Here is a 110,252-nt window from a genome sequence, read left to right as displayed (position 1 = left end):
TCCCCGACGAGGTCCTCGAGCAGCGGCAATCGGAGCGAGACGACAAGGGCGTGCCGACCGGCCTCCGCCGAACGAACCGCTGGCGCGGAATCGCCGCTCTGACGCTCGTCGCGATCGGCGTCGGCGTCCTGATCGAGCAGCCCGCAGCGTTGCTCGCCGGCGTGTTCGGCGTTGCCTTCGCCGCCTACGGCGAGGTCGGTGCGGCGCCCGATCCGACCCTCGCCGTCGAGCGATCGATCGCCGACGAGGAGCCGGCAGACGGCGACGAGGTCTCGGTGACGGTGACGATTACGAACGAGGGCGATCGGACGCTAACCGACCTGCGCGTCGTCGACGGCGTCCCCGACGGGCTGTCGGTCGTCAGCGGTTCGCCACGGGCGGCCACAGTGCTTCGGCCGGAGGAGTCCCTCGAACTGTCCTACGAGGTCGACGCGACTCGCGGCGACCACGCGTTCGATCCGATGGTGGCGATCGTCCGGGACGTCACGGGTGCCACGGAACGTGCCGTCGAGATCGAAACGGCCGGCGGCATCGACTGCGTCCCGTCGTTTCCGGCCGATCCGCCGGCGTTTCCGCTGCGCGCCCAGACGACGAGATACACCGGCCGTGCGTCCGCGACGGAGGGCGGCGACGGCGTCGAGTTTCACGCGACTCGCGAGTACCGTGCCGGGGATCCACTCTCCCGGATCGACTGGAAGCGAACCGCCAGAACGCGGGATCTCACGACCGTCGAGTACCGCCTGGAGCGCGCCGCCTCCGTCCTGATCGTCGTCGACGCACGCAAAGCGGCCTACGCGTCGCACGATTCCCACGGCGAGACGACCGTCGACCGCTGCGTCGACGCCGCCCGGACCGTCGCAGCCTCGCTGTTCGATGCGGGCCACTCCGTCGGCCTCGCTGCGATCTCGCCGCGACCGTGCTGGATCACGCCGGGGCAGGGCGTCGAGCACCGGCTCGAACTCACGACCACGCTCGCCCGGCACGAGGCCTTCTCGCGCGAGCCGCCTGCGGAGTCGACCAACGTCTACGCCGCTGGCCGCGAGATTCGCAGCCGGCTCGCGAGCGACACGCAGGTCGTCTTCGTCTCGCCGATGATCGACGACGCCGGCGCCCAGATCGCCTACCGGTTCGACGCGCACGGCCACCTGACGACGGTCGTGAGCCCCGACTCCTGCGTCGATGATACCGCCGGCCACCAGACCGCGTCCGTCTCGCGATCGCTGCGGATCACGACGACGCGCCACGCCGGACTGCCGACGATCGACTGGGATCGCGACGAGCCCTTCGACCACGCGATCATTCGATCCAACCGACGGTGGTCCGCGTGAGCGACGACGCCTTCGACGTCGGTGCACCCGAGCCCGGCGTCCCGATCACCGCCATTCCGGCGACGATCGCCATTCTGGCGACCGCGGTAGCGATCCCCGCCGCGGTGCTGGCGCTTCTCGGGGCGGGCCTGATGATCGTCGGCGTCCGACGTGGGAACCGACGGCTCCACACGATGGGCGCCGCCGCGTCGTTCGCGGGGGTGTTGTTCGCGACGGCACTGGGCGCAGCGCCCGCGCTCGCACTTCTGGGTGGGGCCTGTGCCGTGTTGGCCTGGGATGCTGGCGAGCACGCGATCGGGCTGGGCCAGCAGGTCGGACGGGACGCCGACGCCCGCCGGGCCGTGCTGGTCCACACCGGTGCGAGCAGCCTCGCAGCGATCGGGATCGTCCTCCTGACGACGGTCGTCTACCTGCTCGCACGGACCGGTCAGCCGAGCACCGCCGCTGGCGTGCTCGTCGCCGCAGTCGGGCTGTTCGCGCTGTTGCTGCATCGGTAGTCGGCAGTTCGTCGTTTCCTCGTTGTGCGTGGCCTCCCGCCGTCTCTGGCATCTCGAAAATCGGATTCTCGCCGTCCAAAGCCTCTCTACGACATGATATCTATCGAGTTGACCCCTCCGGTCGGTCGCACGCCTTATGCCACTCGCTCCCGTTTCGCCGGCCATGAACGCGGAGCTTGCCACGCCCGACCGGGCGATCGTCAACGCTTTCCAGGGCGGGTTTCCCGTCGTCGCCGGCCCCTTCGAGCCGGCGGCCGCCGCTCTCCGGGAGCGTGGCATCGAGATCGACGCCGACGAGCTGCTCGATCGGATCACCGCGATGGACGAGGCCGGTACCCTCTCGCGGTTCGGCCCCCTCGTGAACGCCGACGAGATCGGCGGGACCGCGACGCTCGTCGCGATCCACGCCCCCGAGGAGCGCTACGACGAGGTCGTCGACGCGATCAACGACCGTCCCGAGGTCGCCCACAACTACGCCCGGGAGCATCCCCACCTCAACGTCTGGTTCGTCGTCTCGGTCGCCGACGCCGACCGGGTCGAGGCGGTGCTCGCGGAGATCGAGGCCGAAACCGGGCAGGAGACCTACGACCTGCCGAAGCTCCAGGAGTTCCGGGTGTCGGCGCATTTCCCGATCGACGGACCGCTGGAAGGCGACGGCATCGACCTGACGGACGTCGGAGCCGGTGCGGATGCGACAACCGACGCCAGCGACGACGCGACGGCCGACGGCCTCTCCACAGACGAGCTCGACCTGATCGCAGCGGTGCAGGACGGCCTTCCGCTCACTCGAACGCCCTACGCCGACGTCGCCGAGGAGCTCGGCCAGACGCCGGCCTGGGTGCGTGAGACGCTCGCTCGCTTCGAAGCCGAGGGGAAGATTCGCCGGATCGGGGTCGTCCCGAACCACTACGCGCTGGGCTACTCGGAGAACGGGATGACGGTCTGGGACGTGCCGAGCGAGGACGTGGCCGAGGTCGGCGAGACCGTCGCTGCACTGCCCTTCGTCACTCACTGCTACGAACGCCCGCGTCACGAGGGCGTCTGGCCGTACAACCTCTTCGCGATGACGCACGGCCGGTCCGAAGCCGAGAGCGAGGCCCGCATCGAGGAGGTCAGGAACACGATCGAGGAACTGACCGAGGTCCGGCAGTGGGACACGCTGTTCTCCTCGGAGATTCTCAAGAAGACCGGTATCAACGTCGCCGAGCGCGCGGCGACGGCCGCCGACGAGGCCGGCGACGGCGACTTTGCTGACGCCGATTCTGCGGATGCCGACTCCGCTGCCCCCGACTCCACGGACGCAGACTCCGCGGACCCCGACGCTCCCACCGACGCATGATCCCGCTCGCGCACGATTTCACGAACGAGACGGTGCTGATCTTCGGTGGCGGCAGCGTCGGCGCGCGGAAAGCCCGTCACTTCGCGGTCGAAGCAGACGTCGTGGTCGTGAGCCCGGCGTTCGTCGAGGACTCGTTCGACGACGCCGATCTGATCAAGGCCGTGCCGGACCCAGATGCCGTGCCGGGGTGGGTCGAACGGTTCGATCCCGCGCTCGTCGTCGCCGCGACCGACGACGAGGCGATCAACGAGGCCGCGGCGACGGCTGCAAGGGAGCAGGGCGCGCTCGTCAACCGCGCCGATCGGAGCGCTGCGGCGTCGTCGAAGGGCGCGTCCGCCCCGGACGAGGGTGGTGACGATCGTGGCGACGATTCCGCTGGTGCCGATCGGCCGTTCGACGACGTGGCCGTTCCTGCGACGATCCGAGACGATCCGGTGACCGTCTCGATCTCGACCGGCGGTACGAGTCCGGCGCTCGCACGGGTGCTTCGCCAGCGCGTCGAGCCAGAGATCGAGGGCGCCGGTGCGATGGCCGAGCTGACCGGTCAGCTCCGGGAACGGCTCCGGGCCGAAGACGTCGATACCGAGCGACGGCAGGACGCCGTGCGGGCTGCCGTCCGATCCTCGCGCGTTTGGACAGGTTTACGTGCGGGCGACGCTAATCCGGATTCGATTACGGAGGATCTCCTCGCGGAGGTCCTCGAGGACCCACAATGATGGGGTCGAACCACACATAATGCTCGGGGGATCCGGCGTCATAACGGGTGTCAGCGTGGCTCACGATAGTGCCACGGTCGACGAGATCGCCGAGGCCGGTGCGGAGAGCCAGCGCGCCGAGGTCGCCTGTCTCACCGCTCGCGAGGAGGTCGAGGAGGCGTTCGCGATCCAGACCTGCAACCGTGCGGAGGCCTACGTCGTCACAGCCGACGCCGCGGAGGGCCGGGCCGCCTTCGACGACTTCGCGCCGTCGGTCCGGGAAGAGGCCGTCACGCGACTTGACCACGAGGAGAGCCTGCGGCACGTCATGCGCGTCGCCGCGGGGCTCGAATCGCTCGTGCTCGGCGAGGACCACGTGCTCGGGCAGGTTCGTGAGGCCTATCAGGACGCCCGCGGCGTCGGCGGGATCGGCCCGACGCTCGAGGAGGCGATCACGAAAGCCATCCACGTCGGCGAGCGCGTCCGCACCGAGACCGAGATCAACGAGGGGATCGTCTCGCTCGGCTCGGCGGCCGCCGCCTTCGCCGCCGACGAGGTCGACCTCGACGGCGCCACCGTGGCCGTCGTCGGGGCCGGCGAGATGGGCACTGCCACCGCGAAAGCGCTGGCGAACCGTGGCATCGACCGGCTACTCGTCGTGAACCGGACGGTTCCACACGCAGAACACGTCGCCGCCGCGGTCGACGCCGACGCGAGCGCGCACGGTCTCTCGGCGATTCCGTCCGTTCTCGAGGAGGCCGCCGTCGTCGTCACCTCCAGTGCCAGCGAGGAGCCGCTCATCGACGGCGACGACGCCGCCGGAGCTGCGGAAACGACGTTCGTCGACCTCGCACAGCCCCGGGACGTCGACCCCGCGGTCGACGACCGCGCGTCCGTGACCGTCTACGACCTCGACGATCTCGAAGACGTGACCGATCGCACTCGTCGAAAACGCCGCGACGCTGCGGTCGAGGTCGAGGGCATCATCGACGCGGAGTTCGACCATCTCCTCGAGCGCTACAAGCGCAAACGCGCCGACGAGGTCATCGCCGGGATGTACGAGGGCGCCGAGGCGATCAAGGCCGCCGAGGTTCAGCGTGCCATCGAGCAGGCCGAGGCCGACGGCGACCTCTCCGCCGGCCAGCGCGAGGCGATCGAGTCGATGGCCGACGCGCTCGTCAACAAGCTGCTGGCCGCGCCGACGAGCAGCCTCCGGGACGCCGCCGCCGAGGACGACTGGACGACCATTCAGACCGCTCTCCGGCTGTTCGACCCCACCGTCGAGGGCGGCCCGTCGATCGCAGACGGTGAGACGCCGCCGAACTTCGCTGTCGACGCGACGAACGGCTCGGCGTCCTCCGGGCAGGAGGACGGCGACTCCGCGACGGCACCGATCGACGACGACTGATCTGGACGAGCCAGTCGCGCCTGGAGCCTGACCGCACCGCTTGCGAACCCTGCCGTTTCAGTAGGCTGCTCCCGAACGACGATTCTGTAGCGCTCATGCCAACTGTGACCAACCGCGGCGTCGAGATCGCCTACGAGACCGCCGGCAGTGGCGAGGCCGTCGCGTTCGTGCCGACGCTGGGCTATGGCCCCTGGCAGTTGAGCTGGCAAGTTCCCGCCGTTGCCGGCCCGTTCCGGGCGATCGCGATGGAGCTGCCGGGTACTGGCGAGTTGGGCGGCCCGCTGCCGACCGACGACGCTCCGCCGGCTCCTACCGTGTCGACGCTCGCTGCGCACCTCGAAGCGGTGCTTGCAGACGCTGAGGCCCGACGGGTTCACCTCGTCGGGTGCGGACTCGGCGGGCACGTCGCGCTGGAACACGCCACACAGTACGGACGGGCCCGGTCGCTGACGCTCGTCTCGACGACCCCGGGGCTGCCCGAGGGGACGATGCCTGCTCCCAACGGTGCCCAGTCCGGCGGTGCTCCGGGCGGGGACGACGCTGTCGGTCGCACGGACCGGCTAGTGGACGCACTCTACGCGCCCGCGGACGACAACGCAGCGCTCAGGAGCTCGCTCTCGCACGTGCTCTCTCCCGAGTTCGTCGCCGAGCATCCCGACGTGATCGAGGGGATTACCGAGTGGCGCGCCGAGGAGGACGCCGACCGTGCGGGCTGGGCCGTGCAGGCGCCAGCGTTCACGTCCTGGGAACGGGAGTGGCCACTCTACGAGCTTACCGAGCCGACGCTGGTCGTCCACGGCGGTGCCGACGCCGTCGTCCCGCCAGTCAACGCCGACCGGCTCGCGGAGCTACTCCCCACGACCGAGCGACTCGCGTTCCCCGACGCTGGCCACCTCGTTACCGTCGAGCGATCGCGGCCGCTGAACGATCGGCTGGTCGGATTTCTGGAGCAGTACGCGGCAGATCGCGAGTGAGCCCGGGCGCGTGGTCGTCGATCAGACGGACTCGCGCCGGTCGAAGTCGCCGTCGTAGGGGCCAGCCTCGGTGAGCAGCCGGACCTCCTCGCGCTGGAGCAGTTCGTCGGTCTTCCGGTCGAGCAGTGCGTCGAACGTTCCATCGTCGTCTTCGTGATTCGCACAGAGCTTGCACCAGAAGTGGTGGTTCGTCGGCTCCCAGGAGCGATGGCCCATCGGGCAGACGTACCGCCAGCGGTCGTGGCGGTTCTCGATCTCGATGTCGACGCGTGCGGGCATGATGAGGACCGTTTGGTACGCACCCTAAAGGATGAGTGCCTGAAGTGGAGTGAAAGTGAAGGTGCGGGTGGAGTGCGAGGGGCGGGTGGAGCGCGAGGTGCGGGTGGGAGCGCGGATGGCGGCGCGGCTGCCCGACGCGGCCACGCCGTAGCTTTATCCTCGTCGTCGCCGTCGTTTTGTCCATGGATTTCGGCGTCATCTCCACGGCGGCCATCGGCACGGAGGACGTGATTCCCGGCATCCAGAAGAGCGAGCACTCCGTCGCCGCGATCGCCTCCCGCGACGAGCAGACCGCCCGCACGGTCGCCGACGATCTCGGCATCGAGCGAGCCTACGGCAGCTACGAGGCGCTGCTCGCCGACGAGGGGATCGACGCGGTGTACAACCCGCTTCCGAACGCGCTCCACGCGGAGTGGACCCGCCGGGCCGCCGACCACGGCCTCCACGTCCTCTGTGAGAAACCCCTCGCCGTCGACGAAATGGAGGCCACCGACCTCTTCGACTACTGCGAGGACGCCGGCGTCACGCTGATGGAGGCGTTCATGTACCGGTTCCACCCGCGCACGATCCGCGCCCGCGAGATCGTCGAAATGGAGCTGGGCGAGATCCGCTCCGCGACGGCGTCGTTCACGTTCAACATGCGCTGGCCGGGCCACGAGGACGACATCCGGCTCGAACCGGAGCTCGCCGGCGGCAGCCTGATGGACGTCGGCTGCTACGCCGTCAGCGCGATACGGGGGTTCCTCGGCGAGCCAGAGCGCGTCTACGCCAGTGCAGCCGATACTCGCGATTCGGGCGTCGACACGCAGCTCTCGGGGATCCTGGAGTACGGCGACGGCGTCACCGGTCGGGTCCATTGCGGGTTCGACTCGCCGAACGTCGAGCGCTACCGCGTCGAGGCCGTCGACGGCTGGCTCGAGGCCCGCACCGCGTTCGGGCCCGAAGCTGACGAGTCGGTGGGGCTGACGTGGTCGGTCGAGGGCCGAACGGTCACGGAGACGTTCGACCCGGTCGATCACTACCGGCTGGAAGCCGATGGGTTCGCGGCGTCGATCGAGCGGAAGGAGGGGCCGCTGGTCGACCGCGAGGAAACGCTGGGGAACGCGCGGGTGCTCGACGCACTCGCGAGGAGCGCCGAGCGCGGAGGACGTGTAGACATATAGATGCGTACGTACTCTCGATCGCGTCATACTCGCGTCAGACAATGAAGAAGTCCGTTTCTATGCCTTCTACCTCCTGTTCGTAGGCTTCTGGACGTTTATCCAGTTACGGTACTATAACTGATAGATTTGGATTCGGGTCCGATTCGAGGACGCGGCGTCCACGTTCGACGACCCAGCGCGAAAACATTGTTACAACAAAAACAGCGCAAATTTATGTAGGTCGATAACGTCCGAATGGATGCCGATCCGGAGACCCTCCAACCGATGCACACGCACTGCCACTCGATAGCGACAGGTATCGCTTCGCTGCCGACTCGACCAGGGCTGACCCGGTCGCCACTGACCCGGGCACAGTTGGCCCAGTCCCAGGCGCCCCAGTTCCGGGCGCCCCGGCCACAGTCGCTTCGTTCCCAGGCGTCACAGCCACGGTCTATCCAAGCCCGGGCGCCCTGGCCACGGCACGACGACCGCTTCCCCACAGCGGGTCCCCGCTGACAATGCTGGTCGCGAGTCTCATCGTCTTGCTCGGTCTGGCGTACAGCGTCGTCGCCGTCCAGTTCGCCGACGTGCGGCTGTCCGGCGTCGTCGTGGTCCCGATGACCGCCGTGTACGTCCTCTACGAGTTCTCGATGTTTCCCCTGGCAGTCTTCGGTGTGGCAGTGGCGTACGCGACGATCCTCGCGCTCCGCCGGTGGACGCTCCTCTTCGGTCGGAGTCTCCTCATCGCTGGGATCGTCGCCGGAGCGCTCGTTCCGGTCGCGGCGATCAGCCTTCTCTCGGCGGTGAACCCGACGGGCCCGGTCCACGTGGCCTTCGTCGGAAGCATCCTGCCGGGCGTCGCCGCTTACAACTACTCGCGTGAGGATCGAACCCAGCGACGGCGGGACGTCCTCGCGAGCCTCGCGGGGATCGCGAGCCTCCTCGCAGTCGGCTACATGCTGGTCAATCCGACGACCGGATCGCTGATCGGCACGAACACGCCCGCGATCCTCGTCGGCGAGCACTCCGCAGTCGCAGGGGCTCGCGACGTCGCCGTGCCGACGTACCGGTACGACCCCGCGCTTCCCCACTGGATCGGGACGCTGGGACTGTTGCTCGGGATCGGCGTGACAGAGGGTATCTACGCGCGCTGGGGCGTCCGCCTGACCGGCATGGCGGCGCTCCCGCTCGTCGCGTTGTTCACGCTCCAGTATCCCGCGGCGCTGGCGACCTACGTCGCCGGGATCGCGATCGTGTTCGCACTCCTCAGCGTCGTCGCGCACGCGACGCTCGTCTACGGGCGGGTGCTCCTCTCGCTGGGTATCGCCATCGGGATCGTTCTCGCTCTCGGGATCGGCGCAGTCGGCCCGGCGCTCCCCGGGTTCGTCCTTCTCTTCCTCGGCCTGCTGACCGGCGTCGGTGGCTACAACGTCCACCGCGTGCCGCCGGCCGAGCGACGAGCGGCGCTGACGATCTCCGGCGCCGTCTTCGTCTGGTTCCTCGCCGGCTTCTGGGCGGTGGCGTCGAACCCGGCCGTCGGCCCCACGATCCCCGTGCTCGTCGTCGGTGGGCTGGTGACTGTGCTGGGACTCCGAGAGCTGGTCGTGCTCGAGGAGAGCCGGCCCGCCGATCTCGGCGGTCTCCGCGGAGGTGTCGACTCGTGAGCCGGCTCGTCGAGACGGCCACCCGGCGCTTGCGCTCGCTGCTGGGCCGAGGCAGCCGTCACCGCGATCGGCTCGAGGACGTCGAGATCACGATCGTCGTCTCCGGTGTCCGCGGCAAGTCCAGCGCGACGCGGTATCTCTACGAGGCGTTCGAGCGCCGGGGGTACGACGTGCTCGCGAAGATCACCGGCAACCACCCGAAATGTCTGCGCGACGGCGAGCAACACCCCATCGACCGCGAGGGGTCGGTGACGCTCTATGAAAACGAGCGCGAGCTCCGCGAACACGGCACCCCGGAGGTGCTGATCCTCGAGAATCAGGCGATCAGCGACTACACCAACTGGGTGTTCAACCGCTACTTCGCGGATCCCGACGTCGTGTTGTTCACGAACGTCCGCCAGGATCACCGCGACACGCTCGGGCGCGACCGGACGGCGATCGCCCAGGCGCTGGCGCGATCGGTGCCCGAGGGGACGCGCGTCATCAGCGGCGAGCAGGACGAGCGGATCCGATCGGTGCTCTCCGGCGAGCTGAACCGGCGAAACTGCCCGCTCACGCACGTCAGCCTCCCCGACTCTCGCGAGTCGATCCCCGGCGCCGAGGTCGTCTACGCGGTCGACGCGCTGATCCACAGGGTCGAAGGCGAGCCGATCGGCGGCCGGGTTCTCGAGGGCTACCTCGAGGAGATGGACGTCGAGTGGACCCAGCTTCCCCAGGGCCGCGTGTTCAACGCCGCCTCCGTCAACGACGTGGAGAGCACGGAGGCCATCCGCCGGTCGCTGGCCCGCCAGAACGCGCCGGTGATCGAGCCCGTCGTCTACCTGCGGCGGGATCGACGTGCGCGATCCGACGCCTTCGTCTCCTATCTCGACGCGCTCGCCGAGGACGGGGCGATCGAACGGGCCCACGTCGTCGGTGAGAACACCGATCCGTTCGCCCGCAAGGCCGACTTCCCCGTCGTCGAGAACGAGCCCGACGCCGACGCGGATCGGGTTCTCGACGAGGCGCTCGAGGGCGGCCGGCCGGTCGTCCTGATGGGCAACACCGTCGCTGGCTTCATGCGCGACGTGGAGACCGCGATCGAGGAGCGCGTCGCGGCACGCCAGCAGATCGAACACGGCCCCGCTGCCGGCGACGTCGGCAGCGACGACGCCGGTCCCGACCCCATCGACCTCGACGACATCGACGCGAGCACGGCCGGCGGTGGCAGTGCCCGCGACGAGAAGGACAGTAGCCAAACGACCAGCGACGACGTCGACCGACGGCAGGACGGCGACCGCCCCGGCGGCGAGCGAGGCATCGCCAAGCGACCCAGACCGGCCGGCCCGACCTTCGACGACACCGACGACTGACGACCCGCAGAGCAGTTAGCAATCACATCACGAGACATGGACGACACTACCGACACAGCGGACGACAGTAGCATCGTATCCTCACGACGATCGGTCCTCGCGGCGACGTTCGGCATCCCGGTCCTCGGGAGCGTCGGCGTCGGCGCGGCGGACACGGTCCGACGACTGACCGACTCGAATCTCGCGTCGGCGGAGTCCATCGGCCCCTCCGCGAACGCGGCCGACGTCACGGTCGAGTTCGCGAGCGGCCGCCATCCCATCGACGACGACCGGTACACGCAGATCACGCTCGATCCCGAGCTGCTCGCGGATCTCGACGTCTCCGTCGGCGATCAGGTGCGGCTCCATCGCGAGGACGACCGCGCCATCTACACGATCGCCGCCGCGATGACCGAAGCCGACGCGAAAACCGTGCGGATGAACCGCCGAGCGCGGGCTCGCCTCGACATCGCCAACACGGCCTGGGCGCAGGTCGGCGACTACGGCCAGGGCTGTCCCGAACTGCTCGGCATCTCCGATCTCGTCGACGAGACGTTCGACGCGACCGTCGATCCCGCCGTCGTCAGCGACAGCTCGATCGCCGACGCTCAGGAGAACGGCGAGCTCATCGAGGACAGCGCCGGCGACGGCACCGACCTCGCGATCCTCGCACCCCACGGCGGCGACGTCGAGCCCCACACGGCCGAGCAGGCCAGCGACCTCCACGCCACGGTCGACGCCGACACCAGCGTCTGGCGCGCTCTCGGCTATCGACCAGATGGCGGCGCCTTCCTGCGCTGGCACGTCCCGAGCGACGCCATCAGCCCCACCTCCTTCCCGGAGCTGGAGTCCCTGCTCACCGATGAGTACGACTACGCGGTCAGCCTCCACGGCATCTGCACCAACCAGATTCGCGTGGGCGGCGGCGCGTCCGAGTCGGTCAAGCAGAGCGTCGTCGACGCGATCAACTACCACCTGCCCGCAGATGCCGCCCGGGCCGAGGTGGCCAACGGAAAGTTCTCGGCACGCGATCCCGACGTGCTCGCGAACCGCGCCAGCGAGAACGGCGTCTGGATCGGCCAGCCCGCCGAAGAGCGGACGGAGCACGCCGACGCAATCGTCGAGGCCGTCGCGAGTGCGGTCGCGGACTGGGAGTAGCGCAGCGAGAGTCCCCGCTGCAGCCGATCATTTTTCTTTGCGCTTTCACGGTCGCACTGGACCAGTCCGTAGGAGTGCAGTTTCCCGTGGATCGGTCACGGAGAAGCTGTTTCGGCAGGGAACGCTGGACGAACAGATCGCTGATTCCTGGTGGAACTCGATCAGTCGTTCTCGTCGATCGCGAACTCGGCGTAGGGGTCGTAGCGCGGTTCGCCGTCGACGACCACGATTGCCGCCTCAGGGTAGCGTTCGATCGTCTCGGCGTCGAAGAGCTCCTCGATGGTCACGACTGGAAGGTCGTCGGGATCGCCATGACCATTGTCTGCCATGGTCACTAGCCATTCTGCTTATCGATGTTAATTGCTGTGGGCGATTCAGGGTGCTATGGTGGCGATCTGTGTGGTGGGTTTCGCTTACGCTGTGCCACCGTAACACTTCGACCACCCGCATTCGGGGCAGTACGGGCAGCTGGAGGATTCGCGGACGCGAGGAGCGCCGCAGTCGGGGCACGTCATTGCTCGTCCTCGGGCTCATAGCCTACGGCGAGCGCTGCGTTGGGATTCAGCACGCTCATTAAGACCACCGCGGGGTGAACCGTCTTCTGTACTTCAGGGATGCGTCGTTGGGTCTCGAATACATCCATTCATTGAGTGAGCGTGGGCTGTTGAGTAGGGACCCCTGAAGCTCGGTGAAACTGGAGGTGTTGTTACGTGCCACGGTGGGAACGTAGTCGATGCCAGCCGTCGGGAGGGAGAACTTTTGCACCGCGCCAGGTTCCGCTTAGGGGTCGACAGAATGTGACGGCCTCTGGTGGACTGGATGACGAGAGCAGATGATGCGATTCTGGAGTTTCTACTGAACGAAGTAAACCGGTCGCTCGTAGCGAGTCCATCGACAATAGAGGCAAACATCGAATACGGACTCACCCACGTCCGGCGTCGACTTCGAGAATTGGACGACGGCGACCTTCTGGAGTATTACGACAGGGATCGGGGACTCTACCAGATCACCGAACGCGGTTGTGCTTACCTTGATGGGGAGATCAGTGCCGATGAGCTGAAACGCAACGATTGATCTCCGCCAAAATATTGACATTCACTCTCTTGTAATCTCGGCTCAAATCGAATGGAGTGGTTCTTTTCGACACTGGCTCAAGCATCTGCAGCGATTACAGGCATAATTGTTGCTATCGCCAGCGTCCTTTATCAACTTGAAAAACAGAAATCTAGAGAAAATCAGGAGGTTCTCAAGGAGGAAATGGCTGATTTTCGAGACAAGTACGAAAGAGTCCTCGCTTACATTTGTGGCCAGCTTCAGGGACCTCCTGATACTCATTATGCTCCAGGAAGTCCAAAGGTGGCTGAACTTGAGTCGACACCGGAGGAACTTAAAAAACGGATTATCGAAGAGTCGGAAAACGCCGATCCGGAAGAATACATCCCTTGGACATCGAAAGGATACTGGGCTCTGCCTGTTCTAGCTACCCAGGTTGCGAGAATTCACTGGTTCACTAGCAAAATCGGCCCTACAAGTAATATCTCAGATGGCGGCTTTACGCTAGATTCAAAAGATTACAATAAAATAAAAGAGTCAATTGACTTCCTCTCTAAGGAGACGAAGTATAATTCCAACATGATGAGTCAGTTGACTCATGAACTAACCGAACTCTCAGGTTTTGACCCTGATGAGTCAGAGACGGGGGTTGCCCAGGCCAATATATTTGCAATTAATGCACCTGGGATTTCAGACAACCCGATTCTTGAATGGCTCCACTCTGATCGGGAAGATCACCGATTGATCCCAGAAAGACATACTGGCCGGAACCTATACTCCATTACTGATATATTGATAGAATTGGAGAAGGATTTTAGTAGAGTTGATGCAGCTTGGGAAAATGCCCATACCACCGGCGATTTCCCCCTCATCAAAGTAATTTGGACATCTACTGCTTTGCTATTTTTCGGAGTATTTCTCCCAATAATCTCATTGATTGAAATACCCATCACAGTTAACGTCAGCCAGATTGTCATTTTTTTATATCAGTTGATATTATTGTCTGTTTCCACTATCCTGACTGGGTACCTGGTATACTCAATTTTTGATTATACGGAAGATATGTGATCTTGGTTTGGGATGAACCCCCTTCTTGAGCAATCTAACATTGGGGCTAGCCGCTGATGATTGATGCCTATCTGACCCTCGGATAGTTAGTGATCGACAGTTACGACGTATTCAGGAGCCGCATGACCTCCGACGGATTCTTGTCCCAGTGTTCCTGCCGATTCTGCTTGTCCCCAAGGTAGTGCCGGATTGAGCTCTCGATCGCCTCGGCTCGCGTGTTTGCGGCAGCGCCTACCTCGCCGACGAGATTGACGCCGACAAACTGAAGCGCGACAGGTAGCCGATCGCCAGGGCGGTTCGCAACAATCAAGGTAAATTAGTTTGTGGAGTCGGTCGTGCGATCCCGACGCAACTTCATTGGTGGAATGGTTGGAATGACTGCCCTATTTTCTGGCTGTGCGGGGATTTTAGAAGAAGCAGACAAGGCCGTCAGTGGCGAACTCAAAGTGGTTTCAAGGGACTCGAGAAACACCGCAATGGGGAACGTCGAGATTGGTGCTCAAATTCAGAATACCGGATCTGATTCTAAATCGGGTACGCTGGTAGCTCAGGTTGACGTAGAAGGGGGAGACACCCATACCCAGCGGAAGTCTGTCACCGTCCCTGGCGACCAATTGAGATCCTACACGGTTAGCATCGACATCCCGATGTCCGATTCATTGACCGGCTTCGAGTATCGATACGACGCCTGGATTCAGTAGCCGATCGCCAGGGCGGTTCGCAACAATCAAGGTTCGTTCGTTGGTGCGTGCGGTTATGCGATCACGCCGCGAAATCCTCGGGGGATTGGTCGGATCAACTGCGCTGTTTTCGGGTTGTATTGGAGCATTGCAGAGCGACGGGGACGGCGATTCAGCGGATAATAACGTCCAACGATATACCTCTCCGGTGGGCTCAATCCTCATTTCACCGTCCATAACCACCGTTTCTGCAGAAGTCCAGGTTTCTCTCCTCGATGCTGAAAGTGTAATTGTTGAAAGGAACGGGAGAGAGATCACGACGTTCACGTCGGATACCAATAACCTCAAAGTGGTAGATGAGGACGTGGAACCAGGCGATCTCTTCGAACTCGTTGCAGTATTTCCCGATGGGAGCCGAGAAACAGTGTACGATCGATGCTATGACTGCGAGAACACTGAGGACGACAGCTCGGGTGGAGAAAACACGAACGAGCAGCCAGACCCCTCGGCGAGTTTCTGGTTCGGATCGATGGCTCCTCTGGAGGGGTATCTTGTCGACCTCGACCTCACAGTGGGGCACGCCGAATCGGTGGCGATTTTCCACGAAGGTATCGAGATTGTCGTCTACCAGGAAGGGGGCGAATACGACCTCGCTGGAAACGAGGAGGACGACCGCCCACTCCTCTTCGAGGAAATCGAAACGGGCGACCGGTTCCGCGCAGTCGCCCGGTTCGAGGACGGTAGCGAGGAGCAGGTTGCAGAAGAATTCGCGGTGACCGGATAACGCCGTCCGGAAAGTAGTACAAGTCGGACGGAATCCGAGACGATCATGTCGCCCACCGCCCCAAACGCCTATCTATGGGACCGAAGCTGAGCGGTTAACGGGCTACCCGGACATGAATCACCGCGGGCACGACAACCGAGACGACAAGAAGGTCTGGCTCAGCCAGGCCGACGTTGCACAGCTCCCCGATCGCCCCGACGCACCCAAGAGCACCTCGCTTTCGCATCGGTGCGCGATAGGTCTTGGACTAGGTAGCGGTGCGGGCAAGAGCATCCGCGCGAACGCAATGAGCGCGGTTCTCTCGCTGTGAGCGTAGCGAGCAGCGAGGGCGTCGTTTTTCCCCAAGTTTTTGCGACCGAGTGGTTCCCGCAGCGTCCGCGCGAGCGAAGCGAGCGCGGGCACGATAGTCGCAGCCTGCGCAGGAGCGAAGCGACGAGCAGGAACGTCTATCGGCGAGCCTTCGGCTCGCGAGGAAACCCGAGGGAGTAAAAAGTGGAATGGACTCGCTGGGACTGAGCAAACGCGAAGCGTTTGCGAAGGTCAGCGAGTTCACTGACGAACGAAGCGTAGCGAGTGAGGAAGTGGACTCGCTGGGATTTGAACCCAGGGCCTCTTCCTTGCGAAGGAAGCGATCTACCGCTGATCTACGAGCCCGCAGCCCATTCTACAACCGGAATAGCACTTGAGGCTTCCGTTCTCTCATTGTAGTGCCACACTGCCCCACCGACGCGACGCCCACAATCTCACCAGACGACAAGCCTTATCGCCGCTTCGTCGCCTATCCCGACGCATGAACGAGGAAGCGGTGCGGGAGCGGCTCGCGACCGTCGAGGACCCCGATCTCGGGGACGACATCGTCTCGCTCGGGCTGGTCAACGACGTCGAGATCGAGGGCGACACCGTCCACGTCTCGCTGGCACTGGGTGCGCCCTACTCGCCGACGGAGACGGCGATGGCGGCGAAAGTCCGCGAAGCGCTCGCGGACACGGAGCTGACCGTCGAGCTCGACGCCGAGATCCACGACGGGAGCGGGGGAACGGAAGAAGATATTCTGCCGGGCGTCGAGAACGTGATCGCGGTCGCCTCCGGCAAAGGTGGCGTCGGGAAGTCCACCGTGGCGGTGAACCTCGCTGCCGGGCTCGCGGACATGGGCGCGGAGGTGGGGCTCTTCGACGCGGACGTCTACGGGCCGAACGTCCCGCGGATGGTCGAGGCCGACGAGCCGCCGCGAGCGACGCGCGACGAGACGCTGGTTCCGCCCGAGCAGTACGGCATGAAGCTGATGAGCATGGCCTATCTCGTCGGCGAGGACGACCCCGTCATCTGGCGGGGACCGATGGTCCACAAGGTCCTGACCCAGCTCTGGGAGGACGTCGAGTGGGGCTACCTCGACTACATGGTCGTGGACCTGCCGCCGGGTACGGGCGACACGCAGCTCACCCTCCTGCAGTCCGTGCCAGTGACGGGCTCGGTGATCGTGACGACGCCACAGGACGTGGCACTCGACGACGCGCGGAAGGGCCTCGAGATGTTCGGGAAGCACGAGACGCCAGTGCTGGGCATCGCGGAGAACATGTCGACCTTCGTCTGCCCGGACTGCGGCGGTGAGCACGACATCTTCGACGCCGGCGGCGGTGAGCAGTTCGCTGACGTTCACGAGATGCCGTTCCTGGGATCGATCCCGCTCGATCCTGCGGTTCGGGAGGGCGGCGACGACGGCCGGCCGATCGTCCTCGACGAAGACTCCGACGCCGCGGCGGCGTTCGGCGAGATCACCCAGCGCGTTGCGAACAACGTCGGAATCGTCCGCCGCCGCGGCGTCGCCGACGCGGCGGAGGCTGCGAAAGCTGCGGAGTCCGCAAAGGCAGAGGCCGAGGCGAGCGAACCGTCGGCCCCTGCGACGCCCGAGGGTCCCGACGACGCTGCGGAGTAACTGCGCAGTTACGGTTCAAGCATCCGTTTTCCCGACCGATCGACTCGCTGGAGGGGACGTTACTGCAGCGTCGCCCAGGCCAGGAACGCGAGCGCGACGAACTGCATTGCCCGGAGCACCGCGACGGCGGACTGCACCGTCGAATCGGCGGCGTAGAGCATCTTCATGCTGAAGAAGAAGTAGATTGCCACGCCGTTCTCCGCGAGGAGGACGAGCCCGAACACGAGCAGCCCGAGCACCAGCGGGGTGCGGAACTCCCGGTAGTTCTTCGCCCAGATTGCCGTGAGCACGGCGAGCACTGCGATGTTCAGCGTGGAGACCACCGTGGCGACGAGGAGTGGGTCGACCATGCTCACTCCTCACCTCTCGCGGCGTCGAGGATTTCCTGGAACGTCTCCCGGTGGGCCTCGAACTGATCGGTCAGGAAGTAGAGTGCGCCGTACCCCTCCTGGCCGCACTCGACGACGTCGTGCTCTTCGAGTTTGTCGAGGTGGTGAGTCACGGTGTTGTAATCCATCTCGATGGTCTCAGCGAGCTGATTGGCGTTCCGTGGCCGTTCGTCGATCGCGCGGACGATCGCCACGCGGGTCGATCCGCCGCGGGTGCCGACGAACAGGTACCACAGCGCCTGCTCCATACACGTCTCGCCTCGGGCGTTCACGGTCGGGGATGATAGATGCAGGGGGTCTCGGTTGCACGGAAGTGGCCTGGCGTTCGTGGCTGGCGGACGGCGGGCCTCCGCGGCCACCCGTGATTCATCCGCTCCAGCGACGATTCGTCCGACCAATACTGCCCCAGTCACGGGTTCACCGTCTTGCTGACCCAGCCGCTCGGCCCGGAGGGGAACGCGTCGCTTCGCTCCTGTGGCTGGCGATTTCCCTCGCCGTCGATCGTGCGGGCGACGACCTCGTGCTCGGCGTCGGCCTCGTAGCGGTAGCGCCACTGCCGCGTGACGTCGTCGCCGGGCGGCGGATCCGCCAGCTCGGCGTCGTTCCAGGTCTCGCCGCCGTCGACGGAAACCTCGACGCGATCGACGCCGCGGTCGCCGGCGTAGGCGTGTCCGCCGACCTCGAGGCGGCCGTCGTCGAGCTCGTTCGCGGGATCGGTCCAGATCTTTGCGACGCCGGGGACGCGGGCGTGGCCGTTCCAGCCGGCCTCCTCGTAGAACCCCTCGACCGGATCGTCGGTGGCGTAGATCGTTTCGATCCACTTGACGTTTAGCTCGCCCCACGTTCCCGGCAGGTGGATTCGGGCGGGGAAACCGTGCGTTCGGGGGAGCACCTCGCCGTTCATGCCGTAGGCGAGGAACCCGTTCTCGAGGGTCTCCACGGGGACGCTCGCGACGTAGCCGTCGGCGGCGTGCATCTCGACGTGGCTCGCTTCGACCCCGGCCTCATCGAGGAGTCTCGAGAGCGGGATTCCCGTCCACAGCGCGGTGTCGAGGAGGTCGCCGTTGAGCGAGTCGCCGATACACCGGAGCGCGACGAACCGGTCCTCGGCGGGTCGATCGCGCAGCTCCTGGTAGTCGATTTCGACCGTCTCCTCGACGCTGCCGGTGATCGAGAGCGTCCAGCTCTCCTGATCGACGATCTCGGGCGCGGTGTTCTTCGAGACCGTGTAGAACCCCCCGATCTCGCTGATCGGCGGCTGGACGCCCTCGATCCCGAGGCTCGCGGCCTGGGCAGCTTCCACGCGCTCGCGGAGGGATTCGGCGTTGGCGGGACCTTCAGCGTCGATCGCTCGCGCCTGATTCGTCACGTAATCGCCGAGCACCGACGAGATGATTCCGACGCCGAGGAGGGCGCCGATCACCCCGACGGCTTCCCGGCGACCGGGATCGACCTGCAACGGCTCGCCCTTGCCGTCGAGGCCGACGCGGGCACCGCTCTCGCCGACGGCGACCGGGATGCCGACGCCAACTGCGACCGTGACCGTCTGGAGCGCGTTCCCGGTCAGGTACGCGGCAATTGCACCCGCGAGAAGGGCCGAAAACAGGGCACCGATGAGTAGTCCTTTCGGACGCCGATAGCCGAGCAGCAGTCCGAACGCTGCGATGGCGGCCAGCAGTGCGAACGCGAGTACCAGTGCGCCGAGCACCTGTAGCGTCTCGGCGGTCGAGCCAAGCTCCTGGATCGCCCAGTTCATCGCCGCTGCGGGCGTCCACTCGGTGACGAACTCGGAGACGACGACGGCGTAGTACTGACTGGTCCAGCCGCCGCTCGCGTAACCGAGCGCGAGCCCGGCGAGGCCCGCGACGGTCGCGAAAAAGGCCGTCCGCTTCGGCTGGAGTGGTGTGGTCATCTATTCTTTCGTGACGTAGATGCCGATGCCGCCGAGCACGACGAGGCCGCCGATCGCGATGGCGCCGATGTTCCTGAGCGACAGCGAACCGTCGCTGGAGTCCGCCGAGTCGTTCATCGCGTCGTCGTTCATGTCCTCTCCGTCCATCTGACCGTCGTCCATTCCGTCCTCGCCGCTCATGTCACTGTCGCCGCTCGTGGAATCGTTCCCCATACTGTCGTCGTCCATCGAGTCGTTCTGCATGGAACCGTCGCCGTCCATCGAGCCGTCGTCGCTCATCGTGTCGTTCCCCATCCCGTCATCCATCGACCCGTTCTCCATGCCGCCATCGCTCGTGGAGCCATTCTCCATTCCACCATCTGTCATCGATCCGTTCTCCATCCCGTCGTCCTGTGCCGCCGTGGCGTCCGGTCCCGCGGCGAGCACGCCGCCAGTGAGCGGAACCGCGATCGTACACAGTACAACCAGACAGACCAGCAGTGCGCGTCGTGTCATTACGATCGGTGCTGCAACTGGATCGGGGAAAAGTAATTTTCAAGATAGGTTCGGAGTCCGTCCCGACTCCATTCGGAATCGTTCTAGAATTCGGTCGGAATCAGCCACTCTCCGTTCCCTCCGTTCGCTCAGTCACTCAGCCCCTTCCAGTCTCCGCAGTCCGTTACGGGCGGCCCTCCGGGCGTGGAAGCGACCGCTCGAGTGCCCACGCAACAACGGTTAGGTACCCGGCGCAGCAACGGGCGGTATGGACGGTTACGAGGCGCTCGCGAGCCTGCCCGTTTCGATCACCGACTGCGAGCTCCGACGGCTCGAGGGCGAGACGACCTCCGACTTCACGCGCGTTTCCACAGAGATTCGCCTCTCGGGGAAGGGCCACGTCGGCGTCGGCGAAGACGTCACGTACGAGACGAGCCACCACGATGCGCTCCAGCGAACCGGCCCGCCGCCGCTCGAAGGCGAGTGCGACGTGGGCACCTTCTCGGAGATCGTCGGCGATCTGGATCTCTTCCCCGACGACGAGCCCGATAGCGAGGAGTTCCGACACTACCGACGCTGGGGGTTCGAGAGCGCCGCGCTCGACCTCGCGCTCAAGCAGGCCGACGAAACGCTCGCGTCGGCGCTCGACGCCAGCTACGACCCGGTTCGGTTCGTGATCAGCACCCGGCTCGGCGAGCCGCCGACGGCCGATCGCGTCGAGACGCTGCTCGCCGAGGACCCTGCTCGGGAGTTCAAACTCGACGCCACGGCGGAGTGGGAAGACGATCTGGTCCGGACGCTCGCCGACACCGGTGCCGTCCGCACCGTGGATCTGAAAGGCCACTACGAGGGCACCGACGTCGACAACCCCGGCGATCCAGAGCTCTACCGACGCGTGCTCGATGGGTTCCCGGACGCGGTCATCGAGGACCCGGCGGTGACCGACGAGACGGAGCCGGTGCTCGCCGATGAGTGGGACCGCATCGCCTGGGACGCGCCGGTTCACGACGTGAGCGACATGGCCGAGCTGCCCGAGACCGGCTGGCTGAACGTCAAACCCTCCCGCTTTGGATCGGTCGAGTCGCTCTTCGAGGCCTTCGAGCATTGCGCCTCGGCCGGCATCGACGTCTACCTCGGCGGCCAGTTCGAACTGGGCGCCGGACGGGAGCATCTCCACGCGCTCGCGTCGCTGTTCTGTCCCGACGCTGCGAACGACGTCGCGCCGCGTGGCTACAACGATCCGGAGGACGACGGGTCCGTGCCCGCGAGCCCGCTGGAGCCGCCGCGATCGCCGGACGGGCTCGAGTGGTCCGGCTGAGTTCTCAGATTCCCACTGCCCACGGCTGTCGCGGTTCTCTACTCTCTCCGCAGTCGCCGTTCACTTTCACAGCTTCCACCTTCACAGCTTCCACCTTCGCAGCTTCCACCTTCGCAGCACTGATACCCGGGCGCGCGCCAGAATCGATATGGTCGAACTCGCCCTCGTCATGCCGCCGGAGCCGGACGATCGCTGGGACCTCGCCAAACAGGTCGGCGTCGACACCGCCGTCGTCCACGCCCTCGAGATCGGCGACGATCGGACCGAGTGGAACCACGACCGTCTCCAGGGGATGCAGAACTGGTTCCAGAACGCCGGCATCGAGATCGGCGTCATCGAGGGATCGGTGCCCGTCACCGACACGACGCGGCTCGGTCTCGAGGGCCGCGACGCCGAGATCGAGCAGTTCAAGCAGTTCCTCCGGGACTGCGGCGACCTCGGCATCGATACCATCTGTTACGACTGGATGGCCGGCATCCGCTGGGCGCGCACGAACGTCACGGTCGAGGCCCGCGGCGGCTCGCTCACCAGCGAGTACGACGTCGCCGACATGCCCGGCACCTCCCCGCACGAGGCCGCGAACGTGACTCACGAGGAACTCTGGGCGAACCTCGAGCACTTCCTCGAGGAAGTCGTCCCCGTCGCGGAGGAGGCCGGCGTCACACTCGGACTCCATCCCGACGACCCGCCGCGCGAGGACGTGAAGGGAATCCCGCGGATCGTCAACAGCGTGGAAGCCTACGACCGCGTGCTCGACGTCGTCGAGTCGGAGTACAATGGGATAACGTTCTGTCAGGGCAACTTCGCCGCGATGGGCGTCGACGTCCCCGAGACGATCCGGCATTTCGGCGACCGGATCAACTTCGCCCACTTCCGGGACGTTCGCGGCGACGCGGACGCGTTCGTGGAGACCTGGCACGACGACGGGCCGACGGACATGCTCGCGGTGATGGAGGCCTACGACGACGTCGGGTTCGACGGCCCGATCCGCCCCGATCACGTCCCGACGATGGCCGGCGAGGACAACTCGAACCCCGGCTACCACACCAAGGGCCGGCTCTGGGCGATCGGCTACATGCGTGGACTGCTGGAGTCCGTCGGCGAGAACTGAGCGGCCTGCGGGGTCGAACTCTCGGTCTCTCGATCTACGTTTTTCTTGGTCCCTTCCTCGCCTTCTGGTTCTCTCTACCTCTCTCGTTGGTCCTCCGCCTCTCACTCTGGCCTCGCAGAGTCTCCATAGCCCCACGACCACCCCGGCAGCCCCCGGTATACGGGGCCGGCAGTCGCACCGGCAGGTGGCGATTGGGAGGTCGAAAGGCAACGGTTTTACCCGGGGGTAAGCAATTCGGCAGACATGCAAGGTCGTGCAGCGGCGGTCTATGGGCTGGTCTTTCTGCTCGTCGCCGCGGGCGCGTTCACGTACGCTACGGTCGCCGAGCCACCAGAGCCCACCATGGACAATCCCGATCAGAGTGCGGCCCAGGGTGAGATGGTCACGCTCGGTGATCGCGAGTACGAGGTGACTGGCTTTGGCTCCCAGCGCGGGCAGCCGACTGCCAAGCTCGTCTGGACCGACGAGGAAGCGCGCTCGTCTGAAGAATGGACCCACGCAGCGGAACCGGGCGGAACGACGGTCACCTACGAGAACAGCTCGTACTGGGTGCGGATCCCCCAGACCGCCTCCACGAACTCCTTCACTCTGCTCGAAACCCCTGGTGAGGACAGCAACGTCTCCGTCTTCACAGACGGCGACGGAAACTGGATCGTCAACGACGGTGGCAACTACGTCGATCTCGAGAACTACGACGCCTTCGAGCGCGTCGACGTCGAGAACGGCTCGATGCTCACCACCGGCAGCGGCAACGAGTCCCGCGACGTTCGCGTCGACTCCGTGACCAACGATAGCGTCTCCGTCAGCTGGTCGGATCCGGCCGAGGTCGAGCGCATTGCGCGACAGACCTCTCGCTCGAACATCAACGGACAGAACCTCACTGTCCACATTCCCGGTGATGGAACGGTCGACATAGCGACCTCCGTGTCCGGCATCGACGCCTACCTCGAGCAACACGAGGACAAGAACGACTTCGAGACCAGGATGGACGGGCTGACGCTCGCGAGCGTCATCAGCCTCGTCTCCTTCATCGTGCTGATCGGGATGGCCTTCCTCCCGCGCAAGGAATAACGCCGTTCGGGAGGTCTCGGTTCTACTGCGATCGGCCGCTGCGTTCGTTTGTGCTCGATCCGATTACTGAGTATTGCAACCGCTGACCGTGGAGTGACATGGACAGCGAACCGCTTGGAAGCCCCCTCCCGCTCGACCTGCCGCGGCTCGCTGCGCGCTTCGCTCGGCCTTCGGCCTCGCTGCAGTGCTTGCGTCGTCGGGGCAGGGTCGAGCGGTCGGCCCCTTCCAGTCCCACCAGGAGAATTTGGGCAGGTCTTCACCCGGCAGATCGCGCCAGGGAGCGGTAGCCGGCGATCGACCCCAGTGCAACGTACGCCCGAACAACCGCCGCGCTTTGCTCCCCGGGACGGGCTCTGTGTGGGACATCGGAAGGGGCCGACTGCTCCGGGAAGCACGACGACGTAAGCACCGCAGGCCGAAGGCCGAGGAGCGCAGCGAGTCGCGCGAGCGGAGCAGGAGGGGGCTGTCGCGGGCCACGCCCGCGACGTCGGGAGACCGAAGGTCTCCCGGCATCCGGGGGCGGTCTGCTGTGCTGTTCCACCTACCCAGAGCTGCAATAGCCTGAGCCAACTAAATCACAGACCCATCACCCGCCGACTGCAGCGTGCAGCATCCCGGTTACCAACACGTAGCCACGAACCACAATCACCAAACGGGACGCGGCCGATGGGACTGCTATGACGATCCTCGTCACCGGCGGTGCGGGCTTCATCGGCTCGAACGTCGCCCAGGGCCTCCTCGATCGGGGCCACGACGTCGTCGTTCTGGACCCGTTCGTTCCGTACTACGACCTCGGGATCAAGCAGCACAACGTCGATCTATGCCGCGAGATGGCACCCGAACGGTTCGAGTACGTGGACGGTTCGATCACGGAGCAATCTACCGTCGACGACCTCTTCGCCGAATACGAGTTCGACTACGTCTTCCACGAGGCCGCGCAGGCTGGCGTTCGGACGAGCGTCGAGGATCCCCTCACGCCCCACGAGATCAACACGACAGGGTTCCTCCACGTCCTGCAGGCTGCCGATGAGTACGGCACCGAGCGCGTCATCAACGCCTCGTCGTCGTCGGTCTACGGCCGGCCGGACTACCTGCCCTACGACGAGGAGCATCCGAACTACCCGAAGAGCCCCTACGGCGTCACGAAGCTCGCCGCGGAGCACTACGGCAAGGTCTGGACTGACGTCTACGACCTCCCGGTGGTGAATCTCCGGTACTTCACCGTCTACGGCCCGCGGATGCGCCCGAACATGGCCATCTCGAACTTCGTCTCGCGGTGTCTCAACGGGAAGCCGCCGGTCGTCTACGGCGACGGCGAGCAGACCCGCGATTTCACCTACGTCGACGATATCGTCCGCGCCAACCTCTCTTTGCTCGATACCGATGCTGCCGACGGCGAGGACGTCAACGTCGGCTCGACGGACAACATCACGATCAACGAACTCGCCGAGCACGTCATCGACGTTACGGGCGCGGACGTGGAGGTCCTCCACGACGACGCCAAGGAGGCCGACGCCCGCCACACGCACTCCGAGGTCTCGAAGGCTCGCGAGCTGATCGATTACGAGCCGACGACGGACATCCGCGAGGGCGTCGAGCAGTTCGTCGACTGGTATCAGGCCAACCGCGAGTGGTACGAGCCACTCGTCATGGACTCGTAGGCGGCGCAAGGGACGGGCAACCTGCACGGGCAGCCTAGTTTTCTTTTACCGTCGGCCTCACCAGAACGCCGTCGCCGCGTCGAGAATGAAGACGACGCCGAAGCCCGCGAGAACGATCGCCGAGAGCGCTGCGATCCCTGCCGACGCGCGATCGCTCCGCCGCCCGATCGCTGCCACGGTCGCCGGATAGCTCGTGATCCAGATCCCGATACCACCGAAAAAGCCGGCCAGTAGCGCGACGCTTCCGGTCTCGACGACCAGCGACCCGCCGATCCCGACTGCGTCGGTGGCGTCGGCGAGCCAGGGCGCTTCCGCACCGAGATCGAGCGTCCCGGGACGGAGTAGCCCGACGCCGACGGTCAGCCAGAAGACGATCTGGTAGGGGTTCGTCAGCGAGAGCGCGAGCGCCTTCTGGAACCCGGTACTGCGACCGAGGCGGTTCTCGGGTGCGTCTGCAGTGGCGCCCTCGTCGGTGTCCGCGCTGGCGGCCCGAACGGGTGTGTCTCGGTTGGCGAACGTCTGATCGGGGGCGTCTCGATCCGAGGCGTCCCGCTCCCAGACGTCCGCGTCCACTGCCGATCGATCATCGTCCCCGTCTGCTTCTCCCCCTCTTTTCTGTCGCCCTGCGTCTCCCTCTGTCCCAGCAGTCGATGCCGACGGGGCGCTGACGTTCCGTGCTGCGTCGACCGCGAAGAGACACATGAGGACGCCACCGAGGCCGACCATACCCGCCCGGAGCGTCGGCGCGTGGTCGACGATCTCGACGACGCCGACGAGGGCGAGGACGCAGAAGATGGCATCGCCGGTCATCGCGCCGAGTCCGGCCCGAACGCCCGCGGGGAACCCACGGAGAACGCTCTCCTCGGCGATGACTGCGTTCATCGGACCGGGTGGCGCCGCCATCGCGAGACCGAAGGCGACGCCGGCCAGCAACGAGACGCCGATCGTCACGTCAGGGTCGATGGAGCGGCCGGAGAAAAGCACGTCGGGGTATCAGGAGAAGGTTCGACGTGCGCCGATCCATGGTGTATGCTGGCTGGATACGACTCGGGTTCTCTCATCGTGTGATCACCGTCACAAGAAGGTGTTACCTATTCCCGTGGTCTACTCTAACATCGTAGTATGAGTAGTATCGTCGATCGACAGCCGATAGCGACGACTACAGTCGATGACTCGGCAACGACGAGCGTCACCGTCTGTGAGGCCGTCAGTGATGCCTCCGGGACGCCGGTTCGTGAACTGCCGCCACTCAGACAGTCGATCGACGCCGACTCGCTCGACGACCTGTTCGCTTCGACCACCGCTCCTGCGCGACTCTCCTTTCAGTTTGCTGGCTATGACGTCGTTACGCGGTCGAGTGGAGAAGTCGAACTGTACAGAGTGGATACAGTGACTCGCTAACTGCGGGCCGACTGCATGCGATGGTGCCTTTCCTCGGCAGGTTCTGCCTCAAATGTTAAGGATCGCGAGTGAAAACCATCGAGGAATGGCCCTCCCACAATCGACCTCCGACGACGGCGTCGTGGAAATCGAGTTCGCCGTAACTGAGCCCATCTACCCGTTCGTCTCCGTGGCCCAGTCCAACGAGTGTGAGATCGTCCTCGAGAAGCAACTGCCCCGCGAGGACGGGCGACAGGCCGAGTACTTCAGCGTCCTCGACAGCGATCCCGAGGTGTTCGTCGAGCGCGTCTCCGAGAACGACGGTTTCGGCGCTCGCGTCATCCTCGACGCCGAGCAGCGGAGCCTCGTCGAGGTCGTCGTGACCGACGGCTGCCCGGCGCAGTATCTGGCCGAGCGACGTGCGATCCCCACCACCGTCGAGGGGACTCCGGGCGGTGGCAAGATCGTCGCGGAGGTCCTTCCGGAGGACGATCCCGGCGAACTCGTCGAATCCTTCGAGAACGAGCACGCAGTGGAGCTCGTGGCCAAACGCACGCAATCGGCCCCGACGCCGCTTCTCTCCGACGCGGAACTCAAGAGTGTGATTCTCGAGGAGCTCACCGATCGTCAACAAGAGGTGCTCTGCACGGCGTTTAAAGCGGGATACTACCGGCGCCCCCGCGAGCAGACCGGCGAACAGATCGCGGACGAGCTCGACATTAGCTCCACGACGTTTCAGGAGCACGTTCGCGCCGCCGAGCGCAAGATCATGGCCTTCCTCGTCGAGGAGCAACACTGATCGGGCCGTCGACGCAGGCGCACTGATCGGTCGGCGCAGGTTCAGTTTCGCCCCGGAACCCACATCGTTTTGCCGCCGAGCCGTCTGCCCACGGACATGGACGCAGCGGAGGGGATCGTCGGCGAGTTCGCGACCCTCAAAGAAGAGTCCGGCGCGGACGTGCTCGCGATGCAGGTCGGCGATTTCTACGAGTTCTTCGGCGAGGACGCCGAGCTGGTCTGCCGCGAACTGGATCTCAAGCAGACCTCGAAATCCTCCGGCGGCGAGTCGTACGCGATGGCTGGCGTGCCGCTCTCGGAGCTGACGCCCTACCTCCAGGCGCTCGTCGAGCGCGGCTACCGCGTCGCTGTCGCCGATCAGCGCGACGAAGACGGCGATCACTCTCGCGAACTCACTCGCGTGGTCTCGCCGGGGACCCTCCTCTCGACGACGGACGCCGACGCCCGCTATCTCGCGACGGTCGTGGAGGAGACCGACCGCTACGGCGTCGCGCTCGCGGACGTGACGACCGGCCGATTCTACGTCACTGGCGTCGGCGGCGACCTCGGCGATCTCCTGGCGGAACTCGCCCGGTTCGATCCCGTCGAGGTGCTGCCCGGGCCCGACCTCCGCGAGGACGACGACGCGATCGCGACGCTCAGGAACGACCTCGACGCCACGCTCACGCTTCACGAAGCCGAGGCGTTCGCGCCCGGTGCGGCCGCCCACCGGCTCCGCGAGCAGTTCGGCGACGGCGCCGTCGAGAGCGTCGGACTGGAGCAGGCCGCGCCCGCGGTCCAGGCAGCCGGCGCGACGCTGGACTACGTCGAGACGACCGGCGCCGGCGTGCTGGCCTCTTTCACCCGGCTCCAGCGCTACCGCGACCGCGAACACGTTGCTCTCGACGCCACGACCCAGCGCAATCTCGAACTGACCGAGACGATGCAGGGCGATCGACAGGGCTCCCTGCTCGCGAGGATCGACCAGACGGTCACGAGCCCCGGCCGGCGCCGACTCGGCGAGTGGCTCGCGCGCCCCCGACGTGATCGAGAGTCTATCGAGACTCGCCTCGACTCCGTCGACGCGCTGGGCGGCGCCGCGCTCGCACGCGAGCGACTGCGCGAAGAACTCTCGGAGGCCGCAGATCTCGCCCGGCTCGCGAGCCGCGCCACGCACGGCAGCGCCGACGCCGCCGACCTCATCGGCGTTCGCGACGCGCTGGCCGTCCTCCCCGCCGCCGAGGCGGTGATCTCTGACGACGAGACGCTCGCCGACTCGCCGCTGCCCGCCATCCTCCAGCGCCCCGATCGGGAAGCGGCTGCGGACCTCCGGGCGGAGCTCGATGCCGCGCTCGCCGAGGAGCCGCCCGCGAGCATCTCCGAGGGCGGCCTGATCGCGCGGGGCTACGACGACGAACTCGACGAGGTCGTCGAGCGCCACGAGGCCGCCCTCGAGTGGATCGATGGGCTCGACGATCGCGTCTCCGACGAACTGGGGCTCACGCACGTCACCGTCGACCGCAACGCCACCGACGGCTACTACGTTCAGGTCGGCAGCTCCGAGGCCGACCAGGTCCCTGAGCGGTTCCGCCAGATCAAGTCGCTGAAAAACCACGACCGGTTCGTCACCGAGGAGCTCGAGGAGCGCGAGCGCGAGATTCTGCGGCTCGAAGACGAGCGTGCGGAGCTGGAACGCGAGATCTTCGAGGAAGTTCGAGCGACCGTCGCAAGCGAGGCCGCACTCCTGCAGGACGCCGGCCGCGCGATCGCGACCGCCGACGCCCTCGCATCGCTGGCGACACACGCGGCCGAGCAGGGCTGGGTTCGTCCGGAGCTCGGACCCGCCGGTGGCCCGGTCGAGATCGAGCGCGGGCGCCACCCCGTCGTCGAGACCACGACGGCGTTCGTGCCCAACGATGCGTCGCTGGGGGACGATCGCCGGTTCGTCATCGTCACGGGCCCGAACATGAGCGGGAAGTCGACGTACATGCGCCAGACGGCGCTGATCGTCCTGCTCGCCCAGGTCGGGAGCTTCGTGCCCGCCGATGCTGCCGAGATCGGGCTCGTCGACGGCATCTACACCCGCGTCGGCGCACTCGACGAGCTCGCCCAGGGTCGCTCGACGTTCATGGTCGAGATGCAGGAGCTGGCGAACATCCTTCACTCCGCTACCGAGGAGTCCCTGGTCATCCTGGACGAGGTCGGCCGCGGCACCGCGACCTACGACGGCATCTCGATCGCGTGGGCTGCGACGGAGTACCTCCACAACGAGATCGGCGCGAAGACGCTGTTCGCCACCCACTATCACGAACTCACGACGCTCGCCGACCACCTCGACCGCGTCGCGAACGTCCACGTCGCTGCCGAGGAGACCGACGGCGAGGTCACGTTCCTGCGCACGGTACGCGAGGGACCGACCGATCGCTCCTACGGTATCCACGTCGCCGACCTCGCGGGTGTTCCCGAGCCCGTGGTGGATCGCTCCGACGACGTGCTCGACCGGCTCAGGAAGGAGCAGGCGATCGAAGCCCGGGGCTCCGGTGGGAGCGGCGGGCAGGACGGCGAACCCCAGCAGGTCGTCTTCGACGTGGGGAGCGGGGAGCTGAAAACCGCGAGCGCGGATGGTGGGATGGGGACACAGCGAACGCGTGAATCCACGACCGAGTCGAGCGACGACGCTGGCGATCAGCTCGATCCCGAGACCGAGGCCGTTCTGGAGGAGCTGACCGACCTGGACGTGAACGAGACGCCGCCCGTGGAACTGCTGGGCAAAGTGCAGGAGTGGCAGGAGTCCCTCGACGAGGAGTGACCGACAGTGCAGCGAGTTTCCACGATCCTCGGGTTTCGAGCGATCGCCTTCTCCACGCATCGACGTGAGGCTCGACGGGCCACTATCGGGTGGGAATGGAAGGGGCCGACCGCTCGTCGCGCGTACCGACGCAAGCACTGCAGGCGAACGAGCGTAGCGAAGTGAGCCGAAGCGCGCAGCGAGTTAGGCGCGACGAGCGGGAGGGGGCTTCCAGATGCAGATCATTTGGACTAGCAAACGCCACGCTACACGAGCAAATCACCCGGCAGCGACCCCGTGCCTAGCGGATGTACATAGGCCTGCACCACCAGTTTCCGGACTCAACCGCTACGAACTGGCGGAACAGTTGAACCCGTAGTAGATGGCCAGCCGAGGAGTCTCGACGTTACGTCCGTACGTTCCAATCATCAGCTGCACGGCGAGACATTCTGTGTCGAACGATGCGAAGTCGAGGGTCCTCGCGTCTGTTTCCGGGCGGTCGTCCCGCCACGCGGACAGGACGTAGGGTTCGGCCGTCGTCGGATACTCCGAGAACACGGCTCCGCGCGAATGATCCAATTCGCTAGCAGCCATCTGCTTGGACTCTCGATAGACGGTTTCGCCGTCGAGTTCGAGTCGGACGTGTGCGGTGTGCGGCGCGTCGTGGAGGTTGATTGCGGTCAAATCGATAAACTTCGGCGTCTGCGACGTTGACTGATCTCCGAACGTCGTGCAGCCTGCAAGGCCGGCGATTCCGACTGCCGTCGACTGGAGGAGGGCACGCCGCCCGACGCGTTGGGCCATAGATACACCGATCCAGACGTGGAGATAAATATCTGGTCACGCAGACCATCCCCTCCCGCGGGAGTTTTGGTGCCCGGGGGCCAGGACGGATACGTGACCGAGGACGCCGACGAACCGGAGTCGCCAGCCGACACCGAGATTCGCCAGCTCGACGACGATACCATCGCCAAGATCGCGGCCGGCGAGGTCGTCGAGCGCCCGGCGTCCGTCGCGAAGGAACTCGTCGAGAACGCGCTCGACGCGGGCGCCGAGCGAATCCAGATCACCGTCAAGGAGGGTGGCCTCGACCTCGTGGAAGTCCGGGACGACGGCGTCGGAATGTCGGAGTCGGACCTTCGTGCCTCCGTTCGTGAGCACACGACGAGCAAGCTTACCGACGCGGGCGAACTCGAATCCGTGAGCACGCTGGGGTTCCGCGGGGAGGCGCTGCACACGATCGGCGCCGTCGCCGATCTGGCACTCACCGCGAAACCGAATCCGGACCGCCGGGGCGGCGACGCCGGCGACGCAGACGGCAGCACTCCAGCATCGGCATCCGGCACCCGCCTCGTCTACCGCAGCGGCGACGTCGAAACCGTCGAGCCCGCTGCGCATCCCGGCGGCACCACGGTCGCCGTTACGGATCTCTTCCACAACACGCCAGCGCGCCGGAAGTACCTCTCCGAGCCCGCGACGGAGTTCCGCCACGTCTCGCGCGTGGTGGGACGATACGCGCTCGCGAACCCCAACGTCGCAATCTCCCTGACGCACGACGGTCGGGAGGTGTTCGCGACCACCGGCGACGGCGACCGCGTCGCGGCGATCATGGCCGTTTACGGACGCGACGTCGCGGAGTCGATGCTCGAGGTCGACGTCGAGCCCGAGACCGACGCAGTCTCCCGTATCCACGGCCACGTCAGCGAGCCCGAAACGACGCGCGCGAGCAGAGAGTATCTCGCGACGTACGTCAACGATCGCGCGGTGGCCAGCGACGCAGTTCGTGGAGCCATCGTAGACGCCTACGACCGGCAACTCTCCGCCGAACGCTACCCATTCGCCGTACTCTTCGTCGAGGTGCCACCCGAGCGCGTGGACGTGAACGTCCACCCGCGAAAGCAGGCGGTCCGGTTCGACGAGGAGGGTGCAGTCGAGGACGCCGTGACGGATGCGGTTCGCGATGCCCTGCTGGACGCGGGAATCGTCCGCGCCTCCGCGCCGCGCGGGGCCTCCGAGCCCGTCGAGACGGCGGTGCGATCCGACGACGACGGGGACGCTTCGACGGAGAACGCAGAGATCGCGGATTCGCCCGCGACGACCACCGACGAGTCGTCGGCAACTCTGGCCGCCGAGTCGTCTGGCACGCAGACCGCCGGGTCATCTGGAACGCAGACTGGCACAGCACCGAGCACACAGACTGACGCACCACCGAGCACACAAACTGACGAGCCATCGAATACGAACAGTGACGCGCCGCCAAGTACGCGCGACGATGAGCCCCAGAGTACGAACGCGGCCGACGGCTCGTTCTCGGCGGCCACGACGGCCACCGATACCGGCGTCGATAGCGCCGATGGGGCAAGCGACTCAACGCAGGCCGATCAGTCAGAGTCGACGACGCTCGGCGATCCGGACCACTCGAACACGCCACAGGCCGCCGACTGGACCGACCAGCTCGCCGCTCGCAGCGAGCCGACCGTCACTGCGACCGACCAGCGCACGCTCGACGGCGATTCGGTGTCGGCGACCAGCACTGCCTTCGATCGGCTGCCGCCGCTGCGCGTCCTCGGCCAGCACGCCGACACCTACGTCGTCGCGGAGGGCCCCGACGGCCTGCTCCTGATCGATCAGCACGCCGCTGACGAGCGAATCCACTACGAGCGGCTGCGCGACGCCGTCGACTCCGGGACGGCACAGGCTCTCGCCGATCCCGTCGAACTGTCGCTGACGCCGACGGAGGCCGAAACCTACGACGAGTACGCACCCGCGCTCCGCCGATTGGGCTTTCACGCCGATCGCTCGGACCACACCCTGACAGTCCGGAGCGTGCCGACCGTGCTCGGTGAGACGCTGGATCCAAACGCGATCCGGGACGTGTTCGGCGCGCTGCTCGCCGGCGGTGACGGCGAAGGGACCGTCGAGGCGATGGCCGACGAGTTGCTGGGCGATCTCGCCTGTGCGCCGGCGGTCAAAGGGAACACGTCGCTGACGGAGGGCTCCGTGGCGGGGCTCCTCGAGGCGCTCGACGACTGTGAAAACCCCTTCGCGTGCCCCCACGGCCGGCCGACGATCGTCCGTATCGACGGCGACGAGCTCGCCGAACGCTTCGAGCGGGACTATCCTGGGCACGGGAGCCGACGCGACTGACTATTGGGGCCCTCTGTCTCGGCGCCCCCGAGCTGGAGAGGAAGACCTATGGGGCCCGACCCCCGAGCGAGAAGCATGAGTGGCAGTGGCCAGAACAGCGGCGGGCTGATGTCCAGTGCGGGGCTCGTTCGGTATTTCGACTCGGAGGACAACGACGCGATCAGGATGGATCCCAAGAGCGTCATGGCGTTTGGAATCCTCCTCGGCGCGTTCGTCCAGACTCTGACGATCGTCTACTGAGCCGCGTTTTTGGACTCGCGATCTCGACCTCGCCGAGCAGTGCGTACGCCAGCTCGTAGCTACTGACGCTTCCCCGGTCCGTCGTGCTTTTGTCCGCGGCGCCACTCCGATTCGACGATGACGATCACCGCCGGCGTCCTCGCCGTTCAGGGCGACGTCGCCGAACACGTCGCTGCCGTCGAGCGGGCCGGCGCGTCCTACGATCTGGACGTTCGCGTCGAGACGATCCGTTCCGCTGGCGTCGTTCCCGACTGCGACGTCCTCCTCATGCCCGGCGGCGAGTCGACGACGATCTCGCGGACGATCCACCAGGAGGGGATCGCCCCGGAGATCCGCGATCACGCCGCTGCGGGGAAGCCAATTCTCGCGACCTGCGCCGGCCTCATCGTCTGCTCGCGGGACGCGCGGGACGACCGCGTCGCGGACCTCGACCTCGTCGACGTCGCCGTCGAGCGCAACGCCTTCGGGCGCCAGAAAGACAGCTTCGAGGCCGCTCTCGACGTGACCGGACTCGACGAACCGTTCCCGGCAGTGTTCATCCGCGCGCCGGCGATCGACGACGTCGGCGACGCCGAGGTGCTCGCGACGGTGCAAGGGCGCCCGGTCGCAGTGCGTGACGGCCCGATCGTCGGCACGTCCTTCCATCCCGAGCTAACCGACGATTCGCGGATCCACGATCTCGCGTTGTTCCAGCCACTCGCTGCCGACGCGTAGCGTGCCGAGTCGATCGCGGCCACCGTCTCGACTCCAGCCGTTTGCAGGGACTTTTGGCCGTGGCCACCGTCGGTGCCGACATGGATGCCGATATCGACGCCGTTCGCGTGGCGGGCACGCCGGACGGCCCCGTCCCCGTCGTGGTACTTGCCGTCGAGGGCGAGGAGGACGTCGTCCCCATCTTCGTCGGATTCGAGGAAGCCCGCTCGATCGCCCGGGGGCTCGACGCCACCGACATCGGGCGCCCGCTGACCCACGATCTCCTGCTCGACGTGATGGAGGAACTTGGCGGGAAGGTGAACCGCGTCGTCGTCAGCGAGGTCACCGACGAGGGCACCTACATCGCCGACCTCCACCTGGACACGCCACGCGACGGCGTCGTCGTCGACGCACGCCCGAGCGACTCGATCGCTCTCGCTGCCCGGACGAACGTGCCCATCGAGATCGCTGAATCCGTCTTCGAGGAGGGCCGCCAGGAGGCAGCGGAGTTCGACCGGCTCGACGACATTCGGGAGCTGCACGAAGAGGCCTGAGGGCTATCTGTTTCTCGCGTCGATCGGTTGGGCCGTTTGGTGCTTGGGCCGAGATAATGCAGGTCCGAGCGGGAGGGCCCGTCGTTCCACCTCGCCCGTGCCGGCGAGTGTCGTTCGTCACAGCCGGGCACCCGGCCGCTACTGTGACCTGACTGTCATGGAGGCGCACACGTCGATCCCGAAAGCGTCGGCGTTATCCGCTCGCGGTGGGTACGACGGTACAATGAGTCAGCAGTCGAGCGACAGATCGGAGGGGGACCTCCGAAACACGGGGATGTCGCTCAAGCACGATCGGGAGTGGGATTACGAGCTGGAGCGGATCGAGGAGGCCGTCGAGGAGCGCGACGCCGAGACCGTCGGACTACAGTTTCCCGAGGGGCTCAAACGCCGGGGCCCCGCCGTCGCAGACGACATCCGGGAGCTGATCGACGCTGACGTGACCGTCATGCTATCCGGGCAGCCCTGCTACGGCGCCTGCGATCTCGACACGTTCCTGATGAAGCGCTCGGACGTGTTCGTCCACTTCGGCCACTCGCCGATGAAGGAGTCGGAGAAGATCATCTACGTGCCGCTGTTCTCTAACGTCGATCCGTTCCCGATCATGGAGGAGTCCCTCGAGGAGCTCTCCGCTCCGACCGAGGATGCTGCCGATCCCGACGAGCCCGTCGATCCCGACGTCGGTCTCGTCACGACGGCCCAGCACATGAACCGGTTCGACGAGATGCGCGAGTGGCTGGAGGAGCGTGGCTACTCCGTGCACGTTCGTCGCGGCGACGAGCGGCTGACCCACGAGGGGCAGGTTCTCGGCTGTAACTACGCCTCCGCGGACGTCGACGCCGATCAGGTGCTCTACGTCGGCGGTGGGAAGTTCCACCCGCTCGGCCTCGCGATGGAGCATCCCGAGAAGACGGTCGTCATCGCCGACCCCGTCAACAACGTCGTCACGCTCGCGGACACCGAGCAGTTCCTGAAGCAGCGCTACGCCTCGGTCCACAAGGCGATGGACGCCGAGAAGTGGGGCGTCATCTACTGCACAAAGATCGGCCAGGGACGCTGGGAGCAGGCCGAGGCCATCCTCGAGGACAACGACGACGCCTACCTCATCACGATGGACGAGGTCACGCCCGATCGCCTCCGGAACTTCGCGATGGACGCCTTCGTCAACACCGGCTGTCCGCGGATCACGACCGACGACGGCCCGCAGTTCCACAAGCCGATGTTGACCCCCGGCGAGTACGAGATCGCTGTCGGCAACGAGCCCCTCGATTCGCTGTCCTTCGACACCTTCCACGGCACCTGGTGAGCAAGGTTACCTGCTCCTCAGATCGTCCTCCTCGCCGCTTCCTAAACCGTTACTGCCGGGAATCCGTCTATTTCGGTAGGTTTCGTGCGTCGACGGCGGGTCGACCACGCTCCGATCACGTGCAACGGTTCGATCTCTGGTCGCGAACAGCTGGTGCATCGCGACGATGACGAACGGGCACACGAGCAGCCCGAACAGCCCCGCTGCCACCACTCCCCAGTTGTACATACACCAGCCTGCTGCCAGACGACCGTTGTTACGAGCCGCTTGGCCACAGTAGGCGATACCTGCGAGAACCCGTCCCTACGCGGTAGGAACCGCCGAATCATCACGTCGTCGCGTACTGCTCGTCACATCACCGTGCCGATGGCCAGCCTCGGGGAGTAGAGCCGTATCGTCAGTTCCGCGGGATCAGCTGTCGCGCCGGCCGCCGCCAGGGATGTTCCGGCTGGGCTGTGCACCGGTCGTGGACGGCGTGGTGTCCTCGCGGGACTCACTCCGCTTGAAATCCTGCCGGGCGAACCAGGAAAGGACGCCGTAGGCGAGGAACGGTACGACGAGCAGTCCGAACAGCACCACGCCGAGTGCGAGTTGATCTTGCATTGTTTCGCGTCACTCCGGATACTTATTCCAACCGTCTCAATCCTATTAAATTACTCGGCTATATTGTTGTTATATTTGGCAGAACGCCCCGAACTGGAGAGCTGCCGACGTAGACCGCGGTCGCGTACTGCTCCACATTTCGACACCTGCGGTCACCCGCTGGAAGCGTCTCGCTGGGTCATTCCCTCCCTCATTCCCTCCCTCACTCCCTCACTCACCAACGGTGCGCCCAGCGACGCGACGGCGGCATCCGCCGACGCCGGGCGCTCAGCGCCGATCGACCGCCGTCGACAGGTCACGCTGTTCGCTCTCGAAGGGCGCCGATGCCGTCCGAACTGTCCCGCGACTCATCAGGTAGCCGTCGACGAGTCCTCTCGCGTGTGGCGGTGCGTCCTGAATCCAGACGGCGTGCTCGCCATCGGCGGATAGTGTTCGCGCCCACTCGTCGGCTGCGTTGCGATCGTCGAACTCGTGGCGGGCACCGGTGCGATTGATCGTCTCACCGACGGCTGCGTTGTGGCGGCGCGCGGTGGCTTTGATCTCGACGAGGTACATCGTGGTGTCGGTCTGTCAGTTTCTCGGATCCGCGTTGTCTCGCACCCACTGCAGGAGGTCGTCGCCGTCGGCGTCGACGCCCTGGCGTCCGAAGAACGCGGCCACGTTCTTGCAGTCGCGTTCGAGGAACTCCTCCGCGTTCGGGTGGTGGATCGTCACCGCCTGACCGACGTCGATGACGACCAGTTCGCCGTCGTGCACGAGGAGATTATACTCGGAGAGATCGCCGTGGACGAGGCCCGCGTCGTAGAGCCGGCGGACGTACTCTCTGACGACCTCGTAGGCAGTCTCCGGGTTCTCGACGTGGACCTCGTCGAGGCGGCGGCCTCGCTCGCCATCGGCTCCGACGAACTCCATGATCAGGACGTTGCGCTCCGCGGCGATCGGGGTCGGGACCCGGACGCCGGCTCGCCGGGCTCGTTCGAGGTTCGAGAGCTCCTTGCGCGTCCACGCGAGGACGATCTTCTTCTTGTCGCCGAGCTCCTCGAAGCGCGGGTCGCCGACGAGATACTCGCTCATGTCCTGAAAGTTCGAGGCGTTGATGCGGTAGACTTTCACGGCGACGGCGAGCTCCTCGCTGGGATCCTGCCCCTGCCGGCCGCGCTGACGGGCCGATCCCTCGATCTCGCCAGCGGACTGGATCGGAGCGGAGACGTCTTCGGCCGCGAGAATGTCACGGGCGCGGTCGCCCGCGAGCGCCTCGTAGACGTTGGCCTCCTTCCCCGTCGAGATGGGGCCGCCGAAGGCGGCGACGTAGCCATCTTGCACCAGCTTGTATAGCGCCGCGAACGTCGCGTCGTCGAACACCGAGTCTTCGACTTTGAACTGATCGGCGTCGCGGATGCGATCGCGAAACTCGTCGAACTCTCTGTCCCGCTCGCGCGCGATCCGGTCGGCCTCGGTGTCGCTCACGTCCAGCTCCGGCCACTCGTCGCCGGGGGTTTCGGACTCCTCGGAAACGAGGCCGAATTCGCCTGTCATCTACGCCGGCGTACGCTGTGGGCACGGAAAGTGCTGGCGACGCGGAGCTGTGCGGATCGTCGAGGGTCCCGCAGCGTCCACCGAACTGACGTAGCTGGCCCTCCAAGCGGACATATGCGCTCCGAAGACGAGATTCGTGAGCAGTACGAGTATCTGGCCGAACAGCTCGACTCCGAGGACATGCGACACGAGGGCGTCAGGGAGCTGTTCGCGCACTACAAACGCGCGATCGGATGGGTACTCGAAGAGGAGCACATCTGAACGGCTGCCACTATCCCACCGCCGCCCGGTTTCAACTGTGGGAATCTGGGTAGGTCGTGGCTACTTGGCCCGATCTCTTCGATACGTTTAAGGGGAAACGGCAATTTGCCTCAGGTGACGCTTCGCTTTGGAGGGCCGAAGCGTCAGCGGGGACCAATTCAGGGCGGCAAACGGCCGGATTTTTCGTCCGGCCGTTTCCTGCTTTCTGTTTCCTACGATTCGAGCAGCAGCGCCGTTGGCGCTCGCGGCTCCGTGCGTCTCGACTCTCCGAGCGACTGCTATCCAGACTACAGTATCGAGCCGCTTCTCTGTGATTGCCCACTCGACCTCACGCCGCGGCGCTTCGACGCATCCTGACCGGCCGTTGACGCGGCCTACCATCGGACAGTCTGGCGGGGAGGAACTCGGACATGCTGGAATGCTGATGAGCGTCTGACGACGGCCGTACTCGTGATAGAACGGCGCTGCTGGCCGCTACTCCTGCCAATTCTCTCCGGTGCGGCCCCCGATCAGTCGAAAGCCGGTATACTTATTTCATTCCGACAATAAGTGCCGCTCGAACTCACCTCATGTACGATCTGACAGGATTCCAGCGCGACCTCCTCTACACGATCGCGGGGAAGGAGGAGCCACACGGTCTCGCCATCAAGGACGAACTCGAGGACTACTACGAGAAGGAGATCCACCACGGGCGCCTCTACCCGAACCTCGACACGCTCGTCGACAAGGGGCTCGTCGAGAAGGGGCAACTCGACCGACGGACGAACTACTACATGCTTACCAGCCGCGGCACGCGCGAGATCGAAGCGCGCCGCGAGTGGGAAGATCAGTACGTCGACCTCTGAGCAGGCATCTCTTTTCCCGATTCGTCGCGTCAGCGAGCATCGCTGAGCCACGCGTCGTTCGCGGAGGCACGCGAGTTTCTGTTTGCGTATCTTGCTCCTTCTGGCGGCTGCCCTCTACCGGTCGCCGTGGATCCCTCCCTACGGTTAAGTGACGCGTCGTCGTACTTCTTCGAGTGTCGATCGCCCTCCAGCTCGGTAGCGCGCCGCTCGAACAGCCGGTGGTCCGGCTCGTGCTCGCGACCGCCCTCGGGCTCTTCCTCGGACTCGAACGCGAGTGGTCCGAAAAGGCTGCCGGCGTGCGGACTTTCGCGTTGATCAGCCTGCTCGCGGCCACGCTCGTCACCCTCGAACAGCCGGTTCTCCTCGCGCTCGGTGGGGTGCTCGTGTTCGCACAGGGCGCGGTGCTCTCGGTGCGAGGACTGCTCGATCCGGAGGCGGGACTGTCGCTGACGACCTGGGTTGCGATGTTCGTCGCGTACGGCGTCGGTGCGCTCGTCGCCGCCGAGCTCGTCGTCGAGGGCGTCGCCGTCGCCGTCATCACGTCCCTGTTACTCCTCGAGAAGCACGAGCTACACTCGATCGCCGGCGGGCTCACTCGTCCCGAACTCCGCTCGGCGTCGGAGTTCGCGATCCTGGCGTTCGTGATCTACCCGCTGCTCCCGCAGGGGTCGGTCGAACTCGTCGTCCGGTCCGTCACCGTCACGCTCGAGCCGCGGGTGGCCTGGATGATGGTGGTCACCGTCGCGGCGATCGGCATCGGCAACTACGTCATCGTGACGACGTACGGCGGCCGCGGCGTCGCCATGACCGGCTTCTTCGGCGGGCTGGCGTCCTCGACGGCCGTCGTGGGATCGATGATCGACTACGTGCAACAGGAGTCCGACGCGCGGGGCTACGCCGTCGCCGCAATCCTGCTCGCGGTCGCTGCGATGGCGCTCCGGAATCTCGCGATCGTGCTCGCCTTCACGATCAACCAGGGACTGCTCCTCGACGTCGCCGTACCGCTGCTCGCCATCGTGGCGGTGGCGGGCGGTCTGGCGGTCCGCTCTGCGGACTGGTCCGAGCCCGTGGAGTTCGACCTCGAGAGTCCGTTTGCCGTCCGGAACGTGGTCGGCTTCGGGGCCGTCTTCGCGATCGTTCTCGTCGCTGGCTCCGCGGCCGAGCAGGAACTGGGCCAGATCGGGTTCTACGCCGCGACGGCTGCCACCGGCTTCGTCTCCTCCGGCGGGGCGACGACCTCTGCCGTCATTCTCTACCGATCGGGGACGATCGGCCCTGCGACGGCGACCGTCGGCGTCCTGCTCGCGACCGCCGCGTCGATCGTCGTCAAGGCGCTGTTGACCGGGGTCGGCGGTGATCGGGCGTTCGCACGCGCCGTGTCGATCCGCTCGGCGCTCCTCCTCGCCGTCGCCACCGAGGCGACGCTGATCGTCGTGCTCTAAACGACCGGTCTGTCCATCGCGCTACCGGATCTGTTCGTGAATGTCGCCGCGCCCTCCCTCGGATTTTTCACGGTCGTCCGTAAACGATGGCTATGGACCGCGAGACTGCGACGCCGGCCGTCGACGGCATTCCCGGGGAGCGCGCGAGCCAGTGGGTCGAGGCCCACCACGAGCACGCCGCACCGTCGACGTACGTCTACGAGTTCGTCTGGGATCACACCGCTCCGGCGAGCGGCCCCTTCTGTACCGACGTGGACGGCAACACACTGCTGGATTTCACCGCCCACGTCGGCGCCGCCCCGCTCGGCTACGACAACCCCGCGATCCGCGACCGCCTCGACGCCCTCGATCTGCCCGAGCCCGGCAAGATCGCCGGTCAGGACTTTTACGTCGCTGGCGGCAACGGGCCGCCGGACGATCCGGCGTTTCCCGGGCCGACCCAGCTTCAGGACCGGCTGGCCGACCGCGCCGATCAGTACGGTCTCGATACCGTCTTCCTCTCGAACTCGGGCGCGGAGGCCGTCGAGAACGCGATCAAGATCTGCTACGACGAGACCGGGGGCCACCGCGCGATCACCTTCGAGGGCGCGTTCCACGGCCGTACCCTCGGCGCACTCTCGCTGAACCGCTCGAAACACGTCCAGCGCCGGGGCTTCCCCGACGTCGGCGGCGTGGTCGACGCCCCGTACTGTGACGACGCCGGTGACGATCTGACGAACTGCGACTGTGGCTTCTTCGTCGGTGGCGACGGGCACGGCTCCGGGACTGACGCCACCGCCGAATCCGTCCTCCGCCGGAAACTCGACCCGGACTCCGGCCACCTCCCGCCCGAGGAAGTGGCTTACATCATCGTCGAGCCGATCCAGGGTGAGGGCGGCTACCGGATCCCCTCCGACCCCTTCCTCGAGGAGCTGGCCGACCTCGCCGATCTCCACGACATTCCGATCGTCGTCGACGAGATCCAGTCCGGCATCGGCCGGACCGGCGAGTTCTGGGCGGTCGACCACGGGCCGATCGATCCCGACGTCATCGCCGCAGCGAAGGGGCTCCGCGTCGGCGCGACGATCGCCGATTCGGACACCTTCCCCGAGACCGAAGGCCGGCTCTCCTCGACGTGGGGCGCCGGCGACGTGATCGCAGCGCTCCAGGGCGTGTTGACCCTGGATGTCATCGAGGACCGGAACCTCCTCGCGAACGCGACCCGGCGGGGCGAGCAGTGTCTCGAACTGCTCGACGACGCCGATCTTCCGGGCGCCGTCGACGCCCGCGGTCGCGGGCTGATGATGGCCGTCGAGTTCGAGGGCCCGGAGCGCCGGAACGCGGTCGTTCGCGAGTGCTTCGAGCACGGCCTGCTCGTGCTTGGCTGTGGCCACCGGACGATCCGGCTTCTTCCGCCGCTGGACGTCCGGGAGCGAGAGATCGCGATGGGCATCGAGCTGTTCGGCGATGCCGTGCGGTCAGTTGCGGGTGCGCGTGAAGTCTGAAACGGGTAGTGCGGCTGTCGATTCTCCGTCGTACTGAGTAACTTGGTTACTAGGGAAATCAGTTCCCGGTGGTGGAAATGGTACAACAGACCGCTACGGAAGCCCCCTCCCGCTCGGCGGTTTACGCTCGCTGTGCTCCTCGGCTCGCTTCGCTCGCCTACGGTGGCCGGAGGTTTCCTCCGGCACTTGACGAGTGGTTCGAGAGAGCAAAGCTCTCTCGTCATCACGAAAATCGAAGATTTTCGGGCGACTTCGCTCGTCATCGCTTGCGTCGCCTAAACCGCCGAGCGGTCGGCCACTTCCGGAGTACCGGAAGAGCGGAGCTCTTCCGTGCCTCGCGAGATCGGAGATCTCGCTCAGCCCCACCCGGTTCGAAATTCCACCGATCGCGCCACCCCGGTGGAGTGCGTCGGCGCGCGCTGGCGCGGTCGCGAGCCCCGGAGCGGGCGAGCGGCCGACGCCAGCAAGCGTGCGAGGGCCGAGCAGCGCAACGGACGTGAGCAGCGCAGAAGGCTGGGGAGGTCTGAGGCTGCGGTGGGCGGCGCAGTGCGGGTGGGGCTTTCGGGGGTCGCTGAATCCAAACCGACGCAACCGCCACCGAGCAATACTCAGTCGTCAGTTCGGGCAAGGACTCCCACGCCAGAATCGCCGCTCAGAACTGGTACCGTCGGTCGTCCTTCGTCTCGGCCTGTGGGAACTGATCGGCACCGGTCATCTCGTCGTAGGTCATTCCGGAGAGATACTCGTCGTAGGTGACGTCGTACGTACTCCGGAGGTGGAAGTCGAGCCGGCCGGTCTCGACGGTCGACTGGAAGAACAGGTGGAGCGCCCGCTTGACGATCTCCGCGGAGTCATCGGCGTCGAGCGCCGCCTGCAGCATCGTCAGCTCCCGTCGGGACTCCTCGTCGAGGTCGATCGTGAGGTCGCCGTCCAGCTCGTCGTAGGTCGCTTCAACGTCGGCAGTGAGGTCGTCGAGGCTCATGGGGATGCGAGCGCCCCGGCGGGGAAATGGGTTTCGCGGTGTGGTCAGTACGGAGCAGTTCTCTACAGCTCTCGTTCCATCGCGAACTCACCGCGATGTTTGTCGGTTACAGAGAAGCCGACGGTCCGGTAGAGGCTGACGGCGATCGTGTTCGAGGGCTCGACGACGAGTGTGACGCGCTGGATCCCTTCTCGGCGTCCCAGCGCCAGCAGGCTCCGGACGAGTTCGGTGCCGATGCCGGCGGACTGGTAGTCCGGGCGAACGAACACGGCGAGCTCGGCGGCCTCCTCCTCCTCCTCCTCCTCTTCACCGTCGCCGTACGGAATCAGGACGGCGTGACCCACCGCGTCGCCGTCGTCCCACGCGACGACGTCGTGGCCCTCGAGGAGGTCTTCGATCCAGGCGGTTCGGCGCTGCGCCGACCGTGGCGGGATTCCTTGCGCGCGTGACTCGTCGTCGAACTGTTCGTAACACACCTCTAGCGGGGCCGGATCGCCGTCGTACTGCTCGATGCGAACGTCGCGGTCCTGCTGATCGGTGATAGATCTCGCGACGGCGGGGAACTCCGCGCTCTGGGACCCCGTTGATGACATATCGAAGCCTACGGCGTCGTTCCTCAAAGCCTCCCGCCGCGTTCCCGGCGGCTGGGAGTCAGGTTGGTACACTGGCGGGTGGGCAGACAGGTAGCCGGGCAGACATCGACCGGTTCAGAGTGTGTCCTCTGCTGTTGCGATCGGTGGCTTCACGCCGTCTCGCTCGCCCAGTCCTCGAGCGTCGACTGGTAGTTCGCCGAATTGGGGAGGGGCTCGTTACAGTAGTCACAGCGAGACTGGTTCGCGGGGACGCGAGAGCCACAGATCGGGCAGTTCGTCTTCGCTGTGTCGTCGGAGGCGACGACCGTCCGGGTGCTGTCCATGCTGGCACCGCCGACGATCAACACGGCTGCCGTTACGAACCACAGCAACGGATGCACTCCTAGCAGTACCGCGGAAACGGGCACGGCGAGCAGCGCGATCCCCGCAACGACGACTGTGTCGCTGTGGGCCACCACGCGTTCCGTTTCGGCCATTATATCCACCGTTTCGCGCCCGTTACAAAGAGATTGCCCCGCCGAGGGTTGCGGTCAGTGCGCCGACGGCGTCGTGATGAGTGGTCTGGTGGCTGCCGAATCGTCCCAGTTCGGCCGCCTCCGGCCGTGTGATGCCGCCACACCCTCCACACGGAAGCGGCACCCTTTTACTACCTGATCGAAAATGAATCGCTACAGTCTAGTGGCGAGGCGTAGAAGCGTCACGGCATGCACGTCAGCGTACTCGTGCCGTCGTCCCTCGCCCGGGAAGCCGAGGACCAACGCGAGGCAACTCGCAAACTCGGCTACGTCGCCCGCGCGGCGACGATCTACCGGGTGGATCGCCTGGTCGTCTTCGACGACCCGGCGGGCGAGACCGGCTCGCTGGACGGTGGGTTCGTCCGTACCGTACTGCGGTACGCCGCGACGCCCCCGCACCTCCGAAAGGAGGCATGGGGGCAGCGGGACGAACTGGAGTTCGCGGGCGTCTTGCCGCCGCTCCACGCCTCTTCACGGACCGGCTCCGGATCGAACGGTCCGGGGTCGTTGAGACAGGGTATCGTGACCGAGGTCGGACCTGAGGGGCGCGTACGGGTCAATTGCGGCTTGCAACACCCGATCTCACTCCCGGCTCCCAATCAACGGGACGTCGAGGAGGGGGAGCGCGTGACCGTCAGGGTCTCTTCGCGACGACCGGTCCGCGCCAAGATCGTAGACGAGCCCCTCACGGGCTTCGAGGTTCATCGCGCGGACCTGCCGACGGCCATCGAGACGTCTGGATCCACGTGTGCCATCGCGGCCTCCCGCCACGGGACGCCGCTGACGGCGACGCGAATCACGGACCTGACCGGACACCTCCAGGACGTGGGGCTCACCCTCGCCCTGGGGGCGCCCGGTCGTGGTTTGCCGGAGATCCTCGACGTCGACGCCGATTCGGTCGACGACTCGCCCAGCGCGTTACAGCGCGGAATCGAGTCGTCAGGCGATGCGGACGTCGGACCCGCAACGGGTGGGTTCGACTGCTGGCTCAACACGATCCCGAACCAAGGCAGCACGACGGTGCGAACGGAGGAAGCTCTGTTCGCGTCGCTCGCGACCTGCCACGTAACGGAGTGACACAATGCCACAACCAAGCCGACCACGCAAAGGCTCGATGGGGTTCGGTCCACGGAAGCGCGCGACCTCGGAGGTCCCGCGCTTCAAGTCGTGGCCGAACGCTGACGGACAGCCGACGCTGCAGGGTTTCGCCGGGTACAAGGCGGGCATGTCCCACGTCGTGGTGATCAACGACCAGTCTGGCTCCCCCCGTGAAGGGATGGAGGAGACGGTTCCGGTCACCATCGTGGAGACGCCGCCGATGTACGCGGTCGCGCTGCGAGCGTACGAGGACACACCATACGGACTCCGTCCGACGACGGAGGTCTGGACCGACGACGCGCGCCCCGAACTCGATCGGGCGCTCGACGTCCCCGAGGGACACGACCTCGAGGCCCAGGCCGAGGAGCTGCGCGAGCTCGCCGCGAACGGCGAGGTCGCCGAGGTGCGGGCGATCACCCACACCTCGCCTGGTGAACTCCAGGGCGTTCCCCGGACGACCCCCGACGTGATGGAAACCCGGATCGGCGGTAGCTCGATCGACGAGCGCGTCGACCACGGACTCGATCTCGTCACCGAGGGCGGCGAGCACTCGATGACGGACGTGTTCCGCGCCGGCGAGTATCTCGACGTCGCGGGCGTCACCAAGGGCAAGGGCACCCAGGGCCCCGTCAAGCGCTGGGGCGTCCAGAAACGCAAGGGGAAGCACGCACGCCAGGGGTGGCGCCGACGCATCGGCAACCTCGGCCCGTGGAACCCCTCCCGCGTCCGCTCGACGGTACCCCAGCAAGGACAGACGGGCTACCACCAGCGGACCGAACTGAACAAGCGCCTCGTCGACGCCGGCGACGACGAGGTCACGCCCGACGGCGGCTTCGTCAACTACGGCGAGGTCGAGGGCAACTACGCACTGGTCAAGGGCTCGCTGCCCGGTCCGGACAAGCGGCTTCTCCGCTTCCGACCGGCAGTCCGCCCCGGAGACCAGCCGCGCCTCGATCCCGAGGTGCGCCACGTCTCGACGGCATCCAACCAGGGATAATCCATGACGACAGTACACGACCTGGATGGCGAGGCCGCGGGCGAGGTCGAGCTACCGTCGGTGTTCGACGCCGACTACCGGCCCGACCTCATCAAGCGCGCCGTCCTCGCCGCACAGGCAAACCGGACGCAGGACTACGGGTCCGACGAGTACGCTGGCCTCCGCACACCTGCGGAGTCCCAGGGAAGCGGTCGCGGCATGGCCCACGTGCCCCAGCAGAACGGGCAGGCCCGCCGCGTTCCCCAGACCGTCGGTGGCCGTAGCGCACACCCGCCGAAGGCGGAGAAAGATCGCGGCAAAGCAGTCAACGACAAGGAGCGCCAGGCGGCGATCCGCTCGGCCATCGCGGCCACCGCGGACGCCGATCGCGTGCGCGACCGCGGTCACGAGTTCGACGACGAGCTCGAGACCCCGGTCGTCGTCGACGACGAGTTCGAGGACCTCGTGAAGACCCAGGAGGTCGTCTCGTTCCTGGAGGCAGCGGGTCTCCACGACGACGTCGTTCGAGCCGACGAGGGCCGCACCGTTCGCGCAGGCCAGGGGACGACCCGTGGCCGCCGGACGCAGGAGCCCAAGTCGATCCTCTTCGTGACTTCCAGTGACGCTGGTCCCTCGACGGCCGCCCGCAACCTCGCGGGCGCCGACGTGGCGACTGGCTCCGAGGTCAACGCCGAGGAACTCGCGCCCGGAACGCATCCGGGCCGACTCACGGTGTTCACCGAGGCCGCACTCGAGGAGGTGAGCGAGCGATGAGCTCCACGCAGTCCGTGATCAAGCACCCGCTCGTCACCGAGAAGGCGATGAACGACATGGACTTCGAGAACAAGCTCCAGTTCGCGGTTCGCACCGACGCCACCAAGCCGGAGATCGCGGACGCGGTCGAGGAGCAGTTCGAGGTCGACGTCACGTCGGTCAACGCCCACGTAACGATGGACGGCTACAAGAAGGCGATCGTCGAACTCAGCGAGGACCACGACGCCGACGAAGTCGCCTCGCGAATCGGGGTGTTCTGAACATGGGACGACGCATTCGCGGACAGCGGCGAGGACGCGGCGGCTCGGTCTTCCGGGCGCCATCCCACCGCTACAAATCCGACAAGCAGCACAAGAAAAACGAGGACGGCGACCTGGTCAGCGGCGAGGTCGTCGACATCGAGCACGACCCAGCGCGATCCGCGCCGATCGCCCAGGTGACCTTCGAGGACGGCGACCAGCGACTGGTCCTGGCTCCCGAGGGCGTCGCAGTCGGCGATCAGATTCAGGTCGGCATCTCGGCCTCGATCGAGCCCGGCAACACGCTCCCACTGGCAGAGATCCCGGAGGGCGTGCCGGTCTGTAACGTCGAGTCCAACCCCGGCGACGGCGGGACCTTCGCGCGCGCCAGCGGCGTGAGCGCACGCGTGGTCACGCACGATCGATCTGTTACCGTCGTCCAGCTGCCCAGTGGCGAGGTCAAACGCCTCGACCCCGACTGCCGCGCCACGATCGGCGTGGTGGCGGGCGGTGGCCGAACGGAGAAGCCGATGGTCAAGGCCGGAAACAAGTACCACAAGGTAAAATCGCGCGCGATGACCTGGCCGCGGGTCCGTGGCGTCGCGATGAACGCCGTCGACCACCCATTCGGTGGCGGCGGACGACAGCATCCCGGACGGCCGAAGTCCGTCTCCCGGGACGCACCGCCGGGCCGCAAGGTCGGCGACATCGCCTCCCGTCGAACCGGACGGGGAGGTGACGAATAATGAGCGAATCAGGATACAGAACCGGTCACGAAGGCGAGTTTACCTTCCGTGGCCACACGCTCGAGGAGTTGCAGGACATGAGCGTCGACGACGTCGCGGAACTGCTCCCCGCACGCCAGCGGCGAAGCATCGAGCGCGGGCTCTCCCCCGAGAAGCAGAAGCTCCTCGAGGACGCTCGCGAGGCCGAACCCGAGGAGACGGCCCAGTCGCCGCTGCGAACGCATCTGCGCGACATGCCGATCCTCCCCGAGATGGTGAACATCACGTTTGCCGTCCACGACGGGCAGGAGTTCGAGCGCGTCGAGGTCGAGCCCGAAATGCTCGGGCACTACCTCGGCGAGTTCCAGCAGACTCGCGGCAAGGTCGAGCACGGCCAGGCCGGTATCGGTGCGACTCGATCGTCGAAGTTCGTACCACTCAAGTGAGGTGATAGGATGGGAATCAGCTACAGCGTGGACGTAGACCCGGACGCGACGGCGAAAGCGATGCTCCGGGAGCGTCAGATGAGCCAGAAGCACAGCAAGGCGATCGCCCGCGAGATCAAGGGCAAGACGGCCGACGAGGCCGTCGCCTACCTCGAGGACGTCATCGCCGGCGATCGATCCGTCCCGTTCCGGGAGCACAACAGCGGCGTCGGCCACCGATCCGACATCGACGGCTGGGACGCCGGCCGCTACCCCGAGAAGGCCAGCGAGGGCTTCCTCGACCTGCTCGAGAACGCGATCGCGAACGCCGAGCACCAGGGATTCGACGGCGCGACGATGGAGATCGCACACGTCGCATCCCACAAGGTCGGCGAATCACAGGGCCGCAAGCCCCGAGCGATGGGCCGGGCTGGCGCCTGGAACTCGCCGGAGGTCGACGTCGAGCTCGTGCTCGCAGAGGGCGAGGAGATCGACGACGAGGGAGGTGACGCCTGATGGCGGACGAACACCAGTTCATCGAGGACGGCCTCCAGCGGAGCCAGATCGACGAGTTCTTCGCCGAGGAGCTGGGCCGCGCCGGCTACGGCGGCATGGACGTCGCCAAGACGCCGATGGGGACCCAGATCGTCCTGAAAGCCGAGAAGCCCGGTATGGTCATCGGCAAGGGCGGTGAGAACATCCGATCGATCACCACGACCCTCGAGGAGGAGTTTGATCTCGAGGATCCCCAGATCGACGTGCAGGAGGTCGACGAGCCGGACCTCAACGCCCGGATCGTCGCCGACCGCCTGGCGAACGCCCTCGAGCGTGGCTGGTACTTCCGGAAGGCAGGCCACACGACGCTCGAGCGGATCATGGACGCCGGCGCGCTCGGTGCGGAGATCGTCCTGTCGGGGAAGGTCACGGGCGCCCGCGGGCGCGTAGAGAAGTTCTCTGACGGCTACATCAAGCACAACGGCGAGCCCGCCGAGACGGTCGTCGACCACGGCCAGGGCGTCGCCGTCATGAAGCTCGGTACGATCGGCGTGACGGTGAAGATCATCCCGCCGGGCGCCGAGCTGCCCGACGACTTCGAGATCGCGGAGGAGGCCTCCACCGAGGGCCTCGAGCCCGAAGACGCCGAAGCTGGCGTCGAGGAGCTGCTCGAGGAGCCCGACGAGGATGACCTCGAAGAGCTCGAGGACGCGGCTGCGGAGTCCGACGAGGACACCGGCGAGTTCCCCGAGGAAGTCGTCGAGGAGGACGAGGAGTTCGAGGACCCCGAGATCCCGGATGACGACGACGTCGCCGAGGAGCTCGAGGAACTCGAGGAGTCCGTCGAGGACAGCACCGACGCGGCGGAAGCCGCGGAGGACGACCTCGACGAGGATACCGAGGCGGAAGCCGAGGACCTCGTCGAAGAGATGGAGGAGGCTGACGAAGCCGACTCCGAGGACGAGGAGTCCGACGCGGACGACGAGTCCGACGACGCAGACGCCGATGCCGACGAGGAGGGTGACGACGAATGACCGAGATTCACCCAGTCGAGGTTCGGGACATGACGCCGGCCGAGCGTGAGGCCGAGCTTGAGGATATCCAGACGGAGCTGCTCAACGCGAAGTCCGTGCAGGCAGCGGGCGGTGCGCCGGACAACCCCGGTCGCATCAAGGAGCTCCGGCGTGCGGTTGCCCGGATCAAGACGATCCAGAACGAGGAGGGAGACCTCGACGAATGAGCCTGACGCCCGCGTCGCTTCCCCGACACGAGCTGGTCGGTCTACCCGTTCGGGTAGCCGACGCCAGCGATTCCGGTATGGCCGGAATCGCGGGCCGCGTCGTCGCCGAGACGACGTCCACGCTCTCGATCCGCGGCCACCGCGAGGGGGCCGCTGGCGGGGAGGCGCGGGTTCGTCAGGTTCCAAAGCGCGGGACGACGTTCGAATTTTTGCTCACAGATGAAGCTGCCGACGGCGCGAGCCCGCCCACCGAGGGCGCCCGCAAGGGGTCGGGGACTGCGTCCAAACTGCCCACCGACTCCGTGGTGGCCGGCGAGGGCGTGGCCCACGTTACGGTGGATGGAGCGCGACTCCACGCGCGACCTGCGGAGCGAACGGAGACACGGAGTGATTCCACATGGCGATAGGACTAGACGTATCAGCGCCTCCGGAGCCAGACAACCCGGAGGACTACGACTACGAGACGTGTCCGTTCTACGGCGAACTCTCCGTTCGAGGGCAGATCCTCGAAGGCGAGGTCGTCTCGACGGACATGGATCGGACCGTCGTCGTCCAGCGGGAGTACGACGTCCCGGTCGAGAAGTACGACCGGCTTATGAAGCGTCGCTCCCGGATCCCGGCCCACGTGCCGGGCGTCCTCGACGGTATCGAGGACGGCGACACGGTCCGGATTGCAGAGTGTCGACCGCTATCGAAGACGAAGAGCCACGTCGTGGTCGACGTGGTGGACGGAGGTGACGCCTGATGGAGGCGCTCAACGCCGACGTCACCCAGGGTCTCGAGAAGGGCTCGATCGTGAACTGCGCCGACAACACCGGCGCTCGAGAGCTCAAAGTGATCAGTACCCACGGTTACAGTGGGACGATCAACCGCCACCCGAAGGCGGGCCTGGGCGACAAGATCACCGTCTCGGTCACCAAGGGGACGCCCGAAATGCGTCGCCAGGTGCTCGAGGCAGTGGTCGTGCGCCAGCGCAAATCCATCCGGCGACCAGACGGCCAGCGCGTGAAGTTCGAAGACAACGCGGCCGTCATCATCGACGAGAACGAGGAACCCCGCGGGACCGAGATCAAGGGTCCCGTCGCACGGGAAGTCGCCGAGCGGTTCGGAACGATCGCCAGCGCGGCGACCATGATCGTATGAGAGTGATAGCATGAGCAAACAACCACGAACACAGCGAAACCGCACGGCAAACGCGGATCTTCACGAGCGCCACGACCTGGTTCGCTCGACGCTGTCCGACGACCTCCGCGAGGAGTACGACTCCCGACGGGTCCGCGTCAACGCGGGCGACACCGTCGAGGTCATGCGCGGTGACTACGCCGGCGAGACCGGCGAAGTCCTCCGCGTCGATCTCAAGGAGTCCGTCGTCCACGTCGAGGACGTCACGGTCGAGACCGCCGACGGCGAAGAGGTCCCACGACCGGTCGACGCCTCGAACCTCAAGGTCACTGGCCTCGAGGTCGACCGCGATCCCGAGCGCGAGTCCCGCATTCGCGGGGAGGACGAATCATGAGTAACCACCAGAAGCGCCTCTCGGTGCCGAAGTCCTGGCCGGTCGAGCGCAAGACCGAGACGTTCACCGTCAAGGCCGACGCCGGCCCCCACGGTGAGGACGGCGTGCCGCTGGTCGTCGTGCTGCGCGACGTCCTCGGCTACGTCGACTCCCGCAAGGAAGCCCGCTACGCGCTCTCTGCTGGCTCCGTTCGCGTCAACGGCGATCGGATCAGCGACGAGAGCCGACCGATCGGGATGTTCGACATCCTGGCGTTCCGCGAGCGAGAGGAGTTCTACCGCGTGTTCCCCGACGAGGGCGGTCGGCTTTCGCTGACCGAGATCGACGAGGACGCCGCGGGCTCCAAGCTGGGCAAGGTCATCGGCAAGCGCGACATTGCCGGTGGCGACGTTCAGCTCACGCTCCACGACGGCGAGACGCTCGTCGTCGAGGCGGGCGCGGAGTACGCTCCGAAGGACTCGCTGGTCGTCGACAACGAGGACGGCGAGGTCGTCGCTCACTTCCCCTACGAGGAGGGTGAGCTCGTCACCGCCGTCCGCGGCCAGCACGCCGGCCAGATCGGCGAACTGGAGACGATCGACGTGGCAGCGGGGAGCTCCCCGAACCGCGTCCTCGTCGACGGTCTCGACGACGAGACCTTCGAGACTGTCGAGGAGTACGTCGTCGTCATCGACGAGAACTTCGTCGCCGAGGAGCCCGATGAGGGGTCCGACGACGAAACGGCCGAGGAGGCCGACGCGGACGACGATTCCGACGACGACGGAGGTGACGACGAATGAGCCAGGCCGAGTTCCACGAGATGCGCGAGCCGACCGTCGAGAAGGTCGTCGTGCACATGGGCGTCGGCGAGGGCGGTGAGCCGCTCGCACTGGCCGAGGACATCCTCGGCGAGATCACCGAGCAAGAGCCTGTCCGTACCAAGGCCAAATCTGCCGAGCCGGAGTTCGGGATCCGCGACGGTGACCCGATCGGCGCGAAGGTGACGCTGCGCGGCGAGGACGCACACGAGTTCCTCGAGACAGCGCTCTCCATCGCCGACCTCTCCAAGCGGCAGTTCGACGACACCGGGAACGTGAGCTTCGGCATCGCCGAGCACACCGAGTTCCCGAGTCAGGAGTACGATCCCTCGATCGGGATCTTCGGACTCGACGTTACCGTCAACATGGTTCGACCGGGCTACCGCGTCACCAAGCGCGACGCCGAGACCCGGTCGATCCCGACGGGCCACCGCCTCGATCCCGAGGACGCCGTGGCCTTCGTCGAGTCGACCTACGACGTAGAGGTGACAGCATGACCGAGCAAGAGGAGACCCAGACTGACACGGGCGAGCACGCCGAGAAGCGTACCGGCCAGCTCGAGGCCTGCCGTCGCTGCGGACGCGAACAGGGCCTCGTCGGCAAGTACGATATCTGGCTGTGCCGACAGTGCTTCCGCGAGATCGCGCGTGACATGGGATTCAAGAAGTACCGATAACGATGACAGCAGACGATCCACTGGCGAACGCGCTCTCGGGCATCGACAATGCGGAGAGCGTCGGGCACCTCACCCACGAGGTATCGCCCGCCTCCGAAGAGGTCGGCAGCGTGCTTTCGGTCCTCTACGATCGCGGTTACATCGAGGGATTCGAGCACGTCGACGACGGCAAAGCCGGTCGCTTCGAGGTCGAACTGAACGGCGCGATCAACGACTGCGGTCCCGTCAAGCCCCGCTACTCCGCGGGTGCCGGCGAGTACGAGAAGTGGGAGAAGCGGTTCCTCCCCGCTCGCGACTACGGCGCCCTCGTCGTGACGACGAGTCACGGCATCATGAGCCACTACGAGGCTCGTGAGGAAGGGGTCGGCGGGCAGGTGATCGCCTACGTGTACTAGACAATGCCACGAACAGACATCCCGATCCCCGAGGCCGTCGACGTCGAGATCGACCATCTCGACCTCACCGTCTCGGGCGACAACGGTAGCGTGACGCGGCGGCTCTGGTACCCCGACGTGACGATCTCCCTCGAGGAGGTCGACGTCGAGGCCGACGGCGACGATGCGGACACCGAGTCCGTCGACGCCGTCGTTATCGAGAGCGACGCCGACGACGCCAAGACCATGTCGACGCTGGGCACCTTCGAGTCCCACGTCGAGAACATGTTCCACGGCGTCTCCGACGGCTGGACCTACGAGATGGAAGTGTTCTACAACCACTTCCCGATGCAGGTCACCGTGGAGAACGAGGAGGTCGTCATCGAGAACTTCCTCGGCGAGCGCGCCCCGCGACGGGCGCCGATTCACGGCGACGACACGCAGGTCCAGGTCGACGAAGAGGAGATCACCGTCTCCGGCCCCGACAAGGAGGCCGTCGGCCAGACTGCCGCGGACATCGAACAGCTCACACGCGTGAACGACAAGGACGTCCGCGTCTTCCAGGACGGCGTCTACATCACGAACAAGCCGCGCAAGGGTGGTGCCTGATGAGCGATTCATCCGAGATCGAGGATCTCGCTGGCGTCGGTGCCAGCAAGGCAGACGCACTGCGCGAGGCCGGCTACGAGTCCGTCGAGGACGTTCGCGCCGCCTCTGTCGACGAGCTCTCGGAGGTCGAGGGCATCGGCAACGCGCTTGCAGCACGCATCAAAGACGACGTCGGCGATCTGGAGGTCGAGGAGGACGACTCCGAGGACGATTCCAGCGCCGATAGCGAGTCCACCGACGCCGACGACGAGTCCGACGACTCCGAGGCGGACGAGGAGGACCGCGACCTCGACGACATCAGTGGCGTCGGTGCCAGCAAGGCCGACGCACTGCGCGATGCCGGCTACACCACGCTCGACGACGTGCGTGGGGCCAGCCAGTCCGACCTCTCCGGCGTGGAGGGCGTTGGCAACGCGCTGGCAGCCCGCATCAAAGCGGACGTCGGTGACCTCGACGTCGACGCCGAGCCGGAAGGCGAAGTCGAAGACGAGGGTCCCGAGGATGCGGACGAGGACGTCGAGACCGAACTGCGCGCCCGCGGACACGCGGACAAGACGCCGGAGCTCTCCGAGGAGGAAGAGCGGCTCCTCGAGCGCCGGAGTGCCGTGTCTTCGCCGCAGTTCAACCGACAGGACTACCACAAGAAGAAACGCGTGCCGTCTTCCTGGCGCGCACCACGCGGCCAGCTCTCGAAGCAGCGCCGCGGCATCAAGGGCAAGGGCGCAAAGGTCGCGGCGGGCTTCCGTTCGCCGACGGCCGTTCGCGGTCGCCACCCCAGCGGTTTCGAGGAGGTCCGCGTCCACAACACGGACGACCTCGATGGCGTCGACGGCGACACTGAGGCGGTACGCATCGCCTCCGGCGTCGGCGGTCGCAAGCGCGAGCGCATCGAGGACGAGGCCGAGGAGGCCGGCATCCGTGTGCTCAACCCCACCTACGAGGAAGTCGAGGTGAGCGAGTAATGACTGACCTCAGTGCCCAGAAGCGACTCGCGGCAGACGTCCTCGACGTCGGCGAGAACCGCATCTGGCTCGACCCCGAGGAACAGGACGAACTGGTTGACGCGATCACCCGGGAGGACATCCGAGAGCTCGTCGACGAGGGCGCGGTACGCGCCAAGCCCACGTCCGGCAACTCCCGTGGCAAGGCCCGCGAGCGCTCCGAAAAGCGCGCCTACGGGCACCAGACCGGGGCCGGCTCCCGCAAAGGGAAGTCCGGTGGCCGCCAGTCCGAGAAAGATCGCTGGACGCGCACGGCGCGCGCCCAGCGACAGACGCTCCGCGAGCTGCGCGACGACGGCGTCGTGACGCCCGCCCAGTACCGTGCGCTCTACAACAAGGCGCGCGGGGGCGAGTTCCCCGACGTCCGCCGTCTGCTCAACTTCGCGGAGGACGAATACCAGATCGACATCGACAGGAGTGAGTACTAGTATGGCGACAGGACCACGATACAACGTTCCGATGCGGCGTCGGCGCGAGGTCCGGACGGACTACCACCAGAGGTTGCGCCTGCTGAAATCCGGCAAGCCCCGACTCGTGGCGCGCACGAGCAACGGGCACGTCAGGGCGCAGCTGATCACCACCGGACCCGACGGCGACGAGACAGTAGCGAGCGCACACTCCGCGGACCTGGCCGAGTACGGTTGGGAGGCTCCCACCGGGAACCTTCCGAGCGCGTACCTGACTGGGCTTCTCGCGGGCAACCGTGCGGTCGAAGAAGGCATCGAGGAGGCCGTGCTCGACATCGGCCTGAACAGCCCAACGCCGGGTAGCAAGGTGTTCGCGATCCAGGAGGGCGCGATCGACGCGGGCCTGGAGATTCCCCACAACGAGGCGGTGCTGTCGGACTGGGAACGCAACCGCGGCGAGCACATCGCCGACTACGCGGAGTCGCTCGACGATCCGCTCTACAGTGGTGAGTTCGACGCGACGGAGCTGCCCGAGCACTTCGATACGGTCAGGGAGGAGCTGCTATGAGCGACAACTACAACGACGACGGCTGGGAACCGGTCACCCGGCTCGGCCGGCAGGTTCAGGAGGGCGAAATCGACACGATGGAGGACGCCCTCAACTCGGGTCTCCCGCTGAAGGAGCCCGAAGTGACCGACCGGCTGCTGCCCGGGCTGGAAGACGAAGTGCTGGACATCAACATGGTCCAGCGGATGACCGACTCCGGACGGCGCGTGAAGTTCCGCTGCGTCGTCGCAATCGGCAACCGCGACGGCTACGTCGGCTACGCCGAAGGGCGTGACGACCAGGTCGGCGCCGCGATCCAGAAGGCCATCGAGATCGCGAAGCTGAACATCATCGACGTCTCCCGTGGCTGTGGATCCTGGGAGTGTGGCTGTGGCCGTCCCCACACGGTCGCGCTGCGCACGCAGGGCAAGGCAGGCTCCGTCGAGGTCACGCTCCAGCCCGCACCGCGCGGGCTCGGCCTGGCCGGCGGCGAGACGCCCCGTCACGTCCTCGAGCTCGCAGGTATCGAGGACGCGTGGACGGAGGCCAGCGGAAACACCCGTACCACCGTCAACTTCGCGAAGGCGACGTTCAACGCTCTCCGCAAGACCGCGGAGGCGCGCGTCCCCGAGTACGCCTTCGACCAGCGTGAGGTGATCGAGTGATGTACGCAGTCGTGCAGCTCCGTGGGGAGGTCAACGTCTCCGAGGACGTCGTCGATACTCTCGAGATGCTGAACCTCCACCACGTCAACCACGCGGCGCTCGTCCCCGCAACGGACACCTACGAGGGAATGATCACGAAGGTTCACGACGTCGTGGCTCACGGTGAGCCATCGACCGACGTCGTGGCCACGCTGGTCCGATCTCGCGGCGAGCCCCTCGAAGGGGAGGCCGAGATCGACGACGAGTGGATCGATTCGAACACCGACTACGACGACGTCGACGCGCTGGCCGAGGCCCTTGTCGCCGAGGAGACGACCCTCCGCGATGCGGGTCTCTCCCCGGTCCTGCGCCTGCACCCGCCCCGTGGCGGTCACGACGGCATCAAGCAGCCCGCCGGGTCCGGCGGCCAGCTCGGCGTCCACACAACAGAGCAGATCGACGAACTGCTCACGTCGATGCGATAACAATGACGAGCAAGAAACGACGCCAGCGCGGCTCTCGCACGCACGGCGGCGGCACCCACAAGAACCGACGTGGTGCCGGCCACCGCGGCGGCCGGGGTCGTGCTGGCCGCGACAAGCACGAGTTCCACAACTACGAGCCGCTGGGCAAGCACGGCTTCAGCCGGCCCCAGTCCGTCCAGGAGGAGATCCTCGAGATCAACGCCTCCAAACTCGACGAGGACGCCGCGCTCTACGCGGCAGAGGGCCTCGCCGAGGCCGAGGGCGACGGCTACGAAATCGACGCTCGCGAGATCGTCGAGGACGGGTTCGAGGCCGACGCGGTGAAGGTTCTCGGCGGCGGGCAGGTCCGCGGCGAGCTAACCGTCGTCGCCGACGCCTTTTCCGCCAGCGCCCGCGGTCTCATCGAGGAGGCCGGCGGCGAGGCGGTCCTCTCCGAGCGCGGCGAGGCCGCGGCCGAGGACGAGGAGGACGCCGAAACAGAAGACGTATCACCGGAGTCCGCTGGGGAGTAATCAATGGGCTGGAAGGAGGTCGCCGAACCGGTGCTCTCGCGGATGCCGGTCGTGCGTCGACCGGACTCGCACGTCCCGTTCAAGCGGAAGCTGGCGTGGACGGCGTCCGTGCTCGTACTGTACTTCTTCCTCACGAACGTCCTTCTGTGGGGAATGTCGGACAGCGCGGACGCATTCGGGCAGTTCCGAACCGTCCTCGCCGGCGCGCAGGGGTCGCTCCTGCAGGTCGGGATCGGCCCGATCGTCACCGCGTCGATCGTGCTACAGCTACTGGGCGGTGCTAACCTCCTCGGTCTCGACACCGACGACCCGCGGGATCAGGTGCTCTATCAGGGGCTCCAGAAGCTGCTGGTCGTAATCGTTACGCTGCTGACGGCAGTTCCGATGGTGTACGCCGGGTTCATCCAGCCGGATCAACAAGTAGCGGCGCAGCTGGGTGTCAGCACCTCTGCGATCCGCCTCCTGCTGGTCACGCAGATATTCATCGGCGGGCTCCTGATCCTCTACCTCGACGAGATCGTCTCGAAGTGGGGCGTCGGTAGCGGGGTCGGGCTGTTCATTATCGCTGGCGTCAGCCAGCGCCTCGTCGGTGGGTTCCTCAGTCTCGACGGCGGCTTCTTCGCCAACTGGTTCGACATCATCACTGGCCGGACACCGATCGGCCCGATCATCGGCGGCGGCGGACTGATGGACATCCTCCTCGCTCCGGGGAACTTGCTGGCGCTGATGACCACGATCTTCATCTTCATCGTGGTTGTCTACGCCGAATCCGTCCGGATCGAGATCCCACTCTCGCACGCTCGCGTCAAGGGCGCCCGGGGTCGGTTCCCGGTGAAGCTCATCTACGCGAGCGTTCTGCCGATGATCCTCGTTCGCGCGCTGCAGGCGAACGTGCAGTTCTTCGGCCAGCTCCTGAACCGACAGGGCATGATGCCGGCGTGGCTTGGCGTCTACACCGACGGCAATCCGGTCGGCGGGCTGATGTACTATCTTGCGCCGATCTACACGCCCCAGGACTGGATGTGGTTCGCGGGCCAGACGCCCGCGGGAATCGAGGCCTGGCAGATCATGATCCGCGTCGGTATCGACCTCACCTTCATGGTGGTCGGCGGCGCGATCTTCGCGATCTTCTGGGTCGAGACGACCGACATGGGGCCGGAAGCGACGGCCAAACAGATCCAGAACTCCGGGATGCAGATCCCCGGGTTCCGCCAGGACGTCGGCGTCGTCGAGAAGGTTATGGAGCGGTACATCCCGCACGTGACCGTCATCGGCGGTGCCCTGGTCGGCCTGCTCGCCGTCATGGCCAACATGCTCGGCGCCATCGGTGGCGTCTCCGGTACGGGGCTGCTGCTGACGGTCTCCATCACGTACAAACTGTACGAGGAGATCGCCGAGGAGCAGCTCATGGAGATGCACCCGATGATGCGCCAGATGTTCGGCTAGCGACGCCGGGGATCTGAACCGCCAGTCGCTCTCGGGTTTTCCTTTCGCGTTTCTCTGTTTTCCGCGTTCCGTTGCTCCCGATTTTCCTACTCCGCGTTCACATCGAACCACCGTTGGACTCGACGCCGAGCTCCTGCTGGCGACTGATTACTCCGGTAGCTGCGCTATTCGATCGGCGAGCCGCCGACCAATCTGTGCCAGTCCGTGATCGCCGGGATGAAGCACGTCGGTCGTCAGTCCCGTGGGCTCCAGTAGCTCGGACCCCTCGACGATCTCCACGTTCTCGTTCGCGGACTCCGCGACGATCGTTTGGAGTGCGTGCCGGAACGCCTCTGCGCGTTCGGCGTCGTCGCCCCGCACCAGATCGGCGTGGTAGGGAAAGAGCGTGATGCAGACGACGGGCGTCTCCGGGTGGGCGCTGGCGACGGTGTTGATGAGTGTGCGTGCGCGGTGGCGGAACTGCGCGAGCGTGAATCCACGGTTCGCCATGTTGACCGAGAGTGCGAGCGTCGCCACGTCCCAGTCCTCGCGGTCGGCGATGTACTCGGCCATCGCGGGTTCACAGAACGCTGATCCCGAGGTGCCCAGATTGATCGGATCGACCCCGAGCGCTCTGGCCGCCTGTGCGACGTAGGTCAGATGGGGAGCCGCGCCAGCGCCCTCCGTGATCGAGGTGCCGTAGGCCAGGTATCGGCGGTCGGGCCGTTCGTCCACCGTCGGCGGTCGGCACGGTCCCGCGACGTCGTGAAGTGCGACGGGCGCGGCGTCCGCAAAGCGGAGCCGACAGACCCGGGGATCGAAAGCAGCGGTATCGCCGCCGTCGACATCGAGATTCTGGATCCGATCTGGCACCTCGAAGTCGGCGGTGGTCGGCGTCGGTCCGACCTCGATGGGTTCGGTCGGCTGGAACTCGCCCCAGAACGGCCAGACTACGGTGCGTTCGGGTGCGGACAGTGTAATCTCGACGCTCCCGGCGGCGTCTGGCACGAATCGGAGTTCACAGCCGGTCGGATGTCGAAGTCGCTCGCGGGCGGCGACGTTCAGATTAGCACCGACTGTGTCGGGAATGCGGGCGAATCGGTGGCCATCAACAGCCCACTCCGCGGAGTCGAGTTCGGCGACGTTGTGGGGCGAGACCGACGGATACACGTCGGACTCCATAGTTGCTGTTTCGTTACCGACGGTGGAGTTTATAGCTGTGTTTCGGCGACTGTGAGGCGGCGCAACCACTGGGTCGGTCAGTTCCGTGCCAGCGTCTGCAGACAATCACAACCGCCGATCGCGATCAGTCGTCGGCCTGCCCGGCAGCGGTTTCGGCCTCACCGGTCGCGGTCAGATCGGCCTCGTTCTCGAGCCACTCGTCTGCGTCCATGGCCGCTTTGGAACCCATCCCGCCGGCGGTGATCGCCTGCTGGTAGTGGAAGTCGACGACGTCGCCAGCACCGAAGATCCCCTCGACGTCGGTGGCCGTCTGACCGCCCTCGAAACCGCCCGCGACGCCGAGATAGCCGGCGTCGTCCATCTCGACGCCGGTGCCCTCGAGGTAGTCCGTGTTCGGCGTGTGGCCGATGGCGTAGAACACCGCGCCCACGTCGTGGTCGAAGACTTCGACCTCTCCGTCGAACTCGGGATCGTCGAACTTGTCCTTCGGGTGGCCGTCGGGGTGGCGCAGGAGGGTGACGTGGTCGACGCCGTCGGCCTGCGAGCCGTGAATCTCCGCGAGTTCGGTGTTCCGCATGATCTCGACGTCGCCGTCCTCGACCTTCTTCTCGATGCGGTCGATCCAGTAGTCCTCTGCGCGGAACTCCTCGCGGCGGTGTGCGAGATAGACCGTGTCTGCGAACTTCGTCAGGAAGTGTGCCTCCTCCATCGCGGCGTCGCCGCCGCCCACGACGAGCATGTCTTCGTCGCGGAAGAAGGCGCCGTCGCAGGTCGCACACGTCGAGAGACCGTACCCCATCAGATCGTCTTCGCCGGGAACGCCGAGGGTGCGCGCGCTGGCGCCCGAGGCGGCGATGATCGCGTCGGCGGTGTAGACGTCGCCGTTCGTGAGTTCGACGCGGAACGGGCGGTCGTCGGCGTCGACGGTCTCGATGATGCCGTTCTCGAACTCGGCGCCGAACTTCTCGGCCTGCGCGCGCATCTCGTTGATGAGCTCGGGGCCGGAGATCCCCTCGGGGAACCCGGGGTAGTTCTCGACGTCCGTGGTGAGGGTGAGCTGCCCGCCCGGTTCGTCGCCCTCGATCACGAGCGGATCGTTGTTCGCTCGGCCGGCGTAGATCGCCGCGGTCATGCCCGCGATGCCGCTGCCAGCGATGACGAGCCGTCGGTGCTCGACGTCGTCGCCGCCGTCGGCAGCGACTGCTCCGGCGGCGTCACCTGTCTCAGCGAGTCCGAGTTTCGCGTCCAGCTCGCCGGCTTCCTCCAGTGCGGACAGGTCGTCGTACCCGCCGATCAGCTCGTCGTCGACGAAGATTTCGGGTGCGGTCTTGCGGCCCTTCGCCCGCTCCACCATCTCCTCGAACAGCGCCTCGTCGCCCGTTACTATGTACTCCTCGTACTCGATTCCCTTCGAGTCGAGGAGGTCTTTGGCTTTCTCACAGTAGGAGCAGTTCTCCTTCGTGTAGACCTCGACGTGGGGTTGGCTCATGTGGAGTTATAGGTGCTCCTCGCTGTAATTAGCTTGCGTTGTTCGAAGGGAACGGTTGGCACAGACGTCCAGTGGCTTCGCGTACGGTATAGTTCGCTTCCGAAGATCTGCCCGGTTCAGGGCGTTAACCGCTCGATGGAGACCCACTCCACGGCGCCGTTCTCGGGCCAGGCCACGACGAGCTGCTTTCGCACGCCGTGAGCGAGCCGAACGTCGAGCGCGAGGTCGCGAGGGTCGAAGGCGAACGCCGAGGGCACCACGCGAACGAGTCGTTCGGAGTGGCCGAGATCGTCGACGGACTCGACGCTGGAGTAGGTCCGGAAGTCCGCGCCGAACTTGAACCCGGTCTTTGGAACGACGCCGTACTCTCGCAACGCGGCGTAGACCTGCAGCCGTCGGTCGAACCGATCGCCCTCCACTGCACGCCCCCGCTCGACGACGGCGTCGTAGCCGCCCTCTACGGTGAGGGCACCTGCAGCCACGAGCTGGGCAGTTTCGACGAGTGAAAGCTGGAGCGCGTCGACGCCCTCGTCGCGTTTGCCGAGTGGCTGGCCGTAGAAGGACTGCTGGTAGAGCGCTTCTGGTGGTTCCCAGCAGAGCGCTCGATCGGCGAGGAGCGTGGCCTCGACGGTGCGATCCCACTCGGGCGTCGCGGTACCCTCCCACTCGGCCGCCTCGGTCTCGAAGTAGGTCACCTCGCTCTCTTCGTCGACGATCGCGAGCGTACAGCCCCCCAACTCGGTTGCGGGCACGGACTCACGTTCGCCAACGACCCGAACGCGGTACGCCACGGCGTCGTCCTCGGGGCCTTTCCCCCGCGGGTAGACGACGAAGTCGATCGTCTCGTCGGGGTCGCCGACCCAGCCCTCGCGTGCGGGCGAACAGTAGAACCCGCGCTCCCGGAGGTCGAGGTAGACCAGAAAGCAGAGTGCAGCCCGGTCGCCACCGTGGACGCTACCTGCGCCCTCCCGGAGGAACGTCTCGAACCCCACGCCGTCGACGGCGTCGATGTCGCCCCGCAGCAGGAGGTGGGCGGCTTCGACCCACGACAGCGCAATCTCGTTCCCCTCGAGAGGGTAGCCGTACCCCCGGGCGTCGTAGAATCGCTGCCGTGCGTCGCCGCCGACCACGACGAGACCGTCCTCCGTGCGGGCGTCCATACGCAGATGGGCGCCGCCCGCACTCAAAGAGGCGACGGTCCACAGTCACGCAGAGCAGGCGATCCGACGTCACTCCTGCCGGTCACAGGCGGAGTCGAGACACCGCCGCCCGCTAGCGAGTTCGAAGATCGGGAGTCCACACTCGCAGTCGTCGACGACGGTCCCGGTCGGCATCCCGAAACTACCCTCGCAGTCGGGGAACGCATCACAGCCCAGCAAGATACCGCCTCGCTGGAGCACGCGAAGGTCCTCGCCGCAGTCCGGACAGTCCCACTCGCGATCGAATCGCTTCTGGACCGCATCGAGCAGCGGCTCGCAGCTCCGATCGAGGCAGACGTCGAGTGGTGCGCCGCGCTCGACGCGAAGCCGGGGGAGGCCACAGGAACAGCGCTCCTCGCGGACGGTCGCGCCGTCGGGAAGGCCGTACCGCTCGGCACAGCCGATACAGCTGACTGCGCGACCCGAGCGGACGAGCGTCCCTTCACAGTCCGGACACTCGCCGACGGGGTGGCCAGCGCGAGTCGCCGGATAGCTGGCGTAGCCGTCCTCGGTGTGGGCGAGGACGCGCAGCCGTTCGTCGCCATCGCGGGCGTCGACGGTGAACGCCGCACCGTCGTCCTCGATTGCGGATGGATCGGTCCCCGCAATTCGCGACCCGACGATCGTGCGTGCGCCTTGGCGCTCACGGCCGTCCTCCGAACGCGAGCAGGATACTGACGCCGCGCGGGTGAGCCACGCGACGGGCTGATAGCCGTCTGCGTCGTGGACGAGCACCGTATTGTCGGGCTTGATTACGACGGTGACGTGGCCGCGTCGTTCCTCCCGACGATCGCCGTCCGCGACGACGGTGCAGTCCCCGGAGAGGACGCGGATTGCATCGCCGCCGTCGCCGAGCACCTCCGTGGTAACAGGCATGAACCGGGTTCGCCGCGGGTTCAGTGATAAAGCTGTGCCCACGACCGCGGTAATGCCGGGCCTACAAGTGCAGTAACTGTGACCTACGAACTGTTACGACCCGGGTACGCATCGGCCCAAAACGCAGGACGGCGGGCAGATGCTCTCTGCTCGACCGCGAACGATCTCGCCCGTTTTTGAAGGGTGACGGTCAACGGACGGTCGATGACCGATCCAGCATCACTGACGGTGACACACGGGTAGTCTACCGTGCGGGATCGTCGAATACGGGACTGAACGATCGCATTGTGGCGGATTCGTCACGGACACCGGGGCAGCTCAGTCGGTGATAGTCGGTCGCTGACTGACGGTCTGCTGCGCCGAACTGTCCATACATGGGGGAGAGAGCAGCGCATACGTCCATATAATTGCCAAATTTCTTCAAACACGAGTGAATTTGCGGAAGATTCTCACAAGGCATATATACCGTTGTCACAACACCTCGACTGAGGTTCGGGGGAGAGATTGACAATGCGCGAAACTGACGCAGAAATCGACAGTGGCGGAGTACAGGAGGCAACTCGTTCCAGCGAGTTCGAATCAGTGTCGACGCGACGGTACAGCGTGGCTCCCGACGAGCCACTCGACGTCGCAGTCGTGTACGCGGTGGCAGCGTCGAAAGGCGTCGACCCGATGGGGCTCGACGAGCCACTCAACGGTGCTATCGACGCGGACGCACTCCGGCAGCTATTCGCGTCCGCAGGGGACTCGCTCACCGCGAGATTCGTCCTCGACGGCTGTGAGGTTTCCATCGTCGACGGCGGCGACGACGTCATCGTATCTACTCGTTAGCACTTCGATACCGACGCTCGATTATACCCGGTGCCAGTCACGCAGAGCCAGTACTGGCGGGTGTGATGATCTCCGGAATTCTCCAATAACGACATTCCTACTACGGACGTATGGGGCCCATACTCCCCAAATTCGCGGTTCTGGGGCGGTGACGGTTCTGCCTTGTCCAGTAGCTATTTATCCACGGATGTCCTGGGAGCGTACTGTATGTCCCAGTGGCTCTCGGACGACGAACTCGAGCGAATATCACAGTTCGCAAACACACCTGGCTACGAGCGATCGCCCGAGATGTTGGCCCCCGAGGAGAGCGAAGAGTAGGATACACGATCGACGCCGATTTTTCTCGATCGCGTCTCGCAGGTGAACAGTTGCCACGTTTGGCCAGTCGTTGTAGCAGACACCGCACGCCCCCGAGCGTGGCCGATCGGTGGCCTCGGTCGACTCTGCAGACGGACGCTCGAGGAGCAACCCTGTGTCATTGGGTGTACTGTGAGCGAGCGGAACTGCAAGAGGGAGAGACACAGCGTCTACGGAGCGGGGAAGAACGAATGTGTGGCGTGGAGATATCACGAATCCGTGTGATCGACGGAGTCGACGACCGACCCAGTGAGTGATCGACCGCACCCGATGGCTAGTCGATCAGGTTCTCCGCCTCCATCTCCGACCAGACGCGGTCACCTTTCTCGGTGATCCCGTAGATTCGGCCCTTCCGTCGATCCTCCGGCACCAGCAGCTCGACCACAGAGCGCTCACGGAGCTCCTGAAGCGCCCGCGAGACGTGTGCGATCGAGATGCTGGTCTCGTCGGCGATGCGCGAAGGCGTCGCCGGTCCGTTCGCGAGACAGCTGAGGACCTCGGTGCGGTAGTTCGAACTGATCACGTAGCCGATTTCGTCCCACTCGTCGTTCATGATTTGCTGTGCTCGTGGACTGTTGGATCGTTCGAAGCAGCCGAGCGAGTGCTCCGGGGGTCAGTCTGGTCACGGGTCGTCGGCGCGGGTCGTCGGTCGTCTGTGGGCTGTATCACGGTCGGATCACTCGTCCTCGATGAGCGCAAGTGTGTCTCGCTTCGATCGACGGGCGTAGACGTAGTTCGCGAGCGCAATCACTGCGATCGCGCCCAGGACGAACAGTCCGATGCGGAACTGGATCGCATTCCCGCCGCCGGCCAGCGGGGCGAGCAAGACGCCGACGAGCCCCGCGAGAGCAACCCCGAGGTAGAGCCACTGCCAGGGAACGTCGGTCCCGTTCCGATCGAGCTGCTCGTCGATGTCGTCGGCTTTCGCGGTAAGTGCGACGTTGCCCGTCTCCGAGTCGTAGGTGACGACGCCGACCTCCTCGAGCTTGGGCACGTGAGTCTGGTACAGTGAGACGTACGCGCGCTTGCGCTGCTGACTGGTCAGCTCGTCGACGGGCACGTCGTTTTCTTTGGCTGCGATCTGTGCTGCGAGCTCCGTCAGCTGAACGGGCTCCTCGACGCGCTTGAGGTAGTGTAGCACGAACCGCCGACGCGGATTGCTGAGCAGGTCGAAGATCGTGTCGAGTGACGACAACTCTTGATCGGTTTCTGACATTAGCTGGGTCGTTTGTAGATGCCGGCTGTGGCGGCGTGGATCCGCTCGGTACAGCGAACCTTTCCGGAGTCTAGCACTTTGTTACAACCCGGTTTCCTCCGGCGATTCCGATCAAATCGCAGGATAGCGGCGCCGTATCCGTTCACACCACGATCGAAGCCCCGCGACGGAATGGCCCTCCCACGCCTGCAGGAGTCCGCTCCTACTGGCGCTATGGCGAGTATAACAATACAGGACCGGTCCCCGAGTTCCGCCCAGAATGAGTTCTCTGGCTGCCCGTCGTCTCACTGACCGATCCACCGAACGATGACGTACGGTGAATCTCGCATGCCCGCGTGGCAACGTGCGCTGTCAGATCGCGTCGCCGCAGACGTCGTCCTCGCGTGGATACTCGCTGCCGTCACTTACCTCGTCGTGGCGATCGACGCACCGGCGGCGATCCGGATGGCCATCGGCGGCTCGGCGCTGTTCGTCCTTCCGGGATACGTGCTCGTCGCAGTACTGTTCCCGCACAGGGGGCCAGTGGCCGCGCCGGGTCGGCTATCGTCGCTCCGCGGGCTCGACAGAGTGACCGCTCGCGAGCGCATGGCGCTGTCTTTCGGACTCAGTCTCGCCTTCCTCCCCGTGCTCGGAATCGGTATCGCGCTCTCTCCCTGGGGGTTCTCCGAGGCCGCGATCGTCGGTGGTCTCGTCACCTTCGTCGCGGTCGGTGGGCTGATCGCCGCGCTCGTTCGCCGACGTCTTCCGCCACAGGATCGGTTCCGGATCCCCCTCGCCACCTGGGCCGGCGAGCTCCGGGCAGCGCTGCTCGACGGATCGCCAGGCGAACGAACGGTCAACGCGCTCGTCATCGCGAGCGTCGTTCTGGCGTTGCTCACCGTCGGGGGTGCGCTCGCGATGCCCCAGGACGGCCAGACGTTCACGAACTTCGCCGTCCTCACCGAGAACGACGACGGACAGCTCATCGCCGGCGACTATCCCTCCGAGCTCGGCCCCAACGGGTCGGCCTCGCTGGTGACCGCCGTCGAAAACCACGAGCAAGAGACGATCAACTACACGGTCGTCGTGACGGTCGAGCGGAACGCAAGCGCGGACGCGTCCGACCGGACTGTGGAACTCGACCGCTACAGTGCGAGCGTCGATCCAGGGGAGCGATGGTCCCATCGACACGCGTTCCAGCCCACGATTTCCGGCTCCCAGCTCCGCGTCCACTACTACCTCTACCGGGGTGGGGCTCCGGCGGACGCCGACGCGGCCACGGCGTACCGGCATCTCTACTTCTGGCTCTCCGCACCATCCGGGGACGCCTGAGATGCTGCCCTGGGAGCACGCCGCGGTCGGCTATCTGGCCTACTCGCTGTACGCCCGCGTCGTCCATCGCCAGCCACCGCGTGGCGACGCCGTCCTCGCGGTCGCGTTTGCCGCGCTCCTCCCCGACCTCATCGACAAGCCGCTGGCCTGGGGTGCCGGCGCACTACCCAGCGGCAAGTCGCTCGCGCACTCGCTGCTGTTCGCTGGTCCGGCGATCGTCCTCGCCGGCCTCGCTGCGGGCCGACGCATCGCGGTCGCGTTCGCGCTGAGCTACCTGCTCCACCTCGGCGGCGACGTCCTGTTCCCGGTCGCGCTCGGGCACGCACCCGCGTACCGATTCCTGTTCTACCCGCTGATCGAACTTCCGGCGGCGGACACGCCGGGACTGTTCGCCAGGGCCGGCGAAGTCATCCACACGTTCTACGAGTTCCTCCAGACGTCCCGTGGCCGGATCTACGTCCTCTTCGAGGGTGCGCTTCTGGGCACGACGGTCGTGCTCTGGCTGTTCGACGGCCGGCCCGGCCTCGCGACGATCCGGCGGTGGCTCCTCCCCGAGCGAGCGGATCCCTTCAGCACGTAGGGGCGCGCTCGATCGCGGTATCTCACTCGTCGTTCTCCCACCCGATCCCTGTCCAGTCTCTCCTACCGTCTCCCTGTCCAGTCTCACCACCCCGCAAAGTCTCACCACCGCTCCCTGCTCAGTATCGTACTCCATCTCACTCACCCTGCCCCACCCCTTCTCCGGCAGTCTCGCACCTACTCTCTCACCCGCTCAGCCACACGCCCTCTGGGCCGTCCAGTCTCGCACCCACTCTCTCTGCAGGCAGGTCGCGTTCGCTGGGGCGTAGCCGGTCTGTACCGCGTGCGCAATGCTCGCTATAACAATACCCGGTTCGTCGGTAGCACGCTCACACGCCCCGCCGTTGGGGACACGTCACAATGACAGTAGCCAGAGTTCGGATCGCGACGCGGGCATCGCTATCGAACAGTACGGCCGGACCGAGGGGGGTGGTCCGGTGAGCATTCCGATCGCCGCTCCCGATCTGGGTGCGCGCGAACTCTCTCGCGCGATCGACGTCGTCGAGAGCGGTCGGCTCGCCGACGGGCCGGCCGTCAGAGAGTTCGAGACGGCGTTCAGCGACTACTGCGACGCGACCCACGGCGTCGCCGCGGCGAACGGCACGGCGGCACTCACCACCGCCTTGCGATCGCTCGGGATCGGCGCGGGCGACGTCGTCGTGACGACGCCGCTGTCCTTCGTCGCCACCGCGAACGCCGCACGGCTCGTGGGTGCGACGCCGGTGTTCGCGGACGTCGACCCCGCGCGCTACACGCTCGATCCCGACGCCGTGCGCGCGACGATCGAGGACTACGACGGCGAGGTGGACTGCATCGTCGCCGTTCACCTCTACGGGCTGCCGGCACCGATGGACGAGCTGGGATCGATCGCCGAGGAGTACGACGTTCCGCTCCTCGAGGACGCCGCACAGGCCCACGGCGCCGAGATCGCCGGCCAGCCCGTCGGCTCGCTGGGCGACGCTGCCTGCTTTTCCTTCTACCCGACGAAGAACGCGACGACGGGCGAAGGAGGCATGATCGTCACGGACGACGACGCGATCGCGGCCCGGGCCCGGCGCTACGTGAATCACGGCCGGAGCGACGCCGACGTCCACGAGTCCGTCGGCCACAACCTCCGGATGACGAGCCTCGCCGCCGCGATCGGCGGCGCACAGCTTAGGAAGCTCCCGCGCTACACTGCTGCTCGTCGGCGCGCGGCCGAGCGCTACACAGAGGCTCTTGAAGCGACGCCATCGGTGCTCGCACCGATCGAGCCCGCCGGGACGCGCCACGTCTACCACCAGTACACCGTGCGGACGCCCGATCGAGAGGCGCTTCGGAGCTACCTCGAGCGCAACGGCGTCGACAGTGGGATCTACTACCCGACGCCGATCCACCGACAGCCAGCGTACGATCGTCCGGCAACGCTCCCGGTCGCCGAGCAGGCAGCGGAGGAGGTGCTGTCGATCCCGGTGCATCCGGGCCTCTCCGCCGCCGAGGTCGACTCGATCGCGGAGCTGCTCGCAACGTTCGACCCGGAGGCTGCGTAGATGAGCGAACTCACAGCCGGCGTGATCGGCGTCGGTTCCATGGGGCGCCACCACGCCCGCGTCTACCACGAGCTACCGGGCGTCGACCTCGGTGGCGTCTACGACGTCGACCGCGAGCGCGCAGATGCCGTCGCGACGAACTACGGGACCGAGGCCTACGACCTGCAGTCACTCTTCGACGCCGTCGACCTCGTCTCGATCGTCGTCCCGACGGAGTACCACGCGGAGCTCGCGAACGCCGCGATCGACGCCGGCGTCGACCTCCTCGTCGAGAAACCGATCGTCGACGACGCCGAGGTCGGTCAGGAGATCGTCCGTGCCGCGCGGGAGGCGGACGTGACGCTCCAGGTCGGCCACGTCGAGCGGTTCAACCCCGCCGTGCGGGCGCTCCAGGACGTCCTCGCCGACCGCGAGATCATCGCCGTGGAAGCGAGGCGACTCGGCCCGCCCTTCGACGGCGACCGCGGCGTCACCAGCGGCGTCGTCTTCGACCTGATGATCCACGACCTCGACGTCGTTCGGTCCGTTCTCGACGTGACCGCCCGGGACGTCGACGCACGCGCCGGCGCGAACGGCGAGTACGTGACCGCGACCGTCGACTACGGCGACGGCGTCGTCGGCACGTTCACCGCGAGCCGCGTCACCCAGAAGAAGGTCCGCGAGCTCTCGATCACCACCACGGACTGCGTGGTCACCGTCGACTACATGGAGCAGTCCGTCAAGATCAACCACCGCTCGCTGCCGGAGTACGTCGAGACGAACGGCGACGTCCGCTACCGCACCGAGAACGTCGTCGAGCGCCCGACCGTCGAGAACGGCGAACCGCTCAAACGCGAACTCGAGGGGTTCGTCGACGCCACGAGGAACGGGGACGACCCCGTCGTCACCGGTGAGCAAGGCCTGGAGGTGCTCCGAACCGCCGAGCGGGTGGCTGGCGCTGCGGGTCGCGAGCACTGAGTACCCACCGAGAACCAGATTCCCCGACGTCCGCCCGGTCGTTCTTCTATTCCGCTTCGCTCCCCCTGTTCGTCTCTTCCGTTCGAGTCCCCTGCCCGTCCGCTCTGTTCGCCTCCCCTGCCCGTCCGCTCTGTTCGCCTCCCCTGCCTGTCTCTTCCGTTCGCCCGCTGTGCGCTCCCCTCGCCCCGTAGCAGCGCCATACCGATCGCTGCTGAGCGTGCACTCGCACCATAACAAACCGGTAGCCGTCGGAGGGATCGCTCGAGACCGACATGTACGAGGACCACACTGTCGCCGTCGTGATTCCGACCTACAACGAAGCTGGATTCGTGGGGACGGTGATCGAGACGATCCCCGACTACGTCGACCGAATCTACCCCGTCGACGACTGCTCCACGGACGGCAGCTGGGAGGAGATCCAGACCGCCGCCGCCCGAATCGACGGGACGGCGCCCGGCGATCACGAGGCGCGAGGTACTGAGGAAGCGTCCGGCGATGACGAGGCACGAGGAGATCGCGAGACACCAGGCGATGGCGAGACTCGCCCAGAGGACGATCCCTCGATGAGCGCCGACGGCGGCACCAGAACCACGGTGGCCGCGGGAGCGGATGCGGTACAGGCCGACGACTCCCCGCGGACGAACGGCACAGCCCCGGGGAATAGCGGCGAATCGCCCGCCAGCACCGGCGCTGCAGCGCCGTTCGATCGCCGCGTCGTTCCGATCCGTCACGAGCAGAACCGGGGCGTCGGCGGCGCGATCAAGACCGGCTACCAGCGCGCTCGGGCCGACCGGATTGACGTGACCGTCGTGATGGGTGGCGACGGGCAGATGGACCCCGACTGGATGCCGGACCTGCTCGAACCGGTCGTCGACGGCCGCGCGGAGTACGCCAAGGCGAACCGCCTTCTTCTCGACGAGCACCACGAGACGATGCCCCGGCACCGCTTCGTCGGCAACCACATTCTCACGATGCTCACGAAGATCGCGACGGGCTACTGGTCCGTCGGGGACCCACAGCACGGTTACACGGCAATCTCGCTCTCGGCGCTCGACGACGCCGGCATCGACGAGATGTACGAGTTCTTCGGCTACTGTAACGATCTGCTGATCCGGCTGAGCGCCGCGAACTGCCGCGTAGCGGACGTCCCCTGTCCGTTGACCTACGCAGACGAGGAGAGTCACATCGCGTACAGCTCCTACATCCCCCGCGTCTCGGGGATGCTCCTTCGATCCTTCCTCCGCCGGCTTCGAACGGATCGCGGATCCTCGGGCGGCCGCGGACGGCTGGCGCTGTTCGTCGGCGGCGCGATCGCGACGGTCGGCGGGGTACTCGGCGTGACCGCATCCGGGATCGCGGCGGGCCGCTCCGATGACTCACGAAACGCTCGGCGTTCGTCGAATGTCTCGCAGGAGAAGACGACGAACGACGAGAGTGCCTCCGCAGACACCGACGCGGCTGCGTCGGTCGACACTGACGTGGCGACCTTCGCCGAGAGCGACACGGGTGCTTCAGCCGCGAACGATGCCGCTACCTCGCCCGAAATCGAGCCGGCTGCCGCGGACCCGCGCGACGAACCGGCGGGCAGTGGCGGTTCGTCGAGCGTCGCACGCTGGGCCGTCCTCGCCATTGCAGGCGTCGCCGCGCTTCTGGGCGCGATGCTCCTCGATGCAGTGATGAACAGCAACTACAACTACACCGAGCGGATTCCGGACGGATCCGGCCCGAGAACCGAGGAATCGGAGTAGTGCAAGAACCGGAGTAGCGTATGAATCGGAGGGACGAACCGAACGAGACGGGATGGCGGCCCGGTTCTCTCACTTTTCGGCTCGAAGAGGTGTATAGCTACGTCACCGATTCGAGTTCGGCAACGAGAGAGCCAACTGCCTCGCGTACCACGTCGCTCTCTAGTCGTCCCTGCCAATAGTCGACGTCGGCTTGACTGATGGACTGGACTCCCCAGGGAACGACGTGGCTCTTCTCTGGCGTCCCTCCACGCAACCAATCAGACGCGTCAACTTCGATCAGTCCCTCCATCCACGTCCGCGTCGTCAGTGTCAGCGCGACGTACTGCTCGCCATGGAACGGCCGCCCCTCGTGATTCGAAACGATCACCCAGGGCCGCCCAGCGGCAGAGCCTTTGAACGGATCAGCACCGTAGACGACGTCTCCTGGCTGGAAGATTGGCACCTCGTCTTCGCTCACGTGTCGTCCTCCGAAACGCTTGGATGGGTATCGTCCGGTGTGTGCTCGCGCCACGCACCACGATCTTCTTCGCCCAGTTGCTCGTTGAACAGGGCCGTCGCTCGGGCGTAGCCGTCGTGGGCCTCCAGACGTTCTTCATCGATGGTGACCGCCCAGTAGTTGCCCTTGTGTTCCACGAGCCCACGCTCTTTTAACCGCGTCAGGGCCGTGCTTACGGCACCGTCGTCCCGATCGGTTCGATGGGCAATTTCACTGGCTTTGAACGCGCGATCGTCGTTCACACCGAGGAATGCGAGCACTCGATCGGCAGTCGAGAGCGCTTCCAGTTCGCTCTCACTGGATCGATCGAACCGCTCCCGGTCGATGGACATAGATGTGACTACTGTAGGTAGTGTAATGAGCGTTATCGTCGAAATAGTCGAAAACGACGGTCCGTTATCGCGCGACGAGACTGTACGCCTTCTTCGCGACGTCCATCCCCGCACCGCCGGATTCGACGACGTAGTAGGGAACCAGCTCGGCGCCGAACTTGCTCTTGTAGCGGCAGAGTCGCTCGGTGTTCGCGCCCATCAGGTCGTACGTCGTCGCGCCGCGGGGCGCGTCGGTCGCCAGATCCTCGATGATCGTCCAGTGGACGAGGCTGTTGACGGCGGTGCCCTCGTAGGTCGCGCGGGCGCCGCCCTGCCAGTAGTAGGCCGCGTCGTCGGAGTATAACGCCGTGACGCCGCTAAGGAACTCGTCGTCGGGACCGCGAACGACGTAGGCGCGTGCGCGGTCGCCGAGTGCGTCGAAGAGGTCGCCGACGTACGGCCAGGTGAGCCGGAAGGGGCGGTCTTGCTCGGCGTAGCGCTTGCTCGTCTCCTGGTAGATCGCTTCGGCGCCGTCGAGCCCCTCGCGTCCGACGGTAACGTCGAGATCCGCCGCGTCGCCGATCTCGCGGCGGAGGCTCTTCGAGAAGTCCGTTCGGATCGTCTCCGGATCGCTGCCTTCTGTATCGAGCCGGTAGGTGAACGCCGTGTCGAGATCGAGATCCGACCAGACGTAGGGACGAGGATCGAGATAGTCTGCGTTGCAGGTCATCCGAAACAGCGTCGTCCGCCCCTCGACCTCGAGGTCCTCGAGGACCAGCTCCGCGAAGGTCCGATTGACCTTCTCGCGTTTGCGCTGTTTCGGGCTCGCGGGCATCACGACGGGGCCGAGTCGCGGAACGCCGAGCCCGGGTGGTGGCGAGAGCGCTGCGGTGCCGACGGAGCGATCCTGCACGATTGCCGGGAGGAGCGCGACGGGCTGCTGGCCTTTGAAACCGCCGTAGAGTCGGAGCTCGCCCTGGCTGTGGGTGTCCAGGACGTCGAGCGCCGCGGGATGGTGGAACGGCTCGGTACCACCAGTCGGAAGCGCGTCGGCCCACTCGTCGAGGGTGAGTCGGTGGAGATCCATCGAACGCGCGGAGCCACGTAGCAACGGGTGATTGTTAATGTCGCAGTACTCGGAACGCAGGCGGTTCGTTCGTCGAGGTTCGCTCCGCAGGTGCGTCGAATGGGGCCGTGAACCGTCGGGAGTCGATCACTCCGGATGGTCGAGTTCGCCGTATAGATCGCCCGGCGATCCGACCCACGCGCCGAGCTCCAGCGCCCGTTCGAGCAGATAGCGGTACAGCTCGGTGTGCCCCGGCCAGTCGCCGTCGTTGAATACGCGGGGATGCCAGAGCACCGTCGCGATCGCTCCGCGATCCGCTGCCTGCTCGAGGATCCGGTCACACGCTGCTCGCGCCGCGTCGGGGTTCTCGGCCGGATTTGGCATCGCCACGTCCATCATCGTCAGCGGGAAGGCGACGAACTCGTCGTCGAACGGGCGACCGATCGTGTCGCCGTAGTCGAAGCCGATCTCGGTCGAGGAGCCGACGGTCGCGTCGTAGCCCAGTCCGAGCGCGGCGTGGTGCTCCCAGGTCTCGGGGAGCGTCCGGTTGAGGTAGTGCTGGCGACCGCCCAGGACGGGCTTCCCGAAGACGGATTCGAGGTGTCGTTTCTCCGCGCGAAGCCGCCGCCGGTCGTCGTAGGACTCGTAGGAGCCGTGAAGGCCGACCTCCCAGCCGCCGCGGTCGAGACGCTCCATCAACTCGACGATCTCGGGATCGTCGAGGGAGTACCGATCCGCGTAGAGCTGCCAGGCGTCGAGGTCGAACCAGTCTCGGATCGGTCGGTCCCCGAACAACCGTTGCTCGTCGAGGAAGTAGAAGGCCGACCGGACGCCGAGTTCGGCCTCGATCGCGAGCAGCCGGTCGAAGGTCCAATTTGGCCGTCTGCCGGGCAGTAGATCGAGGAGCTGCGTCGGATCCCGATCACGGAGCGCGTAGAACCCGGCCTGTGCGAACTTGTAGGGTCTGTCGACGTCGTGGGTTAGACACAGTGCGAAACTGTGGTCGGGGAGGAGATCCTCACCGACCTGCGGCCCGCCCTCGGCGATCCGCCCGACGACCTCCGACTCGTCGACGGTTTGCTGGGCGCCGGTTGCTCCGTCCCGATCGCTGACTGCAGTGCCATCGCTGGCTACGGTCTCGTCGCTGGCGGATAGACCGTCGCCGGTCGACCGATCGTCGTACCGTCGCACGTCCTGTCGCGAGGTCGCCTCGTTGAGCGGTCGCGGCGGCTCCTGGCGCCCGTCCGCTCGACGCTCCGGTTTGGAGGGGGTCTCCGGTGGTAGCCGCTCGTCGGCTGCCGGCTCCGAGGCGTCGCTGCTCACGTCGCCACCCCCTCGATCTGGTCGAGCATGTACTCGGAGACGTCGACGGTTTCCTCGAGGAGTGCGCGGCGCTGTCGGTCCCACCGGTCGCGAGCGGCCGGGTCGGTGGCCAGTTCGATCGCCCGATCGATGGCCTCGTCGCCGTCGGTCGTCGAGTGGACGAGATCGAACCGTTCCAGCTCGTGGAAACAGCCGAGCACGTCGCCGTCGCCGAAGGAGTCGACGCGCACCGACGGCGTCCCGAGCACGGCGGCCTCGATCGCCATCGTGTCCGAGTCGCCGAGAAACACCGAGGCCTCTGCGAGGAGGTGGTGGATGGCCTCGGGCGGGACAGGCACCGGCTCGCCGGGGAGATCCGCCGGCGGGTCGTCCTCGCTGCTCACGTAGACTGGGCCGTGCTCGGCGAGCTCCGTTGCTACCCGGCGTTTCTGCGCCGGCGAGAGGCCCGCTTCGCCGACGTCGTGGTAGGCGCCCATCGAGACGAATCGGAGCACCGAGTAGGGCTCGTCGGGATCGACGCCGTGCTCTGCGAGCAGGTCAGTGTCGGTCTCGAACAGAGTGGGGTGGAGGTAGGCGAGCTCGTGAAACCCATGGTAATTGTGATGGTTCTCGCCGAGGTCCTGCTGGACGCCGGTAGGTGAGTAGACCGCGGTCGAGAGCGGCGCGAGGACGTCCGCGAGCGTGCCGGCGGTCTCGCTGTCGTGGAAGACGAGGTTCGGCGTCCGCGTGAGCCGCGCTGCGCCGACGGCCGCGGGGTTGAGCTGGCTCACGATCACGTCCGGCTCGAACCGCCGAACGTAGTCGACCGTCTTGAGCGTCCGGAGGCCCCACTCCGGCGCGAGTGTCCACGCTGGCGCGCGCTTGCGGGAGAGTACCTCGTGGTCGATGCCGTACGCGTCGAGTAGCTGCGTCGTCACCTCTTTCTCCCTGGCCGTGACGCCGACTGCGTGCTCTCCGGCGGCCAGCGACTGGATCGCGTGTCTGAACAGGTGGACGTGCGCAGGATGAGTGACGTCGAAGTGAACGCGCATTGGATCGATCGACAGGATGGCCGAACCCACCGGAGTTTGTTATTGCGCGGATACCGGTGCTACGCCCGCCAGCCCCACCGAGTGCGATGGCCGTGACCACCTGTCGTGCTAGCAGCTACCCAGCGACTAGGTGTTGGCCGATGAACATTTTTTGTGCGGTTGTTTATCCCAACGCGATGAGCGACCTTGCGGAACTCACTCTCACCGATCCGATCTTCTTCGGACCGACGTTCGAGGCCGTCCCGGGGCTGGCGTTCGACTTCGAAGACGTCCACTACGTCCAGGCAGAGGGGGACGCGACACAGTACGCGTTTTTCCTCTGGGCGACCGGCTGTGAGACCGGGGCGTTCGAGGCCGCGCTGACCGACGACGCCACCGTCGACTCCTGGGCCCAGCTCGTCGAGTTCGACGATCGAGCGCTCTACAGGGTCTGGACGCACGAACTGTCCGAGTCGGAGGCACCGCTGGTCTACCCGCTCTCGCGGCGCCACGACGTGACGGTGCTCGACACCCACCGGGACGCGAGCGGGTTCCACCTTCGCATCCGCGCGCCGACCAGGGAGGCACTCAAGGCGTTTCAGTCTGCGCTCACAGCTCGAGGTGCCACCGTCGAGATCTCCCGGATCACTGCCGACGATCAGTCGGGCTCTGGGGCGTGTCCACTCACCGAGAAGCAGTCCGAGGCGCTGGCGCTCGCCTACGAGCAGGGATATTTCGCGACGCCGAAAGAGGTCACCCTATCCGAGCTCGCGGCGGAGTTCGGGACGACCCGCCAGACGCTCTCACACCACGTTCGGAGCGCGGTCGAGACGCTCGTCGCACGCAACGTCGAACCCTCCGCTTCGACCTCGGTGACCGAAGAGTTTGCCTGACCGGATTCTCAGCGCGACTGGCCCACGACCGACTGGTAGACTTCGTAGAGCCGATCTGCCGTCGCGTCGACGCTCAACTCGGCGGCGACCCGCTCGCGGCCGTTCGAGCGCTCGCCGCTTTCGGCGATCTCGGCGACTCCGCGGGCCAGTCGCCGATCGTCTTCGGCGACGACCGACGGCTCGACGCTCTCCAGGCGCTCGGCAACGTCGCCGACCCGCGTCGCGACGACCGGAAGGTTCGCCGCCATCGCCTCCTTGACGACGTTGGGCGAGCCCTCGCTCTTCGACGTCAGGATGAGGACGTCGGCCGCGTTCATGTACGTCGCCACCGCCTCGTGGGGCACGCCGCTGATCGTCTGGAGCGCAAGCGTGCCAGATAGCTGGTCGTTCGCTGCCTCGACGATCGCCTCCGCGCGCGGGAAGTCCTTGATCTCCCGTGCGGTGTCGTAGGGAAAGAGGACGTGTCGATGCTCCGGGTTCCAGCCGACGGCCCTCTGGGCCGCTCGCTGTTCCTGGGGCGCGAACCGGTCCAGATCGACGCCGTGGGGGATCACAGCGGGGTCGAAGGGCAACGCGTCGGCCATCTCGGTGGACATCACGACGACCTCGTCAGCGCGCGCGGCACAGCGGCTCGTGATCGGCCCGTAGCGCCCCAGGAGATCCGACCCCCAGAGCGAGACGACCACCGGGAGGTTGGGCTGTGCGAGCGCTGCTGGCGCTGTCAACCCGTAGTTCGCGTGAACGAGGTCGTACTCGCCGAAGGACTCCCGGATCGTCGTCGGGAGCAGCCGGAGGTAATCGACCACAGACCGGTTCGAATCGGGGCCGTGATCGTTCGGCACCGTGATCGTCGTGCTCTCGACGCCTCGTGCCTCCAGCGCATCGACCTGCTGGACGAAGAATCGGGCCCGGTCGTTGGTCACGAGGTTCAGCACGCGCATCGTGGTGTCCGCGGCGTCTGTATCGTTCGTGGTCGCCGTGTCCGCGTTGTCCGTGGACTCCTCGGTGTCGGCGGGTCCGGCGGCTGCGGTCACTGCTGGCTGCGCTGTGGGTCCGCGTCGAGCCAGTGCGAATTCGCCGCTGGCACGTCGCCGTCCCCGAGCCGGCAGTGCCGGTGGGTGGTGCCCCCGAGGTCGAGCGCGTTGCGGCCGTCGAGCACGACCATCGGCTCGAAGGCAGTCCAGTCGATCGTCTGGAACGCGTCGTGATCCGTGCCGAGGATCGTTGCATCCGGCTCCGCGGCCGCCGCGGTTCTGAGCGACACGTTCTCGACGGGCAGTCCCTCGAAGGCCTCGTCGTCGAGCACTGGATCGACCGCGAGCACGCGCGTTCCGTACTGGGCGAGCAACTCGGCGATAGCGATCGGCGGGCTGTTTCGCGTCTCCGCCACGTCGCCCCGGTAGGCGAGTCCGAGCAGGAGCACCGTCGCGTCGCCGATGTCGGTGTCTCTCTCAGCCAGCTCGTCGGCGAGCCGATCGACCGCGTAGGCCGGCATGTCGTCGTTGAGCGCCCGTGCGGCGGGGATCACCGGCCCGTCGACGGCGTTCGTCTTCGTGAGGAACTGTGGGTAGACCGGGATGCAATGGCCGCCGACGCCGATGCCCGGCTCCAGGATGTTCGTGACCGAGATCGAGTTCGCGGCCTCGGTCACCGTTTCGACGTCGACGCCGAGCTCGTCGGCGTACCGGGCGAACTCGTTGGCGAGCGCGATGTTGACGTCGCGATAGACGCCAGCGAAGACCTTGACTGCCTCCGCCGTCGTCGCGTCGTCGAGCCGGATGACCTCGTTCTCGGTGACGTGTTCGTAGACGAGCGCGGCAGCCTCCGTCGCGGCCCCGTCCGTCCCGCCGACCAGCTTGGGGTACGCTCGGCGGATGTCCTTCAGCGCGCGACCGGAGCTGATCCGCTCGGGACAGAACGCGACGCCGAACTCCGAGGGATCGAGACCGCTCGCCGCCGCGAGGGACGGTTCGAGCATCTCGGCGGTGGTTCCCGGCGGTACCGTCGACTCTAGCAGCACGAGATCGCCGGGGTCCAGTCCGGCAGCGATCGAGGACGTCGCCGCGACCAGCGTCGCGAGATCAGGTTCGCCGTCGTCGTCGAGCAGGGTTGGGACGACGATCACGTGGATTGCGGCTTCGTGCGCTGCCGTCGCCGGATCCTGCACGGCGCGCAGCGAGCCGTCCTCGACCACCTCCTCGACGAGCCCGTCGAGGCCGGGTTCGCCGTCGACGTGCGAGCGGCCAGCCTGAATATCGCGGACGACGTCGGGATCGACGTCTGCGCCGATCACGTTGCTCGACGCCTTCGCGAGCGTGGCGGCGACCGGGAGTCCGAGCTTGCCGAGCCCGTAGACTGCGACCGGGATCTCGCCGTTCTGGAACGACCGGCTTCGGTGATCCGACGGCGCGAGCGTGCCGTAGAGCCGGTCGACGGTGAAGACGTCGCTCACAGGTGGTTCCCTCCTTCGAGCTCGTCGGGAAGCGGTCGGTGCTCGGCGGGCGTGCCGATCGCCAGCGTCCGTGGCGGAACGTCCTTCGTGACGACGGCGCCTGCGGCGACGAACGCACCCTCACCGACCTCGACGCCGGGCAGGATCGTCGCGTTCGCACCGATCGTCACGTCGTCGTGGAGATGTGGCCCATCGAGCGTCTCCTGTTCGTTTCGGACGGGCGTTGCATCGTTGGTGAGCGTGGCGCCCGGTCCGAGAAACACTCGATCGCCGAGTTTCGACTGGGTTGGGACGTAGGCGTTGGTCTGGAGGCTGGTGCCGTCGCCGATCTGCGCGTGGCCGTCGATCACGGCTGTCGTCCCGACGAGCACGCCGTCTCCGATCCGGGTCTCCTCGCGCACGATCGCGTGGTGACCTGTCGAGAAGTTCTCGCCGACGACGACGTCCGGGTAGATCACGGTCCCGCCGCGGATCGTCGCGCCAGCACCGATGACCGGTGGCTCGCCCTCGGCGCCGTCCGGCGCGAGGCTGGCGGTCTGTGCGACGTCGACGTCGCCGTCGATCTGGGCGGCGTCGGTCACGCGAATCGCCCTCCAACTGTGCGTTCGTCGATCGTCAGTGGTCCGTCGTCGTTCGACGCCGTCGTTTCACCGCCCAACACCGTTCCTCCGCCCGACGTCGGTCCGTCGCTCGACGCCGCTCCCTCGCGGGCCGACGCCGCGTCGGCCTCGATCGATGCTGTCGGGTCCGTCGCTCGCTGAATCGGCCTCGTCATAGGTGGTGTCCCCGCCGAAGCGGGCTCTGACCGGAGCCAGCCGGAGCATCCGCTTTGTTATACGATCCGTTCCCGATTGCTCGCCGGCGATCGCCTGCCCGCCGTCGTTCCACACTCTCACGCCGCAATTTGCGGGCCTGCGGGCGGTGCTACCGCTGACAACCGTCCGTAGCCAGCTACTACGGGACCGAAAACGGGTACCTCAGCCGGTAACAGGCCGCTACAGCCCAGAACGGTCGCGTGGGTTTATTCGACGATCTCCCGACTCCCGTTTCGAATGGGTACCGTCGTGATCTCGGTGGACGCAGCGCTCGGCTGGAACTGTACCGACGGGCAGCCGCCGTCGGTCGAACGCGCAGCGGCGGCTCGATCGGGCTGGCGACGGATCCTCGAACTGTTCGAGAGCTACGAGATTTCGGCGACATGGGCGGTCGTCGGTCACCTCCTTCTGGAGGACTGCGACGGCGTCCACGAACACCACCCGCTCGCGCCCGCCCGTTTCGCCCGCGAGCGCGAGGCCTGGGCGGAGCGTCCGGAGCTACGCCACGCCCGCGAACTGGTCGAGGCGACGGTGGACTCCCCGGCCGACCACGAACTCGCATTCCTGCCCTTCTCTGGCGTCGAGTTCGGCCACGACGACGTCAGTCTGGATCTGGCCAGAGCGGAGTGCGTCGGCTTCTTCGACGCGCTCCCCGACTCGTTGCCGGCCCCACGGACCGCGGCGTTTCCGGGCAACGCCGTCGGCCATCGTGGCGTCCTCGCCGAGTGGGGGTTCGAGTACTACCGCTGCGCCGTTCCCGACGCATCGTCGTCCTTCCCGCTCGCCAACTCCGCGCGACGGCTCGCGAACGCGACGATATCCGGACCGCCGATCGTGCGTCCAGCGATCGACGAGTACGGACTGGTCGGGGTGCCGACCTCCGTGGATTTCGCACGGTTCGACGGCACGGCCGGCTGGCTCTCGGGTCGTGCCATCGCTGATCCGGGGATCGCCACGATCGAGCGCGGTCTCGATCGCGTGGCCGACAGCGGCGGTGTACTTCACGTCCGGTTGCGACCCGCGGACGTCGTCGACGAGCGGGACGCGGCACGGATCCGCGAGATGTGTGCTGCAATCGACCGCGCCCGGGAAGCGGGGGTCGAGGTGGCGACGGTGGAGGCGGTCGCCGAGCGTGCCCGATCCGAGCCGCCCTCGACGTGGTCCTATCCGACGACGTGAGCCGCGTTCGCGTCAAACCGCACGCAGGCGGCGGTTTCTTCGGTCGACCGTATGCGTTGCGTACCCACAGAATCCGCTCGATCAGCGGCGTATACTATTCCCTGTACACTGGGTAGTGCCGATCATGGGGAGTGCTACTCGGTGACTGCAGCGCTGTTGCCGACCGGCCGAGAGGCTGCGACCTACACCTGTGTCCGTTCGCTCGCTGCTGGGGGCGTCTCGCCGATCGTCGCCTCCGAAAAGGGCGGGGTTCCCGCAACGAAGTCGAGGTTCGTCGACAGAACTGCGACGTTACCGGACCCTCGTGAGGATCTGCTCGCATACCGGGACGCGCTGCTCGCGCTCGCGGATCGCCCCGACGTCGAGACGATCTACCCGATTCGCGCCGAGGACGGCTACGTCCTGTCGCGATACGAGGAGGCGTTCGCCGACCGCGTCTCGCTCGTGGTCCCGCCGTTCGATCACATCGAGCGTGTCCACGACCGGCTCGCACTCGCGGCCGCAGCCGAGGCCGCCGGTGTGCCTGTCCCGGAGACGCGGTCGCTGGACGCGGTCGAGGACTGGGACGGTCGCCACGTCGTCAAGTCGCGGTACAACGTCCTCGCCGAGCCGTATCTTCCCGAGCGCGCTCCCGAGGACCTCGACGTGGTCAAATCGATCGAACACGTTCCGCCCGGTGCCGAGCCGGACGTCGACGAGCTCGTCGACGCCTTCGATCACACGCCGATCGCCCAGGAGTTCGTCCCGACCGACGGCGAGTTCATGGTCGCCGCGCTCTACGACCACGGCACTCCGGTCGCAACGTTTCAGCACCGCCAGATCCGCGGGGATTCCTACACCGGTGGCGGTGGCGTCTATCGGCGTTCGATCTACGACACCGAACTCGAGTCCGTCGCTCGCGACCTCCTCGACGAACTCGACTGGCACGGCCTCGCCTGCATCGAGTACATGCGCGACGCCCGAACCGGCGAGTACGTCCTCACCGAGATCAACCCGCGGTTCTGGCAGTCCCTGCCGTCGACGGTCCGGGCCGGTGCCGACTTTCCCGCCTACTACTGGCTCCAGGCGACTGGTCGCGGCGAGGAGATCGACCCCACGTACGAGACTGGCGTCGGGAGCCACCTGCTCCACGGTGAGCTTGGCCACCTCCTGAGCATCAGGAGCGAGGACTCGCCGCACGTCGAGCGGCCGTCGATGGCAGGCACCGCGCTCACGATCGCCGCCTCCTGTCTCGCCGAGCCCCGCTTCGATTATCTTCGATTCGACGACCCCGCGCCGTTTCTCGCCGGGATCTCGACGAAGCTTCGTGGCTCCAGGTGAGCAGTCGCGATCCCACTGTCCCGGTAGCACCCATCTACGGCCGGCTACGCGGGGCGTAACAAAGCCCGGTCGACGGACAGTGCCCGGCAGGATGTACGTTCCTGGCGACCGCACGCTCGACGTCCCCGACGACGCCGAGATCGTCTACGCGAGCTGTACTCGACCGGGTCACGAGGTCCTCGAGTCACTCCTCGACCACGGCGCGCCCGTGAGCGAGATCGTCTCGATCACTCCGGAGATGGCCGAGCGTGGCTCCGTCTGCAAATACCGATCCTTCGCCGAGATCGCCGAGGAGCACGATCTCCCGATCTACTACCCACAGGAGTACGGGATGGAGGACCCCGCCGATCTCGATCACTTTCAGACGATCGACGCCGATCTCCTGATCGTCAACGGCTGGCAGCGCCTCCTGCCCGGCGAGATCCTGGACACGTTCGAGCAGGGTGCGCTGGGCAACCACGGGAGCGCCTTCGGCCTCCCGCGCGGGCGCGGTCGATCACCGCTGAACTGGTCGCTCGTCGAGGATCTGGACCGATTCTTGCTCTCGATCATCCAGCTCGATCCTGGCGCTGACTCCGGCGAGGTCGTCACCACTCGGAAGTTCGATCTGACGACCTACGACACGATCGAGACGCTCTATCACAAGGTGACGATGGCGATCGAGGCGATGCTGTTCGACTCGCTGGGGCCCGTGCTCCGGGACGAGATCGAGTACGGGGAGCAACGCGGCGAGGTCACCTACTACCCCAAACGGAACCCCGAGGACGGCGAGATCCACTGGGGGAACGTCACGCGGGACGTCTACAACCAGATTCGGGCCGTCACCGATCCCTATCCCGGGGCGTACACCTTCGAGGGCGACGCCCGCGTCGAGATACAGGAAGCGATGCCCTTCTCCGACGATCTCGCAGTCGACGTCGAGCCTGGCGTGATCGTCGAGTCCTTCGAGCTCGGTGACTTCGTCGTCGCAACGCCGGATGGTACGCTCCTCGTCACCGAGTGGGCGGCCGACGACTGGGAGCCGGTACCGGGCCGCCGGTTCGAGTCTCCCGGCGAGCACGACCGCGTGGACCGATACGAGCATCGCCAGCACCTGACGGGATCGGGGGCGCCCGATGCGTGAACATTCGGATGGTGGCGATCCGGGGGACGGCGCAGATGCCCGGAGCGACGGGGGCGTCGAGCTCTCCGAGCGGGTCGAACGGTCCGGAGGTGCCGAGTCGGTCCCCGATCTCTGGTGTGGCGAAGCCTCCGAGGATCCGACCGAGGGGATCGCCTACGAACTCGACGTCTACGCCGGATTGCTGGAGGGCCTCCTCGCGCGCGGGTACGAGTTCGTGGGCTTCGAGGGCGCGATCGCGGACGGCGAGATCGCACTCAGACACGACGTCGACATCTCGCTCGCGCGGGCGGCCGCGATGGCCCGCGCCGAGGCGGAGCTTGGCGTCACGTCGACGTACTGCGTGCTGGTGACGAATCCGCTGTACGATCTCCTTGCACCCGACAGCCGGCGGCATCTGCACACGATCCTCTCGGCGGGCCACGACGTCGGCCTCCACTTCGATCCCCACTACTACTGGGAGGCAGAGCCCGTGGTGGAGGATCTCGAAGCCCGCGTTCTCGAGGATCGCGCGGCGCTGGAGCACGCACTCTCCTTCGTCGCCCGGGAGCAGCCAGGGCCGGTGGCCGTCGACTCGACGGTCGTCGCGACGTCGATCCACCAGCCCCCCGAGTGGGCGCTGGGGGCGACCTTCGACGCCTTCGAGAACACCTACGAGCCGGCCTACTTCACCGACGTCGCGTACGTCTCGGATTCGGGCGGCAAGTGGCGATCGGAGCGACCCTTTACCGAGGGCGTTCCGGATGCGATGCAGCTGCTCGTGCATCCTGGGCTCTGGGGATCGGCGGACCGATCGTTGGCGACGATCCTCGAGCATCACCGCGAGCAGTGCCACGACCGCATCGAGCGGTACGTCGGCCCCTTCGGTGGGTAAACCGCTCTATTACAATGCGCGTAGCCCGGCCGACTCCGGTCAGATGACAGACGACAGGATCCACAAGGGCGATAGTGACCAGCGAGAGTCGGCGACGCTCTTCACCGAGTTGGCCGACGCGGCTCAGGACGCCGAAACGCAGGCCGACGCGGCCCAGGACGCCGAAACGCAGGCCGACGCGGCCCAGGACGCCGAAACGCAGGCCGACGCGGAACCGAAGATGACGGACCCCCACTCTACCGCCGAGCCCGGTGCCACCGTCGACGGCGCGGTCGCCAGGGCTCTTGTCGATTCACCGTTAGGCGAACGGCCTGCCAGCGCGAGCATCGAGGTGCCTGCACTCGGAACGGTGCTCGTCACGGGCGGCGGCGGGTTCATCGGCAGCCACCTCGTCCGCGCGCTCGCGGCCTGCAACGACGTTCGCGTACTCGACACGTTCGATACCGGAAGCCGTTCGCAGCTACCCGACGACGTGACGGCGATCGAGGGTGACGTCCGCGACCGGTCGCTCCTTTCGGAGGCGGCGACCGACGTGGACGTGATCGTCCACCTCGCTGCGCAGGTCAGCGTTGAGGACTCCCTTTCGGATCCACCGGCCAGCAACGAGACCAACGTCGCGGCGACGCTCGACGTGCTCGAACTCGCCCGTCGCGAGGGGGCGCGCGTGGTGCTGGCCTCAAGCGCCGCGATCTACGGCGATCCGGCGTCGGTTCCGGTCCACGAGACCGATCCGAAACGGCCCGAATCGCCCTACGGCGTGGACAAGCTCGCCGCAGACAACTACGCCCGCGTCTACGGCGCCCGGTTCGACGTCCCCGTCACGGCGCTCCGATTCTTCAACGCCTACGGTCCCGGTGCGAACGCGGGCGTCGTGAAGGCGTTCACAGAGCGGGTCCTGGCGGGCGACCCGCTCCTGATCCACGGCGACGGCGAGCAGACTCGCGATTTCGTCCACGTCGACGACGTCGTCCGCGCGACGCTCGCCGCTGCGACGACGCCACACACCGGTCGCGCCTACAACGTCGGCACCGGCGAGCGAATCTCGATCCTCGAGCTGGCGGAGCGACTGATCGAAGAGGCAAACTGCTCCGTTCCGATCGAGCACGCGCCGCCGCGATCCGGCGACCTCGAGCACAGTCTGGCGTCGATCCAGCGTGCTCGCGATCAACTGGGGTACGAGCCTCAGGTCGATTTCGATCAGGGGCTCGAATCAGTGCTGGCCGTCGCCCCTGAGCGGTCCCCAGACGCCGAGTGAGTGCTCCCAGTAGGCCGATCCACGCCCCCGGATCCGCCGACTCGATCCGGGCCGACGATGCTTTGTCAGTCCAGCGACGTCTTTCAACACGAAGATTGCCTTCCCTACGTCCGGATAGGCCTGCGTTGCTCCGGACGGTTCCGTTTCGCCGGATCGCACTGCCGCTGGGATCCTGCGTCCGTCATCCGGACAGCGACGCTGTCGGGTGCAGCTGCCCGAAATGGGGCAAATAGACCCTGATCCGGAATTCCTGTCCCTCGGCAACCGATTTCCCTTGATAGCGCAATCGGTATCGTCGGACTACGACCCCCACCCCCATTTCCAGCAAAGTTTCGACTGGAGATTCCCACCCTCCCTCCGACGAACCGTGGCCGCCCTCGCTTAGTAATGCACTACCGCCGTATTGCGTCGGGGTGGCATCTTGTCTCGTGCTCAGAGTAGGGCTCGTGTGAGCTGGCATCGCGTTGGCGGTTTCCATTCGCCATTGCACCTGTCCTTCGAGTAGGACCTATTTACAGAACAGACATTGGATGAACAGTACGGCCCATTAATACAGGTTGGTAGTATTGACGCTACTGCCAAGGGTGGTATGTGCAATGTTACAACGACGAAATCGGTCGCCGAAACTGACGGATGGTTCGGCGACGGGTGAGCGCAAACGGTGGTTTCAGATCCGGGATCGTTCCAGGTCTCATGCCGGGCCTTCGATCGATCTGAACGTGGACAGCTCTCTCCAACCGGGACGAATTGCAGTGGAAACGACCCCCGACGACACTTATAATCCAGTAGTGAACCATTCATGAGTTCGACCGCGTCCGAGTCGGAACCTCTCGATCCCGATCAGCAGCTGCCCTCGTCGGAGACAGCATCAGATGCGACCGAATCGACGGAGCCAGCGCAGCTCTCGCTGGACGTCGTGTACGACATCCTGAAAAACACGCGGCGGCGACGCGTGCTCCATTTCCTCCACGAGGAAGACGGCGACGGAACGACGCTCGGCGACCTCGCCGAGCGCATCGCGGCCGTCGAGAACGACAAACCCCGCGCACAACTCGACGCCCAGGAGCGCAAACGCGTGTACGTCGGACTGTACCAGTGTCACCTCCCGCGCATGGACGACGCGGGCGTCGTCGACTTCGACGGTGACCGGGGCACCGTCGAACTGGGCTCACACTCCGCGCAGGTGTACGATCACCTCGAATCGGCCGAGGACGATTCCGAGCCCGAGGACTGGTCGACCTACTACGCCCTCTACGGAATCGGCGGTGTGCTCACCGGACTCGCCCTGGCCTGGGGTGCCCCCGCTGCGGCGCAACTGTTCGTCGTCGGGCTCCTCGTCGCCGGTGCCGTCGTGCTTTCGGCAGCACATCTTTTGACAGAACGACCCTGACCGCGCGGCCGCTATCCGTTGGATCGCGTAGTGATCCCGTCCCCGCATTCCCCGTTTTTCCCGCTCCGGACGACGTCGGCCGTGACCAGATCCGGTGTCGTCACGGATCACAGCACTCCCCTTACTTTCTCTTCTCACGATCTCTACACACCCTCCATTCTCCTCTCAGTCGTGGTCCTCAGCTGTCTGTACACACACACACCGCCGTCGGTGGCCGCTGACTTCGCCCTCCGACTCGGGCTACTACCGAGATTGGAGTAGCTCCTTGCTTCCGACCATTGGTAGATAGCCGCCGAATCGTAGAAGATGGCTATCCAGAGGGGCGCTATCTCCGGATATCGCAAACGTCTCTATAACAATTCGGGGGCAGCGATACGGTTCGCGCGTTCCGATCGGGCCGGGAGCGCCGGCCTGCGGACCCGGACCTCACGATGATTCCACCAACGATCCCACAGACGACCTCCACGGAGGTGCCGTGACCGTGTGCGGCATCACCGCACGAACCGGACGAGCGGACGTGGTCGACGACCTGCTGAACGGTCTCAAGAACCTCGAGTACCGCGGCTACGATTCGGCGGGCATTGCGCTCCAGAACGGCGACGGTCTCGACGTCTACAAGCGCCAGGGCGAGACCGGCGATCTGGACGCGGACGTCCGCCGACGCCGCCCGAGCGGCGAGATCGGCATCGGTCACACCCGCTGGTCGACCCACGGCGCACCGACTGATGCGAACGCCCATCCCCACACATGCTGTGGCGGCGACGTCGCGGTCGTCCACAACGGCATCATCGAGAACCACGACGAGCTCCGAACAGAACTCGAGGCCGCGGCGCACGAGTTCACGAGCGAGACGGACTCCGAGGTCGTTCCCCACCTGATCGAGGAGCGTCTCGCAGCGGGTGACGGACCTGAAGCTGCTTTCAGAGCAGCGATCGACCGTCTCGAGGGCAGCTACGCGATCGTGGCGATGGTCGACGGTCGCGACGCGGTCTACGCGACGCGATCGGGCTCGCCGCTCGTGCTCGGTATCGCCGACGACGGCTACTTTCTCGCGAGCGACGTGCCGGCGTTTCTCGAGTACACCGACCGCGTGGTCTTCCTCGAGGACGGCGACGTTGCGACGGTCACCGCCTCGACGCATACGATCACGGATTCCGACGGCGCGATGATCGTCCGTACGCCCGAGACCGTCGACTGGAACCCCGAGGACGCCGAAAAACGCGGCTACGACCACTACATGCTCAAGGAGATCGACGAGCAGCCCGACGCGCTCGAACGGACGCTCGAGGGGCGTATCGACGCCGAGCGCGGCACGGTCGACCTCGAGGCGTTCCCGCCGGGGAGCTTCGCGGACGTCGAGCGCGTCCAGCTCGTCGCCTGTGGCACCTCCTATCACGCAGCCGCGTACGCACAGCGACTCCTCACGCACCGCGGGATCCCCGCGACTGCCCACCGCGCCGGCGAGTACGCCGAGACTGCGAACACGCTGGAGCACGGCACGCTCGTCGTGGGCGTTAGCCAGAGCGGCGAGACGGCCGACACGCTGCAGTCGCTCCGCCGGATCACCGACGCCGACGCTCGCACGCTCGCGGTGACGAACGTCGTCGGCTCGACGATCTCGCGAGAGGCCGACGACGCGCTCTACATCCGTGCGGGCCCGGAGATCGGCGTCGCCGCGACGAAGACGTTCAGCTCGCAGGTCGCGACCCTCCTCCTGCTCGCCGAACGCATGGCCGCCGACGTCGACGGCGCTGGCAGCGACGATACCTCCGCAGTGCTGTCGGCGCTCGAATCACTGCCGGGGAATCTCCGGACCGTCGTCGACAACACGGACGCCGGGGCCATCGCTCGCCGCGCGAACGGTCGCGAATCGCACTTCTTCATCGGCCGGGACGTCGCCCATCCGGTCGCGCTCGAGGGCGCGCTCAAGTTCAAGGAGATCACCTACGAACACGCCGAGGGGTTCGCCGCGGCACAGCTCAAACACGGACCCCTCGCGCTCGTCACTGACGATACGGCGGTGGTCGCGGTGTTCACCGGCCGCCACGACGAGAAGACGCTCGCAAACGTCCGCGAGGTCCAGGCCCGGGACGCGCCGGTGATCGCCATCGCCAGCGAGGACAGTCACAGCGTCGTCGAGGCCGCAGACGAGTTGCTGCCCATTCCGGACACGGAACCGGAGCTCGCCGGCCTGCTCGCGAACGTCCAGTTACAGCTGCTCTCCTACCACGTCGCTGACCTGCTCGATCGCCCCATCGACAAGCCGCGGAACCTCGCGAAGAGCGTCACCGTCGAGTGAGCGGCAGTCGCCGTCACGGCGCCGCCATCGAAGATTCTCGTTTTTCCGGCAGTCGGCATCTGAGTCTCTGCCAGCGTCGTTCGAGCCGCTGCAGGGACGTCGGGATTCCACCGACCTCAGAGAATCCTCTCCTGCCGTCAGCACGGTCCGACGACGCGGGGCTCACGCTGGCACCAACGGGCCGCTCAGGCAATCGCGATGACGCCCACGTTGTGGATCGCCGCGAGGAACGAAACGATGACCGCCGGCAAATAGCCGATATCGAGCAGGTGTTTCTCCACTGGCCACTCGACGGCGTCTCGGACCGGGCCGGCGACGCTGAGCCCGATCTCGACCGCGGCCACGATCGCCGCGATCGAGACGAGGTTCGCGAGCAGCATGCCCACTCCCGGCCCGAAGGCCTCGATCAACGCGGCGACGAACGGATTACGCTCGTAGATGCCGGCCACCGTCAGTCCGTAGAGCGTCGTGGCAGTATCGGCCAGTCTGCCCAGGACGAGCGGCGCGACGTACGGAGCGTGGCGGTCGAGCAGTGCAGACACGGGAATCGATCGGAGGCTCGTGGCTGGCTCCCTTGGTTATCGACCGACTGCTCCCGACGCGCGTTGTCCTCGCGCTGTCCTCGAGCTGTCCAGCGTTCTATCCCTTTCGTCCCGGCGTCGGGTCTCGGTCGCGCTCCAGGTGCCTATGGCGACTGTCCCGGTATCCACCGACAACCGTCCGGTATCCTCAGCCAACGCCCCGGGTAATGGCCACAACCTCCTCCGGTAACCGGTCGCCGAAACGTCGGTAATTCGGTCGTAGACGCCCCTTCCCGTCGGGAAGCACTGTATAACGAACAACCGGGACCCCCACCGATCTGCCATGTCCCAGCCAGGCGACGCGCCGGACGGACGATGCCAGCGATGTGGCACCTCGGTGAGCACCCGATTCCGCCGGGTCTTCGGCGGCAACGACGAGACTGTCCACGGCTGCGTGGAGTGTATGACGCTCTCGGAGCTCTGTGAGGGAGAGGCCGCACTCGAAGAGGAGGCGAGCGCGCCGACGCTCGAGTAACGCAGCGGGCTCTCTAGGTCGCCACTGGATTCGTACAGCGTTCGCGCCCGATCCGTCTGACTGCTTCTCTGCGGATTCACGTCCCACGTCCCACGTCCCTCTATCCACTTGTCCTCCTGCCCTCCTCCTCTCCTGTTCTCCTGCCCCCTGCCTCTCCTCCTCTCCTGTTCTCCTGCCCCCTGCCTCTCCTCCTCTCCTGTTCTCCTGCCCCCTGCCTCTCCTCCTCTCCTGTTCTCCTGCCTCCCCGCCTCCTGCCCTCTTGCTCGTTCGTCAGACGATTCGCATCCCAGTCGGCCGCCGACTGATTGCTACCCCGTTCCCCCGTCGCTCTCGGGGAGTGGGGCGATTGCACCCACGGTGGAGGTGAGCGGGAGGGTGGAGCTAGTACCCTTCCTGGTGAGTGAGGGTCTCCTGGTCGTGGGTACGAGACCGCCGATCACTGGCCGGACGAGCGTGCGTGGAGAATAGAGCGGAAAAACAGACTACGAGGGATCTGGAGCGATTGAAACCGGTCCCGACGTCCAGCAGCGCGACGAGTCGGCGGTTCTCGGCGCTACGATTCGGTGCCAGCCACGCGATAGACCTCGAGATCGCCGTTCGAGATCACGCGCGAGATAGCGGCATCGCGCTCGAGGCGTTCGAATCCGGCTTCGGAGTAGCGGAGCCCTTTGTACAGATCGACCTCTCGCTGGTAGTCGCCGTCGTCGATCGTGAGATAGCGGTCGGACTCGTAGGCCGTCGTCAGGTTCGCGTTGAACACTGGGCCGCGTACGCCGCCGGTCGCCGACAGCGAGGCGGACCTGTCTGCCGCGTGCGTGCCGTAGATCGCGTCGACGTAGCGTCTCGGGCCGCCGCGAATCCCCAGAACGACAGTGTCTCCCTGGCGGTAGTCGAACGTCGTCTCGTACCCCTCGATCGACCCGTCGGTGACCTGCTGGTTCGACTTGTACATGTACGGGCTCTGGTGGAAACCTGCGGCCTGGACGACGAGCATCACGGCGAACAGCGTGCAGAGAGCGATGGCGACCGTACGACCGGAGCTCCTGACGCCGAGGGATTCGACGGACTCCGCGATCGCGACCGCGCCGAGGATCGTGATCGGGACAGCGAGGAAGCCGAGGAAGCGGAAGTAGTGGTCACCCTGGTCGGCGACGAACACGAACGCCATCAACAGCCCCGGTGGGATCAGTCCCGCCACGAGATAGGTCACGAGCGCGTCGCGCGTCGTCGGGCTGGTGCCGCTGCGGAACGTTCGGAGCGCCAGCAGCCCCGCGATGACGCCGAAAACGACGGTGACGGCGAACAGCTTGAGGAAGAGGAGCTCGACGCTCCCGCCGACGGCCTGCAGCGAGCTCGACCACGTCCCTGCCTGCTGCACGGTCTGTGGTCCCTCGCCGAGCAGTCCGCTGATGACGTACTCGGTTCGCCCGCGGGCCCGCGGATGTCTGAACGTCCAGACGAGGAAGGCGAGCCCGACGACCAGGGTGTGGGCCCGGATCGAGTGGTGACTCGCGATCGGATGGGTGGGATTCCACCGCCTGTAGCAGTACTGCACGAGGGCGATCGCGAGCAACATCGCCACGAGATCCATGGTCTCCTGTGGGTGATAGAAGACCAGTGCGACGGCCGCGAATCCGAAGGCGACGCTGCTCGCGGAGAACAGCGAGCGTGCGGCCACCTCCGCCGTGAGATACCGGATCATCAGGTAGATCACGAACGGAACGAGCATGATCGCCTGACTGGAGGGATGGGCCATCGGGTGGATCGTCAGCCCGTTGATCGGCACGAACAGGAGACCCGAGAGGAGCCCGATCGTCGCGGCCCAGGGCCGATCCGAGACGACCGAGACGGTGAGGCTCACGAACGTCACGAACGCGAGTGGGAACACCGTGAGCGGCAGGACGACCAGCGCTCGCCGGAGCTCGACGCCCGCGACGTGGCCGAAGATGATGCCGCCGAGGTGGACGCCGGGGTAGAGGCTCTGGAGTGGCCCCCAGCTCCCGCGATCCATCTCTTTCGCCCAGCCGAGGTGGGTCAGGGAGTCGCCGGCGCCGTAGAAGTAGTAGCCCCGGATCGCGGGCAGCGCGAGCACGGAGATCACGGCGATCGCGACGAGTAGATGCGCCGCGTCCCGTCGTCGACGCGATGCGGTCACCGCAACCCAGCCACCGATCAGCGTCGCGACGCCGATCGCCGCCCAGTAGGCGAATGGCGTCGCCCGGTAGATCGACTGTTCGTAGCCCGTGGTGGGCGATCGGTACGCCGCGGCGATACCGACGGCCAGCGCGAGAAACCCCACGGCGAGCGCGAGCTTCTGTGCCGTTCCCCGTCGCCTCGGCCGCCTGCTCTCCTGCCGAGCATTGTGCGCGTGCATTGTATTTGCTGCGCGGCGAGACCGCGCGAACTTGCCTATGCTGGCAAGCTAGCGGCCTTTGTAATGGCGCTGGTACGGTGAGTATGCGCGTCGTACCACGCCGCTTGCTGGCGATCAGCGGAGTATGGCCCTCGCTGCCGGGGCGGTGGTCGTTGCTCGCGGTAGGGTGACGATCGAATCGGTAGGCAGTGTCCCCTCAGCGAGCGTCTGCCAGATCGCAGACGAGCTCGGCCTCTGCGATGACGAACTCCTCGCGCCAGATACACTCCTCCTCGGGCGGGAGAAACAGACAGTGTTCGCTGCCGCGCTGCTCGACGGAGATGACCTCCCACGTCTCGCCGCGATACCCCAGGTCGCGCTGGGGATGTGGATCGTCCGCAACCGCCTCCCACTCCGATTCGCTGGACACGGTCACGCACCCCCTCCGCCGGGTAGCCAGTGAGTACCAGTGGTGTCGTTGCAGCTACGCAGAGCCTTCCAGACCGTACCGCCGCAGTACCGTCGTTGCATACTCCGGTAGGCCGGAGTTACCCACGTAAACGTAGTGGCACGTTTCGGCCGGACGCTGTCGACGTGGGGCTGTTGGCGTTCCAGCTCCGTGCCAGATACCTAGGGATAGCTACCAGCTGTCGTTAACACAACCGACGAGCAGCTTAATTCGAGGGGTATGCGCGGCCACTTCGATCCCACGCACGGCAGACGGCGGTCCCACCGAACGGTATTCGAGAGTAGTGTGCGGTCACTCTGCTGCACTGTCCATCGCCGAGAACGCTGGTTCTCCCGAGGTCTCCGATTGGTGATCTCCCTGCTATACCGGCCCGCGACCGAACAGTGACATCTCTGTCATGTGCTACCACCCGACAGAAATCATTTGGGGCCCGATCACGTTGTCCCAACAACAGATCCGAACGGCCATCGCCGGTCCCGTGACAGATCTAGACCAGCTCTGATCGCACAATGGATGCAGACGTCCCCACCGACGAACTGCTTCAAGCACTTGCGAACCCTCACCGACGGCTCGTGCTGCGCGAACTCGTCGAGAGTCCATGCGAGGTCATCCCCGTCAGTGAACTCGAAGCAGCAGTTTTCCGCGAGATCGACCGCTCGACGTCCCAGATCCGAACGCAATCCGAGACAGCGATTCTGCTCCGCCACGTCCATCTCCCGGCGCTCGCGGACGCCGGCCTCTGTGAGTACGATTCGGATCGGGAGCGCGTCGTGTACGATCCCGACGAGTTCGCCGAATCACTGCTCGCGTTCATCGAGGAGCGACGGCGGGCTGACCAGATTCACTGAGCGACGCCGCCGACGGTCGGCGGTAGCCGGCCTATACTATTGGCCATAGGGGCTCCGTGATCTGTCGATGACCTGTTCGAACTGCAACGACGGCGCTGGTGCGCCCGCGACAGTCGTGTTTCCTCGCGAAGACAAGCGAGTCTCCGTGGTGCTCTGTGAGGGCTGTCGTGTTGCGCTCGAAGCGGCGCCACGGTGTACGGTCGAGCAGCCGACTCGCCAGACGGCTGGCAAGTGATTGCGGTAGGTGTTCGGGCGCGCTCGCGACGACGAAGAGCGGGCCGCGACACAGGACTGAACGCTTCCGACGCGACGGCGTCGCTCTCGACGGGTGCGAGTGGTGCTCGCCGTTCGTCGCGATGCAGACAGATTAGCGATATGGCGTGCCGTCGACGCGCACAGGGGCCTCCGGCGCGACAGTCACGACGTGGCCGTCGACCTCGAACTCGAGTTCCCAGTCGGTACTGTCGTGATCGTCCATCGCGTCGAGTGCGTCCGTATCGACAGCGTCACCGAGTCTGAATCCGAGGTCCATCGGATCGACGCCGCGCGCGTCGGCCAACGAGCGGACGACGCGAACTGAGAGCGCCGGCCGCGCAGAGTTACCCATCCGTAAATCCCATCTGTTGCGTCGTGGCGCATCCTTTAGACAGGCACGGAATTCGCTCGCCCGGCGGTTTATATACGGATGCTATGCTACACGGCCGGTTTCGGGAGATGGCGCAGCGCTCAACCCCTCGAGTGACACTGGAAGATTCCGATCGGGCGAATTGCGTCCACCGTCCTCGCTCCTGGGCCGTGGGGCCCGGATCCGAAGCCGTGGCATCCGACCCATGGGCCGTTCTCCTGTATCTCGAACCGTACTACCCGACGTGGAGCGCCTTGCCGACTCACTTGTCTCGCAGCACCGTTTCACTCGGCCCGGTCCGCGCCGCCGTCGAGAGTTGTACCCCGGCGTTGAGGCTGGTGTCGATGCCGGTCTTCGCGTCGTCGGCGACGACCACGCCGAACTTCCGCCGGCCGGTGTCGACGCGCTCGCCGTTCACGGTCGTCCGCACGGACTCGTCGTCGTGCCGAAGATTCGCGACGGTGGTGCCCGCACCGAAGTTCACGTCGCGGCCGAGGATCGAGTCGCCGACGTAGGAGAGGTGTCCCACGGTCGCTCCCGCGAACAAAATCGAGTTTTTCACCTCGACGGCGTTGCCGATTCGCGCCGACGGGCCTACGACGGTCGCTCCGCGGACGTACGCGTTCGGGCCGACGTCGGCATCCTCTCTCATCACCACCGGCCCTTCGACGTACGTGCCCGAACGGACGCGGGCGCCGTCCTCGACGACCACCGGGCCGTCGAGGTGGACGTCGGCCTCGACGGTGCCATCGATCCGTCGCTCGCCGGCATCCTCTGTGTCATCAGTTGGCCCCACGCCCCCTGTGATGGTATCGCCGATCGCGAACTCACCATTCACGCCGCCGGGTTGGTCCTCTTCGCTACTACCCAGTTTGCCGAGGACCTGCTCTGTGGCCGTGAGAAGCTCCCAGGGACGCCCCACGTCGAGCCAGGTCCCGTCGTGCTCGACTGCGCGAACCTCGTTCCCCGCTTCGATCTCGCGACCGATGGCGTCCGTGAGCTCGTACTCGCCGCGCGGGCTCGCTCCGATCCGTTCGATCGCGTCGAAGATCGACGGCTCGAAGGCGTAGAGCCCCGCGTTGATCAGGCTCGAGGCCGGCGCACTGGGCTTCTCGACCAACCCCGTGACTCGATCGCCGTCGGTTTCGACGACGCCGTAGTTCTCGGGATCCGGCACCTCCCGCACGGCCATCGCCGTCCCGCCGGCAGCGGCGAGCGTCTCCACGATGTCGTCGTCGACGAGCACGTCGCCGTTCAGCGCGAGACATCGTCGGTCGACGAGATCGCCCGCACGCCCGATCGCGTGGGCGGTTCCGCGGGGCTCGGACTGCTCGACGTACTCGACTGGGATTCCGCGGTGGGTTGCTCCCACCTGTTCTCGGATCGCCTCGCTCCGGTAGCCGACGACGAGCACGAACCGATCGACCGGCCCGAGACACTGATCCATGATCCGCTGAACGAGCGTCGTCCGCCCGACCGGCAGGAGCGGCTTCGGTCGCCGATCGGTCAGCGGTCGCATTCGCGTTCCTTCGCCGGCGGCGATGACGATCGCGTCCATATCGCTGGCAGCGGTCGGACCGCTCATAATCACCCGAGACCGTTCGAATCGGTAGCTGATGGGTAACGATGCACCGACGCAGGAGCGGGGGTCCCGGCGCAGCTTCTGCGTGGAGAATGCGAAAAACGATGCCGTCGCCGAGAATCAGGCGGTCTGGAGTGCGTCGTCGATCAGGTCACGGGCGGTCTCGGTGAGCGCCACAGTTCGATCCTCGGTCCGGCCCTGTGCCGTGACCCGGACGAGGGGTTGCGTGCCGCTCGCGCGGACGAGGAACCACCCGGCTTCCGTCTCGACTCGCACGCCGTCGCGTTCGTCGATCTCCTCGTATCGCTCGGCAGCCCGTCGGGCCACCGCCTCCACGATCTCGTTCTTGTCGGCCGCCGCGGCCACCGGAAGCTGGTCGCGTTCGACCGGGTAGCTCGGGAGGGCGGCGATCTGCTGTGAGAGCGGCCCCTCTCGTGCGACGAGCGCCGCGAGCTTGCAGGCTGCCAGCGGCCCGTCCGGAGCGAGCGTCTGGTGTGGCCAGATCCACGCACCGCTGGGTTCGCCACCGAAGCTGACGCCGGACTCGCGTGCCCGCTCGGCCACGAAGACGTCACCCACGCGACAGCGTTCGACGCGGCCGCCAGCCTGCTCGACGACGTCGTCGACGACGAGGCTCGCACCGACCGGCGCGACGACCGTGGCGCCGTCGGCGACCGCGTCGCCTGCGAAGAGCGCGAGGAGCTCGTCGCCGGCGCAGAATCGCCCGCGGTCGTCGACGGCCATCGTACGGTCGGCGTCGCCGTCGTGCGCGATGCCGAGATCGGCGTCGGTAGCTGCGACGTGTGTAGCGAGCGCGTCGCAGGTACCCGCCGTCGGCTCACTCGGCCGCGATGGGAACCGGCCGTCGGGCTCGGCGCCGAGCGTCGTCACGTCACAGCCGAGCTCCCGGAGCGCGTCGGCGGTGACGCCACCGGCGCCGTTTCCGACGTCGACGACGACCGATGGTGGGTCCTGGATCGAGACCGCTTCGACGAGCGCCTCCCGGTGTCGTTCGGTGGCGTCGGAGCGACCACTCCCGTCACAGCGGGCCTCGGCGCCGCGTGCGGATTCCGTCCCCACCGCGTCCCAGGCTGCGGGCTCGCCCTCGTCGTTCCGGACGATTTCGGTGATCCGCTCTCGGCGCTCCTCGCCGAAGGCCACTCCCTCGTCGGTCCAGCATTTGAGTCCGTTGTCCGCGGGCGGGTTGTGCGAGGCCGTGACGGCGACGCCGGCCTCGGCGTCGTACCAGTCGACGCTCCGTGCGATCGTCGGCGTGGCCGCGACGCCGACCCGCAGGACGTCGGCGCCGTACTCTCGCGCACCCGTCGAGACTGCGTCTGCGAGCAACGAGCCGGTAGGTCGTGGATCTCGGCCGATCACGAGTCGGTCCGCGCCGTGGGTCGCCAGCGCGCGACCGACAGAAAGAGCGACGTCGGCCGTCACGGTCTCCCCGAACGGGCCGCGGATGCCGCTAGTCCCGAACATCGATCGGATCCTCCGCTCGCTCGTCCTCGGAATCCTCGCTGGACTCGGCAGCGATCGCGAACGCCGCGTGCGGCTGCGTCGATCCCGGGTCGACGAACTCCTGGGCGTCGGGATCGTGTTCGAGTTCGAACTCCTCGGCTGGTCCCCGTACGTGGCGGTGTCGTCGTGCCATCGATGCCGAGAATCTCTCCATGCACGGCTCCTTGTTATCGCGGTGCTACTGCTCACCGCTGCGCGATAGCCGATCACTGCGATCGATTCATCGGTCAGAGTTCGACGGTCTCGCCGATTTCGGGCGCGCTCGCCCGATAGCCGTCGTCGCGGAGCGTCGCTGCGAACTCCGCACAGCGATCGCCGTGGTTGACCAGGAGTTCGGCCTCGGAATAGGGCTCGAGGAACTCGGTGAGCCCGGGCCGATCGGCGTGGGCGGAGAAGTCGAACCGTTCGACGCCCGCTGCGACCCGGAGGACGTCGCCGTCGATCGGCGCGCTACCGGTGTCCAGCAGCTCGCGGCCTGGCGTCCCCTCGACCTGATAGCCCGTCATCGCGATCAGGTTCGTGGGATTGCCCGCGATCTCCGGGACGTAGGTCATCGCCGGCCCGCCGTTGAGCATCCCGCTGGTCGTCACGATCACGGCGGATTCCTCGGCGATGCGCTTTCGCTGGCCTTCCTTCCCGTCGACGAACCGAGCGTGGCCTGCCGCCTCACGCAGCGCGTCAGGGTCCCGCAGAAACTCCGGGTACTGCTGGACCGTTCGCGTGACGTACTGGCCCATTCCGTCCACGTACGTCGGCAGGTCGTGCGCGGCACAGACCATGAGGATTTCCTGCGTTCGCCCGATGGCGAAGGCCGGCACCACGACGGTGCCGCCCTCCCAGAGCGCCTCCTCGACGGCGTCGACGAACGACGCCTCGATCTCGCGCCGCGGTGGTCGCTCGACGTCCGCATAGGTGCTCTCGACGATGACCGCGTCGGCCTCCGGCCGGGCCGTCGACGCGGGAAGCAGTCGCTGGGTGTCCGTGTGGAAGTCGCCGCTGTAGCAGAGTCGTGTGTCGCCGTCGTCGATCAGCACGTGGGCGCTCCCGGGAATGTGGCCGGCGTCGTAGAACGTTACCTCGTGGCCCGCGGCCTCGAAGGGCTCCTCGTACCCGTGGGTCTGGGACACCTGCGAGACGCGCTGAATCTCCATCTCGGTGAACGGGCAATCGTAGGTCCCGCCTCGGAGTTTGAGGGTGTCTCGCGCGAGCGTGCGACACAGGTCCCGGGTCGGCGGCGTCCAGTGGATCGGTGGTCGTCGATCGCCGGAGCACAGCGAGGGCACCGTGCCGACGTGGTCGAGATGTCCGTGGCTGACGACCACGGCCTCCGGCGCCACGTCCCCGACCGGGAACCCCGGCGGCGAGCCCGAGCCCATCCCGTAGTCCAGCAGGAGGCGATCGTTGACGAGGATCGCGCTCCGCCCGACCTCGCGGGCGCCGCCGAGGAACTCCAGTTTCATCTGTGGCGTAGTACTGCGGGCGGGTCCTTGCGCTCGTCGGTTCGGCCACGAAGCGCTGTTGCTGCTTGACTTGCGGCTGAGAACGTAGAGATCGAGTGGTCGTGATTGTCACCTCTGAAAGAGGCCGGATGCTCGGTGCCCCGGGCACCTCGGAGCAATCTCCGACGGGCTTCGCCTCGCGTTTGCTCGGCTCAGCACCGAAAGACGCCGCTTCGCTCGTCTTTCGAACTCACACTCACTTTGTTCGCGTGACGCTCGCAGTGCGCTTCGCTCCCATCGCCCGGGATAGTCGAGTCGCCCGGCTCTTTCGATGTCTCACCCTGCACCGCTTCCCGCGACCTCACCCTCCCCAACCTCCTCCCTCCCTTCGCTCGGTCGTCCCTCGCACGCTACGCGGCTGCTGACGCAGCCGCGAAACGCGCGCCACCGCTCACCACTGAACGTAGCTCAACTACACAAGCTTCTGGGTGGGACTGGAAGGGGCCGTTGACGGACTACGTCCGTCTGCTCGGGAGACCAGAGGTCTCCCGGTGACCGTTCGTCGATATCTGACGACGCAAGCACCGCAGTGAGTGAGCGGAGCGAACGAGGAGCACAGTGAGTCAGAATCGTCGAGCGGGAGGGGGCTTCCTGGGGCGGTCGCCGTTCGGTCGTCGTATCGTGAATCACCGGTCTTTCCACTCACTCGCGAACCAGAAACCGCTCGTAGCCGCCAAACGCCAGATCGAGCGAGCCGATCCACCAGTTCCAGCGCTCGGCGAGATCCATCTCCTCGGGGGCGTCCTCGAGCTGCTCGACGACGAGAGCCACGCCCAGCTCCGCACCGATATCCTCCCGATATGTCTCAGCGTCGTCGAGGTCGCCGGCGGCTCTGGCGACGACTCGCGCCGCTTCTGGATCGGCGTCGAACGCGTCCTCGAGCGCAAACGCGAGATCGGGCCGATTCACGCGCTCTGATTCGCACCGCTGCAGCCTAAATCCCCGTCACCGACGCCGTTGCCAGCCGCGCGAGAGGGGAAGCGGTAAGTGCGCGGCCTGCTGACCCGAGTGTATGAGTCTGGGGCAGCGCGTCTCGACCGACCATCAACTCGCGCGCCTCCTGCAGATCGGCGTCGTGCTGGAGGAGCTGGTCGAGGCTCGCGCGGAACGCCACCTCGAGGAGCTGGATCCATCGAAGCGAGCGGCGCTGGACGACGAGGTGGAGGAACTGCTCGCAGAGGCGGCCGTGGAGTCAGCCGAACACCGCGATCGCGTCGCCGCTCTCCTCGACGAGCTCGACGCGGAGACGACCCGGTTCGAGCAGATCGAGGCGCTCGTCGAGGAGCACTACTCCGCGCCGGGGAACACCGACGGCGTGCTCTACGATCAGCTGTTCAGCGAGGAGACTGCCTACAAGTTTTACGACGATCTGATCGCCGCCATCGAGGACAGCGACACGGAGTTCAGCGTGGATCGCGAGGAGGTGCTCGCGACGCTCCGGGAAATTCGGGCAGAAGAGGAGAAGGGCGTCGAAGACGTCGCGGCAATCATGGAGGCTCGCGAGTGATGAATTCGGCAGATCAGTATCTCAAGGCGATCTACCTCGCCCAGCGACTGGAGGACGGACCTGCGGCGACTGGCACGCTCGCGGACATGCTCGACGTGTCGCCGGCCAGCGTCAACGAGATGGTCGGCAAACTCGAGTCCCGTGGGCTCGTCGAACACGAGAAGTACGCCGGTGCGACCCTCACCGACGATGGAATCGTTCGCGCCGAGGACACCCTCCAGACCTACTGCATCATCGAGCGATTCCTCTACAACGTCCTCGAAGTCGAGGACTTCCGTGGTGAGGCCCGCGCCCTCGAGAGCGTCATCGACGACACCGTCGCCGAGCGACTGGACACGATCATCGACCGGCGGGAGGAGTGTCCGGACTGTTTCGACGCCGAGGCGGACTGCTGTGAGTTTCTAGAAGTCGAGCAACAGGCGGACTGAGGCCGTCATCGCGGCCACAGATCTTTCTCCGAGCACGAGGCGACCGATCTGCATGGAGTGTCCGACGTGCGATCGTCGTCTGTCGACCCAGGCCGGGCTCCGGCAACATCACACCAAGGTCCACGGGAATCCCCTCCCCAACCGAACCTGCAGTGACTGTGGATCGGAGTTCTACGATCCGAACTCTCGCCGTACCTACTGTGAGGACTGTGATCCCAACGCTGGCTCCAACAACGGCAACTGGAGCGACGCGCTCGAAACGAGCGACTGCACAGAGTGTGGCGAGCAGTTCGAGTATTATCCCTCAAACAGGGATGGCGTCTACTGTTCGAGGTGCATCCAGGAGTGTGACGGGCTACTCCCGGACAATCCGGCGGACAAGATCGAGCGCGTAAGGACCGACTGTCCCGCCTGTGGCACTACTCGGCACGTTCTACAGTCTCGCCTGGATCGCCGCAAGCGAGGGGTGTTCTGTGATATGGACTGCTATGGGGACTGGCTCTCCGCGCATATCGTCGGCTCGGACCATCACCAGTGGAGTGCGTCGGAGCCCACGTACAATCGTGGCTGGTGGACCATTCGCCGCGCTGCACGAGTTCGAGACGACCATCGCTGTCAGATCTGTGGGGTAACGAAATCGGAGCTCGGCCGGCATCCGGACGTCCACCACATCCAGCCAGTTCGCTCCTTCGAGGACCCGCGTGAGGCACACCGTCTGGACAACGTAATTGCACTCTGTAGATCGTGTCACAGGAAGGTGGAGTCTGAATCCATTCCGGCCCCATCGCCGGGAAATGAGTAATGCACTTGTATGCGGGAACGGAACCACCTACGCGAAGCCCTGTGGTGTAGCGGCCAATCATAGCGGCCTTTGGACGCGTTCGGTTACGGCCGGATGCGGAGGTGAGCCGTTGACGGCGGTTCGAATCCGCCCAGGGCTATCTTCTCGGAAACGATCGTGAGCGAGAGTTATCTCCGGCGGATCGAACCTTGACAGTCGCGCGCAGCGAGCATCGCGAGCGAGCACGTCTGGCTCGGGTGCGAATCTGCCCCGGGTACTCCTTGAGCAGTGTCCGCATCAGCTGCTGCTCTCCTCGGTCGCTGCTCCTCGCATTTGCGTCTGCCAGAGCAACCGAGTTCGCCCGATCTTTTATATATTGAACTGCATCACGATATATCGAATTCTGGCGTCGTCGCGGCACTCGTCATCGTCTCGAATCCGAGAGAACAGCTACGAGAACGTCTATACTGCTGAAATTCGGTGCATCTCTCATTCGGTTCCCCAACTCCGGCATCGCTACCGGCCGTCACCGTCGGTAGTTTAATGCACGATGGGTGTGGAATAATGGGTCCCGGAACGACGCGGTCCTCATCACCATGACTACCCTCACCGATCGCTGCTACGATTGCGGTACGGAGTACGTCCCGCTGGCCGTCGACGACGGCCGATGTCCCGACTGCGACTCACCCGCGACGCCGCTCGTCGGCACGCCGACCGTGTTGGACGTCCGGCCGATCGCGACGGTCGATCTCGACAGTCTGCCCGTCGAGGAGGCCATCGAAGTGCTCGTTCGCGACGACACCGACCGGCTGATCGTCTACGCGTTCGCGGTGCCGTCCTCGGGCGTTCCCTACGCGGTCGCGATCACGTTCGGCGACGCTACGATCCGTCGCGGTGACGAGCACTGGGCGTCGATCGAGGGGCCGGAGTGCGTCGTCGATGCGGTGGTCGACCGCGTCGGCGAGCCGCCGGGTCGGCCGCCTGCTGCATCGACCGAATAGGTCCAAAGTGCCAGCGAGGTCCGCTCAGAGTCCCTGACAGACCTGCTGTCCGCTGACGACCTCCGGAATAATCACCTCGTCCGCGCCGACCCGCTTTGCCAGGGCTTCGTCCATCTCGTCGCCAGCGCGCACCACGAGGCGAACGTCCGGCGCCCGCTCGGTCGCTGCCACTGCGACCTGGACGTTCGTGCTCGTGTCGTCGACGGCACCGACCACGGTTTCGGCGCGCTCGATACCGGCAGTCCGGAGCGTCTCGTCGGTGCGTGCGTCGCCTTCGATTGCGAGAAATCCGTCGTCGATCGCTCGCTCGTAGTTCTCGGAGTTTTGCTCCACGATCACTGGTTCGCGATCGTCAGCGAGGAGCCCCTCGGCGACGGTTCGGCCGAAGGTGCCGTAGCCACAGACGATCACGTGCGATTCCCGGTCGTCGATGCGTCGGTCGATGCTCATGGCGGTGAGTTCGTCGGTTAGCTGGCCGCCGAAGGCGGCCGAAAACAGCGTTTCACCCGTCCAGATTCCCGTCAGGACGAGTCCGGAGAGGACGGCGATGGCGTAGGCCTTGACCAGCCGTGCCGGGCCGTCGTGGTGTTCGAAGTACAGCTCGATGCTCGTGGGGTCGAGCAGCCAGAAGGCGGCGTTTACGGGCCCGATGCCAGCCAGTGCGACGAAGCCGACCACGCCAGCCGTGACCACGCAGGCGAAGGCGAGCACCGGGCGCACGAGTCGCCGGAGCAGCGGCCGCCGCGCCACGGCTTCGATGAGGCTGCCGGGGAGAATCATCGAGCGCCACGCGTTCGCCCTGCGGTTCGGGATCTGCGGTGGATTCGACGGTTTGCCGACCGGTCGACCAGCCGATCGGCTCGCCGCTCACCATAAATTCGCACTTTGTACTTTTCTGACGCGTTCTGTTGGCCACACGGTTGCATACTTTTCATATTTATTGGTGTATGTGTGGGTGTGTCTTGCAAATGGCTGTGAACGTCGACTATACAAAAGGTTTCCTCCCAGGTCGTCAGGATCACTCTGCCATCGGTCCCCGATCGCCGACTCGGTCTACACCAGGACGCGGTCGACGTCGGAATGGCTCGCCCGGCGCACGACTGTCCGGACCGGGTCCTTCGCGCCTGCCAGATTGTCCGTGTCGCCGTCGAGGGTGAACAGCTTCGCGGGCCGGCCTTCCTCGAGTACGCCCCAATCCAGGTCTGCAATTTCGGCGCCGCGGTAGGTCGCCATCGCGAGCACTTCCGCGCTTGGCAGCCCCGTCAGCTTCGCGGTGATCGCCATTTCGCGGAACATCGACGGCGAGTTGAGGAAGACGTTGTCCGTTCCGAGGGCAACCGTCGTGCGGTCGGCGAGCTCCGCGATCGGCGGTACGCCAACGTCCGTAACGAGGTTCGAGCGGGGGCAGACGACGACGGGGGTGCCACGGTCCTCGAGGCGGTCGAGCTGGTGGTCCTGGGCGTGCACCATGTGGACGAGAAAGTCGGGATCGAGATCCATCGCCGGATCGACGTCGCTCTCGTCGACCTCGCCGGCGTGGATGCCGAAGGGCTTGCCAGCTTCCCGCGCAGCGGTACGCTCGGCCTCGAAGTTCGCGTCGTTTGCGCCCGAGGCGCCGTAGCCGTCCGCGACGTCGAGGACCTCGATCTCCTCGCGGCCCATGATGACTGGATCGAGGTCGATCTCTGCCCCCGCGGCCGCCGCGCGGAGCTGCTCGACGCCCTCGACGCCGCCTTCCCGGAACTCGATGCACGCGCCGGTTCCGCCGGTCTGCATGTACCGCAGGGACCGTTCCATCGCCTCGATCAGTGACTCTGAGTCGGCCTGTCGGAGCAGCCGGTGTTTGAGCCCGTCCGGCGGCGCGACGAGCTCCTCCAGCGAGAGCCCCTCACCGGCCTCCTTCGCGATCGAATCGCCGAGATGCGTGTGCGCGTTCACGAACGCCGGGCACACGATGTCGTCAGTATCGACCGGATGCTCTTCGATGCTCGCGATTTCGCCCTCGTCGACGTGGAGGGTCCCCTCGACTGGTTCGAAGGACCGCCCGCGGAGAATCGTCCCCGTGAGTTTCATGGACGCTGCTTCGGCGGGGACGGGTTTGTACCCGACGCTCGCGGTGAGGGGTCTTCGACGTGATGTGAGAGAACTCCGGTTTATCTATCATCTCAGGAAGCCTCGAGCGGAAGGCGGCTTCCGTAGACGGTCGGCGCTGCGATATCGTCTGAAACGAGGCTCGGGTCCTATTCGGACAACCGAGCGTACTCGTCGTCGGTCAGGTCGATCTGGGTCGCGGCCACGTTCTGTTCGAGGTGCTCGACGCTCGAGGTGCCAGGAATCGGGAGGATCACGTCCGAATGCTCCAGCAACCACGCCAGCGCGATCTGCTGAATCGTCGCGTCGTGTGCGTCTGCCACGTCCTCCACGACGGCCTGCTTCTCGCCGAGGTCTCCGCCGCCGAGCGGGAACCACGGAATGAAACCGATGCCGGCGTCCTCACAGGCTTCGAGGACTGCCTCGTCCTCTCTGTGGCCGACGTTGTACTGGTTCTGGACGGTCGCGATCTCGACGACGTCCTGGGCGCGTTCGAGCTGATCGACGGAGACGTTGCTCAGTCCGACGTGCTCGACGAACCCGTCGTCTTTCAGCTCCGCGAACGTCTCGATGGCCGTCTCGAAGTCGACGTCGGGATCGGGTCGGTGGTACTGATAGCAATCGATCGTGTCCACGCCGAGGCGATCCCGACTGACGAGCACCTGGTTCCGGACGTACTCCGGTGCGCCGTGTTTCAGCCAGTCGCCCTCGGATTCGCGGAGCAGCCCGGCCTTGGTCGCGATCGTGACGTCGTCGTGTGTGAACTCCTCGGACTCCTCGATGGCCTCCCTGATCATGCGCTCGCTGACGCCGGGGCCGTAGGAGTCCGCGGTGTCGATCACGTCGACGCCGAGCTCCAGGGCTCGCTGGACGACGCGCCTGGCTTCGGCCTCGTCTGCGGGCGGGCCGATGATCTCCTCGCCGGTCAGGCGCATCGCGCCGAAACCGAGCCGATGGACGGTGATCTCGCCGCCGATGTCGAACGTGCCACTCTCGTTTGCAGCCATATCACTGATTGTGGCCGCCTGCTGCAAGGGCCTTTGCGTCGGCGAACCCGGCAGTGGTGCTGGGACCGCCGCCACTGAGCGTGAATAGCCTACTCCCCGTCGGTGAACTCCGAGAGCGTCGCGGGGTATCCCCGGACCTCGGTGACGAGCACGTCCTCAACGTCGATTCCCAGCACGTCCACCGCGGCGGGACCGACGGCGTCGGTCCGCTCTGCCGGTGCGTAGACGCCGAGGCGCCACTGGGAGTGCTGGGCCGCCCGAAGTGCCTCCACGAGCGGCGACTGCTCGGACAGCGGGCGGACCTCGCCGTTGACGACGACCCTGGAGCTGCTCTCGGGCATCGACGGCCGCCCGGGAACGTCGAGGATCACGGCTTCCTCGGGGACACCGGCAGTGCGTGCGATCTGCCCCTCCAGTTCCCGGACGGTGAGGTGGTCGGCGTCTACGACCGAGTCCGGAACGTCCTCGAACTCGGCCCAGACTGCGCGCTTGAACAGCTCCCGATCGTCGAGGCGACGAGCGTAGACGGCGGCGGGCTCGCAGTCCCGGAGCGACACGAGTAGCTCCGGGTCGTCCATCCCCTGGACGGCTCCGGCGTCGGGCTCTCCCTCGTCGATGAGGGCTTCGGTCGCCCGCCGGAGCATCGACTTGCTGATCCTCGCGACGTGGTGGCGATAGACGGTCGGGTTCATCAGCGCCCGGGCGATCAGCAGGCTCTCCGCGGTCTGGACGTTCCCCGCGTCGAGGACCAGCTGGTCGTCCCGGAAGGTAAGTTCTCGAACGAGCCGGCTGTGGTCGATGGTGCCGTAGGGGACGCCGGTGTGGTGGGCGTCCCGAACGAGGTAGTCCATCCGATCGACGTCGAGCTCGCCGGAGACCAGCTGTCCGTAACGGCCCTTACCGGCGACGAGATCCGCGACCTCAGCGGGATCGACGTCGAACTCTCGGAGAACCTCCCCGACCTCCCCCGTTTCGAGCCGGTCGTGAACCTCGTCGTGGTAGGTGCCCGTGCGTCGCGCAAGTAGCTCCTCGACGTTGTGGGAAAATGGGGCGTGTCCGACGTCGTGGAGCAACGCTGCGGCGCGGACTCGCTTGGCGCGCTGCTGGCGTGCGGGGAGGTGGGCGAGTGCGCGGTCCGCGAGGTGGTAGACGCCGAGGCTGTGCTCGAATCGCGTGTGGTTGGCCGAGGGGTAGACCAGCGAGACCGTCCCGAGCTGTGAAATGCGGCGAAGTCGCTGGAGGGCGGGCGTGTCCAGCAGCGCACGGGCGAGCCCCTGGACGTCGATGTGATCGTGGACGCTGTCCTTGATCGTCTTCACTATGCGGCGTTTGGTCGGCATCGGTCAAAAGGGTGCGCGATGGCGGTCGGTGTCGCGGGCCGCCGCTCGCACACACCGGGTCGAACGACCGTTGTTCCGCGTGTGAGGGATTTCGGCGATTGCCGAACTCCGTATGGGACTACCGCCTCGCCCTCACACTTTTTCCAGCGGGATCCTCACAGAACGGCCGTCGGACGTAAGTAGGGCCTCTCCCAACGTCTCCCCGACCAGCAGTTCTCGCCACTCATGCCAGAGCATCCGCCCGCCCGCTCCACGCGCTTTTCCGCCCTCCTCGATCGCATGACTGAGGGCTTTCTTGCGATCGACGACGAGTGGCGAATCGTCGAGTGTAACGCGCACGCTGCGACGGTACTCGGCGCAGATCGTGCGGACCTCCTCGGTGCAGAGCTCTGGACGGCAGCCCCGAACGTCGTCGAAACGACGTTCGCAGAGCAGTATCAGCAGGCGATGGCGGACCGGGAACCGACCGCCTTCGAGGCGTTCTGGCCCCAGACAGAGACGTCGTATCGCGTCCGGATTTACCCTACAGACGGCGGTGGTATCGAAGTGTTTCTCCGCGACGCCGACGCCAGTCTCCCGGCGGGCGACGGCCCGCGCCCCGCGACCGTCGTCGAGGCAGTGACCGACGGGGTGCTGGCCGTCGACGCCGACGATCGCATCGTTCTCGTCAACGAGGCGCTCACCGGGCTGCTCGACGCCGGTCGATCGACGCTGCTCAACACCAGTCTCGACGCGCTCTCCACCGCGACCAAACTCACCGACGACGACGTCCGGTCGCTGCGCGCCGCGATCGAGCACGTCCGAAACGCCGGGGCCGAGGATCACCGCATCCAGCTCTCGGTGCCCGACACCGAGGGTCGACCGGGCGCCGTCGAAGTCAGGCTCTCGCCGCTCCCCGGAACGGAGGCGGATCGCGTCGCCGCGGTCGTGCGTGACGTCACCGAGCGACGTGATCGCGAGCGCGTCGTTCGATCCCTCCACGCCGCGACGCGAGAGCTGTTCCGCGCTGAGGATACGATCGACGCCTGCGCCGCGGCGGTCCACACCGGTGCCGATCTGCTCGACCTCCAGATCAGCGGGATCTGGCTGCTCGACGAGGAGCGCAACAGGCTGGAGCCGGTCGCTGCGACCGCCGGCGCACACGACACCGTCGGCGGGCTGCCCGTTTTCGGCGACGGCGAGGGCCTGGCCTGGCGGGCCTACCAGCGCGATGATGTGATCCACTTCGACGACGTCACCGACAGCGAGGACGTCTACAACCCCGACACCCCGATCCGGAGTGAACTGATCGTGCCGATCGGGAACCGCGGCGTGTTGATGGCCGGGGATACCGAGCCCGGCCAGTTCGACGAGACCGACGTCGAGCTGGCGGAGATCCTCGCAGCCAACACCGAGGCCGTGCTCGATCGCCTGGAACGCGAACAGCTGCTCGAGGACCGGGCCACCGAACTCGAGCGCCAGAACGAGCGGCTCGCTTCGCTGGAGGGCGTCCTCTCCGGCCCGATCAGCGCAACGCTCGACGACGTCGAGGCGACCTTCGAATCCGGGACGATCGAGGAGGCCCACGACGCCGTCGATCGCACCCGTCGGCTCGTCGACGTCGCTGGCACCTACGCGAACCGACCCGACGCCACCGGCGCTCGCACGGGACTCACGCTCGGCGAGACGCTCGAAGCGGCCGCCGCCG

120 protein-coding genes, 2 tRNA genes and 2 pseudogenes (2 of these 124 only partly in view) are annotated in these 110,252 nt (G+C 66.2%); 80 read left to right on the top strand and 44 right to left on the bottom strand.

All coding sequences use genetic code 11. From position 1 onward, the window contains the following. From MXF70_RS00900 to MXF70_RS00875, 6 genes are all read left to right on the top strand, one after another. A protein-coding gene (locus tag MXF70_RS00900) for a DUF58 domain-containing protein (RefSeq protein ID WP_248516706.1) crosses the window boundary here: on the top strand, window positions 1–1,328 show its 3' portion. Its footprint begins 37 nt before the window's first position; 1,328 of the gene's 1,365 nt are visible here — the last part of the coding sequence; its start codon lies beyond the left edge, outside the window; the stop codon is at window positions 1,326–1,328. After that, on the top strand, window positions 1,325–1,825 hold the full coding sequence (locus MXF70_RS00895) for a DUF7519 family protein (protein WP_248516705.1): 501 nt from the start codon (window positions 1,325–1,327) through the stop codon (window positions 1,823–1,825). The genes MXF70_RS00900 and MXF70_RS00895 overlap by 4 nt, the downstream gene beginning before the upstream one ends. A 163-nt stretch (window positions 1,826–1,988) precedes the next feature. Further along, window positions 1,989–3,164: a siroheme decarboxylase subunit beta gene (gene ahbB, locus MXF70_RS00890; protein ID WP_248516704.1), complete on the top strand. Its 1,176-nt coding sequence runs from the start codon at window positions 1,989–1,991 to the stop codon at window positions 3,162–3,164. Then, window positions 3,161–3,880, top strand: a complete 720-nt coding sequence (locus MXF70_RS00885) for a precorrin-2 dehydrogenase/sirohydrochlorin ferrochelatase family protein (RefSeq protein ID WP_248516703.1) — start codon at window positions 3,161–3,163, stop codon at window positions 3,878–3,880. The genes ahbB and MXF70_RS00885 overlap by 4 nt, the downstream gene beginning before the upstream one ends. A 19-nt stretch (window positions 3,881–3,899) precedes the next feature. Further along, the gene (gene hemA / locus MXF70_RS00880; protein WP_375140823.1) at window positions 3,900–5,267 is read left to right on the top strand and encodes a glutamyl-tRNA reductase; all 1,368 of its coding nucleotides are present in this window, start codon (window positions 3,900–3,902) and stop codon (window positions 5,265–5,267) included. A 95-nt stretch (window positions 5,268–5,362) separates the two neighbouring features. After that, complete coding sequence (locus tag MXF70_RS00875; RefSeq protein WP_248516701.1) at window positions 5,363–6,241, top strand: alpha/beta fold hydrolase; 879 nt, start codon at window positions 5,363–5,365, stop codon at window positions 6,239–6,241. Between the two features lie 21 nt (window positions 6,242–6,262). Here the strand turns inward: MXF70_RS00875 and MXF70_RS00870 are convergent, their stop codons facing one another. Next, complete coding sequence (locus MXF70_RS00870; RefSeq protein WP_248516700.1) at window positions 6,263–6,520, bottom strand: hypothetical protein; 258 nt, start codon at window positions 6,518–6,520, stop codon at window positions 6,263–6,265. A gap of 182 nt (window positions 6,521–6,702) precedes the next feature. Between MXF70_RS00870 and MXF70_RS00865 the strand changes: the two genes are divergently transcribed. The 4 genes from MXF70_RS00865 (at window position 6,703) to MXF70_RS00850 (ending at window position 11,815) form a co-directional block, all read left to right on the top strand. After that, window positions 6,703–7,683, top strand: coding sequence for a Gfo/Idh/MocA family protein (locus tag MXF70_RS00865; RefSeq protein WP_248516699.1), 981 nt, complete (start codon window positions 6,703–6,705; stop codon window positions 7,681–7,683). A gap of 497 nt (window positions 7,684–8,180) precedes the next feature. Beyond that, a complete protein-coding gene (locus tag MXF70_RS00860; protein WP_248516698.1) occupies window positions 8,181–9,326 on the top strand; it encodes a poly-gamma-glutamate biosynthesis protein PgsC/CapC in 1,146 nt (381 codons plus the stop codon). After that, complete coding sequence (locus MXF70_RS00855; RefSeq protein WP_248516697.1) at window positions 9,323–10,678, top strand: Mur ligase family protein; 1,356 nt, start codon at window positions 9,323–9,325, stop codon at window positions 10,676–10,678. The genes MXF70_RS00860 and MXF70_RS00855 overlap by 4 nt, the downstream gene beginning before the upstream one ends. Before the next feature lie 36 nt (window positions 10,679–10,714). Continuing rightward, window positions 10,715–11,815 (top strand): poly-gamma-glutamate hydrolase family protein, encoded by a 1,101-nt coding sequence (locus MXF70_RS00850; RefSeq protein WP_248516696.1) that lies wholly within the window; start codon window positions 10,715–10,717, stop codon window positions 11,813–11,815. A 161-nt stretch (window positions 11,816–11,976) separates the two neighbouring features. Here the strand turns inward: MXF70_RS00850 and MXF70_RS00845 are convergent, their stop codons facing one another. After that, entirely contained in the window at window positions 11,977–12,144 is a 168-nt protein-coding gene (locus tag MXF70_RS00845; protein ID WP_248516695.1) for a hypothetical protein, read from the bottom strand. Between the two features lie 481 nt (window positions 12,145–12,625). Here MXF70_RS00845 and MXF70_RS00840 point away from each other — a divergent pair, with 481 nt between their 5' ends. The 4 genes from MXF70_RS00840 to MXF70_RS00825 all read left to right on the top strand — a co-directional run bounded on the left by MXF70_RS00840 (window position 12,626) and on the right by MXF70_RS00825 (window position 15,400). Then, window positions 12,626–12,889 carry a winged helix-turn-helix domain-containing protein gene (locus MXF70_RS00840; protein WP_259370378.1) on the top strand — a complete coding sequence of 88 codons (264 nt, stop codon included), beginning with the start codon at window positions 12,626–12,628 and terminating at the stop codon, window positions 12,887–12,889. A gap of 51 nt (window positions 12,890–12,940) precedes the next feature. After that, on the top strand, window positions 12,941–13,936 hold the full coding sequence (locus tag MXF70_RS00835; RefSeq protein WP_248516694.1) for a hypothetical protein: 996 nt from the start codon (window positions 12,941–12,943) through the stop codon (window positions 13,934–13,936). Between the two features lie 374 nt (window positions 13,937–14,310). Then, on the top strand, window positions 14,311–14,637 hold the full coding sequence (locus MXF70_RS00830; protein WP_248516693.1) for a hypothetical protein: 327 nt from the start codon (window positions 14,311–14,313) through the stop codon (window positions 14,635–14,637). A gap of 55 nt (window positions 14,638–14,692) precedes the next feature. Then, window positions 14,693–15,400, top strand: coding sequence for a hypothetical protein (locus tag MXF70_RS00825; RefSeq protein ID WP_248516692.1), 708 nt, complete (start codon window positions 14,693–14,695; stop codon window positions 15,398–15,400). Between the two features lie 582 nt (window positions 15,401–15,982). On the opposite strand, the gene MXF70_RS00820 is transcribed toward MXF70_RS00825, so the two are convergent. Next, window positions 15,983–16,054, bottom strand: a tRNA-Ala gene (locus MXF70_RS00820). A gap of 136 nt (window positions 16,055–16,190) precedes the next feature. Here MXF70_RS00820 and MXF70_RS00815 point away from each other — a divergent pair. After that, complete coding sequence (locus tag MXF70_RS00815; protein WP_259370377.1) at window positions 16,191–17,333, top strand: Mrp/NBP35 family ATP-binding protein; 1,143 nt, start codon at window positions 16,191–16,193, stop codon at window positions 17,331–17,333. Between the two features lie 59 nt (window positions 17,334–17,392). Here MXF70_RS00815 and MXF70_RS00810 read toward each other — a convergent pair whose 3' ends face one another. From MXF70_RS00810 to MXF70_RS00795, 4 genes are all read right to left on the bottom strand, one after another. After that, window positions 17,393–17,683 (bottom strand): DUF8036 family membrane protein, encoded by a 291-nt coding sequence (locus MXF70_RS00810; protein ID WP_248516691.1) that lies wholly within the window; start codon window positions 17,681–17,683, stop codon window positions 17,393–17,395. A gap of 2 nt (window positions 17,684–17,685) precedes the next feature. After that, window positions 17,686–17,970, bottom strand: a complete 285-nt coding sequence (locus tag MXF70_RS00805) for a winged helix-turn-helix domain-containing protein (RefSeq protein ID WP_248516690.1) — start codon at window positions 17,968–17,970, stop codon at window positions 17,686–17,688. 161 nt (window positions 17,971–18,131) lie between these two features. Continuing rightward, window positions 18,132–19,634 (bottom strand): molybdopterin-dependent oxidoreductase, encoded by a 1,503-nt coding sequence (locus MXF70_RS00800; RefSeq protein WP_248516689.1) that lies wholly within the window; start codon window positions 19,632–19,634, stop codon window positions 18,132–18,134. Then, the gene (locus MXF70_RS00795; RefSeq protein WP_248516688.1) at window positions 19,635–20,129 is read right to left on the bottom strand and encodes a hypothetical protein; all 495 of its coding nucleotides are present in this window, start codon (window positions 20,127–20,129) and stop codon (window positions 19,635–19,637) included. It lies immediately after the preceding gene. 247 nt (window positions 20,130–20,376) lie between these two features. Between MXF70_RS00795 and MXF70_RS00790 the strand changes: the two genes are divergently transcribed. From MXF70_RS00790 to MXF70_RS00775, 4 genes are all read left to right on the top strand, one after another. Continuing rightward, entirely contained in the window at window positions 20,377–21,426 is a 1,050-nt protein-coding gene (locus tag MXF70_RS00790) for an enolase-like domain-containing protein (RefSeq protein ID WP_248516687.1), read from the top strand. Window positions 21,427–21,574: 148 nt separating this feature from the next. Further along, window positions 21,575–22,537 carry a mannonate dehydratase gene (locus MXF70_RS00785; RefSeq protein WP_248516686.1) on the top strand — a complete coding sequence of 321 codons (963 nt, stop codon included), beginning with the start codon at window positions 21,575–21,577 and terminating at the stop codon, window positions 22,535–22,537. Window positions 22,538–22,780: 243 nt separating this feature from the next. Then, entirely contained in the window at window positions 22,781–23,608 is an 828-nt protein-coding gene (locus MXF70_RS00780) for a DUF8231 family protein (protein ID WP_248516685.1), read from the top strand. A 677-nt stretch (window positions 23,609–24,285) separates the two neighbouring features. Next, window positions 24,286–25,269 (top strand): GDP-mannose 4,6-dehydratase, encoded by a 984-nt coding sequence (locus MXF70_RS00775; RefSeq protein WP_248516684.1) that lies wholly within the window; start codon window positions 24,286–24,288, stop codon window positions 25,267–25,269. A gap of 57 nt (window positions 25,270–25,326) precedes the next feature. Here the strand turns inward: MXF70_RS00775 and MXF70_RS00770 are convergent, their stop codons facing one another. Next, window positions 25,327–26,220 carry a LysE family translocator gene (locus MXF70_RS00770; RefSeq protein ID WP_375140822.1) on the bottom strand — a complete coding sequence of 298 codons (894 nt, stop codon included), beginning with the start codon at window positions 26,218–26,220 and terminating at the stop codon, window positions 25,327–25,329. Between the two features lie 171 nt (window positions 26,221–26,391). On the opposite strand from MXF70_RS00770, the gene MXF70_RS00765 reads away from it, so the two are divergent. The 3 genes from MXF70_RS00765 to mutS all read left to right on the top strand — a co-directional run bounded on the left by MXF70_RS00765 (window position 26,392) and on the right by mutS (window position 30,235). Next, on the top strand, window positions 26,392–26,670 hold the full coding sequence (locus MXF70_RS00765; RefSeq protein ID WP_248516683.1) for a HalOD1 output domain-containing protein: 279 nt from the start codon (window positions 26,392–26,394) through the stop codon (window positions 26,668–26,670). 85 nt (window positions 26,671–26,755) lie between these two features. Continuing rightward, window positions 26,756–27,448 (top strand): helix-turn-helix domain-containing protein, encoded by a 693-nt coding sequence (locus tag MXF70_RS00760; RefSeq protein WP_248516682.1) that lies wholly within the window; start codon window positions 26,756–26,758, stop codon window positions 27,446–27,448. Window positions 27,449–27,544: 96 nt separating this feature from the next. Further along, window positions 27,545–30,235 carry a DNA mismatch repair protein MutS gene (gene mutS / locus MXF70_RS00755; protein WP_248516681.1) on the top strand — a complete coding sequence of 897 codons (2,691 nt, stop codon included), beginning with the start codon at window positions 27,545–27,547 and terminating at the stop codon, window positions 30,233–30,235. Window positions 30,236–30,562: 327 nt separating this feature from the next. Here mutS and MXF70_RS00750 read toward each other — a convergent pair whose 3' ends face one another. Continuing rightward, window positions 30,563–31,018 carry a hypothetical protein gene (locus tag MXF70_RS00750; RefSeq protein ID WP_248516680.1) on the bottom strand — a complete coding sequence of 152 codons (456 nt, stop codon included), beginning with the start codon at window positions 31,016–31,018 and terminating at the stop codon, window positions 30,563–30,565. A 93-nt stretch (window positions 31,019–31,111) separates the two neighbouring features. On the opposite strand from MXF70_RS00750, the gene mutL reads away from it, so the two are divergent. The 5 genes from mutL (at window position 31,112) to dph2 (ending at window position 36,151) form a co-directional block, all read left to right on the top strand. Next, a complete protein-coding gene (gene mutL / locus MXF70_RS00745; RefSeq protein ID WP_248516679.1) occupies window positions 31,112–33,361 on the top strand; it encodes a DNA mismatch repair endonuclease MutL in 2,250 nt (749 codons plus the stop codon). Between the two features lie 75 nt (window positions 33,362–33,436). Next, window positions 33,437–33,601, top strand: a complete 165-nt coding sequence (locus MXF70_RS00740) for a preprotein translocase subunit Sec61beta (RefSeq protein WP_248516678.1) — start codon at window positions 33,437–33,439, stop codon at window positions 33,599–33,601. A gap of 117 nt (window positions 33,602–33,718) precedes the next feature. Continuing rightward, window positions 33,719–34,315, top strand: a complete 597-nt coding sequence (pdxT, locus tag MXF70_RS00735) for a pyridoxal 5'-phosphate synthase glutaminase subunit PdxT (protein ID WP_248516677.1) — start codon at window positions 33,719–33,721, stop codon at window positions 34,313–34,315. 80 nt (window positions 34,316–34,395) lie between these two features. Continuing rightward, complete coding sequence (locus MXF70_RS00730) at window positions 34,396–34,848, top strand: bifunctional nuclease family protein (RefSeq protein WP_248516676.1); 453 nt, start codon at window positions 34,396–34,398, stop codon at window positions 34,846–34,848. 223 nt (window positions 34,849–35,071) lie between these two features. Further along, window positions 35,072–36,151 (top strand): diphthamide biosynthesis enzyme Dph2, encoded by a 1,080-nt coding sequence (gene dph2, locus MXF70_RS00725; protein WP_248516675.1) that lies wholly within the window; start codon window positions 35,072–35,074, stop codon window positions 36,149–36,151. 6 nt (window positions 36,152–36,157) lie between these two features. Here dph2 and MXF70_RS00720 read toward each other — a convergent pair whose 3' ends face one another. The 4 genes from MXF70_RS00720 to rio1 all read right to left on the bottom strand — a co-directional run bounded on the left by MXF70_RS00720 (window position 36,158) and on the right by rio1 (window position 38,290). Continuing rightward, entirely contained in the window at window positions 36,158–36,379 is a 222-nt protein-coding gene (locus MXF70_RS00720) for a hypothetical protein (protein WP_248516674.1), read from the bottom strand. Between the two features lie 183 nt (window positions 36,380–36,562). After that, window positions 36,563–36,754, bottom strand: a complete 192-nt coding sequence (locus MXF70_RS00715) for a hypothetical protein (protein WP_248516673.1) — start codon at window positions 36,752–36,754, stop codon at window positions 36,563–36,565. Between the two features lie 267 nt (window positions 36,755–37,021). Beyond that, window positions 37,022–37,309, bottom strand: a complete 288-nt coding sequence (locus MXF70_RS00710; protein WP_248516672.1) for a DUF8081 domain-containing protein — start codon at window positions 37,307–37,309, stop codon at window positions 37,022–37,024. 15 nt (window positions 37,310–37,324) lie between these two features. Continuing rightward, entirely contained in the window at window positions 37,325–38,290 is a 966-nt protein-coding gene (gene rio1 / locus MXF70_RS00705; RefSeq protein ID WP_248516671.1) for a serine/threonine-protein kinase Rio1, read from the bottom strand. Between the two features lie 114 nt (window positions 38,291–38,404). Between rio1 and MXF70_RS00700 the strand changes: the two genes are divergently transcribed. The 4 genes from MXF70_RS00700 to MXF70_RS00685 all read left to right on the top strand — a co-directional run bounded on the left by MXF70_RS00700 (window position 38,405) and on the right by MXF70_RS00685 (window position 42,322). After that, entirely contained in the window at window positions 38,405–38,551 is a 147-nt protein-coding gene (locus MXF70_RS00700; RefSeq protein WP_248516670.1) for a DUF8555 family protein, read from the top strand. Window positions 38,552–39,120: 569 nt separating this feature from the next. After that, window positions 39,121–39,396, top strand: a complete 276-nt coding sequence (locus MXF70_RS00695; protein ID WP_248516669.1) for a helix-turn-helix transcriptional regulator — start codon at window positions 39,121–39,123, stop codon at window positions 39,394–39,396. A 173-nt stretch (window positions 39,397–39,569) separates the two neighbouring features. Further along, window positions 39,570–40,838, top strand: a complete 1,269-nt coding sequence (locus MXF70_RS00690; protein WP_248516668.1) for an MgtC/SapB family protein — start codon at window positions 39,570–39,572, stop codon at window positions 40,836–40,838. A gap of 92 nt (window positions 40,839–40,930) precedes the next feature. Further along, entirely contained in the window at window positions 40,931–42,322 is a 1,392-nt protein-coding gene (locus MXF70_RS00685; protein ID WP_248516667.1) for an aminotransferase class III-fold pyridoxal phosphate-dependent enzyme, read from the top strand. Between the two features lie 652 nt (window positions 42,323–42,974). On the opposite strand, the gene MXF70_RS00680 is transcribed toward MXF70_RS00685, so the two are convergent. The 3 genes from MXF70_RS00680 to MXF70_RS00670 form a co-directional block, all read right to left on the bottom strand. After that, window positions 42,975–43,304: a ribbon-helix-helix protein gene (locus tag MXF70_RS00680; RefSeq protein ID WP_248516666.1), complete on the bottom strand. Its 330-nt coding sequence runs from the start codon at window positions 43,302–43,304 to the stop codon at window positions 42,975–42,977. A gap of 62 nt (window positions 43,305–43,366) precedes the next feature. Continuing rightward, window positions 43,367–43,897: a GNAT family N-acetyltransferase gene (locus MXF70_RS00675; protein WP_248516665.1), complete on the bottom strand. Its 531-nt coding sequence runs from the start codon at window positions 43,895–43,897 to the stop codon at window positions 43,367–43,369. Between the two features lie 149 nt (window positions 43,898–44,046). Then, complete coding sequence (locus MXF70_RS00670) at window positions 44,047–44,373, bottom strand: hypothetical protein (protein WP_248516664.1); 327 nt, start codon at window positions 44,371–44,373, stop codon at window positions 44,047–44,049. Between the two features lie 228 nt (window positions 44,374–44,601). On the opposite strand from MXF70_RS00670, the gene MXF70_RS00665 reads away from it, so the two are divergent. From MXF70_RS00665 to secY, 26 genes and pseudogenes are all read left to right on the top strand, one after another. Then, window positions 44,602–45,489 carry a putative RNA uridine N3 methyltransferase gene (locus MXF70_RS00665; RefSeq protein ID WP_248516663.1) on the top strand — a complete coding sequence of 296 codons (888 nt, stop codon included), beginning with the start codon at window positions 44,602–44,604 and terminating at the stop codon, window positions 45,487–45,489. Between the two features lie 4 nt (window positions 45,490–45,493). Next, on the top strand, window positions 45,494–46,507 hold the full coding sequence (locus MXF70_RS00660; protein ID WP_248516662.1) for a 50S ribosomal protein L3: 1,014 nt from the start codon (window positions 45,494–45,496) through the stop codon (window positions 46,505–46,507). Window positions 46,508–46,510: 3 nt separating this feature from the next. After that, on the top strand, window positions 46,511–47,260 hold the full coding sequence (rpl4p, locus tag MXF70_RS00655; protein ID WP_248516661.1) for a 50S ribosomal protein L4: 750 nt from the start codon (window positions 46,511–46,513) through the stop codon (window positions 47,258–47,260). Next, window positions 47,257–47,520, top strand: a complete 264-nt coding sequence (locus tag MXF70_RS00650; protein ID WP_248516660.1) for a 50S ribosomal protein L23 — start codon at window positions 47,257–47,259, stop codon at window positions 47,518–47,520. The genes rpl4p and MXF70_RS00650 overlap by 4 nt, the downstream gene beginning before the upstream one ends. A 2-nt stretch (window positions 47,521–47,522) precedes the next feature. Then, on the top strand, window positions 47,523–48,245 hold the full coding sequence (locus MXF70_RS00645; RefSeq protein WP_248516659.1) for a 50S ribosomal protein L2: 723 nt from the start codon (window positions 47,523–47,525) through the stop codon (window positions 48,243–48,245). Beyond that, a complete protein-coding gene (locus MXF70_RS00640) occupies window positions 48,245–48,670 on the top strand; it encodes a 30S ribosomal protein S19 (protein ID WP_248516658.1) in 426 nt (141 codons plus the stop codon). The genes MXF70_RS00645 and MXF70_RS00640 overlap by 1 nt, the downstream gene beginning before the upstream one ends. Before the next feature lie 9 nt (window positions 48,671–48,679). Further along, on the top strand, window positions 48,680–49,165 hold the full coding sequence (locus tag MXF70_RS00635) for a 50S ribosomal protein L22 (RefSeq protein WP_248516657.1): 486 nt from the start codon (window positions 48,680–48,682) through the stop codon (window positions 49,163–49,165). After that, window positions 49,165–50,178 carry a 30S ribosomal protein S3 gene (locus MXF70_RS00630; protein ID WP_248516656.1) on the top strand — a complete coding sequence of 338 codons (1,014 nt, stop codon included), beginning with the start codon at window positions 49,165–49,167 and terminating at the stop codon, window positions 50,176–50,178. Before MXF70_RS00635 ends, MXF70_RS00630 begins: the two co-directional genes overlap by 1 nt. Further along, window positions 50,175–50,384 carry a 50S ribosomal protein L29 gene (rpmC, locus tag MXF70_RS00625; RefSeq protein WP_248516655.1) on the top strand — a complete coding sequence of 70 codons (210 nt, stop codon included), beginning with the start codon at window positions 50,175–50,177 and terminating at the stop codon, window positions 50,382–50,384. Before MXF70_RS00630 ends, rpmC begins: the two co-directional genes overlap by 4 nt. Then, on the top strand, window positions 50,381–50,791 hold the full coding sequence (locus MXF70_RS00620; protein ID WP_248516654.1) for a ribonuclease P protein component 1: 411 nt from the start codon (window positions 50,381–50,383) through the stop codon (window positions 50,789–50,791). The genes rpmC and MXF70_RS00620 overlap by 4 nt, the downstream gene beginning before the upstream one ends. Next, window positions 50,782–51,126, top strand: a pseudogene (locus tag MXF70_RS00615) (30S ribosomal protein S17); the annotation flags it as partial. The gene MXF70_RS00620 and the pseudogene MXF70_RS00615, both read left to right, overlap by 10 nt. 2 nt (window positions 51,127–51,128) lie before the next feature. Beyond that, window positions 51,129–51,527: a 50S ribosomal protein L14 gene (locus MXF70_RS00610; RefSeq protein WP_248516653.1), complete on the top strand. Its 399-nt coding sequence runs from the start codon at window positions 51,129–51,131 to the stop codon at window positions 51,525–51,527. Between the two features lie 10 nt (window positions 51,528–51,537). Continuing rightward, a complete protein-coding gene (gene rplX / locus MXF70_RS00605; protein ID WP_248516652.1) occupies window positions 51,538–51,900 on the top strand; it encodes a 50S ribosomal protein L24 in 363 nt (120 codons plus the stop codon). Then, the gene (locus MXF70_RS00600; protein ID WP_248516651.1) at window positions 51,897–52,679 is read left to right on the top strand and encodes a 30S ribosomal protein S4e; all 783 of its coding nucleotides are present in this window, start codon (window positions 51,897–51,899) and stop codon (window positions 52,677–52,679) included. The genes rplX and MXF70_RS00600 overlap by 4 nt, the downstream gene beginning before the upstream one ends. Then, window positions 52,676–53,194: a 50S ribosomal protein L5 gene (locus MXF70_RS00595; RefSeq protein ID WP_248516650.1), complete on the top strand. Its 519-nt coding sequence runs from the start codon at window positions 52,676–52,678 to the stop codon at window positions 53,192–53,194. The genes MXF70_RS00600 and MXF70_RS00595 overlap by 4 nt, the downstream gene beginning before the upstream one ends. Then, the gene (locus tag MXF70_RS00590) at window positions 53,191–53,373 is read left to right on the top strand and encodes a 30S ribosomal protein S14 (RefSeq protein ID WP_248516649.1); all 183 of its coding nucleotides are present in this window, start codon (window positions 53,191–53,193) and stop codon (window positions 53,371–53,373) included. The genes MXF70_RS00595 and MXF70_RS00590 overlap by 4 nt, the downstream gene beginning before the upstream one ends. 2 nt (window positions 53,374–53,375) lie before the next feature. After that, entirely contained in the window at window positions 53,376–53,768 is a 393-nt protein-coding gene (locus MXF70_RS00585) for a 30S ribosomal protein S8 (RefSeq protein ID WP_248516648.1), read from the top strand. A 3-nt stretch (window positions 53,769–53,771) separates the two neighbouring features. Further along, on the top strand, window positions 53,772–54,356 hold the full coding sequence (locus tag MXF70_RS00580) for a 50S ribosomal protein L6 (RefSeq protein WP_248516647.1): 585 nt from the start codon (window positions 53,772–53,774) through the stop codon (window positions 54,354–54,356). Next, window positions 54,356–54,514 (top strand): annotated as a pseudogene (locus MXF70_RS15315) (helix-hairpin-helix domain-containing protein); the annotation flags it as partial. The gene MXF70_RS00580 and the pseudogene MXF70_RS15315, both read left to right, overlap by 1 nt. 21 nt (window positions 54,515–54,535) lie before the next feature. Further along, window positions 54,536–55,318, top strand: a complete 783-nt coding sequence (locus MXF70_RS00570) for a 50S ribosomal protein L32e (RefSeq protein WP_310736364.1) — start codon at window positions 54,536–54,538, stop codon at window positions 55,316–55,318. Further along, window positions 55,318–55,785 (top strand): 50S ribosomal protein L19e, encoded by a 468-nt coding sequence (locus MXF70_RS00565; protein ID WP_248516646.1) that lies wholly within the window; start codon window positions 55,318–55,320, stop codon window positions 55,783–55,785. The genes MXF70_RS00570 and MXF70_RS00565 overlap by 1 nt, the downstream gene beginning before the upstream one ends. Window position 55,786: 1 nt before the next feature. Next, window positions 55,787–56,332, top strand: coding sequence for a 50S ribosomal protein L18 (locus tag MXF70_RS00560; RefSeq protein ID WP_248516645.1), 546 nt, complete (start codon window positions 55,787–55,789; stop codon window positions 56,330–56,332). Then, window positions 56,329–56,976 carry a 30S ribosomal protein S5 gene (locus MXF70_RS00555; RefSeq protein ID WP_248516644.1) on the top strand — a complete coding sequence of 216 codons (648 nt, stop codon included), beginning with the start codon at window positions 56,329–56,331 and terminating at the stop codon, window positions 56,974–56,976. The genes MXF70_RS00560 and MXF70_RS00555 overlap by 4 nt, the downstream gene beginning before the upstream one ends. After that, a complete protein-coding gene (gene rpmD, locus MXF70_RS00550; RefSeq protein WP_248516643.1) occupies window positions 56,976–57,440 on the top strand; it encodes a 50S ribosomal protein L30 in 465 nt (154 codons plus the stop codon). The genes MXF70_RS00555 and rpmD overlap by 1 nt, the downstream gene beginning before the upstream one ends. Window positions 57,441–57,442: 2 nt before the next feature. After that, a complete protein-coding gene (locus MXF70_RS00545) occupies window positions 57,443–57,952 on the top strand; it encodes an uL15m family ribosomal protein (RefSeq protein ID WP_248516642.1) in 510 nt (169 codons plus the stop codon). Between the two features lie 3 nt (window positions 57,953–57,955). Beyond that, window positions 57,956–59,398: a preprotein translocase subunit SecY gene (gene secY / locus MXF70_RS00540; protein ID WP_248516641.1), complete on the top strand. Its 1,443-nt coding sequence runs from the start codon at window positions 57,956–57,958 to the stop codon at window positions 59,396–59,398. Window positions 59,399–59,545: 147 nt separating this feature from the next. Here secY and MXF70_RS00535 read toward each other — a convergent pair whose 3' ends face one another. The 4 genes from MXF70_RS00535 to MXF70_RS00520 all read right to left on the bottom strand — a co-directional run bounded on the left by MXF70_RS00535 (window position 59,546) and on the right by MXF70_RS00520 (window position 64,123). Next, window positions 59,546–60,559 (bottom strand): SGNH/GDSL hydrolase family protein, encoded by a 1,014-nt coding sequence (locus MXF70_RS00535; protein ID WP_248516640.1) that lies wholly within the window; start codon window positions 60,557–60,559, stop codon window positions 59,546–59,548. Window positions 60,560–60,683: 124 nt separating this feature from the next. After that, the gene (gene grxC / locus MXF70_RS00530) at window positions 60,684–62,048 is read right to left on the bottom strand and encodes a glutaredoxin 3 (protein WP_248516639.1); all 1,365 of its coding nucleotides are present in this window, start codon (window positions 62,046–62,048) and stop codon (window positions 60,684–60,686) included. Between the two features lie 116 nt (window positions 62,049–62,164). Further along, window positions 62,165–63,208: a tRNA-intron lyase gene (endA, locus tag MXF70_RS00525; RefSeq protein ID WP_259370374.1), complete on the bottom strand. Its 1,044-nt coding sequence runs from the start codon at window positions 63,206–63,208 to the stop codon at window positions 62,165–62,167. 69 nt (window positions 63,209–63,277) lie between these two features. Beyond that, complete coding sequence (locus tag MXF70_RS00520) at window positions 63,278–64,123, bottom strand: PDDEXK family nuclease (protein WP_248516638.1); 846 nt, start codon at window positions 64,121–64,123, stop codon at window positions 63,278–63,280. Between the two features lie 510 nt (window positions 64,124–64,633). On the opposite strand from MXF70_RS00520, the gene MXF70_RS00515 reads away from it, so the two are divergent. Then, window positions 64,634–64,954: a HalOD1 output domain-containing protein gene (locus tag MXF70_RS00515; protein WP_248516637.1), complete on the top strand. Its 321-nt coding sequence runs from the start codon at window positions 64,634–64,636 to the stop codon at window positions 64,952–64,954. 631 nt (window positions 64,955–65,585) lie between these two features. On the opposite strand, the gene MXF70_RS00510 is transcribed toward MXF70_RS00515, so the two are convergent. Beyond that, window positions 65,586–65,864 carry a helix-turn-helix domain-containing protein gene (locus tag MXF70_RS00510; protein WP_248516636.1) on the bottom strand — a complete coding sequence of 93 codons (279 nt, stop codon included), beginning with the start codon at window positions 65,862–65,864 and terminating at the stop codon, window positions 65,586–65,588. Between the two features lie 123 nt (window positions 65,865–65,987). Further along, window positions 65,988–66,527, bottom strand: coding sequence for a DUF7344 domain-containing protein (locus MXF70_RS00505; protein WP_248516635.1), 540 nt, complete (start codon window positions 66,525–66,527; stop codon window positions 65,988–65,990). Between the two features lie 327 nt (window positions 66,528–66,854). On the opposite strand from MXF70_RS00505, the gene MXF70_RS00500 reads away from it, so the two are divergent. From MXF70_RS00500 to MXF70_RS00475, 5 genes are all read left to right on the top strand, one after another. Further along, complete coding sequence (locus tag MXF70_RS00500; RefSeq protein WP_248516634.1) at window positions 66,855–67,838, top strand: DUF1616 domain-containing protein; 984 nt, start codon at window positions 66,855–66,857, stop codon at window positions 67,836–67,838. A gap of 1 nt (window position 67,839) precedes the next feature. Beyond that, complete coding sequence (locus tag MXF70_RS00495) at window positions 67,840–68,418, top strand: metal-dependent hydrolase (protein WP_248516633.1); 579 nt, start codon at window positions 67,840–67,842, stop codon at window positions 68,416–68,418. Between the two features lie 436 nt (window positions 68,419–68,854). Beyond that, window positions 68,855–69,946, top strand: a complete 1,092-nt coding sequence (locus tag MXF70_RS00490; RefSeq protein ID WP_248516632.1) for a DegT/DnrJ/EryC1/StrS family aminotransferase — start codon at window positions 68,855–68,857, stop codon at window positions 69,944–69,946. Then, entirely contained in the window at window positions 69,947–70,903 is a 957-nt protein-coding gene (locus tag MXF70_RS00485; RefSeq protein WP_248516631.1) for a Gfo/Idh/MocA family protein, read from the top strand. It abuts the gene before it with no gap. 272 nt (window positions 70,904–71,175) lie between these two features. Next, window positions 71,176–72,651: a glycosyltransferase family 2 protein gene (locus MXF70_RS00475; RefSeq protein WP_259370373.1), complete on the top strand. Its 1,476-nt coding sequence runs from the start codon at window positions 71,176–71,178 to the stop codon at window positions 72,649–72,651. Between the two features lie 97 nt (window positions 72,652–72,748). Here MXF70_RS00475 and MXF70_RS00470 read toward each other — a convergent pair whose 3' ends face one another. From MXF70_RS00470 to MXF70_RS00450, 5 genes are all read right to left on the bottom strand, one after another. Then, window positions 72,749–73,108, bottom strand: a complete 360-nt coding sequence (locus MXF70_RS00470) for a type II toxin-antitoxin system PemK/MazF family toxin (RefSeq protein ID WP_248516630.1) — start codon at window positions 73,106–73,108, stop codon at window positions 72,749–72,751. Beyond that, window positions 73,105–73,479 (bottom strand): MarR family transcriptional regulator, encoded by a 375-nt coding sequence (locus MXF70_RS00465; protein ID WP_248516629.1) that lies wholly within the window; start codon window positions 73,477–73,479, stop codon window positions 73,105–73,107. The genes MXF70_RS00470 and MXF70_RS00465 overlap by 4 nt, the downstream gene beginning before the upstream one ends. A gap of 64 nt (window positions 73,480–73,543) precedes the next feature. Further along, window positions 73,544–74,545, bottom strand: a complete 1,002-nt coding sequence (locus MXF70_RS00460; protein WP_248516628.1) for a GNAT family N-acetyltransferase — start codon at window positions 74,543–74,545, stop codon at window positions 73,544–73,546. A gap of 126 nt (window positions 74,546–74,671) precedes the next feature. Continuing rightward, entirely contained in the window at window positions 74,672–75,847 is a 1,176-nt protein-coding gene (locus tag MXF70_RS00455) for a polysaccharide deacetylase family protein (protein WP_248516627.1), read from the bottom strand. Then, on the bottom strand, window positions 75,844–76,878 hold the full coding sequence (locus MXF70_RS00450) for a DUF354 domain-containing protein (protein ID WP_248516626.1): 1,035 nt from the start codon (window positions 76,876–76,878) through the stop codon (window positions 75,844–75,846). Before MXF70_RS00450 ends, MXF70_RS00455 begins: the two co-directional genes overlap by 4 nt. Window positions 76,879–77,054: 176 nt before the next feature. Between MXF70_RS00450 and MXF70_RS00445 the strand changes: the two genes are divergently transcribed. Then, the gene (locus tag MXF70_RS00445; protein WP_248516625.1) at window positions 77,055–77,750 is read left to right on the top strand and encodes a helix-turn-helix domain-containing protein; all 696 of its coding nucleotides are present in this window, start codon (window positions 77,055–77,057) and stop codon (window positions 77,748–77,750) included. Between the two features lie 8 nt (window positions 77,751–77,758). Here MXF70_RS00445 and MXF70_RS00440 read toward each other — a convergent pair whose 3' ends face one another. The 4 genes from MXF70_RS00440 to MXF70_RS00425 all read right to left on the bottom strand — a co-directional run bounded on the left by MXF70_RS00440 (window position 77,759) and on the right by MXF70_RS00425 (window position 80,977). Then, on the bottom strand, window positions 77,759–78,691 hold the full coding sequence (locus MXF70_RS00440; protein WP_248518419.1) for a glycosyltransferase: 933 nt from the start codon (window positions 78,689–78,691) through the stop codon (window positions 77,759–77,761). An 89-nt stretch (window positions 78,692–78,780) separates the two neighbouring features. Next, on the bottom strand, window positions 78,781–80,202 hold the full coding sequence (locus MXF70_RS00435; RefSeq protein WP_248516624.1) for a nucleotide sugar dehydrogenase: 1,422 nt from the start codon (window positions 80,200–80,202) through the stop codon (window positions 78,781–78,783). Next, window positions 80,199–80,783 carry an acyltransferase gene (locus tag MXF70_RS00430; RefSeq protein ID WP_310736350.1) on the bottom strand — a complete coding sequence of 195 codons (585 nt, stop codon included), beginning with the start codon at window positions 80,781–80,783 and terminating at the stop codon, window positions 80,199–80,201. The genes MXF70_RS00435 and MXF70_RS00430 overlap by 4 nt, the downstream gene beginning before the upstream one ends. After that, the gene (locus MXF70_RS00425) at window positions 80,780–80,977 is read right to left on the bottom strand and encodes a hypothetical protein (protein ID WP_248516623.1); all 198 of its coding nucleotides are present in this window, start codon (window positions 80,975–80,977) and stop codon (window positions 80,780–80,782) included. The genes MXF70_RS00430 and MXF70_RS00425 overlap by 4 nt, the downstream gene beginning before the upstream one ends. Window positions 80,978–81,254: 277 nt before the next feature. On the opposite strand from MXF70_RS00425, the gene MXF70_RS00420 reads away from it, so the two are divergent. The 7 genes from MXF70_RS00420 (at window position 81,255) to glmS (ending at window position 90,454) form a co-directional block, all read left to right on the top strand. Then, complete coding sequence (locus MXF70_RS00420) at window positions 81,255–82,196, top strand: polysaccharide deacetylase family protein (protein WP_248516622.1); 942 nt, start codon at window positions 81,255–81,257, stop codon at window positions 82,194–82,196. 141 nt (window positions 82,197–82,337) lie between these two features. Beyond that, window positions 82,338–83,516 (top strand): carboxylate--amine ligase, encoded by a 1,179-nt coding sequence (locus tag MXF70_RS00415; protein ID WP_248516621.1) that lies wholly within the window; start codon window positions 82,338–82,340, stop codon window positions 83,514–83,516. 91 nt (window positions 83,517–83,607) lie between these two features. After that, a complete protein-coding gene (locus tag MXF70_RS00410) occupies window positions 83,608–84,639 on the top strand; it encodes a methionyl-tRNA formyltransferase (RefSeq protein ID WP_248516620.1) in 1,032 nt (343 codons plus the stop codon). Further along, a complete protein-coding gene (locus MXF70_RS00405; protein ID WP_248516619.1) occupies window positions 84,632–85,510 on the top strand; it encodes a hypothetical protein in 879 nt (292 codons plus the stop codon). The genes MXF70_RS00410 and MXF70_RS00405 overlap by 8 nt, the downstream gene beginning before the upstream one ends. A 43-nt stretch (window positions 85,511–85,553) precedes the next feature. Further along, window positions 85,554–86,765 (top strand): NAD-dependent epimerase/dehydratase family protein, encoded by a 1,212-nt coding sequence (locus MXF70_RS00400; RefSeq protein ID WP_248516618.1) that lies wholly within the window; start codon window positions 85,554–85,556, stop codon window positions 86,763–86,765. A gap of 799 nt (window positions 86,766–87,564) precedes the next feature. Further along, a complete protein-coding gene (locus MXF70_RS00395) occupies window positions 87,565–88,155 on the top strand; it encodes a DUF7344 domain-containing protein (RefSeq protein ID WP_248516617.1) in 591 nt (196 codons plus the stop codon). A 481-nt stretch (window positions 88,156–88,636) separates the two neighbouring features. After that, a complete protein-coding gene (gene glmS / locus MXF70_RS00390; RefSeq protein ID WP_248518417.1) occupies window positions 88,637–90,454 on the top strand; it encodes a glutamine--fructose-6-phosphate transaminase (isomerizing) in 1,818 nt (605 codons plus the stop codon). 185 nt (window positions 90,455–90,639) lie between these two features. Here the strand turns inward: glmS and MXF70_RS00385 are convergent, their stop codons facing one another. Then, window positions 90,640–90,996 (bottom strand): DUF5658 family protein, encoded by a 357-nt coding sequence (locus MXF70_RS00385; protein WP_248516616.1) that lies wholly within the window; start codon window positions 90,994–90,996, stop codon window positions 90,640–90,642. Window positions 90,997–91,318: 322 nt separating this feature from the next. Between MXF70_RS00385 and MXF70_RS00380 the strand changes: the two genes are divergently transcribed. After that, window positions 91,319–91,510 (top strand): DUF7563 family protein, encoded by a 192-nt coding sequence (locus tag MXF70_RS00380; protein ID WP_445677849.1) that lies wholly within the window; start codon window positions 91,319–91,321, stop codon window positions 91,508–91,510. Window positions 91,511–92,063: 553 nt separating this feature from the next. Here the strand turns inward: MXF70_RS00380 and MXF70_RS00375 are convergent. Both MXF70_RS00375 and MXF70_RS00370 read right to left on the bottom strand, forming a co-directional pair. Beyond that, the gene (locus MXF70_RS00375) at window positions 92,064–93,884 is read right to left on the bottom strand and encodes a hypothetical protein (protein WP_248516614.1); all 1,821 of its coding nucleotides are present in this window, start codon (window positions 93,882–93,884) and stop codon (window positions 92,064–92,066) included. A 196-nt stretch (window positions 93,885–94,080) separates the two neighbouring features. Beyond that, a complete protein-coding gene (locus MXF70_RS00370; protein WP_248516613.1) occupies window positions 94,081–94,293 on the bottom strand; it encodes a hypothetical protein in 213 nt (70 codons plus the stop codon). Between the two features lie 548 nt (window positions 94,294–94,841). Here MXF70_RS00370 and MXF70_RS00365 point away from each other — a divergent pair. Continuing rightward, window positions 94,842–95,180: a DUF7344 domain-containing protein gene (locus MXF70_RS00365; protein ID WP_248516612.1), complete on the top strand. Its 339-nt coding sequence runs from the start codon at window positions 94,842–94,844 to the stop codon at window positions 95,178–95,180. A 67-nt stretch (window positions 95,181–95,247) separates the two neighbouring features. Next, entirely contained in the window at window positions 95,248–95,415 is a 168-nt protein-coding gene (locus MXF70_RS00360) for a hypothetical protein (RefSeq protein ID WP_248516611.1), read from the top strand. A gap of 132 nt (window positions 95,416–95,547) precedes the next feature. Here MXF70_RS00360 and MXF70_RS00355 read toward each other — a convergent pair whose 3' ends face one another. The 6 genes from MXF70_RS00355 to MXF70_RS00330 form a co-directional block, all read right to left on the bottom strand. Continuing rightward, window positions 95,548–95,787 carry a HalOD1 output domain-containing protein gene (locus MXF70_RS00355; protein WP_248516610.1) on the bottom strand — a complete coding sequence of 80 codons (240 nt, stop codon included), beginning with the start codon at window positions 95,785–95,787 and terminating at the stop codon, window positions 95,548–95,550. A gap of 280 nt (window positions 95,788–96,067) precedes the next feature. Further along, window positions 96,068–97,363 carry a sugar phosphate nucleotidyltransferase gene (locus tag MXF70_RS00350; protein ID WP_248516609.1) on the bottom strand — a complete coding sequence of 432 codons (1,296 nt, stop codon included), beginning with the start codon at window positions 97,361–97,363 and terminating at the stop codon, window positions 96,068–96,070. 144 nt (window positions 97,364–97,507) lie between these two features. Next, a complete protein-coding gene (gene glmM / locus MXF70_RS00345; protein WP_248516608.1) occupies window positions 97,508–98,872 on the bottom strand; it encodes a phosphoglucosamine mutase in 1,365 nt (454 codons plus the stop codon). Further along, window positions 98,859–99,065, bottom strand: coding sequence for a hypothetical protein (locus MXF70_RS00340; protein WP_248516607.1), 207 nt, complete (start codon window positions 99,063–99,065; stop codon window positions 98,859–98,861). Before MXF70_RS00340 ends, glmM begins: the two co-directional genes overlap by 14 nt. A gap of 73 nt (window positions 99,066–99,138) precedes the next feature. Continuing rightward, entirely contained in the window at window positions 99,139–100,371 is a 1,233-nt protein-coding gene (locus MXF70_RS00335; RefSeq protein WP_248516606.1) for an MBL fold metallo-hydrolase, read from the bottom strand. Window positions 100,372–101,052: 681 nt separating this feature from the next. Beyond that, entirely contained in the window at window positions 101,053–101,343 is a 291-nt protein-coding gene (locus MXF70_RS00330) for a WNWW family protein (protein ID WP_510631688.1), read from the bottom strand. A gap of 79 nt (window positions 101,344–101,422) precedes the next feature. Between MXF70_RS00330 and MXF70_RS00325 the strand changes: the two genes are divergently transcribed. The 5 genes from MXF70_RS00325 to MXF70_RS00305 all read left to right on the top strand — a co-directional run bounded on the left by MXF70_RS00325 (window position 101,423) and on the right by MXF70_RS00305 (window position 104,127). Then, window positions 101,423–101,917, top strand: coding sequence for a ferritin-like domain-containing protein (locus MXF70_RS00325; RefSeq protein WP_248516604.1), 495 nt, complete (start codon window positions 101,423–101,425; stop codon window positions 101,915–101,917). After that, complete coding sequence (locus MXF70_RS00320; RefSeq protein ID WP_248516603.1) at window positions 101,917–102,345, top strand: metal-dependent transcriptional regulator; 429 nt, start codon at window positions 101,917–101,919, stop codon at window positions 102,343–102,345. The genes MXF70_RS00325 and MXF70_RS00320 overlap by 1 nt, the downstream gene beginning before the upstream one ends. A 52-nt stretch (window positions 102,346–102,397) precedes the next feature. Next, window positions 102,398–103,147: an HNH endonuclease gene (locus MXF70_RS15305; protein WP_248516602.1), complete on the top strand. Its 750-nt coding sequence runs from the start codon at window positions 102,398–102,400 to the stop codon at window positions 103,145–103,147. Window positions 103,148–103,182: 35 nt separating this feature from the next. Next, window positions 103,183–103,286: transfer RNA gene (locus MXF70_RS00310), tRNA-Gln, on the top strand. A 436-nt stretch (window positions 103,287–103,722) separates the two neighbouring features. Beyond that, on the top strand, window positions 103,723–104,127 hold the full coding sequence (locus MXF70_RS00305; RefSeq protein WP_248516601.1) for a hypothetical protein: 405 nt from the start codon (window positions 103,723–103,725) through the stop codon (window positions 104,125–104,127). 24 nt (window positions 104,128–104,151) lie between these two features. Here the strand turns inward: MXF70_RS00305 and MXF70_RS00300 are convergent, their stop codons facing one another. From MXF70_RS00300 to MXF70_RS00285, 4 genes are all read right to left on the bottom strand, one after another. Next, window positions 104,152–104,907 carry a potassium channel family protein gene (locus MXF70_RS00300; RefSeq protein ID WP_248516600.1) on the bottom strand — a complete coding sequence of 252 codons (756 nt, stop codon included), beginning with the start codon at window positions 104,905–104,907 and terminating at the stop codon, window positions 104,152–104,154. A gap of 273 nt (window positions 104,908–105,180) precedes the next feature. After that, a complete protein-coding gene (locus MXF70_RS00295; RefSeq protein ID WP_248516599.1) occupies window positions 105,181–106,200 on the bottom strand; it encodes an amidohydrolase family protein in 1,020 nt (339 codons plus the stop codon). 167 nt (window positions 106,201–106,367) lie between these two features. Further along, on the bottom strand, window positions 106,368–107,225 hold the full coding sequence (locus MXF70_RS00290; protein ID WP_248516598.1) for an aldo/keto reductase: 858 nt from the start codon (window positions 107,223–107,225) through the stop codon (window positions 106,368–106,370). Between the two features lie 89 nt (window positions 107,226–107,314). Beyond that, window positions 107,315–108,544, bottom strand: coding sequence for an HD domain-containing protein (locus tag MXF70_RS00285; protein WP_248516597.1), 1,230 nt, complete (start codon window positions 108,542–108,544; stop codon window positions 107,315–107,317). 246 nt (window positions 108,545–108,790) lie between these two features. On the opposite strand from MXF70_RS00285, the gene MXF70_RS00280 reads away from it, so the two are divergent. Then, window positions 108,791–110,252, top strand: the 5' portion of a protein-coding gene (locus MXF70_RS00280) for a PAS domain-containing protein (protein WP_259370371.1). 392 nt of this gene lie beyond the right edge of the window; only the first 1,462 of its 1,854 coding nucleotides appear in the window; it begins with the start codon at window positions 108,791–108,793; its stop codon lies beyond the right edge, outside the window.

Source organism: Salinarchaeum laminariae (assembly GCF_023204835.1).
GTDB classification, from domain to species: Archaea; Halobacteriota; Halobacteria; order Halobacteriales; family Salinarchaeaceae; genus Salinarchaeum; species Salinarchaeum laminariae.
This window is presented reverse-complemented; position numbering and strand designations above follow the sequence as displayed.

Excerpts from the sequence above, each read along its gene's own strand:
- ahbB (WP_248516704.1), top strand. The coding sequence starts at position 1,989 with ATGAACGCGGAGCTTGCCACGCCCGACCGGGCGATCGTCAACGCTTTC.
- MXF70_RS00885 (WP_248516703.1), top strand. The coding sequence starts at position 3,161 with ATGATCCCGCTCGCGCACGATTTCACGAACGAGACGGTGCTGATCTTC.
- hemA (WP_375140823.1), top strand. The coding sequence starts at position 3,900 with ATGCTCGGGGGATCCGGCGTCATAACGGGTGTCAGCGTGGCTCACGAT.
- MXF70_RS00875 (WP_248516701.1), top strand. The coding sequence starts at position 5,363 with ATGCCAACTGTGACCAACCGCGGCGTCGAGATCGCCTACGAGACCGCC.
- MXF70_RS00870 (WP_248516700.1), bottom strand. The coding sequence starts at position 6,520 with ATGCCCGCACGCGTCGACATCGAGATCGAGAACCGCCACGACCGCTGG.
- MXF70_RS00865 (WP_248516699.1), top strand. The coding sequence starts at position 6,703 with ATGGATTTCGGCGTCATCTCCACGGCGGCCATCGGCACGGAGGACGTG.
- MXF70_RS00860 (WP_248516698.1), top strand. The coding sequence starts at position 8,181 with ATGCTGGTCGCGAGTCTCATCGTCTTGCTCGGTCTGGCGTACAGCGTC.
- MXF70_RS00850 (WP_248516696.1), top strand. The coding sequence starts at position 10,715 with ATGGACGACACTACCGACACAGCGGACGACAGTAGCATCGTATCCTCA.
- MXF70_RS00845 (WP_248516695.1), bottom strand. The coding sequence starts at position 12,144 with ATGGCAGACAATGGTCATGGCGATCCCGACGACCTTCCAGTCGTGACC.
- MXF70_RS00835 (WP_248516694.1), top strand. The coding sequence starts at position 12,941 with ATGGAGTGGTTCTTTTCGACACTGGCTCAAGCATCTGCAGCGATTACA.
- MXF70_RS00830 (WP_248516693.1), top strand. The coding sequence starts at position 14,311 with ATGACTGCCCTATTTTCTGGCTGTGCGGGGATTTTAGAAGAAGCAGAC.
- MXF70_RS00825 (WP_248516692.1), top strand. The coding sequence starts at position 14,693 with ATGCGATCACGCCGCGAAATCCTCGGGGGATTGGTCGGATCAACTGCG.
- MXF70_RS00815 (WP_259370377.1), top strand. The coding sequence starts at position 16,191 with ATGAACGAGGAAGCGGTGCGGGAGCGGCTCGCGACCGTCGAGGACCCC.
- MXF70_RS00810 (WP_248516691.1), bottom strand. The coding sequence starts at position 17,683 with ATGGTCGACCCACTCCTCGTCGCCACGGTGGTCTCCACGCTGAACATC.
- MXF70_RS00805 (WP_248516690.1), bottom strand. The coding sequence starts at position 17,970 with ATGGAGCAGGCGCTGTGGTACCTGTTCGTCGGCACCCGCGGCGGATCG.
- MXF70_RS00800 (WP_248516689.1), bottom strand. The coding sequence starts at position 19,634 with ATGACCACACCACTCCAGCCGAAGCGGACGGCCTTTTTCGCGACCGTC.
- MXF70_RS00795 (WP_248516688.1), bottom strand. The coding sequence starts at position 20,129 with ATGACACGACGCGCACTGCTGGTCTGTCTGGTTGTACTGTGTACGATC.
- MXF70_RS00790 (WP_248516687.1), top strand. The coding sequence starts at position 20,377 with ATGGACGGTTACGAGGCGCTCGCGAGCCTGCCCGTTTCGATCACCGAC.
- MXF70_RS00785 (WP_248516686.1), top strand. The coding sequence starts at position 21,575 with ATGGTCGAACTCGCCCTCGTCATGCCGCCGGAGCCGGACGATCGCTGG.
- MXF70_RS00780 (WP_248516685.1), top strand. The coding sequence starts at position 22,781 with ATGCAAGGTCGTGCAGCGGCGGTCTATGGGCTGGTCTTTCTGCTCGTC.
- MXF70_RS00775 (WP_248516684.1), top strand. The coding sequence starts at position 24,286 with ATGACGATCCTCGTCACCGGCGGTGCGGGCTTCATCGGCTCGAACGTC.
- MXF70_RS00765 (WP_248516683.1), top strand. The coding sequence starts at position 26,392 with ATGAGTAGTATCGTCGATCGACAGCCGATAGCGACGACTACAGTCGAT.
- MXF70_RS00760 (WP_248516682.1), top strand. The coding sequence starts at position 26,756 with ATGGCCCTCCCACAATCGACCTCCGACGACGGCGTCGTGGAAATCGAG.
- mutS (WP_248516681.1), top strand. The coding sequence starts at position 27,545 with ATGGACGCAGCGGAGGGGATCGTCGGCGAGTTCGCGACCCTCAAAGAA.
- MXF70_RS00750 (WP_248516680.1), bottom strand. The coding sequence starts at position 31,018 with ATGGCCCAACGCGTCGGGCGGCGTGCCCTCCTCCAGTCGACGGCAGTC.
- MXF70_RS00740 (WP_248516678.1), top strand. The coding sequence starts at position 33,437 with ATGAGTGGCAGTGGCCAGAACAGCGGCGGGCTGATGTCCAGTGCGGGG.
- pdxT (WP_248516677.1), top strand. The coding sequence starts at position 33,719 with ATGACGATCACCGCCGGCGTCCTCGCCGTTCAGGGCGACGTCGCCGAA.
- MXF70_RS00730 (WP_248516676.1), top strand. The coding sequence starts at position 34,396 with ATGGATGCCGATATCGACGCCGTTCGCGTGGCGGGCACGCCGGACGGC.
- dph2 (WP_248516675.1), top strand. The coding sequence starts at position 35,072 with ATGAGTCAGCAGTCGAGCGACAGATCGGAGGGGGACCTCCGAAACACG.
- MXF70_RS00720 (WP_248516674.1), bottom strand. The coding sequence starts at position 36,379 with ATGTACAACTGGGGAGTGGTGGCAGCGGGGCTGTTCGGGCTGCTCGTG.
- MXF70_RS00715 (WP_248516673.1), bottom strand. The coding sequence starts at position 36,754 with ATGCAAGATCAACTCGCACTCGGCGTGGTGCTGTTCGGACTGCTCGTC.
- MXF70_RS00710 (WP_248516672.1), bottom strand. The coding sequence starts at position 37,309 with ATGTACCTCGTCGAGATCAAAGCCACCGCGCGCCGCCACAACGCAGCC.
- rio1 (WP_248516671.1), bottom strand. The coding sequence starts at position 38,290 with ATGACAGGCGAATTCGGCCTCGTTTCCGAGGAGTCCGAAACCCCCGGC.
- MXF70_RS00700 (WP_248516670.1), top strand. The coding sequence starts at position 38,405 with ATGCGCTCCGAAGACGAGATTCGTGAGCAGTACGAGTATCTGGCCGAA.
- MXF70_RS00695 (WP_248516669.1), top strand. The coding sequence starts at position 39,121 with ATGTACGATCTGACAGGATTCCAGCGCGACCTCCTCTACACGATCGCG.
- MXF70_RS00685 (WP_248516667.1), top strand. The coding sequence starts at position 40,931 with ATGGACCGCGAGACTGCGACGCCGGCCGTCGACGGCATTCCCGGGGAG.
- MXF70_RS00680 (WP_248516666.1), bottom strand. The coding sequence starts at position 43,304 with ATGAGCCTCGACGACCTCACTGCCGACGTTGAAGCGACCTACGACGAG.
- MXF70_RS00675 (WP_248516665.1), bottom strand. The coding sequence starts at position 43,897 with ATGTCATCAACGGGGTCCCAGAGCGCGGAGTTCCCCGCCGTCGCGAGA.
- MXF70_RS00670 (WP_248516664.1), bottom strand. The coding sequence starts at position 44,373 with ATGGCCGAAACGGAACGCGTGGTGGCCCACAGCGACACAGTCGTCGTT.
- MXF70_RS00665 (WP_248516663.1), top strand. The coding sequence starts at position 44,602 with ATGCACGTCAGCGTACTCGTGCCGTCGTCCCTCGCCCGGGAAGCCGAG.
- MXF70_RS00660 (WP_248516662.1), top strand. The coding sequence starts at position 45,494 with ATGCCACAACCAAGCCGACCACGCAAAGGCTCGATGGGGTTCGGTCCA.
- rpl4p (WP_248516661.1), top strand. The coding sequence starts at position 46,511 with ATGACGACAGTACACGACCTGGATGGCGAGGCCGCGGGCGAGGTCGAG.
- MXF70_RS00650 (WP_248516660.1), top strand. The coding sequence starts at position 47,257 with ATGAGCTCCACGCAGTCCGTGATCAAGCACCCGCTCGTCACCGAGAAG.
- MXF70_RS00645 (WP_248516659.1), top strand. The coding sequence starts at position 47,523 with ATGGGACGACGCATTCGCGGACAGCGGCGAGGACGCGGCGGCTCGGTC.
- MXF70_RS00640 (WP_248516658.1), top strand. The coding sequence starts at position 48,245 with ATGAGCGAATCAGGATACAGAACCGGTCACGAAGGCGAGTTTACCTTC.
- MXF70_RS00635 (WP_248516657.1), top strand. The coding sequence starts at position 48,680 with ATGGGAATCAGCTACAGCGTGGACGTAGACCCGGACGCGACGGCGAAA.
- MXF70_RS00630 (WP_248516656.1), top strand. The coding sequence starts at position 49,165 with ATGGCGGACGAACACCAGTTCATCGAGGACGGCCTCCAGCGGAGCCAG.
- rpmC (WP_248516655.1), top strand. The coding sequence starts at position 50,175 with ATGACCGAGATTCACCCAGTCGAGGTTCGGGACATGACGCCGGCCGAG.
- MXF70_RS00620 (WP_248516654.1), top strand. The coding sequence starts at position 50,381 with ATGAGCCTGACGCCCGCGTCGCTTCCCCGACACGAGCTGGTCGGTCTA.
- MXF70_RS00610 (WP_248516653.1), top strand. The coding sequence starts at position 51,129 with ATGGAGGCGCTCAACGCCGACGTCACCCAGGGTCTCGAGAAGGGCTCG.
- rplX (WP_248516652.1), top strand. The coding sequence starts at position 51,538 with ATGAGCAAACAACCACGAACACAGCGAAACCGCACGGCAAACGCGGAT.
- MXF70_RS00600 (WP_248516651.1), top strand. The coding sequence starts at position 51,897 with ATGAGTAACCACCAGAAGCGCCTCTCGGTGCCGAAGTCCTGGCCGGTC.
- MXF70_RS00595 (WP_248516650.1), top strand. The coding sequence starts at position 52,676 with ATGAGCCAGGCCGAGTTCCACGAGATGCGCGAGCCGACCGTCGAGAAG.
- MXF70_RS00590 (WP_248516649.1), top strand. The coding sequence starts at position 53,191 with ATGACCGAGCAAGAGGAGACCCAGACTGACACGGGCGAGCACGCCGAG.
- MXF70_RS00585 (WP_248516648.1), top strand. The coding sequence starts at position 53,376 with ATGACAGCAGACGATCCACTGGCGAACGCGCTCTCGGGCATCGACAAT.
- MXF70_RS00580 (WP_248516647.1), top strand. The coding sequence starts at position 53,772 with ATGCCACGAACAGACATCCCGATCCCCGAGGCCGTCGACGTCGAGATC.
- MXF70_RS00565 (WP_248516646.1), top strand. The coding sequence starts at position 55,318 with ATGACTGACCTCAGTGCCCAGAAGCGACTCGCGGCAGACGTCCTCGAC.
- MXF70_RS00560 (WP_248516645.1), top strand. The coding sequence starts at position 55,787 with ATGGCGACAGGACCACGATACAACGTTCCGATGCGGCGTCGGCGCGAG.
- MXF70_RS00555 (WP_248516644.1), top strand. The coding sequence starts at position 56,329 with ATGAGCGACAACTACAACGACGACGGCTGGGAACCGGTCACCCGGCTC.
- rpmD (WP_248516643.1), top strand. The coding sequence starts at position 56,976 with ATGTACGCAGTCGTGCAGCTCCGTGGGGAGGTCAACGTCTCCGAGGAC.
- MXF70_RS00545 (WP_248516642.1), top strand. The coding sequence starts at position 57,443 with ATGACGAGCAAGAAACGACGCCAGCGCGGCTCTCGCACGCACGGCGGC.
- secY (WP_248516641.1), top strand. The coding sequence starts at position 57,956 with ATGGGCTGGAAGGAGGTCGCCGAACCGGTGCTCTCGCGGATGCCGGTC.
- MXF70_RS00535 (WP_248516640.1), bottom strand. The coding sequence starts at position 60,559 with ATGGAGTCCGACGTGTATCCGTCGGTCTCGCCCCACAACGTCGCCGAA.
- grxC (WP_248516639.1), bottom strand. The coding sequence starts at position 62,048 with ATGAGCCAACCCCACGTCGAGGTCTACACGAAGGAGAACTGCTCCTAC.
- endA (WP_259370374.1), bottom strand. The coding sequence starts at position 63,208 with ATGGACGCCCGCACGGAGGACGGTCTCGTCGTGGTCGGCGGCGACGCA.
- MXF70_RS00520 (WP_248516638.1), bottom strand. The coding sequence starts at position 64,123 with ATGCCTGTTACCACGGAGGTGCTCGGCGACGGCGGCGATGCAATCCGC.
- MXF70_RS00515 (WP_248516637.1), top strand. The coding sequence starts at position 64,634 with ATGCGCGAAACTGACGCAGAAATCGACAGTGGCGGAGTACAGGAGGCA.
- MXF70_RS00510 (WP_248516636.1), bottom strand. The coding sequence starts at position 65,864 with ATGAACGACGAGTGGGACGAAATCGGCTACGTGATCAGTTCGAACTAC.
- MXF70_RS00505 (WP_248516635.1), bottom strand. The coding sequence starts at position 66,527 with ATGTCAGAAACCGATCAAGAGTTGTCGTCACTCGACACGATCTTCGAC.
- MXF70_RS00500 (WP_248516634.1), top strand. The coding sequence starts at position 66,855 with ATGCCCGCGTGGCAACGTGCGCTGTCAGATCGCGTCGCCGCAGACGTC.
- MXF70_RS00495 (WP_248516633.1), top strand. The coding sequence starts at position 67,840 with ATGCTGCCCTGGGAGCACGCCGCGGTCGGCTATCTGGCCTACTCGCTG.
- MXF70_RS00485 (WP_248516631.1), top strand. The coding sequence starts at position 69,947 with ATGAGCGAACTCACAGCCGGCGTGATCGGCGTCGGTTCCATGGGGCGC.
- MXF70_RS00475 (WP_259370373.1), top strand. The coding sequence starts at position 71,176 with ATGTACGAGGACCACACTGTCGCCGTCGTGATTCCGACCTACAACGAA.
- MXF70_RS00465 (WP_248516629.1), bottom strand. The coding sequence starts at position 73,479 with ATGTCCATCGACCGGGAGCGGTTCGATCGATCCAGTGAGAGCGAACTG.
- MXF70_RS00460 (WP_248516628.1), bottom strand. The coding sequence starts at position 74,545 with ATGGATCTCCACCGACTCACCCTCGACGAGTGGGCCGACGCGCTTCCG.
- MXF70_RS00450 (WP_248516626.1), bottom strand. The coding sequence starts at position 76,878 with ATGCGCGTTCACTTCGACGTCACTCATCCTGCGCACGTCCACCTGTTC.
- MXF70_RS00445 (WP_248516625.1), top strand. The coding sequence starts at position 77,055 with ATGAGCGACCTTGCGGAACTCACTCTCACCGATCCGATCTTCTTCGGA.
- MXF70_RS00440 (WP_248518419.1), bottom strand. The coding sequence starts at position 78,691 with ATGCGCGTGCTGAACCTCGTGACCAACGACCGGGCCCGATTCTTCGTC.
- MXF70_RS00425 (WP_248516623.1), bottom strand. The coding sequence starts at position 80,977 with ATGACGAGGCCGATTCAGCGAGCGACGGACCCGACAGCATCGATCGAG.
- MXF70_RS00420 (WP_248516622.1), top strand. The coding sequence starts at position 81,255 with ATGGGTACCGTCGTGATCTCGGTGGACGCAGCGCTCGGCTGGAACTGT.
- MXF70_RS00410 (WP_248516620.1), top strand. The coding sequence starts at position 83,608 with ATGTACGTTCCTGGCGACCGCACGCTCGACGTCCCCGACGACGCCGAG.
- MXF70_RS00405 (WP_248516619.1), top strand. The coding sequence starts at position 84,632 with ATGCGTGAACATTCGGATGGTGGCGATCCGGGGGACGGCGCAGATGCC.
- MXF70_RS00400 (WP_248516618.1), top strand. The coding sequence starts at position 85,554 with ATGACAGACGACAGGATCCACAAGGGCGATAGTGACCAGCGAGAGTCG.
- MXF70_RS00395 (WP_248516617.1), top strand. The coding sequence starts at position 87,565 with ATGAGTTCGACCGCGTCCGAGTCGGAACCTCTCGATCCCGATCAGCAG.
- MXF70_RS00380 (WP_445677849.1), top strand. The coding sequence starts at position 91,319 with ATGTCCCAGCCAGGCGACGCGCCGGACGGACGATGCCAGCGATGTGGC.
- MXF70_RS00375 (WP_248516614.1), bottom strand. The coding sequence starts at position 93,884 with ATGCACGCGCACAATGCTCGGCAGGAGAGCAGGCGGCCGAGGCGACGG.
- MXF70_RS00365 (WP_248516612.1), top strand. The coding sequence starts at position 94,842 with ATGGATGCAGACGTCCCCACCGACGAACTGCTTCAAGCACTTGCGAAC.
- MXF70_RS00360 (WP_248516611.1), top strand. The coding sequence starts at position 95,248 with ATGACCTGTTCGAACTGCAACGACGGCGCTGGTGCGCCCGCGACAGTC.
- MXF70_RS00355 (WP_248516610.1), bottom strand. The coding sequence starts at position 95,787 with ATGGGTAACTCTGCGCGGCCGGCGCTCTCAGTTCGCGTCGTCCGCTCG.
- MXF70_RS00350 (WP_248516609.1), bottom strand. The coding sequence starts at position 97,363 with ATGGACGCGATCGTCATCGCCGCCGGCGAAGGAACGCGAATGCGACCG.
- glmM (WP_248516608.1), bottom strand. The coding sequence starts at position 98,872 with ATGTTCGGGACTAGCGGCATCCGCGGCCCGTTCGGGGAGACCGTGACG.
- MXF70_RS00340 (WP_248516607.1), bottom strand. The coding sequence starts at position 99,065 with ATGGAGAGATTCTCGGCATCGATGGCACGACGACACCGCCACGTACGG.
- MXF70_RS00335 (WP_248516606.1), bottom strand. The coding sequence starts at position 100,371 with ATGAAACTGGAGTTCCTCGGCGGCGCCCGCGAGGTCGGGCGGAGCGCG.
- MXF70_RS00325 (WP_248516604.1), top strand. The coding sequence starts at position 101,423 with ATGAGTCTGGGGCAGCGCGTCTCGACCGACCATCAACTCGCGCGCCTC.
- MXF70_RS00320 (WP_248516603.1), top strand. The coding sequence starts at position 101,917 with ATGAATTCGGCAGATCAGTATCTCAAGGCGATCTACCTCGCCCAGCGA.
- MXF70_RS15305 (WP_248516602.1), top strand. The coding sequence starts at position 102,398 with ATGGAGTGTCCGACGTGCGATCGTCGTCTGTCGACCCAGGCCGGGCTC.
- MXF70_RS00305 (WP_248516601.1), top strand. The coding sequence starts at position 103,723 with ATGACTACCCTCACCGATCGCTGCTACGATTGCGGTACGGAGTACGTC.
- MXF70_RS00300 (WP_248516600.1), bottom strand. The coding sequence starts at position 104,907 with ATGATTCTCCCCGGCAGCCTCATCGAAGCCGTGGCGCGGCGGCCGCTG.
- MXF70_RS00295 (WP_248516599.1), bottom strand. The coding sequence starts at position 106,200 with ATGAAACTCACGGGGACGATTCTCCGCGGGCGGTCCTTCGAACCAGTC.
- MXF70_RS00290 (WP_248516598.1), bottom strand. The coding sequence starts at position 107,225 with ATGGCTGCAAACGAGAGTGGCACGTTCGACATCGGCGGCGAGATCACC.